The organism is Xanthomonas sp. WHRI 6106, assembly GCF_040202405.1.
GTDB classification, from domain to species: domain Bacteria; phylum Pseudomonadota; class Gammaproteobacteria; order Xanthomonadales; family Xanthomonadaceae; genus Xanthomonas; species Xanthomonas cannabis.
Map to the genome: position 1 here is coordinate 1 of NZ_JBEGFC010000016.1, position 84,623 is coordinate 84,623.

Sequence of the window (84,623 nt, forward strand, 5' to 3'; positions counted from 1 at the left end):
TTCTTCACGTCCAATCTCCTTCGGTTAGGGAATTGGACTCCAAACTGGCGTGCTACTCAAAATTGGGGGGACGTCGCATTTAACCCACCCCCGATAGCAGGGCCATCAGTCGGTAGAGATTTCGACCTCTTTCGGCGCCAGGGAATTCGCTTGGGACCCGTGTTCTCGGGCGAATTCCGCAGGGGTTCTCCATGCCAGTGCACTGTGGGGCCGCTCCTCGTTATAGAAGCGCCGCCACGCTTCGATTTTGCTCCGTGCATCGGCTAGGGACAAGAACCAATGCTCGTTCAGGCATTCCTGTCGCAGCCGGCCGTTGAAGCTTTCCACCATCGCGTTGTCCGTCGGCGTGCCACGTCGGGAAAAGTCCAGCTCTACGCCGTTTTCATACGCCCAGCGGTCCATCACCTTGCCGGCAAACTCACTGCCGTTATCCACTTTGATCGCTTCCAGCTTGCCTCGTTGAACGACCAGTCGCGCCATTGCGTCGGTGACATCGTCAGCGCCCAAGGAGTGATCCACGACGATATCCAGGCATTCATGCGTGAAGTGGTCCAGCACCGGCAGCAGCCGGAAGCGACGGCCATCGAACAGCGCGTCACTGACGAAGTCCATGCCCCACAGCGTGTTGGGCGCCGTGGCCACCTTGATCTGTTGCCGGCGACGACTACTGCGACTACGTCGCGGGCGACAATGCCGCAACGACAGGCCTTCTTCCTTGTAGATGCGATGCACACGCTTGTGGTTGTCCCGCCAGCCTTCGCGCCGCAGCATGACCAACACGCGTTCGCAGCCATAGTGGATGCGCGTCTGCGTGATCTCGCGCATCCGCAAGCGGATCGCGCTGCAGTCGCGCACCTTGGCTTTGTACGAAAACGCCGAGCGCGACATCGCCACGATCCGCAACGCGTCGTTCGCTCACGCCGAAGCGCTCTCTCAAGCGGGCAACCCAGCTGCGCTTCTGGGGGCGCCATTAGAGTTTTTTTGTGACCACCTCCTGGAGCATCGCCTTGTCCAGGCTCAGGTCGGCAACCAGCTGCTTGAGCTTGCGGTTTTCCTCTTCCAGCACGCGCAGGCGCTTCAGTTCGGAGGGGCCGAGCACACCGTATTTCTTGCGCCACACATGAACGGCGCCTCCGCGATGCCCATCTTGCGGCACACCTCGCCAACCGCCATCCCCAGCTCGACCTAATTGAGCACGTACGCGATCTGCTCTTCGGTAAAACGCGACTTCTTCATCGCCTGATCCCTCGTGATCCACGGGGCCCATGCGGGGCGAAGTCTCTACTTTACGTTGGCACGGTTTATCGGGGGTGGGTCAACAAATGGTCGACCCTCTTACGCGTCGCCTGCACAAGTGGTCTGCCACGCTAGTTGCTGTTGATCTCAACCCATCACGGTCATGACGCAGGACATCTCGAAAAAATCACAATGGTTTGGACTCTTGGGCTGGCTGGCGCTGTGTTACGCCGTCGCCGGATTGGGCGCGTTGGCGTCTATCCAGGCTGCCAGCTTCTATGCCGAGTTGCAGCGTCCAGCATGGGCGCCGCCGGGGTGGTTGTTCGGGCCGGTATGGACTGCGCTGTACGGGATGATGGCGGTGGCGGTCTGGTTGGTGTGGCGGCGCGGGGGCTGGGCCGGGGCGCGCTTGGCGTTGAGCATGTTTGTCTTGCAGCTGGCGCTCAACGGACTATGGAGCTGGTTGTTCTTTGCGTGGCACATGGGTGCATGGGCCTTCGCCGATATTGTGGTGCTGTGGCTGGCACTTGCGGCAACGATCGGGTTATTTGCGAAGCGGGACCCGGTGGCCGCGTGGTTGTTGGTGCCCTACTTGGCGTGGGTGAGCTTTGCGGCCGCGCTCAACTATTCGGTGTGGCAACTCAATCCTCAGGTGCTTGGCTGATCTCTGTGCTGACCATGCTGATTTGCACCGGCTGACGCAGCAATGGCGACGGCCTGTCACGTGACGCGAAGTGACCTGTTGCTGGACACGAAGTGGCACCGGTAGCGATCCGATGCAATCGCGCGTAAGCGATCTGTTAGCTGCATCGCATTGGCCGGGTCGCACGACGGCATTCATCCATGTTCGAAACCTGCGCAGCGCCGCCTGCCGAGGCGGCTCGAAAAGTTTCCATGGCAATCAATTGTTTGCGAGCGGGCCGCTTAAATCTTTGAGCCACAAGGTTTTCTGCCCGGGACTGTGGCAGCAGGCGCATGCCTATTGACGCACTGCTTGACAGGCCTCGGCCCGGTGATGTCTTTTGCAGGCATGGGTAATGCCTTCGCCACCGTTTCGCTTCTCTGCCAGCCGCTGCTGCGGGCGGGCACGGGCGTGGCCGGTATTACCACCACCATTACCACCGTCACCATTTGCCCGGTGCGGCCCGTCGTCTTCGCGTAACTTCCGAAAACAACGGCCCCGCACCCGGATCAGGATGCGGGGGCCTCCCTCTCACCTGAAGCGGACGGGGCCTCCCTAACGAGGTCTGTCGATGTCATCGCTTGCTGTTTCGCTCGACCCTGCCGCCGCGCCGGCGCCATCCCACCGCACCGTGGTGCACAAGTTCGGCGGCACCTCGGTGGCCGATGCCGAGCGGTATCGGCATGTGGCGCAGTTGTTGCTTGCCCGCGACGAGACGGTGCAGGTCACCGTGGTGTCGGCGATGAAGGGCGTCACCGATGCCTTGATCGAACTGGCCGAGCTGGCCGCAAAAGATCGCCCCGAATGGCGCGAGCGCTGGCACGAAACCCGTGCGCGCCATCGCGGTGCGGCGGTGGCCTTGCTCGGCGAGCATTCCGGGCCAACGGTGGAATGGCTGGACGAGCGCTTCGAGCATCTGTCGCAGATCCTGGGTGCATTGGCGGTGATCGGCGAGTTGCCGCGTGAGGTGCTGGACCGCGTGCAAGGCCTGGGCGAGGTGTATTCGGCGCAATTGCTGGGCGACCACTTCCGCGCCATCGGCGAAGACTGCGCGGTGCTGGACGCGCGCGACGTGCTGGTGGTCAATCGCGGCGAGCTGGGCGTGGATGTGGACTGGGACGTCAGTGCGCAGCGCCTTACCACGTGGCGGCAGGCGCATCCGCAAACGCGGGTGGTGGTGACCGGGTTTGTGGCACGCGATCGTGCCGACCGCATCACCACGCTGGGGCGCAACGGCAGCGATTACTCGGGTGCGATCTTTGCGGCGCTATTCAATGCCGACGAGTTGCATATCTGGACCGACGTAGATGGCGTGCTGTCTGCCGACCCGCGCGTGGTACCCGAAGCAGTGCAACTGGAAACCCTGAGCTACGACGAGGCCTGCGAGCTGGCGTATTTCGGTGCGAAGGTGGTGCACCCGCAGACGATGTCGCCGGCCATCGAGCGCGGCTTGCCGATCATCATCCGCAACACCTTCCAGCCCGAACATCCGGGTACGCGCATCACCGCCAGCAGTGCGGTGAGCGGGCCGATCAAGGGGCTGACGCTCAGCCCGGATCTGGCGGTGCTCAATCTGGAAGGCACCGGCCTGATCGGTGTGCCGGGCACGGCCGAGCGCGTGTTTGCAGCGCTGCGCACGGCGCAGGTCTCGGTGGTGATGATCTCGCAGGGCTCGTCGGAGCATTCGATCTGCTGCGTGGTCAAGCAGCACGAGTCCGAGCGTGCACGCAACGCGTTGTTGCAGGCGTTTGCGCATGAACTCACGGTCGGCCAGGTGCAGCGCGTGCAGCTCACCACCGGCATCAGCGTGCTGGCGGCGGTGGGCGATGGCATGGCCGGGCAGCCGGGCGTTGCGGCGCGTCTGTTCGAGTCGCTGGGGCGTGCGCAGGTCAATATCCTGGCGATTGCGCAAGGCTCGTCGGAACGCAATATCTCGGTAGCCATCGATGCGGCGCATGCGACCAAGGCCTTGCGCGCGGCGCACGCCGGCTTCTGGCTGTCGCCGCAGACCTTTTCGGTGGGCGTGATCGGGCCGGGCAATGTCGGCGCGGCGTTGCTGGATCAACTGCGCATCGCGCAACCGCAGTTGCTGGGCAAGGCCAACCTGGATCTGCGCCTGCGTGCGGTGGTGTCGCGTGGGCGCATGCTGCTGGATGAGCGCGGTCTGGTCGGCGACTGGCGCGATGCGTTTGCATCGGCCGCTACGCCGACTGACCTGAAGCGCTTCACCACGCATCTGCTGTCCGCGCATTTGCCGCACACGGTGATCATCGATTGCAGCGGCAGCGCCGAAGTGGCCGACCGCTACGCAGGCTGGTTGGCGGCCGGCATCCATGTGGTGACGCCCAATAAACAGGCCGGTTCCGGCCCGCTGGCGCGCTACGAGGCCATTCGCGCAGCGGCCGATGCCAGCGGTGCACGCTTCCGTTACGAGGCGACCGTCGGCGCCGGTTTGCCGGTGATCACCACGCTGCGCGATCTGGTCGATACCGGCGATGCGGTGACCTCGATCGAAGGCATCTTCTCCGGCACGCTGGCCTGGCTGTTCAACAAATACGACGGCAGCGTGCCATTCGCCGAACTGGTGACGCAGGCGCGCGGCATGGGCTATACCGAGCCAGACCCGCGCGATGATCTGTCCGGCGTGGATGTGGCGCGCAAGCTGGTGATCCTGGCGCGCGAAGCAGGGCGCGCGATCAGCCTGGAAGACGTGCAGGTCGAAAGCCTGGTGCCGGAAGCATTGCGCCAGGCCAGTGTGGACGATTTCATCGCGCGCCTGCCCGAGGTGGATGCGGCCTTTGCGCAGCGTCTGGCCGATGCGCGTGCACGCGGCAATGTGCTGCGCTATGTGGCGCAGCTGCCGCCCGACCGCGCGCCCAGCGTGGGCCTGGTCGAGCTGCCGGCCGATCACGCATTCGCCAACTTGCGTCTGACCGACAACGTGGTGCAGTTCACCACGCGCCGCTATTGCGAGAACCCGTTGGTGGTGCAGGGACCGGGTGCCGGGCCGGAAGTGACCGCCGCCGGCGTGTTCGCCGATCTGCTGCGCGTGGCGGCGGGCGAGGGCGCGCGGCTGTGACGCAGGCAGTTGTCGGCCAGACCGGTCTGAGCCAAGCAACGGTGGCGCGTGCGCACAACAGTGATGCCGCTTCTGTCGGCAACCACGGGTTGCACGAAGCGCGCGCCTTCGCGCCGGCATCGGTTGCGAACGTGGCGGTGGGATTCGACCTGCTCGGTTACCCGATCGATGGCGTCGGCGACACCGTCACCGTGCGCCGCATCGAAGAGCCTGCAGTGCGCATCGCGGCGATTCGCGGCACGACCGTGGCGCTACCACTGGATGCCGAACGCAATACCGCAGGCGCTGCGTTGATGTCGCTGCGCGCGGCCGTGCAGCTGCCTTACGGGTTTGAAATCGAGATCGACAAGGGCATTGCGCTGAGCTCGGGCATGGGGGGCTCTGCTGCCTCGTGCGTGGCGGCGTTGGTGGCGGCAAACGCGCTGCTGGCCTCGCCGCTGGAGGACCACCAGCTCTACCAGCACGCGCTCGATGGCGAAGCGGTGGCCAGCGGCAGCCGGCATGGCGATAACCTGGGGCCGCTGTTTTTGGGCGGATTGGTGTTGTGCACGCTGGAACGTCTGGTGCCGATCGCGGTACCGGCCGCCTGGCATAGCTTGCTGGTGCATCCTGATGCAGCGCTGGAAACGCGGCGCGCGCGCGAGGCCCTGGCCGGGGCGTATCAGCTGCGCGAGTTTGTCGCGCAGAGCACCAACCTGGCCCTGGTGCTGGCCGGTTGCCATGCCGGCGACGCGAGTCTGGTACGCGCCGGCCTGCGCGATGTGCTGATCGAGCCGCGTCGTGCACCCTTGATTGCCGGCTTCGCGCAGGCCAAGCAGGCGGCGCTGGAGTACGACGCGTTGGGCGCCAGCATTTCCGGCGCCGGGCCAAGCGTGTTTGCCTGGTTCGAATCGCGCGCCGCTGCAGACGCTGCAGCACCGGCCGTGCAGGCCAGTTTTGCTGCCGCCGGCTTCGATAGCCAGGCGTGGGTATCGCCCATCGCCAGTCCTGCGGCGCGGTTGCTCGGATGACGCTACCTGCCTGCCTGCCGCTTGCACTGGCTGTGCGCTGTCGCGCGAGGCGTTACGGCGCTGCGCTTGCCTTACGCGACCACCACTTCGCTGATCTGCGTCACCGGCGTGAGGTCGGTGTAGTTGGCGATATCGCCGAGAATCTCGGCCGCGTGCGGGCCAAAGCTCGCGTTGAAGGTCTCCACCGAATCGCAATAGATGTGGCACATGCCGATGAAGGCCGGGGGGCTGCCGGCTTCGCCACCGCTGATGCCTTTGTCCACGGTGTATTTCAGACAGGCCGCGCCCATGCGCGCGCTCACCAGTGGCATGTGCTGGTCGCGGTAGTAAGCGTGGTCGAAGCGCGCGCCTTCGCGGTAGGGGTACATCACGCTGACCTTGATCATCTGCCGGCTCCACGGAAAGGTGCGCGCAGCATAGCGTCGCGCCGGTGGGGGGCGGATGACGCGCAGGACACGCACCCGCACTGCGCCACTCCCGCGTCTTTCCTCATCTCTGTTGTCGCCGGGCAGCGCCCGGTCTCCCTTTTGCCTGGAGTCACGCTGATGTTCATTTCCACCCGTGGCGGCGCGCCTGCCGCAAGCCTGAGCCAGGCCATCGCTGCCGGGCTGGCGCCCGATGGCGGCCTGTATGTGCCGCAGTCGCTGCCGCCGGCGCGCACGCTGACGGCTGGCGTCGATCTGGCGACCACGGCCAGCAAGCTGCTGCAACCGTTTTTCGAAGGCGATGCGCTGGCGGCGGAACTGCCGGCCATCTGCGTCGAGGCGTTCGATTTCCCGGCGCCGTTGGTGCCGTTGGCCACGCCCGGCGACTACGCGCTGGAGCTGTTCCATGGGCCGACCGCCGCGTTCAAGGATTTCGGGGCACGCTTTCTGGCCGCCTGCCTGACCCGCCTGCGCCGGGAAGAGGATCGTCCGCTCACCATCCTGGTGGCCACCTCCGGCGATACCGGCGCGGCGGTGGCGGCGGCCTTTCATCGGCAGCCGGGCCTGCGCGTGGTGGTGCTGTACCCGGATGGCCGGGTGTCGCCGCGGCAGGCGCATCAGCTGGGCTGCTTTGGCGACAACATTCAGGCCCTGCGCGTGGCCGGCTCGTTCGACGACTGCCAGGCGATGGTCAAGCAGGCCTTGAACGATGCGTCGCTGCAGGCACAGGTGCCGCTGAGTTCGGCCAACAGCATCAGCCTGGGCCGGCTGCTGCCGCAGATGAGTTACTACGCGCACGCGGCCCTGCAGCACCATGCGGCCTTTGGTAGCGCGCTGAATCTGGTGGTGCCCACCGGCAACCTGGGTAACGGGCTGGCCGCGATCCTGGCACGTACGCTCGGGGTACCGTTGGGCACGATCGCGCTCGCGTCCAACGCCAACCACGTGCTGCCGGATTACTTCGCCGGCGACGACTACGCTCCGCAACCCAGCGTGGCGACCCTGGCCAATGCCATGGACGTGGGGGCGCCCAGCAACTTCGAGCGCCTGCGCTGGCTGTATCGCGGCGACGACGCCGCGCTACGCGAGGCGTTCCGTGCCTTGTCGGTGGACGATGCAGCCATCCGCCATACCATCCAGCAACGCTACGCGCGCTATGGCGAGGTGCATTGCCCGCATACCGCCACCGCGGTGCATGTGCTGGAGCAATTGCGCGCGGAGGGCGCCGAGGGCGTGACGGGTGACTGGGCCGTGGCTGCCACGGCGCACCCGGCCAAGTTCGAGGCCGTGGTGGAGCCGCTGATCGGTCGCGGGGTCGAGGTGCCGCCGGCGCTGGCGGAGCTGCTGCAACGCCCGGCGCATGCCGAGGCGCTGCCGCCGGACTACGCGGCGTTCCGGCAGCGCCTGCTTGCGGACGTGGCCTGAGCCGAACGCGTTCAGCCGGCCGGGGTTGGAAAGTGCCGCGCTTGGGGCTATTTGTAGCGGGTGCGGCCCCGGCGTGGTGCCGCGTCTGATGTGGATTGCTGCATGTCTTATCGAGTGATTGCCGTTGCCGCCGCGCTCTGCGGGTGGGCAACGGCGGGGACGGCCATGGCGGCCGATGCCATGTCTGCCTCTGCGGTGCCGCCGTTGGGTGCACTGCGTGCCGGCCTGATCGATGCCCTGGCGCGTCAGGCGCCGTCGCTGGACCGCCAGGTGCTGGCGCTGGCCACCGAGGCCTTGCAGTGCGCGCGGCAGCGCCAGCAGGTGGGCGCCGAGCGGGTGCTCAGCGTCATCGATTACAGCCGGCCCTCGACCGAACGCCGCCTATGGGTGTTCGATCTGGACCGGCAACGCTTGTTGTTCCAGGAGTGGGTGGCGCACGGGCGCAACACGGGCGAGAACCTGGCGGCGAAGTTTTCCAATGCCGACGGCAGTTTCCAGTCCAGCCTGGGGGCATTTACCGCGCAGGAGTCGTATACCGGCCATAACGGCTACTCGCTGCGGCTCAAGGGCCTGGAGCCGGGCTTCAACGACCATGCGCGCGACCGCGCCATCGTCATCCACGGCGCGCCCTACGTCAGCGAAGCCATCATCCGCAGCCAGGGCCGGCTGGGCCGGAGCCTGGGCTGCCCGGCCGTGCGGCCGGCGGTGGCCCGGCAACTGATCGATACCTTGCGCGAGGGTGCCTTCGTGTTTGCCTACTACCCGGACCGCGCCTGGTTGCGTCAATCGCAACTGCTCAGCAGCGGTTGCGGCGGGTCGGTGGCGGGGACGGTGGCCGGGCGCTGACTGACGGTGTGCGGGGTGGCAGCGGCAGGCGGCTTGCGATCAGCGTGAGGCGCAGCGGCGCTGTCGGTCAGCCCTCACACCGTATCGCCGGCCAGGCTGCGCAACGCGGCGTAATCCAGGATCTGCACCAGGTGCAGCTGCGGTAGCGCGATCAGCTGCTGCTGCCGCAGCTTGGTGAAGGTACGGCTCACCGTTTCCATGGTCAGCCCGAGATGGTCGGCGATGTCGCCGCGGCTCATCGGCAGCGCCACGGTGTCGCCGCTGGCGCCGGGCTGGCTGGAGCGTGCGGCCAGGCGGAGCAGAAAGTGCGCCAGCCGCTCACTGGGCTGCAGGCGTGCCAGCAGCAGGCCGGTGTCCTGTGCAGCGGCAAGTTCCATGCTGGCGCGTTGCAGCAGCTTGCGCTCCAGCTGCGGGTAGCGATCGCGCAACTGCCGCATCTGCGCCAGCGGCGTGCGGCAGACGCGGGTCTCGACGATGGCCTCGATGTCGTGACGGTGCTGCGGGGTTTCGGTCAGCCCCACGTAGTCGCCTGGCAGCACGAAGCCGGTGATCTGGCGGCGCCCGTCGGCCAGGGTGCGCACCATGCGCAGGGCGCCGGAGGTGACGGTGTAGACATGGTGGCGCGCCTCGCCGGCGCGCACCAGGGTGCTGCCAGGGGAATAGCCCGAGGCGCTGGTGACTTGCTCGAGTGCGTCCATTTCCTGCGCCGACAAGGCCGCGCAGACCGCGCGGCCGCGCACCGCACAGAGCGTGCACTCGGAATGACGTGCGTCGCTGCCGGCCGCCGCGCTTGGGGTGGGGCAGGTCACGCTGAGGTCTGAAAGCTGCCGGTACATGGGTCACGCACTGCCTGGGACGCGTGTGAATGATACGCCATGCGGTCAGCGCGGCCGCCCAACCGGTAGAATTGCCGGCTCGCCCCCAGTCGTCATGCAGGAGTTTCGCTCGTGATCAAGCCCCGTACGCCGCCCGGCATCATGGAATTGCTGCCACGCGAGCAGATCGCGTTCCAGCGCATGCTGGACGTCATCCGCCGCAATTACGAGCGGTTCGGGTTCCTGCCGGTCGAAACGCCGGTGTTCGAGCTGTCCGATGTGTTGCTGACCAAATCCGGCGGCGAGACCGAGCGCCAGGTGTACTTCGTGCAGTCCACCGGTGCGCTGGCCAATGCCGCCGCTGCGGCCGATGAAGGCGGCGAGGGCGGGCTGCCTGAGCTGGCGCTGCGTTTCGACCTGACCGTGCCGTTGGCGCGGTACGTGGCCGAGCACGAGCACGACTTGAGCTTCCCGTTCCGCCGCTACCAGATGCAGCGCGTGTATCGCGGCGAGCGTGCGCAGCGCGGGCGTTTCCGCGAGTTCTATCAGTGCGACATCGACGTCATCGGCAAGGACGCGCTGAGCATCCGCTACGACGCCGAGGTGCTGGCGGTGATCCACGCGGTGTTCGCCGAACTGGGCATCGGCGACTTCAAGGTGCAGTTGAACAACCGCAAGCTGCTGCGCGGCTTCTTCGAAAGCCTGGGCGTGGCCGAGGGCGAGCTGCAGCTGGCGGTGCTGCGCGAGGTCGACAAGATCGACAAGCGGGGCGCCGATTACGTGCGCGACACGCTGACGGGCGAGGGCTTCGGCATTGCCGCCGAGCAGGTTGCCAAGATTCTCGCCTTCGTGGCGGTGCGCTCGAACGGGCACGCCGATGCGCTGGCGCAGCTGCAGGCGCTGGAAGCCTCGGTCGACGCCAGTGCCGCGCTGGGCGAGGGCATTGCCGAATTGCGCGAAGTGCTCGAGCTGGTCAAGGCGCTGGGCGTGCCGGAGAGCGCGTACTGCCTGAATTTCTCCATCGCGCGCGGGCTGGACTACTACACCGGCACCGTCTACGAAACCACGCTCACCGACCACCCGCAGATCGGCTCGATCTGCTCGGGCGGCCGTTACGACAGCCTGGCCAGCCATTACACCAAGTCCAAACTGCCGGGCGTGGGCATCTCGATCGGCCTGACCCGCCTGTTCTGGCAGCTGCGCGAGGCCGGCCTGATCCAGGGCATCGCCGAAAGCAGCGTGCAGGCCATGGTGGCGCTGATGGACGAAACCCGCCTGGACGACGCGCTGGATATCGCGCGCCGGCTGCGTATCGGTGGCATCAACACCGAAGTGCAGATGGAGCCGAAGAAGGTCGGCAAGCAGTTCCAGTACGCCGCCCGTGCCGGCATCCGCTTCGTGGTGCTGGCCGGCGACGACGAGCTGGCACGCGGCGTGGTGGCGGTGAAGGACCTGGTGCGCGAGCAGCAGTTCGACGTCGCCCGCGACGAACTGGCGAGCACCTTGCAGGTGGAGCTGGAGCAGGCCAAGGTGATGCCGTAAGGCAGGGTGGTTGTCGCTGGTTTTTCAGTGGCCGGCGCACGCAATTCAGCCTGTGAACTGAGGGCGGTGCTGCACGAGGTCTCGCCCCCATCCGCCCTACGGGCACCTTCCCCCGCAGGCGGGAGAAGGGCAGCGGGTCTTCGCCGCGGTCTAGACGGCTTGCGTTGCTCCCTTCTCCGGTGGACATAAGAGGGCAGCGGGTGTCCTCCGCCGCATCCGAGGCGCCTTGCCTTGCTCCCTTCTCCGGTTGACGGGAGAAGGGCAGCGGGTGTCCTCCGCCGTGCCCAAGGCGCCATGGATTGCTCCCTTCTCCCGTTGACGGGAGAAGGTGGCGCGCAGCGCCGGATGAGGGGCGTTGGGGCTTTCCTGCAACTTAGCTGAGAGGCCGGGACGCAACGCCTCACCCAGGCAGCAGCTCGGGCACCTTCCCCGCAGGCGGGGCAGGGCAACTTGTTCGGCCATCCTTGCAGCAACGCAAGAGCAGGCGAGCGCAACGCCGCATGACGGCACACCAACCGAACCGTCCTACTGTCACCACCCCAGCAGGTGACAAGCGCCATCATTTGCGTTAATGTACTAACACGCTATTACATTAACGCGATGAAACAACGCCCAGCCCCCCGCGAAAGTACCGACGTGGCCGCCTCCCTCAAGATGCTGGCCGACGCACTGGCCTGCCTGACCGAGCCCGGCGCGGTCGAAGCCTTCCTGCGCGATCTGTGCACACCCGCCGAACTGGAAGCCATGGGCGACCGCTGGCGGGTGGTGCCCTTGCTGGTCAAGGGCGTGCCGTATCGCGAGATCCACGAGCTGACCCAGGTCAGCGTGACCACCATCGGGCGCGTTGCGCGCACGCTGGAACACGGCGCCGGCGGCTACGCCGAGGCCCTGCGCGAGCAATCGTCGCGCCCTGTCGAATCCCACTGAGAGAACCACATGAGTGCTTCCACGGCAGCACCGGCACGTGACCGGTTGCGTATCGCCATCCAGAAGAGCGGCCGTCTGGCCGAGCCCGCGCGCAGCCTGCTGGCCGCCTGCGGGCTGAGCTGGCGGCAGAGCCGCGACAAGTTGTTCTGCTACGGCGAATCGCTGCCAGTGGACTTGCTGCTGGTGCGCGACGACGACATCCCCGGTCTGATCGCCGATGGCGTCTGCGACCTGGGGATCGTCGGCCAGAACGAGCTGGACGAGCAGGCCTCGGCACGTCGTCGCGCTGGATTGCCAGCCGCCTACCACGCGGTGCGCGGCGTCGGTTTCGGCCAGTGCCGGTTGATGCTGGCCGTGCCGGAAGACTGGGAGTGGCAGGGCGTGGCGCAACTGGCGGGCAAGCGCATCGCCACCAGCTACCCGGCGATCCTGGCCGACTGGCTGGAGCGGCAGGGCATCGATGCGGCGGTGGTCGAGCTGTCCGGCTCGGTGGAAATCGCTCCGCGGCTGGGTACCGCCGATCTGATCTGCGATCTGGTCTCCAGTGGCGCCACCCTGGCCGCCAACCAGCTCAAGCCGGTGGAGCTGGTGATGGAAAGTGAAGCGGTACTGGCTGGCGCCGTGCGCGAGCCGGCGGACGCACGCGCAGCGCTGCTGGCGATGCTGCTGCGGCGCATGGACGGCGTGCTCAAGTTGCGCGATAGCAAGTTGCTGATGTTCCGCGCCGAGCAGACCCATGTGGATGCGCTGCGCCGGTTGCTGCCCGACGCCGACCCGCTGGTGCAGTTGCCCGACGACGGCAACGGCGCGCTGCGGCTGCAGACCATGTGCCACGGCGCGGTGACCTGGCAACGGTTGGAAGAGCTCGAACGCGCAGGTGCGCAAGGCTTGATGGTGTTGACGGTGGAGCGCTCGCTGGCATGAACATTCTCGATTGGTCCCAACTCGACAGCGCCGCGCGCACCGACACATTGACGCGCCCGGTGCAGACCGTGGCCACACAGACGCGCGACACGGTGGCTGCACTGATTGACGACGTGCGCGCACGTGGCGATGCCGCATTGCGTGAGATCACCGCACGCTTCGATGGCGTGTCGCTGCAGAGTTTTATCGTCAGCGAGGCCGAATTTGCCGCTGCCGAGGCCGCGGTGGCCCCCGAACTGCGCCAGGCCATGCAGGACGCGGTGGCGCGGATCGACACCTTCCACCGCGCCGGCATGAGCGCCGGCTATGCCGTGGAAACTGCGCCGGGCGTGGTCTGCGAAAAGATCGTGCGCCCGATCGGGCGGGTCGGGTTGTATGTGCCGGCAGGCAGCGCACCGTTGCCGTCGACGGCGCTGATGCTGGGCGTTCCCGCACGGCTGGCCGGTTGCCGCGAGGTCGTGCTGTGCACGCCGCCGCGCAAGGACGGCAGCGTGGACCCGGCGGTGCTGGTGGCCGCGCAGCTCACCGGCGTGCGCCGCGTGTTCAAGCTGGGCGGTGCGCAGGCGATCGCGGCGATGGCCTATGGCACCGAGTCGGTGCCAAGCTGCGACAAACTGTTCGGCCCGGGCAACAGCTTTGTGACCGAAGCCAAGCAGCAGGTGGCCCAGTCCGGCGCAGCCGCGATCGACATGCCGGCCGGTCCCTCCGAAGTGCTGGTGATTGCCGATGCCGGCGCGCAGGCGGCGTTCGTTGCGGCCGACCTGCTGTCGCAGGCAGAGCACGGCCCGGACTCGCAGGTGTTGCTGCTGTCCGACAGCGACGCCTTGATCGATGCGGTGCAGGTGCAGCTGGACGCGCAACTGGCCCAGCTCTCGCGTGCCGACATCGCACGCCAGGCCTTGGCGCAGTCGCGGCTGATCAAGGTGCAGACGCTGGACGACGCCTTTGCGATCAGCAACCGCTATGCACCCGAGCATCTGATCCTCGCGCTACGCGAACCGCGCGCATGGCTGGCGCAGGTCGAAGCGGCCGGCTCGGTCTTTCTCGGCGATTACACGCCGGAAGCACTCGGCGACTATTGCAGCGGCACCAACCATGTCCTGCCGACCAGCGGTGCGGCGCGCGCGTACAGCGGTGTTAGCGTTGCCAGCTTCCAGAACATGGTGAGCGTGCAGGCCGCGAGCAAGGCCGGTATCGACGGCATCGGTGAGTGCGCATTGATTCTTGCGCGCGCCGAAGGCCTGGATGCCCATGCCAATGCGGTGGCCCTGCGCATGGGAGTGGCAGCATGAGCACGTCCTCGATTCTGGATCTGGTGCGCGAGGACCTGCGCGCATTTGCCGGGTATTCGTCGGCGCGCACCAGTGCGCTGCAGGGCGATGTCTGGCTCAATGCCAATGAATCTGCCTGGGAGAACCCGGCCGATCCCGGTGGCAGCACGCGACGCTATCCCGACCCGCAGCCCAAGGGCCTGCGTGGCGCGCTGGCCGCGCTGTACGGCTGCGCGCCCGAGCAGCTGCTGATTGGCCGTGGCAGCGACGAAGCGATCGATCTGCTGGTGCGCGGACTGTGCGTGCCGGAGCGCGATGCGGTGGTGGTGACGCCGCCGGTGTTCGGCATGTATGCCGTGTGCGCACGGCTGCAGAACGCGCCGCTGGTCGACGTGCCGCTGGTCGATGGGCCCGACGGGTTCCACGCGGATATCCCGGCAATCATCGAGGCAACGTTGGCCGCGCGTGCCAAGTTGGTGTTCCTGTGTTCGCCTTCGAATCCGGCCGGCTCGGCGATCGGCCTCGAAGAGATCGAAACCGCCTTGCAGGCATTGCAAGGCAAGGCGCTGGTGGTGGTCGACGAAGCCTACGGCGAGTTCTCCGATGTGCCGTCCGCAGTGAGCCTGCTTGCGCGCTACGACAATCTCGCGGTGCTGCGTACGCTCTCCAAGGCGCACGCGTTGGCGGCGGCGCGTATCGGTACGCTGATCGCCAATGCCGAGTTGATTGCCTTGCTACGCCGCTGCCAGGCGCCGTATCCGGTGCCGACGCCGTGTGCCGCGATGGCCGAGCAGGGCTTGTCTGCACCGGCGCTGGAGGTCACACGTCGACGCATCGCGGAGGTTCGTACTGAACGCGAGCGCATGCACAAGGCGCTTGCGCAGCTCGCCGGCGTGCGCCAGGTGTACCCCTCGCAGGGCAACTTCCTGCTGGTGCGCTTCGACGATGCCCAAGCCGCATTCCAGGCGCTGCTGGAGGCGGGCGTGGTGGTGCGCGATCAACGCGCAGTGCCGCAGCTGCACGATGCATTGCGCATTACCCTGGGCACGCCGGAACAGAACGTGCGCGTGCTGACGGCACTGCATACCGCACAGGAGGCTGCCGCATGACCCCGATTCTTTTTGTCGACCGCGACGGCACGCTGATCACCGAGCCGGCCGACTACCAGATCGACGCCTACGAAAAGTTGCGCTTCGTCGATAATGTGATTCCGGCCATGCTCAAGTTACGCGACGCCGGCTATCAGTTCGTCATCGTCACCAATCAGGACGGCCTGGGCAGCGAAAGCTACCCGCGTGCGTCCTTCGACGGCCCGAACAATCTGATGCTGCAGATCTTCGCCAGCCAGGGCATCGAGTTCCGTGACGCGTTGATCGACTGCAGCTGGCCGGCCGACAACGCCCCCACGCGCAAGCCCGGCATCGGCCTGATGGTGCCGTATCTGCAGGACCGCACGATCGACTGGGCACGCTCGGCGATGGTCGGCGACCGCATCACCGACATCCAGTTCGCGCAGAACCTCAATATCCGCGGTTTTCAGCTGCGTACCGACGAATTCGGCGGCGAGTGGGACTGGCCTGGCATCGCCCATGAGCTGGCCGATGCGCCGCGGCGCGCGGTGGTTCAGCGCAACACCAAGGAAACCAAAATCCGCGTCGAGCTGGACCTGGACCGCGTCGCCGAACCGCACACCGCCACTGGCCTGCCGTTCTTCGACCACATGCTGGAGCAGATCGGCAAGCATGGCGGTTTTGCGCTGGACATCCGCGCCGACGGCGACCTGCATATCGACGAGCACCACACCATTGAAGACACCGGCCTGGCGTTGGGTCAGGCGCTGCGCGAGGCGCTGGGCAACAAGCGCGGGATCGGCCGGTATGGGTTCGATCCGGTCGAAAGCCCCTGGCTTGCAGCAGGGCCGGGCGCGCAGCATGGCTTCACGCTGCCCATGGACGAAACCATCGCCAGCGCCGCGCTCGACTTCAGTGGCCGGCCGTATTTCGTGTTCGAAGGCGACTTCAAGCGCGAGCGCGTGGGCGACATGCCCACCGAGCTGGTACCGCATTTCTTCCGCTCCATCTGCGATGCCTCGGGCTTGAATCTGCATCTGAGCGTGCGTGGCGAGAACGATCACCACAAGGTGGAAGCTTGTTTCAAGGCACTTGCACGCGCATTGCGTCAGGCGATCCGCCGCGAAGGCAACGCGCTGCCGTCCACCAAGGGTGCGCTATGACCGATGTCGCATTGATCGATGCCGGTGGTGCCAATCTGGGTTCGGTGCGTTATGCGCTGGAGCGGCTGGGCGTGGAGGCGCGGCTGGTGCGCGATGCGGCGGGCCTGCAAGGCGCCGAGCGGGTCATCCTGCCGGGCGTGGGCGCCGCACCGGAAGCCATGAAGCGCCTGCGCGCACAAGGCTTGGTCGAGCCATTGCGGCAGCTGCAGGTGCCCTTGATCGGTATCTGCCTGGGCATGCAGTTGCTATTCGAGCGCTCCGAAGAAGGCAATGTGGAGTGCCTTGGGCTGGTGCCGGGCATCGTGCGCCATATGACTCCGGCACTGGGCATCCGTGTCCCGCACATGGGCTGGAACCAGCTGGTGCCAATGCGCGACTCGGCGCTGCTTGCCGGCCTGCCGGAGCGCGCCAGCGCCTATTTCGTGCATGGCTACGCCGCGCCGGTGACGGCCGATACCGTGGCCGCCTGCGATCACGGAGGCCTGTTTACCGCCGTCGTGCAGCAAGGCTTGCGGTGCGGCGCGCAGTTCCATCCCGAGCGCTCGGCCGACACCGGTGCACGCATCCTGCGTAATTTTCTTGAGATGAGTTTCCCATGAGTTTTACCGTCTATCCGGCGCTGGATATCCGCAACGGCCGCGTGGTGCGCCTGCTGCAGGGCGATTACGCACGCGAAACGCAGTACGGCGACGACGTATTGCCGCGCGCGCAGGCGTTTGCCGATGCCGGCGCGCAGTGGATGCATCTGGTCGATCTGGATGCCGCCAAGGCCGGCGGCTACACCCTGGCAGCAACCCTGGGCGAGATCGCGCGCCAGACCGGCCTGCAGGTGCAGACCGGCGGCGGCGTCCGTTCACGTGACGATGTGGCGCGCATCCTCGATGCCGGCGCGGCGCGTGTGGTCATCGGCTCGCTGGCGGTGCGCGAGAGCGACACCGTGATCGGCTGGCTGCAGGAGTTCGGCGCCGACCGCTTGACCATTGCGCTGGATACGCGCCAGGACGCGCACGGCGTGTGGCAACTGCCGGTACATGGCTGGACCGAAGCGGCCGACGCCACGCTGGATCACCTGGCGGTGCGTTACGCGCAGGCCGGCCTGCAGCACCTGCTGTGCACCGACATCGCGCGCGACGGCATGTTGTCCGGCCCCAACATGACGCTGTACGCGCACCTGCGCGGGCTGGTACCGCAGCTGCAGGTGCAGGTGTCCGGCGGTGCACGCCATCTGGCCGACGTGGTCGCTGCCAAGGCTTCCGGGTGCGCCGGCATCGTGCTGGGCAAGGCCTTGCTTGAAGGACACCTGGATCTCAACGAGGCATTGGCATGCTGAGCCGCCGCATCATTCCATGCCTGGACGTGCGCGATGGCCGCGTGGTCAAGGGCGTCAAGTTCCGCGACCATATCGACATGGGCGACATCGTCGAGCTGGCCCTGCGCTATCGCGCACAGGGCGCCGATGAGTTGGTGTTCTACGACATCGGTGCCAGCCCGGAAGGCCGCTCGGTCGACTACACCTGGGTCGAGCGCGTGGCGCGGCTGATCGATATCCCGTTCTGTGTTGCTGGCGGCATTGGTGATGTGGAAACGGCGCGTGCGGTGCTGCACGCCGGTGCCGACAAGATTTCCATCAACTCGCCGGCACTCGGGCGCCCGCAGCTGATCTCCGAACTGGCCGACGCCTTTGGCGTGCAGTGCGTGGTGGTGGGCATCGACTCCATTCGCGAGGAAGACGGCCAATGGCGGGTGCGTCGCTATACCGGCGACCCGAGCAAGACGCAGGCCTTGCCCATGCGCACGCTGGACTGGGTTGCCGAAGCGCAGCGCCTGGGTGCCGGCGAGATCGTGCTCAACTGCATGGACAACGACGGCGTGCGCCGCGGCTACGACCTTGCCCAGCTGCGTCAAGTGCGTGCGCTCTGCCGGGTGCCGTTGATCGCCTCCGGCGGCGCCGGCGAGATGCAGCATTTCGCCGACGTCTTCGACCAGGCCGATGTGGACGGCGCGCTGGCCGCCAGCGTGTTCCATAGCGGGGCCATTCCCATTCCGGAGCTCAAGCAGTTCCTGCGCGCGCAACAGATCGAGGTACGTGATGGACAGTGACACCGTGGCAACCGGCGACGCCTTGCAGGCGCTGGACTGGAGCAAGGGCGACAGGCTGTTGCCGGTCGTCGTGCAGGACGCCGACACCCTGCGTGTGCTGATGCTGGGCTACATGAATGCCGAAGCGCTGGCGGTGACGCAGCAGCGTGGCGAAGTGACCTTTTTCAGCCGCAGCAAGCAGCGGCTGTGGACCAAGGGCGAGAGCTCGGGCAATGTGCTGCGCGTGGTGACCATCGAAGCCGATTGCGACGCCGACACCTTGCTGGTGCTGGCCCATCCGCACGGGCCGACCTGTCACCTGGGCCGTACCAGCTGCTTCCCGAATGCGCCGGGGCAATTCCTGGGCAGCCTGGATGCGCTGATTGCCACGCGCGAGCACGAGCGCCCGCATGGCAGTTACACCACCAAGCTGTTCGAGCAGGGCATCCGCCGCATCGCGCAGAAGGTGGGCGAGGAGGGTGTGGAAACCGCATTGGCAGGCGTGGTGCAGGGCGATGCCGAACTGCTCGGCGAATCGGCCGACCTGCTGTATCACCTGATCGTGCTGCTCCGCGCGCGTGGGCTTGGCCTGAGCGACGCGGTGGCATTGCTGGAGTCGCGGCACAACTAACGCAGCGCCGTAGGAGCGCACCCGGGCGCGACAGGGCTTTACCAGCAAGGCCAGTCGCGCCCGGGTGCGCTCCTACGGTGCGTTGCAGGACACGTAATTTCCCGGGTCTGCACCGCGCGGCGGGCCGGCGGGTACAATTTCCGCCGGTCTTGCCGCGGTACACCACATGCAGCTTCGCTTCGCTCTATTGGCCCTAGGGTTGCTTGGGGGCAGCGCGTACGCACGCGACGTCATGGTCGATGGCACCGTCTACGAAGAGCGCGACGGGCGTGCCGGCCGCAGTGCGGATGAGCCGGGTCTTGCCGGTATTGCGGTGTCCAACGGTGAGCAGATCGTGCGCACCGATGCACAGGGGCGCTACCGCCTGCCGGTGCGCGATGGCCAGACGGTGTTCGTGATCAAGCCGGGTGATCGCCGCTTTGTCCCTGCCGCCGACGGGCTGCCCGGGTTCTGGCGCCACTATGCGCCGCGCGGTTCGGTGACCCACAAGTATCAGGGCATTGCATCCACCGGCCGCACCACGCAGGGCTGGGATTTCGCACTGACGCCGCGTGCGGACGCTGGCGGCAACGGTTTCGACTTGCTGGTGTTCGCCGACAGCCAGACCGCCAGCCTCACCGATGTGGGCTATTACCAGCGCGATATCGTGGCACCGCTGGTCGGCAAGACGTCCGCGCGCCTGGGGACCACGCTCGGCGACATCGTCAACGACGATCTGAGCCTGTATCCGGCCCTGAACAAGGTCACGACCCAACTGGGCGTGCCCTGGTTCCACGTGCCCGGCAATCACGACCTCAACATCGATGCCGGCGACGATCTGCAGTCGCTGGACAGCTGGCGCGCGGTCTATGGCCCGGACACGTATGCGGTGGAAGAAGCCAATGCGAGCTTCGTGTTTCTGGACGACGTGATCTACACCCCCGGCGGCAAGCCGGCGTATGTCGGCGGCCTGCGCGAGGACCAGTTCGTGTTCCTGCAGCACTACCTGGCGCAGGTGCCGCGCGAGCGGCTGCTGGTGCTCGGCATGCATATCCCGCTGTTCGATGCGGCGCCGGGGCAGGAGACCTTTCGGCATGCCGATCGCAGCCGTCTGTTCGCGCTGCTGAAGGACTTCCCGCATGTGCTGGTGCTCAGTGCGCACAGCCACACGCAGCGGCACGTCGATCACGGCGCCGACGAAGGCTGGCACGGCGCACGCCCGCTGCACGAATACAACGTGGGTGCGGCCTGCGGTGCGTTCTGGTCGGGGGTCAAGGACGCCGACGGCATCCCCGATGCGACCATGAGCGACGGCACGCCCAACGGCTACGCGGTGCTGAACGTGGCGCCGGATGGCAACTACACCCTGGCCTACCACGCGGCACGCGCAGCCGACGACGCGCAACTGCTGCTACATGCACCCAAGGTGCTGCGACAGGGCGCGTATCCGGCCTGGGGCATCTACGCCAATGTGTTCATGGGGCAGGACGATACCCGCGTGGAGATGCGCATCGACAACGGCGCATGGCAACCGATGAAACGACAGGAGCGCGCCGACCCGCGGCTGCTGGCCGAAAACGTGCGCGACGATAGCGCTGACCGGCTACGTGGGTACGACCGCTCGCCGGAAGCGACGCCCTCCACACATCTGTGGCGCGGCGTGTTGCCGACCACTCTGGAGGTGGGCGAGCACCGCGTGGACGTGCGCGCGCACCTGCCCACCGGGCAGTACGGTGCCCACACGGTCTATCGCCTGCAACGCGCCGATCCGTAAATGCCGGTGTGATGGCCTGGCGCACGGAGGTGCGTTGGTTCGTGGCCACGCGTGCTTATGATCGAGGGCCCGCACGTGGCACCGTAAGGTTGGGTGCGTGCGTGGCATCGTGCGAATCGGTCAGGCAGCGCGGTGAGGCCTGTGTTGCCGGCCGCGCTAGCGCGCGACGCAGTGCTCCGTTGGCCGCGCCCCAAGGCTGCTGGCCACGCGCATGCGCCTGTGCAGCGAACGGGCAGGCACCACCCCGGTGGCACAAACACAAACGCCTCCACAAGGGAGGCGTCTCAGGACCCGGGCTGGCAGGCGTCGGCGCGCTGGCGGGGATCTGTGCTGGCTGGCAGAAGCTGGCTGGCCCGGCGAGTGTAGCGAGGCCATCGAATTGCCGACGAAATGAGAATTAGTCTCAGCCTTTCATGGCCGAAGGTGGCGATCGGGCCATTGGAGCAGACGTCGGCGGGGTCGTCCCCTTGCCGACGTTGCTGCTGGCGTCCGGGCTGCTGCCGCTGCCCGGGTCACCGTCGTTGGCCGGCTCGGCGTCGGCATCCGGATCTACGTCGACCGGCGGATACGGATAGGCGAGGGCAGGCCCAAGCCGCAACCCTGCGCGCCAGCGCGCCAACACCGGTGCGATGCGCTTGCCGAGCGATTGCTGCGGCAACGAGGGCAATTCGCCGTCCTGCTTTTCGCGCGCGGTGATGGCAGCCCTGGCCATGTCGAAGGCCGCAAGCGGGTCGTCGCTGCGGTTCATCGCATCGATCAGCCAGGCCTGGCCGAAGTAGGTGGCGTTGGACGTATTGCCGCAGCCGAAGGACGGCCGATCCGCGCGCGCGGCGGTCAGGATCACGGTGTCCGGCGAACGCAGCGCCGGGATGAATCCGCCCGAATAACAGGCCGACAGCACGATGATGCGGTTGCCGACGCCGGCATCGTCCAGCGCGGTGCGCAGATCCTGCGGGCTGATGAAGTCTTCTTCGTTCTGGTCCACCTGCACGTACAGCGTGTGGTCTTCGGTGCCGTGCGTGGTCACGAACAGCAGCAGCGCATCTTCCTTGCGGTCCATGCGCTTGCCGATGGCGGCCAGCGTGTCGTAGAGATTGTCGTAGGTCGCCAGTGGCGCGTACGGATGCTCGCCCAGGTTGTCCGGGTTGTTGACCAGCGTGACCACGCGGCCGCGTGCGTAGAAGCGTTGCTCGAACAGTTGCTTGAGGTAGAGCGTTTCGTTGCGGAAGACATCGTCGCTGGCATCGCCGGCAAAGCCGACTACATACAGATCGGTCACGCCCGGGCGCTGCGGCTGCACCGCCGCCAGCGCCTTGGCAAGTGCGGCCTGGTCGATCGGGTCCGCCTCGGCCGCCGCGTTCGCGGCCGCGGGCGGCAAGGCCGCGCCGGCATCGGGGTGGCACCCGGCCACCAGGACGGCCATGGCCAGGAGTGCCAAGATCCGACGAGGCAAGCGGTGCGCCGGCGGCAGGGAATGGACTCTCAAAAACAACGCCGATGCCTCTCGAAGACGGATGAACACAGCGCTCGACCAAGGCGTCTTGTCGCGCAATTGCTGCGTCAAGCGGAATCGGCCTTGCGCACACCGGCTACGTTGCGAGCAGCCGGTGTGCGCAATGACGCCACGTTTCAGAACACCAGCTGCGAGAAACTCTCCACGCGCTGGTGGCTGCCGACATCGTCGGCCGAGCGCGGCGTGGGATAGTCCTCCAGGCGGTCCAGCAACGCGGTGCGCATGCCGGCGCGCTTGGCCGCGTCGAGTTCTTCGATCACATCCGACAGGAACAGGATCTCCGGCCCCGGTACGCCGATGCGCTCGGCAATCCGGCGGTAGCTGGCGCTCTCGCGCTTGGGCCCCACCTCGGTGTCGAACCAGTCGGTGATCAGGCCGCTCAGATCGCCGGCGTCGCTGTGCGCGAAGAACAGCTTCTGCGCCGGCACCGAGCCGGACGAATACACGTACAGCGGGATGCCTTGCGCATGCCAGGCCTGCAGCTGGATCGCCGCATCGGCGTAAATGTGCGCGGTGAAATCGGCAGTCTTGTAGCCATCGCCCCAGATCAGCCCCTGCAGGGCCTTGAGCGCGGTGTGCTTGCGGTCCTCGTCGATCCAGGTCTGCAACGTGGTGATCAGCACGTCGTCCGGCACGTCCTCGCCGATCTCGTCGGCCACCTGGTTGAGCCAGTGGCGCACCTGCGGATGATTGCCGTGCTCGCGTACATACGCGGGCATGGCGCGGCGTGCATACGGAAACAGCACGTCCTTGACGAACGAGATGCTGCTGGTCGTACCTTCGATATCGGTGAGGATCGCGTGCGGTCGTGTCATCGTCAGCTGGCCTTGTGAGGTTTCTCGGGGGCGTAGCGGGGGAATTGTTTGGCGATTTCGGTGCCGGTGAAGTGGCCGACCCAGCCATCCGGCTCGGTGAAGAAGCGGATCGCCACGAAGTGCGGCTCCGGCCCCATGTCGAACCAGTGCAGGGTGCTGTCGGGCACGGCGATCAGATCGTCCTTGACGCACTCGATCTCGTAGACCTTGTCGTCCACGTGCAGCGTGAACAGGCCCGAGCCGGCGACGAAGAAGCGCACCTCGTCTTCCTTGTGGAAGTGTTCGTCCAGGAACTTGGCGCGCATTTCCTCGCGCTTGGGGTTGTCCGGCGCGATGCTCACCACGTCCACGGTCTTGAAGCCGCGCTCGGCACTGATGCGGTCGATGTCGGCGCGATAGGCCGCCATCACCTGTTCGGGCGTGGCGCCTGGCTCCACCGGTTCGCTGGCGTGCCAGCGCTCGAAGGTGACGCCGATCTTGACCAGCTCGGCGGCGATCGCATCGCCGTCGCGGCTGTCGAATTCCGGGGTGGTCGGGTTGGTGTCGGCGAAGATACGCAGTCGGCTCATGGCGGTCTGGCTCACGAATGGGGGACGGACGATGATCAGCGCGGGCCGCGCAATTTCAGCAGCTCGAGCTCGCAATGCAGCAGGAATTCGAACGCCTCCAGATGACGACGTGCCTCGGCCATGTTGCGGCCCCAGGCATACAGCCCGTGTCCTTCGATGAGATACCCCCACATGCTCTGTTTGTCCAGCAAGGCCTCGACCTGCGCGGCCAGCACCTGCATGTCCTGGGTATTGGCAAATACCGGCACCTCCACCGCGGTTTCGTGGGTGGTGTTGCCGTCGAAGGCCTTGAGCAACTCGTAGCCTTCCAGCCGGATCACGCCGGGGCCGGCATACAGGCGCGAGGCGATCGTCTGCACCGGCGAATGCGTGTGCAGCACGCAGCCGATCTCCGGAAACCGGCGATACAACTGCGTGTGCAGCAGGGTCTCCGCGGACGGTCGCAGCGGACGGCCGACGGCCTGGCCATCGAAGTCCACCACCATGATGTCTTCCTCGACCAGGCGGCCCTTGTCGCGGCCGGACACGGTGATGGCGGCGTGCTGCTCGTCCAGGCGATGGGAGAAGTTGCTGCTGGTGGCGGGTGTCCAGCCGGCCTGGGCCAGCTCGCGGATATTGCCGATCAACAACTGCGCCAGCTCGTGCAGACGGGCGGCGCTATAGGGCAGGGGGGCAGTGGTCGCATTCATGCGGCTATTCTACTGCCCCACCGGATTACGGTCAGGTGCAGCGCAGCAGGGCGCGTTGCTGCCACGTCCGGGGCGCGAATGACTGACAAATCAAACGCTGGGTCGGTCGAGGGCGCGGTGCCCTCACCGCTTGCGGGACACGCCGTGAACCCGTCACTGGGGCCCTGCAGCCCAGCCGCAGACCAGCAGAACAGGGTCCTGCGACCAGGTCATAGATCAGCCGCCCAGGAGCCGAATACCTGTCACCCGCGCTGCCATACATCGCGCGCGGGCGTTCGTCAGTGGCTGCTGGCGCGCGCGTGCTCAGCGACCGTCGCGCAGGCGACTGTGACGGTAGCCGTAGCCGAAATAGACCACCAGCCCGACCAGCGTCCACAAGCCCATCAGCATCCAGTTGTGCAGCGTCATTGCCGACAGCAGTGCAAGGCAGCTCAGCACGCCGGCACTGCAGATCAGCCACGCCGCCGGCATGCGGAACGGGCGCGGCAGTTCCGGGTGGGTGCGGCGCAGGATCAGCACGCCGGCGCAGACCGCGGCAAAGGCGATCAGCGTGCCCATCGAGGTCAGCTCGCCCAGCACGTCCAGCGGGAACACGGCCGCCAGCAAGGCGATACCGACACCGGTGATGATGGTGTTGATATGCGGGGTGCGGTACTTGGGATGGATACGGGTGAAGATCGACGGCAACAATCCGTCGCGCGCGATGATCATGAAGATGCGCGGCTGCCCGATGATCATCACCAGCACCACCGAGGACAGCCCGATCAACGCGCCTACTTCGACCACCACGCGCAACCAGGCCAGCTGCGGATGCGCTGCTACTGCGGTCACCACCGGCTCGTCGGTGCCGAGCAGCGTATAGGGCACCAGGCCGGTCATCACCGCCGCCATGGCGATGTAGAGCACGGTGCAGATCAGCAGCGACAGCATCATGCCGATCGGCAGGTCACGTTGCGGCCGGTGCGATTCCTGCGCGGCCACCGACACCGCTTCGAAACCGATATAGGCGAAGAACACCATCGCCGCACCGCGCAGCACGCCTTCCATGCCGTACTTGCCCGGGCCTTCGTTGGCCGGGATGAAGGGATGCCAGTTGGCGGTATCGACGTACTTCCAGCCCACTGCGATGACCAGGACGATCAGGCCGGTCTTGAGGATGACCATCGCCATGTTCATTGCCGACGACTTGCGGATGCCCACGTAGCACAGCCAGGTCAGCAACAGCACGATGCCGGCGGCCGGCAGGTTGGCGATCGCACCGGTGGGCTGCAGCTTGCCGTCCAGCGGTGCACTGACCAGCGCGGCCGGCAGGTGGATGTCGAAGTGTTCCAGCAGGCTGAGGAAGTAGCCGGTCCAGCTGACCGCCACTGCCGAGGCGGATACGCCGTATTCCAGTACCAGCATCCAGCCGATGAACCACGCCGCCAGCTCGCCGAAGGTGGCGTAGGTGTAGGTGTAGGCGCTGCCGGACACCGGCACCATCGCTGCGAATTCGGCATAGGCCATGGCGCAGAACGCGCAGCAGATCGCCGCCAGCACGAACGACAGCACGATCGCCGGGCCGGCATGGTCGGCCGCAGCCTGGCCGGTGATGACGAAGATGCCGCCGCCGATCACCGCGCCGATCCCGAGTGCGGTCAGCCCCCAGGGGCCGAGCGCGCGTTGCAGGCCCAGCCCGTCGGCCGCCTCATGGCTGGCGTGCGGGTGTTTGGTGGCCCAAAGTTGTTTGAACATGCAGCAGTTCCGGCTTGGCGCTGAGCGCGATCATTGAACGAGAAGACCGGCGCTGTGCGCCGGTCTTGAGAGAGCGTCAGGCCCGCTTGGCCAGACGACTGTTGTGGATGCCGTAGCCGAAATAAATACACAGGCCGATCACGGTCCAGCCCACGAACACCTTCCAGTGCTCTTGGAAGGCCTGGAAGAACAGGGCCAGACACGCAAGCGTCCCCAACGGGCAAATTATCATTGCCAACGGCACCCGGAACGGACGTTCCAGCTCGGGTTTGGTGAAGCGCAGCACCATCACGCCGGCGCACACGGTAGCGAAAGCAAGCAGGGTGCCCATCGACACTAGTTCACCCAGCACGCTGAGCGGAACGAACCCGGCTAGTGATGCGGCGACCACGCCGACGATCACGGTGCCGACGTATGGCGTGTGAAACTTCGGATGCACCTTGCCAAATAGTTTGGGCATCAGCCCATCCTTGGCCATGGTGTAGAAGATGCGTGGCTGCGCCATCAGCATCACCAGTACCACCGAGGACAGGCCGGCGATTGCGCCAATCTCCACCGCGGTCTTGAGCCAGGTCAGTTGTGGATGCGCTTCCAGCGCAGTGGCCACCGGCTTGGCGGTGCCAAGCTGGGTGTACGGCATCAAACCGGTCAACACTGCACAGACGATGATGTAGATGATGGTGCACACCGCCAGCGAGCCGAGAATGCCAATTGGCATGTTGCGCTGTGGATCCTTGGTCTCGCCAGCCGAGGTCGATACCGCGTCGAAGCCAATGTAGGCGAAAAACACGATCGAGGCGGCCCGGAACACGCCACTCCAGCCAAATACGCCGGGTGCTGTGTTTTCGGGAATGAAAGGATGCCAGTTGGCGGGGTCGACGTATGCCGCGCCGAAGCCGACAAACAGGCAGATCACTGCGATCTTGATCGCAACGACAATCGCGTTGATGAAGGCCGATTGGGTAATGCCGACGTAGCACAGCCCGCTCACTGCAGCCACGATGAGGACCGCAGGCAGGTTGAGGATGTTGCCAGACGCGACAAATTCGCCATTGATCCAGGCGAGCGGGGCGTTGGTCAGTTCTGTCGGGAATGGAAGACCCAGCGTTCCGGTGATGAAGCTGATCAGATAGGCCGACCATGCCACCGCGACGCTTGACCCCGCAAACAGATACTCGAGTACCAAGCACCAGCCAATGAACCAGGCGATACCTTCGCCAAGCGTGGCGTAGGAATATGAGTAGGCGCTTCCGGAGACCGGCATCATCGCCGCGAATTCGGCGTAGCACAGGCCGGCAAACGTACAGGCGATGCCCGCGAAGACGAACGATAGCATCACCGCCGGCCCAGCATGGTTGGCTGCCGCCTGGCCTGTCATCACGAAGATACCGGCACCGATGACCGCGCCGATGCCGAGCATGATCAGGTGCTTGGCGGTGAGGGTCCGTTGCAGCGTGGCTTCGCCTTGCAGGCTGCCTTCGACCGGTTCGCCCGCATCGACGCGGCCGGCGGGCTCGATCGGTTTGACCCTCAACAGAGATTTCAGCATTCGGTACGTCCCCAAGTGGCAAAGCGAAGGCGCACGCGCCCGGGCGAAGGTGTGTGCCGCCCCCGAAGGACAGGCAAGCGGCCTACCTTGCCAAAGCTGCACGCTCACGACAAGCACGTACGCAGCATGAATGTCGATAATGGCCGCTTGGCCGACGGGCGACCGGGAACGAGAGATGGTGGATGCAACCTTGCGGCAGCAACTGGCTGCCTACCGCGCACGCTGGCCGGACGAGGCCGTTGTGGCCGACCAGTTTGCGCAGCTGCTGGACGATGCCACCGATCCGTTCGTGCGCGAACGTGTCGAAGGTCATTTCACCGGCTCGGCCTGGGTGGTCAGCGCCGATGGCAGCCGGACCCTGCTGACCCACCACCGCAAGCTGCAGCGCTGGCTGCAGCTGGGCGGGCACGCCGACGGCGACCGCGATCTGGCCCAGGTGGCGCTGCGCGAGGCGGAGGAAGAATCCGGGCTCAGCGGCTTGCGGCTGGCGGACACGGCGCTGTTCGATCTGGACCGTCACTGGATCCCGGCACGCGGCGAGGTGGCCGGGCATTGGCACTTTGATGCGCGTTACGTGGTGATGGCCGGCGCGGACGAGGCGTTCGAAGTCAGCGAAGAATCGCTGGCACTGGCGTGGCGCCCGATCGTCGAGCTGCTTGCAGAACCGGAGCTGGATCCGTCGCTGCGGCGCATGGCCGAGAAGTGGATGGCCCGAGGCGTGTGATGGGTGCTGAGGGTGTGCGCCCTCATCCGCCCTGCGGGCACCTTCTCCCGCACGCGGGAGAAGGGAGCAAGCGGAGACCGATGGCCTGCACTTTCTTCTCTCGCACGCGGGAGAAGGGAGTAAGCGGGAGACCGATGGCCTGCACTTTCTTCTCCCGCACGCGGGAGAAGGGAGCAAGTGGAGACCGATGACCTGCATTTTCTTCTCCCGCTTGCGGGAGAAGGTGGCGCAAAGCGCCGGATGAGGGCGCTCGCGCAACAACAGATCAATACAAAATCCGCGTCCGCAATGTCCCGTCGATCAACGCCAGGCCTTCCTTCAACGCGGTGGCCTGCGCCTCGCTGGCGCTGACATCGATCACCACGTAGCCGACCTTGGGGTCGGTGCGCAGGAACTGGCCGTCGATGTTGACGTTGTGGCGCGAGAACAGTTCGTTGATCTTGGACAGCACGCCCGGCACGTTGCGATGGATATGCAGCAGGCGCAGGCTGTCGGGATGCTCGGGCAGGGTGACTTCCGGGAAATTCACTGCCGACAAGGTGCTGCCGTTGTCGCTGTAGCGCACCAGCTTGGCAGCGACTTCAATGCCGATATTGTCCTGCGCTTCCAGCGTGCTGCCGCCCACGTGCGGGGTCAGGATCACGTTGTCGTGCGCGATCAGTGGCGATTCGAATGCATCGCCATTGCCCTTGGGCTCGATCGGGAACACGTCCACTGCTGCGCCACCGATCTGGCCTGAGGTGAGCGCCGCATCCAGCGCGGCAATGTCGATGACGGTGCCGCGCGAGGCATTGATCAGATGCGCGCCGGGCTTCATGCGGGCGATTTCCGCCGCGCCGATCATGTCCTTGGTGGATGGGGTCTCGGGCACGTGCAAGGTCACCACGTCGGCGCGGGCCAGCAGGTCGTCCAGGTCGATCGCCGCGCGCGCGTTGCCCAGCGACAGCTTGGTTTCGATGTCGTGGAAGACCACCTGCATGCCCAACGATTCGGCCAGCACGCCCACCTGCGTGCCGATGTGCCCGTAACCGACGATGCCCAGCACCTTGCCGCGGGTTTCGTGGCTGCCGGCCGCCGACTTGGACCAGCCGCCACGGTGGCATTCGGCATTTTTCTGCGGAATGCCACGCAACAGCAGGATCGCCTCGGCAATCACCAGCTCGGCCACGCTGCGGGTGTTGGAGTAGGGCGCATTGAACACCGGGATCCCGGCCAGCTCGGCGGCATCCAGGTCCACCTGATTGGTGCCGATGCAGAAACAGCCCACCGCGATCAGCCGCTTGGCGTGCGCCAGCACCTCGGCGCTCAGCTGGGTGCGCGAGCGGATCCCGACGATGTGCGCCTCGGCGATGCGCGCAATCAACTCGTCTTCCGGCAACGACTTGGCGTGCAGTTCGATCTGCGAATAGCCGGCGGCGTGGAATACATCCACCGCGGTGGGGCTGATGCCTTCCAGCAACAGCACGCGGATGTCCTGCTTGGGAAACGAGGTTTTCTTCGGCGACATGGGGGAGCGCATTGCAGCAATCGGGTCGGCAACTATGCCAGATGGGCTGCCCGATGGGGCGCTGGCCATGCGGTGTTTGTGCGGCGCCAGCCCTTGCGCTGCAACGGTTTCAGCTGAATCCAACACGGCCCCGGCGCAGCGCATCGCAACTGGACGAGGCCGGCGCACACTGGCACGCTGTGCGGTTCCTACTGCCGCGCCGCGTGCCATGACCGACCCCCGCATTGTTTCGTTGCAACAGGCCGTGCCGGCCCTGCGCCTGAAAACCGAGCCGGCCGACCTGGAACATTACGGCCGCGACTGGACGCGGCGCTGGACGCCCAACCCGCTGGCCATCGCGCTTCCGGGCTCGGTCGATGAGGTGCAGGCGGTGGTGCGCTGGGCCAATGCGCAGGGCGTGGCGGTGGTGCCATCGGGCGGCCGCACTGGGCTGTCCGGCGGCGCGGTGGCCGCCAATGGCGAACTGGTGCTGAGCCTGGAGCGCTTGAACAAGCCGCTGGACTTCAACCCGGTGGACCGCACGCTGACCGTGCAGGCCGGCATGCCGCTGGAAGCGGTGCACAACGCAGCGCGCGAACAGGGTCTGGTGTACCCGGTGGATTTTGCCGCACGCGGCTCCTGCTCGATCGGCGGCAATATCGCCACCAACGCCGGCGGTATCCGGGTGATCCGCTACGGCAACACCCGCGAATGGGTGGCCGGGCTGAAAGTGGTCACCGGCGGCGGCGAGCTGCTCGAACTCAACAACGCGCTGGTGAAAAATTCCAGCGGCTACGACGTGCGCCATCTGATGATCGGCTCGGAGGGCACCCTGGGCATCGTCGTCGAAGCGACGCTGCGGCTGACCGACCCGCCGCCGCCCAGCAATGTGATGCTGCTGGCGCTGCCCTCGTTCGAGGTGCTGATGCAGGTATTCGCGGCGTTTCGTGCGCAGCTGCGCCTGGAGGCCTTCGAGTTCTTTACCGACCGTGCGCTGGAACACGTGCTCGCGCATGGCGCGCAGGCGCCGTTCGCCGAGGTTCACCCGTATTACGTGGTCACCGAGTTCGCCGCCGGGGATGAAGTGCAGGAAGCGGCGGCGATGGCGGCGTTCGAGACCTGCATGGAACGGGGCTGGGTCAGCGACGGGGTGATCAGTCAGAGCGATGCGCAGGCCGCGCAGCTGTGGCGGCTGCGCGAGGGCATCACCGAGGCCGTGGCGCGCTACACCCCGTACAAGAACGATGTGTCGGTGCGCATCTCGGCAATGCCGGCGTTTCTGGCCGAAACACAGGCCTTGCTCAGCCAGGCGTACCCGCACTTCGATGTGGTGTGGTTCGGCCACATCGGCGATGGCAACCTGCATATCAACGTGCTCAAGCCCGACGACACCAGCCAGGCCGATTTTGTCGCCGCCTGCGATCAGGTCACCAAGGTGCTGGCGCATGCGCTGCAGCGTTTTGGCGGCAGCATCTCTGCCGAGCACGGCATCGGCCTGGTCAAGAAGCCGTATCTGTGGAGTACCCGTTCAACTGCGGAGATCGCGCTGATGCGCGGCATCAAACATGTGCTCGATCCTCATCTTTTGCTGAATCCCGGCAAGCTGTTCGACATGGACGACGCGCCCGGCGTCACGCACGCCGGTTAGTCTTTCGGCACCTCACATGGAATCGACATGCCAATGATGCGCTCTCTGATGTTTTGTGCGTTGACCCTGCTGCCGCTGGCTGCAGCCGCCTCCAGTCTCGCCGGCACGTCGGCCGGCGCATCGTCGGCCGGCTCGTCCAATAGCAGCAGTTCCGGCGACGACAAGGTGGTGGCCGACGCGCGCGAAGATGCGGCCGGCTTCGTTGCCAGCGATGGCGCCATCCGCGGTGCGCGCCTGGAAGCGGCGTTGCTGCAGCTGCGTAGCCGCAGCGATGCGGCACGTCTGTCCAGCGACCTGGAATTGGCTCAGTCCATTCTGGCGCAGTGAGTCGTCGCCGCCGGTGCGGCTGGCTGTGGCTGGCCGCAGCACTCGCACCGGCGGCGTACGGCCAGTCGCAGCTCGCTCCGGCGCTGCAAATTACCGTCGTGCCCGCGGGCCTGAGTCCGGAGCAACGCGATGCCAGCCAGGCGCTGGTCCAGCAGGTCGTGCAGCGCCTGCCGCAGGGCTGGGCGCAACGCCCTGCAGCGCCGATCCAGCTGCAATGGCGCCGCGATCTGCCTGCACGCGTGCATGGCCGCGCCATCGGCAACCACATCCTGCTCGATCGCGCCTTGCTGCAGTCCTGGAGCGCGCAGCCGGCACGTGAGCGCGCCGATGTGACCGCACCGGCCACGCGTGCCGCCATGGCGGCGTTGATCCACGAGTTGGCGCATGTACGCGACCGTGGCGCGGGCAGTGCGTTGTCACGTGACCCCCGCTTGCGCGATCTGGCCGGCTGGCAGGTGCGGCCATGGCGGGTTGGACGCGGCGCAAACCACTTCAGCGACCGCAGCCCCGACGCTTACGAGCGGCATAGCCCAGCAGAGTTCGTCGCGGTCAATCTCGAACATTATGTGCTGGACCCGGACTATGCCTGCCGGCGTCCCGCGTTGGCGGCGTGGTTGTCCGAACAGGTGGGCCCGCCGCAGAACATCGCATCGTGCGCGCCGACGCTGCCCTACCTGCAGGCCGACAACGATGCCGGGGCGATGTCGCTGCTGAGTCTGGATCCTTCGCGCGTGTATGCGGTGGACTACCTGCTGGCCGAAGGGAACCAGCAGCCGATGAGCCGTTGGGGTCACAGCATGTTGCGGCTGGTGATCTGCGCGCCCGGTCGCGTGCCCGGGCCGGATTGCCGGCTGGACCTGCAGTACCACCGCGTGCTCTCGTTCCGCGCGTTTGTGGGCGATGTGCAGATCTCCAGCTGGCGCGGGCTGACCGGGTCGTATCCGTCGCGGCTGTTCGTGTTGTCGCTGAACCAGGTCATCGACGAGTACACCAAGGTGGAACTGCGCGCGCTCTCGTCGGTGCCGCTGGCGCTGACGCCCGAGGAGATCGCCGCGCTGCTCACGCGTGCAGCGCAGGTGCACTGGAGCTACGACGGGCGCTATTACTTCATCGGCAACAACTGCGCGGTGGAGACCTACAAGCTGCTGCACGACGGCGTGTCGCGTCTGGGGGCTGCCGATCTGGCGTCGATCACGCCGCGCGGTGTGCGCCAGCGCCTGCAGCGCGCCGGTATCGCCGATATCGGGGTGTTGGACGACCACGCCCAGGCAATCCGCCAGGGCTATTACTTCGAGTCGGCGGCCACGCATTACCAGGCCATGTTCGAGGTGATCCGGCGCGGCATCCCGGTGCCGCAGACCAGCGTGGCGCATTGGCTCGATGCACAACCCGCCGCACGCGCGCAGTGGTTCGACCAGGGCGGCCTGCGCGAAACCGCAGCGGCGCTGTTGCTGGAGCAGGCGGCACTGCGTCGGCAGGAGTTGCTGGCGCGCGATGCACTCAAGCGGTTGCTGCGCCCTGGCGTGGCCGACCGCGCAAGGGTGCAGGACCAGCTGCACGCAGTATTCGCGCAGCAGGCGCAGTTCAGTCGCCCGGCGACGCTGCTGGCCACCTCCGGTTATGGGCTGCCGCAGACGGACGAACAGCGGCAGCTGGCAGAGCGCGTTGCGCAGGACAGCGGCGTATTGGTCGATGGCTGGAAGCAGCTGCAGCGCTTGGGCCGCCAGCACTTGCCGGCCAACTTGCGCAGTGGATTGGAGCAGGGTGAAGCGAACGTGGCACGTTTGCGTACGCGCTTGCGTGAGCTGGCGCGCGGTGATGCGGCTGCCGACCACGTGCAGTCGGACATGCGCACGCCTCTGCAGGTGCAATAGCGAACCAGGCTACGCAAAGAGGGCGTAGCAGAGCCCCCCTCCCGTCGGGAGAGGGGTTGGTGTGAGGGTACGGGGCAAAGCGAGCGGTAGGTCCAACTGCGCGAGGCTTCGCCCTTACCCTCATCCGACACTACGCACGGCCTTGCCCCCCATAAATGAAGACAATGTCCCGAGGGGAGAAGGGATACTTCAGCCGGCTGGTTGCAGATCCGCTTGCACTGCATATTGGCGCAGCCATTCGCTGATGCGCGCGTCGTTGCGGTACTGCTGCATCAGCTTTGCAAGCCGTGCCGGTGCCGGTGCGCAGAATTGCGCCACGGCGACTTCGATTTCATGGCGGCGGTCGGCGTCATACGGTTCCTCGCCGGCGAAGTGCTCGCACGTGTCGTAGTCGTCCACCAGCGCACGCACGTCATCGGGCATGCCGCACAGGCCGGCCGGGTGCTGCAGCCATTCTTCCTCCACCTTGGGGTCGGTGCAGGTTGCCGGTGCCGACGCGGGCATCGGTACCGGTTCCGCGGTGCAGGCAGCCAGCAGCCCCAGCGACAGGGCTGCGATCAGGCGCCGCATCAGTCGGCGCGGCCAGCAAATTCGCCCGTGGTGGTGTTGACCAGTACGCGCTCACCGTTGCTGATGTACTCGGGCACCATGATTTCCATGCCGGTGTTGAGCTTGGCCGGCTTGGGGCGCTTGGTGGCGGTGCCGCCCTTCAATTCCGGCGGGGTTTCCACCACTTCCAGGGTCACCGTCTGCGGCAGTTGCACCGCCACCGGCTGGTCGTCGATCACCTGCACGTAGATGCCGGTCAGGCCATCGGTGATGTAGCCGGCATCGGTGCCGATCACGTCCGCATCCAGCGTGTACGGGGTGAAGTCTTCGTCGTCCATGAACACAAACGCTTCGCCATCCTTGTACGAGAACGTGGACAGGCGGCGCAGCAGCTCGACGTCGGGCAGGTTGTCGTCGGCATCGAAGCTGGCATCCAGCTTGGCGCCGCCGGGCACGCTGTACATGATGAAGCGGAAACGCACATTGCCGCCGCGCCCCTGCGGCGAGCTGCGCTCGATGTCGCGGATCTGGTAAATGCCGCCGTTGTATTCGACGACGTTGCCTTTCTTGATGTCGTTAGCTTTCATGGGTCAAGTCAGAGATTGGGGATTGGGGATTCGGGATTGGCAAAACAGGATTTCAGGAGGCGGGAAGGGTACGGCGTTCTTGCTGTGACGAATCCCCAATCCCGAATCCCCAATCCCGGCTACTTGGGAGCCAGGCGCACGCCGCCGTCCAGGCGGATCACTTCGCCGTTGAGATAGCGGTTGCGCAGGATGAAGGCGACGGTGTCGGCGTATTCGTCGGGTCGGCCCAGGCGCGAGGGGAACGGAATCGAAGCGGACAGCGATTGCTGCACGGCCTCGGGCATGCCGTCGACCATTGGAGTCCAGAACACGCCGGGCGCGATCGTCATCACGCGGATGCCGAAGCGGGCGAGTTCGCGCGCCATCGGCAGGGTCATGCCCACCACGCCACCTTTGCTCGCGGCATAAGCGGCCTGGCCGATCTGGCCCTCGTAGGCAGCGACCGAGGCGGTGTGGATGATCACGCCGCGCTCGCCGTCGTCACCGGCGGCGTTGTGCTGCATGACATCGGCGGCCGCCTTGGCCACATTGAAGCTGCCGACCAGGTTGACCAGCACGGTGTTGCGGAAGGTCGCCAGCGGCATCGGCGCGTCCTTGCCCAGTACGCGCCCTGCGCCCAGGATACCGGCGCAGTTGACGACAAGAGTGAGCCCGCCCAACGCCTGCGCCGCCTGCGCGATATTGGTTGCCACCTGCGCCTCATCGGTGACGTCGGTGGCGAAGTAATGCGCGTTGCCGGCGCCCAGCGCCGCCAGCGCCGCGTCGGCCTTATCCGCGTTGACATCGAACAGGGCCACCTTGCCGCCGTCGGCCACGACGCGTTGCGCCACGGCCAGGCCCAGGCCGGAGACGCCGCCGGTGACAACGGCAAGAACAGAAGACGGCTGCATGCGATGGTTCCCTGTGATGCGTTGGATGCCGAGCGATGACGGCACGCGAACGGTGGACGAGACGGCTGGCAATTCTAGCCGAAGCCCTTGCGCCAGCGTGGCAGCGACGCTGCCGGCGCGTTGCGGTGCCGGTTGATCAGCCGGCCGCCGCGAGCGCCTTGCCGGTCTTGCTGCCGGTCTCGCGACCGAGCAGCTGCGCCAGCCAGCGGCCGGTGCGGGCGAGGGCGGGCAGGTCGATGCCGGTGGACACGCCCAACCCGTGCAGCAGGTACACCACATCCTCGCTGGCGACGTTGCCGCTGGCGCCCTTGGCGTACGGGCAACCGCCCGCGCCGGACACCGCCGCATCGACCACGCGCACGCCCTGTTCCAGGCATGCAGCGATATTGGCCAGCGCTTGGCCGTAGGTGTCGTGGAAATGCACGGCCAGCGCCTGCATCGGCACTTCCTGTGCGACCGCGGCCAGCATCTGGCGTGCCTTTGCCGGGGTGCCGACGCCGATGGTGTCGCCCAGCGAAATTTCGTAGCAGCCCAGCGTGTACAGCCGCTGCGCGACGTCCACCACATCGGCCACCGGCACCTGTCCTTGATACGGGCAGCCGAGCACGGTGGAGACGTAGCCACGCACGCGTACGCCATCGATGGCGGCCTGCTCCAGCACGGGCCGGAACCGCGCGATCGATTCGTCGATGCCGGCATTGGTGTTGGTGCGGTTGAACGCTTCCGATGCAGCCGTGAACACCGCGACCTCGCGCGCGCCTGCGGCATGGGCACGGACATAGCCCTGCAGGTTCGGCACCAGGACCGGATAGGCGATGCCCGGCGCCTTGCCGATGCCGGCAAAGACATCGGCGGCGTCGGCCAGCTGCGGCACCCAGCGCGGACTGACGAAGCTTGTCGCCTCGATGCTGCGCAGGCCCGTGGCCGAGAGTTGATCGATCAATGCGATCTTGTCGGCGGTGGCGACCGGTTGCGCTTCGTTCTGCAGACCATCGCGCGGGCCGACTTCGACAATGCGGACGAAGTCGCTCATGCGCCCACGTTCCCGCATGCACGCCTGGGCGCGGCCGACGCAACAGCCGCCTCATGTGCGTCCACGTCCGCGCAGGGAGATACAGTGCTCAAGGACATCGGAACGGTGCTCATGCGGCGCGGTGACAGACCGCTTCGAGGTTGTTGCCATCGGGGTCGAGCACGAAGGCGCTGTAATAGTGCGGGTGGTAATGCGGGCGCAGACCGGGAGCGCCGTGATCGCGGCCGCCTGCGGCGAGCGCTGCACGGTGGAAGGCGTCCACGCTGGCGCGATCGGCCGCCGCCAGTGCCAAATGCGCGGTGCCGGGAGCCTGCGCATCGGACCCCAGCCAGACGATTGCACGCTCGATGCCGAAGCCGGCGTGCACGCGGCTGCCGGTCTGGGCCGCGCTCAATTCCACCAGCAGGGTCATGCCCAACGGGGCCAGCGCCGCGCGATAGAACGCGACACTGGCGGCAAGGTCGCCGCAGGCGATGCCAACGTGGTCGATCCCGCTCATGCCACGCTCTCCGGCACCCATGCTGGCGCCCGTTTGTCGAGAAAGGCCCCAAGACCTTCCTGGCCTTCGGGCGACACCCGCAGGCGTGCGATCCAGGCGGCATTGGCGGCATCGATCGCGTCGCGGTCGGCAGGCGGCAGTACCGAACGCACCAGCGTCTTGGCGCTGCTGGCGGCCAGTGGCGCAGCGGCCAGCAGCAGGCGCACCTGTCGCTCCACCGCGATGTCCAACTGGTCGGCCGCCACGAGCTGGTGCAGCAGCCCCAGCAGCTGCGCGGTGCCGGCGTCGAAGATCTCGGCGGTCGCGAACCAGCGGCGCGCCTGGCGCGCGCCGATCGCCGCGATGACATACGGTGATATCACCGCCGGCAGCAGCCCCAGCTTGCTCTCGGTCAGGCCGAAGCGCGCTTCGGTGCAGCCGATGGCGATGTCGCAGCACGCCACCAGGCCGACGCCGCCGCCGAACGCGGCGCCGTTGACGCGGGCAATGGTGGGCTTGGGCAGTTCGTCCAGGGTGCGCATCAGCTGTGCCAGCGCCATTGCATCGGCAGCGTTGGCGGCCTCGCTGGCGTTGGCCATGCCGCGCATCCAGTTCAGGTCTGCGCCGGCGGAAAATGCATCGCCGGCACCGGTCAGCACCACCACGCGGATGTGGGCTGCGTCGGCTGCCTGTTGCAGGGCCTGGGTAAGGGCGCCGATCAAGGTCGCATCGAAGGCGTTATGCACCGTTGGTCGGTGCAGGCGCAAGGTGCGGACCGGTCCCTGGTCCTCGACGATCAAGCCGGTGTCCTGCATTGCGCACGTCCATGAATGAGATGCGAACCATCATAGCGGTACGGGTCGTCGGAGCCATGACGCGGTGCGTCGATGCTAGAATTGAGAACCATTCCTAACAATCAGGCCGTCTTTGTGACGCTGTCCGACATGCCCTTGCATCGCGCCGCCATTGTGGACTCTGTGGAGGATCGTCTTCCCAACGACACGATCGCCCGGCGCTTGCGCGAGCTTGGCTTTGTCGCAGGGGAGGAAGTGACCGTGCTGGCCACCGGGCCGGTGGGGCGCGAACCCTTGCTGGTGCAGGTCGGTTACACCCGGTTTGCGTTGCGTCGCAGCGAGGCGGCGCGCGTACAGGTGCGCCAAGAGGGGGTATCGGCATGAACGCGGCCAGCGTTCCGCTGCGGCTGGCATTGGTCGGCAACCCCAACAGCGGCAAGACCGCCTTGTTCAACCAGCTCACCGGCAGCCGCCAGAAGGTGGCCAATTACACCGGCGTCACCGTCGAGCGTAAGGAGGGCCACTTCCGTGCCCCGTCCGGGCGCGACTTTGCGGTGCTGGATCTGCCCGGCGCCTACAGCCTGCAGCCGGCCAGCCTGGACGAAGCGATCACCCGCGACCTGTGCCGTGGCTTCTATCCCGGCGAACCCGCACCGGACGTACTGGTGTGCGTGATGGATGCGACCAACCTGCGCCTGCACCTGCGCTTTGCGCTGGAGCTGCGCGAGCTGGGCCGGCCGATGATCGTGGCCTTGAACATGGTCGACGCCGCGCAGCGGCGCGGCATCGTCATCGATCTGGCGGCGCTGGAACAGGCGCTCGGTGTGCCGGTGGTCGAAACCGTGGCAGTGCGGCGCGGTGGGGCCAAGGCACTGGTCGAGCGCATCGACGCGCAGGCCACCGGCCTGCACGCGCCCAGTGCAGCACCGCCGGCGGACGGCAACTACCACGCCCAGGTGCGCCAAATTCTGAGTGCGGCAGTAACCATGCCCACGCGCACCTCGCGTGTGGACGACGCGCTGGACCGTTGGCTGCTGCACCCGATCTGGGGCCTGGTCACGCTGGCGGTGGTGATGTTCCTGATCTTCCAGGCGGTGTACGCCTGGGCCACGCCGGTCATGGATCTGATCGACGGCGGCACCGCCGCCTTGGGCGAGTGGGTGGGCGCCACCTTGCCGGAAGGCCCGCTCAACAGCCTGCTCAAGGACGGCATCATCGCCGGCCTGGGCGGGGTGATCATCTTCCTGCCGCAGATCCTGATCCTGTTCGCCTTCATCCTGGCGCTGGAAGAATCCGGCTATCTGCCGCGCGCGGCGTTTCTGCTGGATCGCATGATGGCCGCGGCCGGGCTGTCGGGGCGCTCGTTCATTCCGTTGCTGTCGAGCTTTGCGTGTGCGGTGCCGGGCATCATGTCCACCCGCAGCATCCAGGATCCCCGCGATCGTCTGGCCACCATCATGGTCGCGCCACTGATGACATGTTCGGCGCGGCTGCCCGTGTATGCGCTGCTGATCGGTGCCTTCATCCCGCAGAAAACCGTGTGGGGCATCTTCAACCAGCAGGGGCTGGTGCTGTTCGGGCTGTATGCGGCGGCCATCGTCAGTGCGCTGCTGGTGTCGTGGACCATGAAGAAGTGGCGTCGCGACAAGAGCGAGCATCCGCTGATGCTGGAGTTGCCGTCCTACCGCGTGCCGCAGCTGCGCGACCTGGCACTGGGCCTGTGGGAGCGGGCCTGGATCTTCCTCAAGCGGGTGGGCGGCATCATCCTGGCGCTGACCATCCTGCTGTGGTTCCTGTTGTCGTTTCCGGCGGCGCCCGCCAATGCAACCTTGCCGGCCATCGATTACAGCTTTGCCGGCCGCATCGGCCATGCAATGGCGGTGTTCTTCGCGCCGTTGGGCTTCAACTGGCAGATCTGCATTGCGCTGATTCCCGGACTGGCCGCGCGCGAAGTGGCGGTGGCTTCGCTGGCCACGGTCTATGCCTTGTCGGCCGCCGATGACGATGCCGCAGCGCAGGCGCTGTCGCCGTTGATCAGCGACGGCTGGTCGCTGGCCACCGCGCTGTCGTTGCTGGTCTGGTACATCTACGCGCCGATGTGCATTTCCACGCTGGCCACGATCAAGCGCGAAACCAACTCGTGGAAGCAGATGACCATCAGCGCGGTGTATCTGTTCGCCCTGGCCTACCTGGCCTCGCTGGTGACCTACCAACTGGCCGTCCTGTTGGGTGCAGGCTGATATGGACCTTTCGCTCACGATGCAATACGTGGTCATCGCCATCGCGGTGCTGGCCAGCCTGTGGGTGGTGATGAAAAAGCAGTTCCCCGGCACCTTGCGCCGGCTGCGCGGCGCGCTCGCGCTCGCGCTGCTGCGCACCGGGCGACCTGCCTGGGTGCAGGCGGTCGGTCGTCGCGTGGCGCCGCCGGCTACCCAGGGCACTGCCTCCTGCGGCGGCTGCGATAGCTGCGGCCCGACGCCGCCGCGCAAGCACTGACGCACCCAGCGTCGGCTACACTTGCCCGGCCGCAGGACGCGGCGAAACAAGGGGCGGTGATGCGTTTGCTGGTGTTGTTGGCGGTGCTGGCCGCCGTTGCGGGGTTCTACAACTATGGTGGCAATGCGCTCGATGAAACGCAGGTGCGCGATTTCTACGCCGCCCAGGACAAGGCGATGATGGGCCAGGATGGTGAGGCCCTGTGCGCGATGACCGCGCCGGAATTCGAGATGGTGGTCCTGTACCGCATGGATTCCCATCAAAAGCGCGAGACCACCAATCGCGCCAAGTACTGCAAGTCCAATGGCGAATGGGCGCAGGTGCTCAGCCAGATGCGCCATGTGGCTGAGCCGGAAGAACTGCTCGACTACAAGCAGTCGATCACCAAGATCGAGATTGCACCGGACGCGCGGTCGGCGCTGGTGGAGACGCGTGCCACACTCGGCCTGCCGGGCTTGCGCATGACCTTCCGCTCGCGCGACACATTGATCCGCAAACGGTGGAAGACCCTGATCGAGCGCAGCGAAGGCACGGCCTGGGTCGGCCCCGCGTACCAATAAGCGCGCGTCGCGCCCGGAAATGGCGAGCAATGTATCGCTGCAGTGCACAGCGGCGCAGTCGCTGGCGTTCGCTATGCTTGTGCCATGACAACCTCCTTCCAGATCTCCCGACGTGCGCAGGCGCTGACCAGTTCGGCGATTCGTGAAATCCTCAAGGTGACCGAGCGGCCGGAGGTCATTTCCTTCGCCGGCGGCCTGCCATCCCCGGCCACCTTTCCGGTCGAACGCATGCGCGCGGCCAGCGATCAGGTATTGCGCGATGCGCCGCAGGCCGCCTTGCAATACGGGCCCACCGAGGGCTACGCGCCATTGCGCGAATGGGTGGCGGCCCGGCTCAGTCGCGATGGCGCAGCCGTCCGGCCCAGCCAGGTGCTGATCACCACCGGTTCGCAGCAAGGCCTGGACCTGCTGGGCAAGGTCTTCATCGACGAAGGCAGCAAGGTGCTGGTGGAAACGCCCAGCTATCTGGGCGCGTTGCAGGCGTTCTCGTTGTTCCAGCCCGCATTTGTCGGCATGCCATCGGACGAGGAGGGTGTGGTGGTGGATGCGCTGGAGCCGGCGCTGCTGGCCGATGCGCGTTTCCTGTACTGCCTGCCCAATTTCCAGAACCCGACCGGGCGGCGCTTGCCGTTGGCGCGACGTCGGGCGCTGGTGGCGCGCGCTGCCGAGGCAGGCGTGCCGCTCGTCGAAGACGACCCGTACGGCGAGCTGTACTACAGCGGGCAGCCGCTGCCGAGCCTGCTGTCGATGAATCCGGACGGCGTGATCTACATGGGCTCCTTCTCCAAGGTGCTCGCGCCCGGTCTGCGGCTGGGCTATGTGGTGGCGCCGGAGGCCGTGCTGGGCAAACTGATCCAGGCCAAGCAGGCGGCCGATCTGCATACGCCGTCGTTCACCCAGCGCGTGGTCTACCAGACGCTGCAGGACGACTTTCTGGACACCCACATCCCGCAGATCCGCGCGCTGTATGCGCGCCAATGCAGCCTGATGTTGGAAGCGCTGGACCGGCATTTTCCGCCCCAGGTGCAATGGAATCGCCCCGAAGGCGGCATGTTCCTGTGGGTGAGCCTGCCACCTGGGCTGGACGCCACCGCACTGCTGGCGCGCGCCATCGCACGCAATGTTGCGTTCGTGCCCGGCGCACCGTTTTTTGCGACGCTCCCGCAAGCCAACACCTTGCGGCTGTCGTTCGTCACCGTACCGGGCGAGAAGATCGATGCGGGCATCCAGGTGCTCGGCGAGGTGCTGCGCGAGGCGCTGGCCGAGCTGCCGGGGCAGGGCGCATGAGCGCGCCCGCTGCGCTGCAGGACGCGCCGACCGCAACGCGGATCGATAGCGTCGCCATCGGCGTGGCACGCGACTTCACGCGCCCCGGCAGCCGCAGCGCGATCGACAAGCGCGCGGTGCGGGGTTCGGTGCAGATTGCGGTGGACGGTCTGGTTGGCGACGAGCAGGGGGACCGGCGCGTGCATGGCGGGCCGGACAAGGCGATCCATCACTATCCGCGCGACCACTACGCCGCCTGGCGCAGCGAGCTTGGCGCGCATGCGCTGCTGGAAGCTGCCGGCGCCTTCGGCGAGAACCTGAGCAGCACCGGCCTGACCGAGGCCACGGTCTGTCTTGGCGATCGCTTTACATTGGGCACGGCGGTAGTGGAGGTCTCGCAGGTGCGCCAGCCATGCTGGAAGCTGTCGGACCGCTTCGGCGTGCGCGAGATGGCGCGCCGGGTGCAGGACAGCGGACGCACCGGGTGGTATTACCGCGTGCTGCAACCTGGCGCGGTGGCCGCCGGCGACATGCTCACGTTGCAGGAGCGACCGCATCCGCAATGGACACTGGCCCGCCTGCAGCAGGTGCTGTACGCACGCACCGTCGATACCGCCGCGATCTCCGATGTGCTGACATTGCCACTGGTGCCTTCGTGGCGCGCGTTGTTCGAGCGTCGCCTGCAGCGCAGCGAAGTCGAAAGCTGGGCCAAGCGTCTGGACGGCATGGACGGCTGAGCAAGCATCGCGCCGGTCGATGTGAGCGGCAATCCCTCAAGCAAGCGCCACGCCACCGCAAGCCCCTCCTCGCGCTCCCAAGCACACCCCACCCAGCAACCGCCGAACCCCGCCAGCCGCACCAACGGCTCAGCCACCGCACACCGCTCTTACGAATCCCGAATCCCGAATCCCAGCACCTTGTGCAACCCACACCGCATCGCTAGCCTGCAGGCATGACAACGTCTCCTGTAAAAGTGTTGATCCACGGTGCCTCCGGGCGGATGGGCAAGGCCTTGCTGCGCCTGGCGGCCGAAGACGATGGCTTGCAGGTCGTCGGCGCCGTGGTGGGGCGCTCGCCCTCGCAGCGGGTGGTGGACGGCGTGCCGTTCTTTGCCGCCAGCGAGCTGGGCGGTGCGCCGGCCTTCGATGTGGCGATCGACTTCAGCTTGCCGCAGGGCTTTGCGCCGGTCCTGGCGTTGTGCGCGCAGCGCGGCAAGCCGCTGGTCTCCGGCACCACCGGGCTGGACGAGGCGCAGCGCGCCGCCTTGCTCGATGCCGCGCAGCACATTCCGCTGGTATGGGCGTCCAACTTCAGCCTGGGAGTGGCGGTGCTCACCGAATTGGTCGAGCGCGCCGCCGGCACCTTGCCCGGATGGGACTGCGACATCATCGAAGCCCATCACGTGCACAAGCAGGACGCACCCTCCGGCACCGCACTGACGCTGGGTGAAGCGGCCACCGGTAGCGGTGCGCAACCGCGCTTTGCCAGCCTGCGCGCCGGCGATATCGTGGGCGAACACACGGTGCAGTTCACCGGCCTGGGCGAACGGGTGGAGCTGGTGCATCGCGCAACCAATCGCGACATCTTCGCGCGCGGCGCCCTGCATGCAGCCAAGCGCCTGATCGGGAGGCCGGCCGGTAGCTACCGGGTGCGCGACCTGGTGTTGTAACGCGCCGCGCAACCGCGCGTGAACGGTTGCCAGGCGCGGCAGCGTATTCATGCCGCTCCGGCCCGGCGTCTGCCGCATCGGCTCCGCGACAGGGTGGCATGCGGGGGCACTTGCCTTTACAATTCTCGCTTGCCCGAACCAGCGTCGGACCGGTCCTCAGCACCGCGTCCGCGCTTTGCTGCAACCGGAATTTGGCCGGAAGCGCATCGGAGTCCCAGGCAGCCAGAGCGAGACCCCACGTGACCCAACCCGCAATCCTTGTCCTCGAAGACGGCACCGTGTTCGAGGGCGAATCCGTAGGCGCCAACGGGCTTTCCGTCGGTGAAGTGGTGTTCAACACCGCCATGACCGGTTACCAGGAAGTCCTGACCGATCCCTCCTACGCCCGCCAGATGGTCACGTTGACCTATCCGCATATCGGCAACACCGGCTTTACCGATCAGGACGACGAAGCCCGCAAGATCTGGGCCGCCGGCCTGATCGTTCGCGATGTGCCGCGCCGTCCCAGCAACTGGCGCAGCCAGGTGGCCCTTCCGGAATGGCTGCAGGCGCGTGGCGTGGTGGCCATCTCCGGCATCGACACCCGCAAGCTGACCCGTTTGCTGCGTGAGAAGGGCGCCCAGAATGGCGCGTTGATGGCCGGCGAGATCGACATCGAAAAGGCATTGGAAGCCGCGCGCACGTTCCCCGGCCTGAAGGGCATGGATCTGGCCAAGGTGGTTTCCACCGAGACCAGCTACAGCTGGCAGGAAGGCTCGCTGGATCTCAACTCCGACACGTTCGTGCGGGCCGAGCTGAAGCACAAAGTTGTTGCTTACGATTACGGCGTCAAACTCAACATCCTGCGCATGCTGGCCGACCGTGGTTGCGACGTCACCGTGGTGCCGGCGCGCACGCCGGTGGCCGAGGTGCTGGCACTGCAGCCCGATGGCGTGTTCCTGTCCAATGGCCCGGGCGACCCGGAGCCCTGCGATTACGCCATCGACGCGATCAAGGAGCTGGTCGCGCAGAAGGTGCCGACTTTCGGCATCTGCCTGGGCCATCAGTTGCTGGCGCTGGCCGCTGGCGCCAGGACGGTGAAGATGGCCACTGGCCATCACGGCGCCAACCACCCGGTGCAGGATCTGGATGGCGGCCGGGTGATGATCACCTCGCAGAACCACGGGTTTGCAGTGGATGAAAGCAGCCTGCCTGCCAATGTGCGGGTGACCCATCGCTCGCTGTTCGATGGCACCAACCAGGGCATCGCGCTGACCGACGCACCGGCGTTTTCGTTCCAAGGCCACCCGGAAGCGTCGCCCGGCCCGCGCGATGTGGGGCCGTTGTTCGATCGGTTCGTGGAGCTGATGGCCAAGGATGCCAAGCACGCATGAGCGGCCGTCTGATAGGCGTGCTGATCATCCTGGTGGGCGCCGCGCTGGCGTATTGGGGTGTGTGGATGCCCCTTCAGCAGGCGCAGGCTGGCGCCGCGTCGATCACCTTGCATGGAGGCATCAAGCTCGCCTTGGTGGCGCCGATGTGCGTGGTGTTCGGCTCCGGCTATGCGCTCGGTGGTGGGCGTTTCCATCAGGCCATGCACAACACCGATCCAGACAAGGTGCGCCGCTGGGGCAAGACGTCCGGATTCGGCTGGCTGCTGATACTGATCAGTTTTGCTGCCGCGTTCGGACTGCATCAGTGGATGCAGCACAGCTTGCACGCCCTGGGTTATGGGTCAGCCGGATGACCCCGGCATTCGGCTCCTGTGGAGCCGACCAATCATCGTGCTGCGTTGCGATCTGATCGCCGCGGCCACTCTTTCCGCACCTGCGGCTTGCCGCATGTATTCAATCGGGTAACGAAATGCCAAAGCGCACCGACCTAAAAACCATCCTGATCATCGGCGCTGGTCCGATCGTCATCGGCCAGGCCTGCGAGTTCGACTACTCCGGTGCGCAGGCGTGCAAGGCGCTGCGCGACGAGGGTTACCGCGTGGTGCTGGTCAACAGCAATCCGGCCACCATCATGACCGACCCGAACATGGCCGATGCCGTGTACATCGAGCCGATCAACTGGCAGACGGTCGAGAAGATCATCGCCAAGGAAAAGCCCGACGCCCTGCTGCCGACCATGGGCGGGCAGACCGCGCTGAACTGCGCGCTGGATCTGGCCGACCACGGCGTGCTGGAGAAGTACAACGTCGAGCTGATCGGCGCCAAGCGCGAAGCCATCCGCATGGCCGAAGACCGCGAGCTGTTCCGCGTGGCGATGGGCGAGATCGGCCTTGAATGCCCCAAGGCCGAAGTGGCGCACACGCTGGAAGAAGCGCTGGATATCCAGACCCGCGTCGGCTACCCCACCATCATCCGCCCCAGCTTCACCCTGGGCGGCAGCGGCGGCGGCATCGCCTACAACCGCGAAGAGCTGATCGAGATCGTCGGCCGCGGCCTGGAACTCTCGCCGACCACCGAAGTGCTGGTGGAAGAGTCGGTGCTGGGCTGGAAGGAATTCGAGATGGAAGTGGTGCGCGATACCGCGGACAACTGCATCATCGTCTGTGCCATCGAAAACCTCGACCCGATGGGTGTGCACACCGGCGACTCGATCACCGTGGCGCCGGCGCAGACCCTCACCGACAAGGAATACCAGCGCCTGCGCGATGCCTCGATCGCGGTGCTGCGCAAGATCGGCGTGGATACCGGCGGTTCCAACGTGCAGTTCGGCATCAGCCCGACCAATGGCCGCGTTGTCGTCATCGAAATGAACCCGCGCGTGTCGCGGTCCTCGGCGCTGGCCTCCAAGGCCACCGGCTTCCCGATCGCCAAGGTCGCCGCCAAGCTGGCGGTCGGCTACACGCTGGACGAATTGCGCAACGAGATCACCGGCGGCCTGACCCCGGCCTCGTTCGAGCCGTCGATCGATTACGTGGTCACCAAGATTCCGCGCTTTGCCTTCGAGAAGTTCCCGCAGGCCGACGCACGCCTGACCACGCAGATGAAGTCGGTGGGAGAGGTGATGGCGATGGGCCGCACCTTCCAGGAATCGCTGCAGAAGGCCTTGCGCGGCCTGGAAACCGGCAAGATCGGGCTGGACCCGACCGGCCTGGACCTGAGCAGCGAAGACGACATCGCCGCGCTCAAGCGCGAGCTCAAGGCACCGGGCCCGGAGCGCCTGTTCTATGTCGCAGATGCATTCCGCGCCGGCATGACGGTGGACGAGGTGTATGCGCTGTCGTTCATCGACCCGTGGTTCCTGGACCAGATCGAAGAGCTCATCAGCCACGAACAGCAGCTGGCCGACGATGGCATGCCGGCACTGGACGCGGCACGTCTGCGCACGCTCAAGCGCGCCGGTTTCTCCGATGCGCGTCTGGCCGAGCTGATCGGCAGCAACGAAGAATCGGTGCGCACGCTGCGCCGCGCGCTCAAGGTGCGCCCGGTGTACAAGCGCGTTGACTCGTGCGCGGCCGAGTTCGCCACCAGCACGGCATATCTGTATTCGACCTACGAGGACGAATGCGAAGCGCTGCCGACCAGCCGCGACAAGATCATGATCCTGGGCGGTGGACCGAATCGCATCGGCCAGGGTATCGAGTTCGACTATTGCTGCGTGCATGCGGCGCTGGCGCTGCGTGATGATGGCTTTGAAACCATCATGGTCAACTGCAACCCGGAAACCGTCTCCACCGACTACGACACCTCCGACCGTCTGTACTTCGAGCCGCTGACGCTGGAGGACGTGCTGGAAATCGTCGAGCTGGAACAGCCCAAGGGTGTGATCGTGCAGTACGGCGGCCAGACCCCGCTGAAGTTGGCGCGTGCGCTGGAAGCCAACGGCGTGCCGGTGATCGGGACCTCGCCGGATTCGATCGATCTGGCCGAAGACCGCGAGCGTTTCCAGCAACTGGTCGATAAGCTGGGCCTGAAGCAGCCGCCGAACCGCATCGCCCGCAACGCCGACGAGGCCCTGGTGCTGGCGCGCGAGATCGGCTACCCGCTGGTGGTGCGCCCAAGCTACGTGCTGGGCGGCCGCGCGATGGAAATCGTCTACGGCGAATCCGACCTGGCGCGCTATGTGCGCGACGCAGTGAAGGTCTCCAACGACTCGCCGGTGCTGCTGGACCGCTTCCTGGACAACGCGGTGGAAGTGGACGTGGACATCATTGCCGACAAGGACGGCAACGTGCTGATCGGCGGGGTGATGGAGCATATCGAAGAGGCCGGCGTGCATTCGGGCGATTCGTCGTGCTCGCTGCCGCCGTATTCGCTCTCGCCGCAGACCCAGGCCGAACTGCGTCGCCAGGTGGTGATGCTGGCCGAAGGCCTGAACGTGGTCGGCCTGATGAACACCCAGTTCGCGGTGCAGGTCAACGATGCCGGCGACGACATCGTCTATCTGCTCGAAGTGAATCCGCGCGCCTCGCGTACCGTGCCGTTCGTGTCCAAGGCCATCGGCATGCCGCTGGCCAAGATCGCCGCCCGCTGCATGGCCGGCAAGACGCTGGCCGAGCAGGGCGCCACCAAGGAAATCGTGCCGGATTACTACTCGGTGAAGGAGGCGATCTTCCCGTTCGCCAAGTTCCAGGGCGTCGACCCGATCCTCGGGCCGGAAATGCGCTCCACCGGCGAGGTGATGGGCGTGGGCCGCAGCTTCAGTGCCGCGTTCGCACGCGCGCAGGAAGCCGGCGGCATCAAGGCGCCGCCGGTGGGCAAGGCCTTCGTGTCGGTGCGCGACCCCGACAAGCAGCGCGTGTTGCCGGTGGCACAGGCGCTGGTGGAGCGTGGCTTCACCCTGGTGGCCACGCGCGGCACCGGTGCGTGGCTGCAGCAGAACGGGCTGAGCTGCGAGATCGTCAACAAGGTGGCCGAAGGTCGCCCGCATATCGTCGATTCGATCAAGAACGGCGAGATCGTCTATATCGTCAACACCACCGAAGGTCGCGCTGCCATCTCCGATTCGTTCTCGATCCGGCGTGAAGCGTTGCAGCATCGCGTGACCTATTCGACCACTGTCGCCGGCGCCAAGGCGCTGGTGCAATCGCTGGAATTCCGCGGCACCGGCCCCGTGTGGTCGCTGCAGGAACTGCACAAGGAGCTGGAAGCATGAGAGCACCCATGACGTTGAAGGGCGCGCAGCGCCTGCGCGAGGAGCTGGAGCATTTGAAGTCGGTCAAGCGCCCGGAGGTGATCAACGCGATCGCCGAAGCGCGTGCTCACGGCGATCTGAAGGAAAATGCCGAGTACCACGCCGCACGCGAGCAGCAGAGCTTCATCGAAGGCCGCATCAAGCAGCTGGAAAGCGAGCTCTCGCATGCCGAGATCATCGACATCACCAAGTTGTCGGCCGGCACCAAGATCGTGTTCGGCGCCACGGTGACGCTGGCAGATACCGAGACCGACGAAGAAAAGCGCTACCAGATCGTTGGCGACCTGGAAGCGGACATCAAGATGGGCCTGATCGCGATTTCCTCGCCGCTGGCACGTGCGCTGATCGGCAAGCTGGAGGGCGATTCGGTCACCATCGACGCGCCGGCCGGCCAGCGCGAGTACGACGTGGTCAGCGTCGCGTACCTGGACTGAGCGGCAATACCGCGCGATGACCACCGCCACGCTGCTGCTGCCGGAAAAACGCCGTCTGCCCGGAACGCTGGGCAATGCGCTGGTGGCGCCTGCCTTGGCGCGCGCCGACCAGCAGCAGGCCGAGAGTGGCGAAGTGGCGCAGCTGCAGCGCCATTTCACCCTGACCCCGGCGCATTGGCCGGTGGCCGCGTTGACCCGCCAGCTGGATGCCGGCGATGCCGCAGGCGCCACCTGGGTACGTGCCGACCCAGCCTATGTGGTGCCGGACATGCAGGGCGCCCGTCTGATGGGCTATGGCGAAGCGCTCGGCCCCACTGCCGAGGATCTGGCGGTACTGCTGCCGATCTTGAAGCCGATGTTCGGCGATGCCGGTTTCCTGCTCGACGCGCCGACGCCATCGCGCTGGTATCTGCGATTGTCTCCGGACGCGACGTTGCCGGATTTCGTGCCGCCGGATGTCGCAATCGGCGACGACCTATTCGAGCATCTGCCGGCAGGCGATGCGGGCCGGCGCTGGCGTGCCTTGCTGACGGAGGCGCAGGTGCTGCTGCATCAGCATCCTTGGAACGAGGGCCGCGTGGCCAGCGGCAAGCCGGCGATCAATTCACTGTGGTTCTGGGGTGGCGGCGTGGTGCCGCATGCAGTGACATCGCCGCACCGTCAGGTGCGCAGCCGCGAATCGCTGCTGCGTGCGTTGGCGCTCGCCGCCGGTGCCGATGCGCAGGGCGAACAGCGCGTGGATGCGCTGGTGGATCTGCGCCATCTGCGCTCGTTGCAGCAGTTTGGCGACGAGGCGGTGGCACCGCTATTGGCGGCGATGGCGCGCGGCGAGCTGGATCGGCTGGTGCTGGATTTCCAGGACGGTGAAACGCTGTCGCTGGCACGCACGCAGCGTTGGCGGTTCTGGCGAACGCCGCGCCTGCAGCTGGCGCAATGACGTCCAGCCCGCGGATCGTCCGGCGGCCTGCGGGGCCGGCCGGGCAATGGCCCGATGCCATGCTGCCGCTGCTGCGCCGTCTCTATGCCGCGCGCGGCGTGCGCGACGCACAGGGCGCGCAGCCGCGCCTGGGGCAACTGCTGTCGCCGCAGCTGCTGCACAACAGCGATGTGGCCGCCAACCTGTTGGCCGATGCGATCGCACAGCAACGGCGCATCCTGGTGGTGGGCGATTTCGATTGCGATGGCGCCACCGCCTGCGCGGTGGGTGTGCGTGGTTTGCGCATGCTCGGGGCGCTGGATGTACATCACGCCGTGCCCAATCGCATGGTGCATGGCTATGGCCTGTCGCCGGCGCTGGTCGACGAACTGGCCGCGTTGCAGCCGGATGTGCTGGTCACCGTCGACCACGGCATCGCCTGCCATGCCGGTGTGGCCGCGGCCAAGGCGCGCGGCTGGACGGTGTTGGTCACCGACCACCATCTGCCGGGGGCGGTGTTGCCGCCAGCCGATGCGATCGTGGACCCGAACCTGGCCGAAGACAGCTTTCCCAGCAAGACCCTGGCCGGGGTCGGCGTGATCTTCTACGTGTTGCTGGCCTTGCGCAGCACGCTGCGCGCACGCGGTGCATTTGCCGACCGCAGCGAACCTGATCTGTCGGTACTGCTGGATCTGGTAGCCGTCGGCACGGTGGCCGACCTGGTGCCGCTGGACACCAACAACCGTGCCCTGGTGTCGGCCGGCCTGCGTCGGCTGCGCGAAGGCAAGGGCTGCATCGGCCTGCGAGCGCTGATCGATGCCAGCGGCCGCGATGTCGCACGCTTGAGTGCCAGCGATATCGGGTTTGCGCTCGGGCCACGTCTCAATGCGGCCGGTCGGCTCGAGGACATGGCACTGGGCATCGAGCTGCTGCTCAGCGAAGACTGGGGCCGCGCGCGCGAGATTGCCGGCACGCTGGAAGAAATCAATGCCGAGCGTCGCGCGGTGCAGCAGTTGATGACCGACGATGCCGAGCAGGCGGTCACCAAGGTGGTGCTGGATGCCGATGGGGCGTTGCCGATGGCCGCCTGCCTGTTCGATGCTGAGTGGCACCCGGGCGTGATCGGCCTGGTCGCCTCCAAACTCAAGGACCGGCTGCACCGTCCGGTGATCGCGCTGGCGCCAGCGGAGCCGGGCAGCAGCCAGCTACGTGGCTCGGCGCGGTCGATTCCCGGCCTGCACATCCGCGATGTGCTGGCGGCGGTGGACGCGCGCCATCCCGGCCTGATCCAGAAGTTCGGTGGCCATGCGATGGCTGCCGGGCTGAGCATCGATCACGCGGCATTGGCCACCTTCGAACAGGCCTTTCAAGCGCAGGTGCAGGCGATGGTGGACGCCTCGCTGCTGCATGCCGAATTGCACAGCGACGGCGAGCTGGCCGCGCACGAGCTCGATCACGTGCATGCCGAAGCGCTGCGCGTGGCCGGGCCGTGGGGGCAGGGCTTTCCCGAGCCGTTGTTCGATGGTCGGTTCGAAGTCTTGCAATACCGTGTGCTCAAGGAGCGCCATCTCAAACTGACCTTGCGCTGCCCCGGCCGGCCCGAGCCGCTCAACGCCATCCACTTCAATGGCTGGCGCGGCAGCGAGCCCGCGCGCGTGGTGCGGCTGGCGTATCGTCTGGTCAGCGACGACTACCGCGGCGGCACGGCGGTGCAGTTGATCGTCGAACATTGCGAGCCGGCGTCGTCATCTGGGTGAGTGCGCCGCCGGGCCTGGGCCTGGGCGGCGTTGGCAGTGCAACCTGCTGCGGGCGCGGCATGCCGCGCGCAGGAGCTGACGTTCCGGCTTGCGCTTGTCGGTTTACTTGCTGACCTCGGCCACCACGGTGGGCAGTTCCCATGCACCGCCGGCGGCCACCAGCCGGCACAGGCCGGATGTGGATTTGGAGGTCTGTACGAAGCGGCGGCCATCCCAGGTCCAGCGTTCTTCGCCATAGCAATCACCCAGGCCGCGGCCCTTTTGCGAAGACAGGATGGTCGAGCCATCCAGGTCGCTGGCGTGCAGGGTGATCAGGCTTGGTGCAAACGGCGCGCGCGCATTGATCACCCAAAAGCCGGTGCCAACGTTATAGGCGCCCATCCAGCAATCGGTCGACACCAGCAGCTTGTCGCTGCTCAGGCGGGTGATGGTCAGCGGTTCGGCGGCTTCGCTGATGTCCAGTCCCTTGCACTCCTCATCGGCGGGAAGCGTGGCACGCAGCGCCTGGTACAACGCCGGCAACGTGCCCAGGCGCGTATCGCCTGCCTGCGCTGCGACGAGCCTGGCCTCGCGGACCTGCGGTGCCGGTAATGGCGGCAGCACGGCGGAGTCGTCGCGGTCGCCCTTGCGCACCAGCGCGCCGCGCGTGCCGAGCCGGCCCTGGAATTCATCCATCTTCAACAGCACGGCCGACGCGCCCTTGTCGGACAGCTGCCAGCGGCGGCCATCGTTGCCGAGTGCGACGATCGAGCTGCTGCGCGGCAGCGCCGCCAGCAATGCGGCGACCTGCGCGCTGCTCAGCGATGCGGTGCCGCTCTTGCTGTCCAGCGCCAGCTTGCCCTGGGTCCGCTGATCGATCTGCAGGCTGAGCGAGGCCGGCAGCTTGAGCTCGTCGTACTGGCCCAGCATCAGCTCTGCGGTGACTGCCTCACCGGCACCGGCCTTGCGGGTCAGTAGCACCGACACCGGCAAGTGCTCGCCTTCGTCGGGCTGGTATCCGGCGGCACGACAGGTGCGGGTGTTGTCGCAGGCGATGGTCCAGTCGTCATGGGTGAAGTCGACGCTGGTGGCCGGTGCGGCATGGACGAACGTGGGGCTGAGCAACAATGTCGCAGCAAGCAGGGCGGGACGCATCGTGGTTCCTTCAACGCAGGTCGGGCGGGCATCTTGCGGTGCCACCTGCCATGCGTCCAGTCGGGCCAGTGACAGGCGGTGAACACGATTCATCGGGTGGGAGCACGTCGCCTGGCAGCAGCACTGGATGCAGGGAGTGGTGGAATTCGATTCCGGTGTCGTACGCATGCACCTGCTAGTTGACGAGGGCTCCATATCGACCCGCGATCGCTGCCTGCGGTGTCGCACAGCCAGCACGTTTGCATGACGAGGCAGGACCGTGGCGCGGGCCATTACGCCGTCATCGCTGGTGTGGTCTGGCGCGTGCGGGTCTCCGGCGCGTGCATCGTCATGCCGAACAACGGCCGCAGCCAGCGCACGCGGCGGATCAGGTATTCGTGCAACAGCAGGCACCCCGCCACGGTGGCAAGCAGCACCAGCGCCGGCTCCAGCCAGGGGCCCAAGTGCAGCGGCGCCAGCCAGTACAGCGCCAGGATGATCAGGCTTTGATGCAGGATGTACCAGGGGAACACCGCCTGGGTGCAGTACGGCAGCCAGGCAAACGGGCGATTCAGACGCTGTCGTGCCCAGCCCAGCAGCGTGAGCAGGGCCAGCCAGGTATAGGTTGCACGGGCCAGTCGTTCCACCACATCCCAACGTACCGTCGCCAGCATGTCGGACAGCTGTGCAGGATCGAGCGTACGCCCCAGATGCCGGATGCCCAGCTCGAGCGTGATCGCCAGCAGCGCCGCGATCAGGGTCGGCCAGCGCAATTGCACCACCCAGTCCCAGAAGCGTGCGCGATGGGCCAGCACAGACCCGAGCACGAACAGCGGAAACGATTCGGCATGCACGAACCAGTCGCCAACCAATGCGTGGGTCGGCGGATGGCGCGGCATCACCCACAGCACGCAGAAGGCTTCCCACAGGATGGGGACCAGCAGCAGGGCCGGGCCCGCAATGGAGCTGGGCAGACGCGGCAGGGTGACCGGCAAGGCCCGGCCCAGCGCAATCATCGCCATCAACACCAAGGTGTAGGGCAGCAGATAGGCCAGGTACCACAGGTGGTTCCAGGTGATGCCGTGTTCCCAGCCATCGAAGCTGCCGGCCGGCCACGGCCGCAGCTGCCAGTAGCGCAGCAGAAAGTTGCCGAACCCCGGGACCACCTTCCCGTTGCTCACGCCCTGGCAGTAGGCCTGCACTGCCACCACGACGAACATGCCGAACACTAGCGGCGGCAGCAAGCGCCCGCAGCGCCGCCACGCGAACTGCCACGGCGCACGCTCGGCCCGCGCCAGGCCGATCGCCATGCCCGAGATCAGGAACAGCAGCGGCATCCGCCAGCGGTTGAGCGCAATCATCGGCGGCTGCAGCCAGTCGGTGGTGTAGGCGCTCTTCAGGTGGAAATCCCAGCCAGCAACGTAGGCCATGCCTACGTGATAGAGGATCAGCAGGGCGAAGGCGAAGACGCGCAAGGCATCGAGATCGTGGCGGCGCTCGGTCATGGTGCGGTCGGTAACGGAAGAAGTGGGTGCATGCTGCCCGCCGGCCCGCAAGGGCATAGGTGTCAGGGGTGGAAGTGCCCCGGCGTAGTGACCAGTGGTGCCGTCCCAGGGACGAAAGGGGGCGGCGGGGGTGACGGTTTCGCCCCGTCGCGCAGGCCTCTATGATCGCCAGCTGCCAACTGCGGACGTGTGCAATGGAAACGACCGGGCCACGCCCGCCGACACCCAGGGACGGAGTGCGTCACTTCGCCACGCGCTGGGCGGTGACGATCTGGTTGCTGGTGTTCTACCTGAGTGCATTGGGCAACACGCTGAGCGCGTGGCTGGCAGGGCGCCGCGATGGCGAGGCGATCGTGCTGTGGCAGGTGTTGAGCTGGGAGTTGAGCAGCGCCACTGCGGCGCTGTTGCTGTTGCCGGCCGTGCTCTTTCTCTGCGCCCGATGGCCGCTGGAAGCCGCTGCTTGGCGGCGGCGCCTGCCGCTGTATGCGGCGGCTGCGCTGGGATGGTGGTTGGCGCATGTGGCCGGCATGGTGGTGTTGCGTATGTCGATCTACGCCCTGGCCGGTACCCATTACGACTTCGGGGGCGGGCTGCAGTGGATGTACGAGCTGTCCAAGGATCTGCGCACCTTTGCCCTGCTGGTGGCGTTGCAGCACACCTTGAGCTGGTACGCGCGGCGCCGCCAGGGCGAGGCGCATCTGCTCGCCGCGCCGGAGGAAGGCCCGCCAGTGGAGCCGTTGGACCGGCCGGAGCGCTTTCTGGTGCGCAAGCTCGGTCGGGATTTTTTGGTGGCTACCGCAGATATCGAATGGATCCAGGCCTCGGGCAACTACGTCAACCTGCGCGTGCGCGGGCATGACTATCCTCTGCGCAGCACCATGGCGGCGATCGAGGCCAGGCTGGACCCGGCCGTGTTCGTGCGCATTCACCGCAGCTATCTGGTCAATCTTGGGCAGGTGCAGGCCATCGAGCCGGCCGATTCGGGCGACGCGCGCGTGCACCTGCGCGACGCCACCGTGTTGCCTTGCAGTCGTAGCCATCTGGTCACGCTGCGCGCGCACGCCGGGCAGGCCGCGGCCGGGTCCAGGACCGAGCCACTGCCGGTGCGCTGACTGGCAACCCGGTCCGGGCAGGAAGATGCTCGGGTACGCACGGCGTGTCGCGCATTGGGTCCGGCGTCGCGCGCCGGGCGTCGCAGCCGTTGCGACACTGGCGCGCAACGCTGGCGATATTGCACTGGTCGAGCGGGCGCGAGAGGGCAGGTGCGCGTCGCCGTCCCCGTTGCGCGGCATGGACGGGCAGACGCCACCGCGTTCCGCCGCCGCCGCCCGCTTGCTAAACTAACCAGCTTGTTTGCCGGAAGTCCGTCATGATCGAAACCAATCCGATCCGCCAGCGCATCACCGATCTCAACGATCGCGTGCTCTCGCTCAGGGGGTATCTTTGACTACGACGCCAAGAAAGAGCGTCTAGAGGAAGTCAGCCGGGAGCTGGAAAGCCCGGACGTATGGAACGACGCCGAACGTGCCCAGGCCCTGGGACGTGAGCGCTCCATGCTGGAAAAGACCGTCATCGGCATCGCCGACGTGCTGGCCGGCCTGACCGATGCCGGCGATCTGCTCGAGCTGGCCGACAGCGAGCAGGACGAAGACACCGCCGTGGCGGTGATCGCCGATCTGGACAAGTACCAGGCGCACGTGGAAAAGCTGGAATTCCAGCGCATGTTCTCCGGCCAGATGGACGGCGCCAACGCCTTCGTCGATATCCAGGCCGGCGCCGGCGGCACCGAGGCACAGGACTGGGCCGAAATCCTGCTGCGCATGTACCTGCGCTGGGCGGAGTCGCGTGGTTGGAAGACCGAGCTGATGGAAGTGTCCGGCGGTGAAGTGGCGGGCATCAAGTCGGCCACCGTGCGCATCGAAGGCGAGTACGCCTATGGCTGGCTCAAGACCGAAATCGGCGTGCACCGGCTGGTGCGTAAGTCGCCGTTCGACTCGGACAACCGCCGGCATACCAGCTTCACCTCGGTCTTCGTATCGCCGGAGGTGGACGACAACATCGAGATCGACATCAACCCGGCCGATCTGCGCACCGACGTGTATCGCTCCTCCGGTGCCGGTGGTCAGCACGTCAACAAGACCGAATCGGCCGTGCGTATCACGCACATCCCGACCAATACGGTGGTCGCCTGCCAGACCGGCCGCAGCCAGCACCAGAACCGCGACAACGCGATGAAGATGCTGGCCGCCAAGCTGTACGAGCTGGAAGTGCAGAAGCGCAATGTCGAGCGCGACGCACTGGAAGCGACCAAGTCCGACATCGGCTGGGGCAGCCAGATCCGCAACTACGTGCTCGATCAGAGCCGCATCAAGGATCTGCGCACCGGCATCGAGCGTAGCGACACGCAGAAAGTGCTGGACGGCGACCTGGACGAATTCGTCGAGGCCAGCCTGAAGGCGGGTCTGGCAGCGGGTTCCAAACGCCTGGATGCCTGATCGCGGTACGACGTCGGCATCAAGCTACCGGCGGCGCGGCATGACGAGGCGGCCTGTGCGCTATGTCCGGGTCGCGCGACACCCGCGCGACGTCGCACTGTAAAAACAGGAGCCAGCGCTGCCGGCTTCTTACTCCCCACCGGGCACGCGCCCGACCTATCGCAGACCGATTCCCGCCATGACCGAACAGACCCCCGCGCCGCAGATCCCCGCCGACGAGAACAGCCTCATCGCCGAGCGTCGCGCGAAACTGGGCGCGTTGCGCGGCCAGGGCATCGCCTATCCGAACGACTTCGTGCGCGAACACTTCGCCGGTGATCTGCAGGCCGAATTCGCCGATGCGCAGACCTGGACCGCAGAGGCGCTGGAGGCCAGCGGGCGCACGGTGCGCATGGCCGGCCGCCTGATGGCCAAGCGGGTCATGGGCAAGGCCAGCTTTGCGCAGATCCAGGACGAATCCGGGCGCGTGCAGCTGTTCCTGCAGGGCAATGTGCTCGGCGATGCCTATACCGCCTTCAAGGGCTGGGACGTGGGCGACATCGTGGCAGTGGAGGGTGGGCTCACCCGCACCAAGACCGGCGAGCTGTCGGTCAAGGCCAGCGCGCTGCGCCTGCTGACCAAGTCGCTGCGCCCGCTGCCGGACAAGTGGCACGGCCTGTCTGACGTGGAGCAGCGCTACCGCCAGCGCTACGTCGACCTGATCGTGACCCCCGAGGCGCGCGAGGTCTTCATCAAGCGCTCCAAGATCATCCGCGCGATGCGCGCCTGGCTGGACGCGCGCCGCTTCCTGGAAGTGGAAACGCCGATGATGCATTACATCCCCGGCGGCGCCACGGCCAAGCCGTTCACCACCCACCACAACGCGCTGGATCTGGACTTGTACCTGCGCGTGGCCCCGGAGCTTTATCTCAAGCGCCTGGTGGTCGGTGGCCTGGAGCGCGTCTACGAGATCAACCGCAACTTCCGCAACGAAGGCGTGTCGACCCGGCACAACCCCGAGTTCACCATGCTCGAGCTCTACGAGGCCTATGCCACGTACCACGAGATCATGGATCTGACCGAGCAGGTCATCCGCGACACCGCACAGACGGTGCTGGGGACCACCCAGGTGAGCTGGGACGGCGCCGACATCGATCTGGCGCCGGCTTTCCGGCGCTGGCGCATGGATGAGGCCGTTCGTCACCACAACCCTGAGATCAGCGCCGCCGACTGCACCGACCGCGAGGCGCTGCTGCGCCATTGCGAGCGGCTGAAGATCCGGGTCAAGCCGTCCTACGGCTGGGGCAAGCTGCTGCTGGAGATCTTCGAAGCCACCGTCGAACACACGCTGGTGCAGCCGACCTTCATCACTGACCATCCGGTCGAGGTGTCGCCGCTGGCGCGTTCCAGCGACACCGAGCCGGGGTACACCGATCGCTTCGAGCTCTTCATCAATGGCAAGGAGCTGGCCAACGGCTTCTCGGAGCTCAATGACCCCGAAGACCAGGCCGCACGCTTCCAGGCGCAGGTGCAGGCCAAGGACGGCGGCGACGACGAAGCCATGCATTTCGACGCCGATTACATCCGTGCGTTGGAGTACGGCATGGCGCCGACCGGTGGTCTGGGCATCGGTATCGACCGTCTGGTGATGCTGCTGACCGGCAGCACCTCGATCCGTGACGTCCTGCTGTTTCCGTATATGCGGCCGGAAGCCTGACTTTTTTGTGCCAAGCGCGTGCTCACGGCACAGATACTGCATATGCTAGGGCGGAGCCTCGAACGCCGTGACGTTCGGGGGAGTCGACAGAGGGGTCGACGTCATCGCTTTTCCGTTCTCGGGATAGAGGAGCAACGGCTATGCAGGATGTTTTAGGGAGTCCGGACGGCATCGTGTCGGCGGATACATGGGGAAGCTGGGCGGAAAAGGCGGATCTGGGATTGAACATCGTCATTGTCGATGACCAGCTGTCTGCGCGGACGATGCTGCGCCATGTCATCGAGGACATCGCGCCGGAACTGAAGGTCCATGATTTCGGCGACCCGCTCGACGCATTGGCATGGTGCGAGGCCGGGCGCGTGGATCTGTTGCTGCTCGACTACCGCATGCCGGGCATGGATGGTCTGGAGTTCGCACGCCGGCTGCGCCGGCTGCCCAGTCATCGCGACATTCCGATCATCCTGATCACCATCGTCGGCGACGAGCCGATTCGCCAGGCAGCGCTGGAAGCCGGTGTGATCGACTTCCTGGTCAAGCCGATCCGCCCGCGCGAATTGCGCGCGCGGTGTTCCAACCTGCTGCAGCTGCGCCAGCAGAGCGAAAGCGTCAAGCAACGCGCGCTGTCGCTGGAGCAACGCCTGCTGGCCAGCATGAACGAGGTCGAGGAGCGCGAGCGCGAAACCTTGTCGCGGCTGGCGCGCGCCATCGAGTACCGCGATTCGGGCACCAGCGCGTTCCTGGAGCGCATGTCGCACGTTGCCGGCCTGATCGCCGAGCAACTGGGGTTGTCGGAAGAAGAAGTGCGCATCATCGAGATGGCCGCGCCGCTGCACGACATGGGCAAGATCGCCATTCCCGATGCGGTGCTGCTCAAGCCGGGCAAGCTCACCGACGACGAGATGAGCATCATGAAGCGCCACCCGCGGATTGGCTACGAGCTGCTCAGCGGCAGCCAGAACCGCTTCATCCAGGTCGGCGCCCTGATCGCGCTGCGCCACCACGAGCGCTACGACGGCACCGGCTACCCGGATGGGCTGGTCGGCGAAGCGATTCCGCTGGAGGCGCGCATCGTGGCGGTGGCCGACGTGTTCGACGCCTTGCTGTCGCCGCGCCCGTACAAGGAAGCGTGGACGATGGATGCCGCACTGGCCTATCTGTACGCGCAGCGCGGCCGCCTGTTCGATCCGCGCTGCGTGGATGCGTTGCTGCGCGGTCGTGCGCAGCTTGACCAGATTTGCGGGGAATTCTCCACCGCATCGGCGCGACCCGGGGTGTGAGGTGAGGGCGGTGCTCGGCCAGCTGCGGGACCGGCTTGCGCGGCGTCCCGACAGCGAGCATGGCCAGGCGATGGTGCGCATCGTCATGATCCTGCTGATCCTGGCCTACACCCTGGCATTCGCCTCGCACTGGCAATTGTCCCGGCACCAACTGCAGCTGCTGCTCGGCATGATCGCAGTCGGGCAGGCCGGGGCGGTGCTGATCTTCGCGTGGATAGTGGTGAGGCCACGGCGCTCGCATCTGCGCCGCACGCTCGGCATGCTGGCCGACTATGGCCTGATCGGTCTGGCCATGACCTGGTTCGGCGCGCCGATGGCCTGCCTGTCGGTGGTATTGCTATGGGTCACCATCGGCAATGGCCTGCGCTTTGGCAGCCATGCCCTGCAGACGGGCACCGCAATGGGTGCGCTCAGTTTCGGTATGACACTTGCCAATAGTGTGTACTGGCAGCAACAACTGGAGCTGGCGATCGCGCTATTGGGTGCGCTGGTCATCATTCCCATGTCATTGTTGCGTCTGTTACACGAGGGCGCGGACGCGTGCGTTGCGCGGTTGCCCCACAGGATCGGCGACGCGGCAGCGACGCACGAACGGATTCCCACACCAGCGACGCCACCGCGCGTCTGAGGCTTCTATGACGTCTCCCTTGCCATGGTTGAAACGACGCCTGTCCGGGCGGGCGGATACGGAACACGCACAAAACCTGATCCGCATCATCATCACCACGTTGTTCATTTCGTACCTGGGCTGGCGCTATCAGCACACCCATGGCGATACCTTGATGGCCACCTGGCTGATCCTGGTCGGCGAGCTGGTGGTGTCGCTGGGCCTGATGGTGGCCATCCTGCTGCGACCGCAGGTCTCGCATACGCGCCGCCTGATCGGCATGCTGCTGGACTACACCTGCACCGGCGCCATCATGGCGATCCAGGGCGAGCCGGCCTCGCCACTGTATGCGGTGTGCATGTGGGTGACCATCGGTAATGGCCTGCGCTATGGCAGCAACTATCTGCGTGCGGCGACCGCGATGGGCAGCCTGTGCTTTCTCAGTGCGATCCTGATCTCGCCGTACTGGAAGGCCAATCCGTATCTCAGCTGGGGCCTGTGGCTGGGCCTGATCGCGGTGCCGCTGTATTTCGACTCGCTGCTGCGTGCGATGACCCGCGCCGTGCGCGAGGCGCGCCATGCCAACCAGGCCAAGAGCCGCTTTCTGGCCAACATGAGCCACGAGTTCCGCACCCCCCTCAACGGGTTGTCGGGCATGACCGAAGTGTTGGCGACCACGCGCCTGGACGCGGAGCAGAAGGAATGCCTCAACACCATCCAGGCATCGGCGCGCAGCCTGCTGTCGCTGGTGGAAGAGGTACTGGACATCTCGGCGATCGAAGCTGGCAAGATCCGGATCGATCAGCGCGATTTCTCGCTGCGCGAGCTGATCGGTTCGGTCAGCATGATCCTGCAGCCGCAGGCCAGGACGCGCGGGCTGGACTACGCCATGCAGGTGGCCGCCGACGTGCCGGACCTGCTCAAGGGCGATACCGGCCATCTGCGCCAAGTGCTGCTCAACCTGGTCGGCAATGCGGTCAAGTTCACCGAATACGGGCACGTGCTGCTGCGGGTCACGCGGCTCTCCGGCAGTGCCGAGCAGTCGGTGCGGCTGCGTTTCGAAGTCGAAGACAGCGGCATTGGCGTACCGCTGGACATGCGTCCGCGGCTGTTCGAGGCCTTCGAGCAGGCCGACGTCGGCTTGTCACGACGCTACGAGGGCACCGGGCTGGGCACCACGATTGCCAAGGGCCTGGTGGAGGCGATGGGCGGCAGCATCGGGTTCAGGGAGAACAAGCCCAGCGGTAGCGTGTTCTGGTTCGAGTTGCCGCTGACGATCGGCGAGCCGTCCAGGGCCGCCCCCAGCCGTGCGGCGGCCAGTGCGCTGGAAGAGGTACCCGACGAGCTAGAGGCGTCCAACGTCATCGCCTTCTCCAACCCGTTCCTGCGTCACCGCGCCCGCGTGCGCAGCATGCGCATGCTGGTGGCCGACGACCACGAAGCCAACCGCATGGTGCTGCAGCGCCTGCTGGAAAAGGCAGGGCACAAGGTGCTGTGCGTCAATGGTGCCGAGCAGGTGCTCGATGCCATGGCCGATGAAGACTTCGACGCGGTGATCGTGGATCTGCACATGCCGGGCATGAATGGCCTGGACATGCTCAAGCAACTGCGGGTGATGCAGGCCAGCGGCATGCGCTACACGCCGGTGGTGGTGCTCAGCGCCGACGTGACGCCCGAAGCCATCCGCGGCTGCGAGCAGGCCGGTGCACGCGCCTTCCTGGCCAAACCGGTAGTGGCGGCGAAATTGCTCGACACCCTGGCCGATCTGGCCGTCAGCACGCGCCCGTTGGCGAGCCCGGCCACCACGGTGCAGTTGCCGACCAGTTTCGAAGGCGTGCTGGATGCGAGCGTGCTGGACGAGCTGGCGGCATTGGGCATGGGCGACGAGTTCGAACGTCAGTTCGTACGGCAATGCCTGGAAGATGCGCAAAACTGCGTGGCTGCGATCGAGCGCGATGGCACGCGCTCGGACTGGGAGCAATTGCGCGAGAGCGCGCATGCGCTACGTGGCGTTGCCAGCAACCTGGGTCTGGCGCAGGTGGCCACCAACGGCGGCGAGCTGATGCGCATGGCCGATTGGCAGTTGCAGGCCGAATGGCGGCAGCGCCTGTCCGTGCTGCGTGAGCAATTGACGGCGGGCAAGGATGCACTCGACGCACGCGTGCGAGGCGTCAAGGACGACGAGTGCTCCCCCCGTAGTAGCGAATAGACCGCCGCCGCATCAGCCCGCGTCGAGCCCGGAGCGCCGCGACTGCGCGCGCACCAGGCGGTCCATCGTGCGCAGCGATTTCTCGCCGAGCTGCATCGCCGTGTCGACCCAGATCTCGGTGATGCGCATCATCTCCTCCAGCGGCACGGCGGTGGTCATCTCGCGCACCTGCTGCATCGCTGCCCAGGCGTGCGGGGTGCGCTTGCTCTCGCGGATGACCTGTTCCACCGCGGCGATACCCTGGCCGCGCGGCACCACGCGATCCACCAGCCCCATGCCGAGCAGTTCCTCGGCCGAATACAGATTGCCTTCGAGCATGATCTTCTGCGCCAGCTGCGCGCTGACACGCTGGCACATGAAGGAATAGGCGCCCATGCCCGGGAACAGGTCGAACAGCACTTCGGGCAGCCCCATCATCACGCCTTCCTCGGCAATGATGGTGTGGCAGCTCAGCGCCGCTTCGAAGCCCCCGCCCAGCGCATTGCCCTGGACAAGTGCAATGCTGTGCGCACGCGCGCCCAGGCCGACGTGGAAGGCATGCACGCCGCGCACGCAGCGCTGCGCGTAGTCGAGCAGGCGCGCGCGGTCGCCTTCGCGAATCAGCTGGCAGAACAGGGCCAGGTCGCCGCCGAGATTGAACACGTCGCTGTCCGAGGCCAGCACCACGTGCGGCGCGAGCACGCCGGCGGTGGTGAGGCGCTGGCCCAGGTTGGTCTGATAGCCGGTGATGTCGTCGACCAGGCGCGTCGAAAAGCAGGCGCGCCCCGGGTTGATGGCCAGGTCGGCATGCATATGGATCCAGTACACGTCACGCTGCGGTTCTTCGATGATGCGGAGGGTGGAGCCGATATTGGTGCGAATGAAGGGTTGAACTGCAGACATGGTGATTCTCCGTGAAGACCGTCCGGCCGGCTGCCTTGCGGACGGAGAAAAGGGTGAACGCCTGAGCGTGCGCCGACATCCGATTCTATGCGTGCAAAAGCGAACGCCCGCAAGGCCTTGCGGCGTTGCGGGCGTGCCTGGAGGCTGAACGCCCCGGTCGATCACGGTGCTGCCGCTTTATGCCTTGGGTGCATCCCGCAGTTCGCGGCGCAGGATCTTGCCGACGTTGGTTTTCGGCAGTTCCTTGCGGAACTCGATCACCCTGGGCTGCTTGTAGCCGGTCAGGTTGGCACGGCAATGCGCCTTCACGTCCTCGGCGGTCAGGGCGGGGTCCTTCTTCACGATCACGGCCTTGACGATTTCACCGGATTTTTCATCCGGCACGCCGACTGCTGCCACTTCCAGCACGCCGGGCAGGGTGGCGATCACGTCTTCGATCTCGTTCGGGTAGACGTTGAAGCCGGACACCAGAATCATGTCCTTCTTGCGGTCGACGATGTAGACAAAGCCACGCTCGTCCATGCGCGCGATGTCGCCGGTGTGCAGCCAGCCGTCGTCGTCCATCACCTTGGCGGTTTCGTCGGGCTTCTTCCAGTAGCCCTTCATCACCTGCGGGCCCTTGATGCACAACTCGCCGATCTCGCCGACCGGCAGCGCCACGCCGGCGTCGTCCTTGATGCAGGCATCGGTGGACGGAATCGGCAGGCCGATCGCGCCGTTGTAGTCCTTCAGGTCCATCGGGTTGATGCAGGCGGCCGGTGAGGTTTCGGTCAGGCCATAGGCCTCGACCAGGGTCAGCCCGGTCACTTTCTTCCAGCGTTCGGCCACCGATCGCTGCACGGCCATGCCGCCGCCCAGGGTCATCTTGAGCGAGGAAAAATCGACCTGATCGAAGCCGGGCGTATTGAGCAGGCCGTTGAACAGTGTGTTGACGCCGGTGAAGGCGGTGAAGCGGGTCTTCTTCAGTTCCTTGACGAAGCCGGGCATGTCGCGCGGATTGCTGATCAGGTGATTGCAACCGCCGATCTTCATGAAGACCAGGCCGTTCGCCGTCAAGGCGAAGATGTGGTACAGCGGCAGCGCGGTGATGACGACCTCGTTGCCTTCCTCCATCTTGCCGGTGCCGGCCAGCCACTGGTGCGCCTGCTGCATGTTGGCCACCAGGTTGCGGTGGGTCAGCATCGCGCCCTTGGCCACGCCGGTGGTGCCGCCGGTGTATTGCAGGAACGCGATGTCGTCCGCTTCGATCTGCAGGGTCGGCACCTTGTGCTTGCGGCCCAGCGCCAGCGCCTCGCGGAAGCGGATCGCGCCCTTGATGCGGTACTCCGGCACCAGTTTCTTGACGTACTTGACGACGAAGTTGACCAGCGCGCCCTTCGGAAAGCCAAGCATGTCGCCCAGGCCGGTGGTGATCACCTGCCTGACCTGCGTGTCGGCGATGACCTGCTGCACGGTGGTGCCGAAGTTGTCGATGACCACCAGCACGCTGGCACCGGAGTCGATCAGCTGATGCTTCAACTCACGCGGTGTGTAGAGCGGATTGACGTTCACCACGGTCAGGCCGGCACGCAGAATGCCGAAGGTGGCGATCGGGTACTGCAGGCAGTTGGGCATCATCAGGGCGACGCGGTCGCCTTTCTTGAGCTGCAGCTCGCCCAGCAGATAGGCAGCAAACTGGTCGACCAGCTGATCGGCCTGCCGGTAGGTGATGGTCTTGCCGAAGCTGTGATACGCAGGACGATCGGCAAAGCGGCTGACCGAGGTCGCAAACACCTCGGCGACCGTGCGGAACTGTTCCAGATCGATCTCGGCGGCGACGCCGGCCGGATAACTTTGCAACCAAGGACGTGCCTGATTCATCTGCCCCCCTCCAGGGTGTTCTCGACGCGCCGCAGTGTGTTCCACGGCGTGACAACAACTGGCAGCATACCGTCATGAATGGAAAAGGCGAAGCGTGATGCAGGGCAGGATTCACAGGCGGCAGTGGCTGCTGGTGCTTGCGTGGACCGTGCTGCTTTGTGGATGTGCACGTCCTGCGCCGGAGCAGCGCGTTCGGCAACGCGTGGCGCAGATGCAGGCGGCAATCGAGGCACGCGATGTCGGCGAGGCGATGCAGCTAGTGGCGGCCGATTTCGTGGGTGAGCAGGGCCTGGACACGGCCGGCCTGCGTCGCATGCTGCAGCTGCAGTTGCTGGGCAACCGCAAGATCGGCCTCACCCTAGGGCCGATGGACGTGCGACTGCAAGGCACAACGGCGACCGCCAGCTTCACCGCGCTGGTCACCGGGGGCGATGGGCGCTGGGTGCCCGAGCAGGCGCAGACCTACCAGGTGACGACCGGATGGCGCCTGCAGGACGGCGACTGGCAGCTCTATCACGCGCAATGGGCACCGGCCGGCCGGTGAGCCTGCTGTGCGTGTGCGGCTTGACGCCCCACGTTGCCGCCACCGCCGTCGTCATCGCGCGTTGGCGCCTGCGTCGCGTCCGCTGCCTGGGCGGGCGTCAGCGAAGGGGTGTGTCGTGGGCGCCGACGCCCAGCGCTGCCTGCATGCCGATGCAGGGCCGTGCACGGGCGCCCCGGCGCGTTCGGGTATGACTGGCGACTTACAGTAAACGGGAGCAGGTGTCGCCGTGCGCGCGAATGCGCCGACGCCGGAGCGGGCCAACCCCAGACACGACATTCCCGCCAGCAGGCGGGAATGTCGGAGGGCAACACGCGCTGGAAGGGGAGTTACGCCGCCTTGCGCGCAGCCAGTTGACGCAGCACGTACTGCAGCAGGCCGCCGTGCTTGAAGTACTCCACTTCCTTGGGCGTGAGCAGCAGCACCTTGACCTGGAACTGCTTGACGCTGCCGTCGGACTTTTTCGCATCCACGGTGGCACGGCGGCTGGCGCCGTCCTGCAGGCCGGTGATGTCCAGCACTTCCGAACCATCCAGGCCCAGCGTCTGCGCGTTTTCGTTTTCCAGGAACTGCAGCGGCAGCACGCCCATGCCGACCAGGTTGGAGCGATGGATGCGCTCAAAGCTCTCGGCGATCACTGCCTTGACCCCGAGCAGGTTGGTGCCCTTGGCCGCCCAGTCGCGCGAGGAGCCGGTGCCGTACTCCTTGCCCGCCAGCACCACCAGCGGCACGCCATCGGCCTTGTACTTCACCGCCGCATCGTAGATCGCCAGCTTCTCCGGCTGGCCACCATCGGCGGAGTAGTACAGCGTGTTCCCGCCTTCTTCGCCGCCAAACATCAGGTTCTTGATGCGGATGTTGGCGAACGTGCCGCGCACCATCACATCATCGTTGCCGCGGCGGCTGCCGTAGCTGTTGAAGTCGGCCGGCTGCACGCCACGTTCCTGCAGGAAGCGGCCTGCCGGCGAATCCTTCTTGATGTTGCCGGCCGGGGAGATGTGGTCGGTGGTGATCGAGTCGCCGAACAGGCCCATGATGCGTGCGCCGTGCACGTCGTCCACGTTGCCCACCTGCATGGTCATACCGTCGAAGTAGGGCGGGTTCTTGATGTAGGTGGACGCGGCGTCCCACTCGTACAAGGCACCATCCGGGGAGGCAATCGTATTCCAGCGCGTGTCGCCCTTGAACACGTCCGCGTAGTTCTGCTTGAACATCTCCGGGCCGACGGTGGCGGCGATGGTGTCGCCGATTTCCTTGTTGCTCGGCCAGATGTCGCGCAGGTACACCGGCTGCCCGTCGCTGCCGGTGCCCAGCGGCTCGGTGGTGAGATTGATATCCGTGGTGCCGGCGATCGCATAGGCCACTACCAGCGGGGGCGAAGCGAGGTAGTTCATCTTGACCTCGGGATGCACGCGGCCTTCGAAGTTGCGGTTGCCCGACAACACCGATGCCACCACCAGATCGTCCTTGGCGATCGCTGCAGACACATCTTCCGGCAGCGGGCCGGAGTTGCCGATGCAGGTGGTGCAGCCATAGCCGACCACGTAGAAGCCGAGTTTTTCCAGATCGGCGAGCACGCCGGCCTTGCTCAGGTAATCGGTGACCACGCGCGAGCCTGGCCCGAGCGAGGTCTTCACCCACGGCTGCGCTTTCAGCCCCTTGGCCGCCGCGTTACGCGCGAGCAGGCCGGCGCCCAGCATCACTGCCGGATTGGAGGTGTTGGTGCAGGAGGTGATGGCGGCGATGACCACCGAACCGTCGCGCAGCTGCCAGCCGGCGCCGCTGTCGCTGGCATGCTCGGCCTGCGCGGCCTTGGCGCCGACCGCGGTTCCACCGCCGCCTTCGTTCTTCAGGCGGTCTTCCTGCTTGAGATCGGTCAGCTTCTTGCTGCGTGCCTCGGCGAACGGCTTGAGGCTTTCGCGAAAGTTGGACTGCATGTCTTCCAGCAGCACGCGATCCTGCGGGCGCTTGGGGCCGGCCAGCGACGATTTGACCTCGGCCATGTCCAGCTCCAGCGTGGCGCTGTACTGGGCGGGCGGGGTGTTGGCGTCGTGCCACAGGCCTTGCGCCTTGGCATAGGCTTCCACCAGGGCAATCTGCTCCTCGCTGCGGCCGGACAGGCGCAGGTAGGTCAGCGATTCGTCGTCGACCGGGAAGATGCCGCAGGTGGCGCCGTATTCCGGTGCCATGTTGCCGATGGTGGCGCGGTCGGCCAGCGGCAGGTGCTGCAGGCCTTCGCCGTAGAACTCGACGAACTTGCCGACCACGCCGGCCTTGCGCAGCATCTGGGTAACGGTGAGTACCAGGTCGGTGGCGGTGGCGCCTTCGGGCAGCTTGCCGCTGAGCTTGAAGCCAACCACCTGCGGAATCAGCATCGACGAGGGCTGGCCCAGCATCGCGGCCTCGGCCTCGATACCGCCCACGCCCCAGCCCAGCACGCCGATGCCATTGATCATGGTGGTGTGGCTGTCGGTGCCGAACACGGTGTCGGGATAGGCGATCCGGGTGCCGTCCTTGTCCGCGCTCATCACCACACGCGCGAGATTTTCCAGGTTCACCTGGTGGACGATGCCGGTATTGGGCGGCACCACCTTGAAGTTCTCGAAGGCCTTCTGACCCCAGCGCAGGAAGCCGTAGCGTTCCTGGTTGCGCTGGAATTCGATCTTGCCGTTGAGGTCGAGCGCGTCGGGCTTACCGAACACGTCCACCTGCACCGAGTGGTCGATGACCAGTTCGGAGGGGATCTGCGGGTTGATCTGGTCGGCGTCGCCGCCCAGCTTGACCACCGCGTCGCGCATTGCGGCCAGGTCGACCACGCAGGGCACGCCGGTGAAATCCTGCAGCACCACGCGCGCGGGCATGAAGGCGATTTCGATATCGGGTTCTGCCTTGGGGTCCCACTTGGCGACCGCTTCGATATGGTCCTTGCCGACGGTCACGCCACCGTCTTCGTGCCGGAGCAGATTCTCCAGCAGGATCTTCATCGAGTAGGGCAGGTGGCCGATGTCGAAGCGTTCGCCCAGCTTCGGCAGGCTGTAGTACTCGTAGCGTTTGCCGTGGACCTCAAGCGAGGTGCGAGTGGAAAAGGAATCGCTCATGCGTCACTCCTATGGCGTCTAAGGCTTTAGGTAGGACCATATTCTGAGCGATTCAGTGTGTACGCACGGTGTGTCCGGCGCGATCTGCAAGCTTGAGTACGACATCGCAAGTACGTATCATATGTGCATACTTTCTGGAGCATGCTCATGGAAGCCACCGTTGCCGAACGCGGACAGATCACCCTGCCCAAGGCCGTGCGCGACGCCCTGGGCCTGACCAAGGGCACCACGCTGAAGATCGAGCTCGACGGCGGGCGCATCATCCTGCGCAAGGACGTCAGCGAGGCGCTGCGCAAGGTGCGCGGTAAGTTCAAGCTGGTCGATGGCCTGACCAGCACCGACGAGGCCATGCGCGCCATTCGCGGCCGCGCCCCCGGGGACCCGTTCGACCCATGATCGCCCTGGATTCCTCGGTGCTGCTCGATATTTTGATCGGCGACCCGGTCTACGGCGAGGTGTCGGAGATCTGCATCGGCGATGCGCTGGCGCGCGACGAGGTGGTGGTCTGCGATGCGGTGGTGGCCGAAGTGCTGGCCATGCTCGACACCCAGGTCGACCTGATGGAGACCCTGGCCTCGATCGGGGTGCGTTACGAGGCCACCCAGGAAGCGGCGGCGGTGCGCGCCGGCCACATGAACAAGCGCTTCCGCGCGCGCGGCGGCAAGCGCGAGCGGGTGGTGGCGGATTTTTTGATCGGCGCCCACGCGATGCTTCAGTGCGACGGCTTGATTACCCGCGACGAGGGCTTTTTCCGCGACTACTTCAAGGGTTTGAAGATCACCGTGCCCAAACCCGTTGCCTGATCCACGTCTTCTGATCCACGTCTGACGTTTTTACACATTCACTGCTGTCCTTTTGGAGAACCCGCATGTTGGAAGCCTACCGCCACCACGTTGCAGAGCGCGCTGCGCTCGGTATCCCGCCGCTGCCGCTGACCGCGCAGCAGACTGCCGAAGTCATCGAGCTGTTGAAGGCACCGCCGGCGGGCGAAGAGCAGTTCCTGGTCGAACTGCTCAGCCAGCGCGTGCCGGCCGGCGTCGACGACGCCGCCAAGGTCAAGGCCTCGTACCTGGCCGCCGTCGCCTTCGGCACCGAAAAAACGGCGCTGATCAGCCCCACGCGTGCCACCGAGCTGCTCGGCACCATGCTGGGCGGCTACAACATCCAGCCGCTGATCGACCTGCTGGACAACGCCGAGCTGGGCGCCACCGCCGCCGAAGCGCTCAAGCACACCTTGCTGGTGTTCGACGCCTTCCACGACGTGCAGGAAAAGGCCGAAGCCGGCAACGCGCACGCCAAGGCCGTGCTGCAGAGCTGGGCCGATGCCGAGTGGTTCACCAGCAAGCCGGAAGTGCCGCAGAGCATGACCGTCACCGTGTTCAAGGTGCCTGGCGAAACCAACACCGACGACCTGTCGCCGGCGCCGGATGCGACCACCCGCCCGGACATCCCGCTGCACGCACTGGCGATGCTGAAGAATGCCCGCGAAGGCGCAGCGTTCGTGCCGGAAGAAGACGGCAAGCGCGGCCCGATCCAGGCCATTGCCGACCTCAAGGACAAGGGCCACTTGGTTGCTTATGTGGGCGACGTGGTCGGTACCGGTTCTTCGCGCAAGTCGGCGACCAACTCGGTGCTGTGGTGGACCGGCGAAGACATTCCGTACATCCCGAACAAGCGCTTCGGCGGCGTGTGCCTGGGTAGCAAGATCGCGCCGATCTTCTACAACACCATGGAAGACGCCGGCGCTCTGCCGATCGAGCTGGACGTGTCGCAGATGGAACATGGCGATGTGGTCGAGCTGCGTCCCTACGACGGCAAGGCACTGAAGAACGGGCAGGTGATCGCCGAGTTCGCGATGAAGTCGGACGTGCTGTTCGACGAAGTGCGCGCCGGTGGCCGCATCCCGCTGATCGTCGGCCGTGGCCTCACCGCCAAGGCGCGCGAATTCCTCGGCCTGCCGGCGTCGGACCTGTTCCGCCTGCCGATGGACCCGCCGGACACCGGCAAGGGTTTCTCGCTGGCGCAGAAGATGGTCGGCCGCGCCTGTGGCCTGCCGGAAGGCCAGGGCATGCGCCCGGGCACCTATTGCGAACCGAAGATGACCTCAGTGGGCTCGCAGGACACCACCGGCCCGATGACCCGCGACGAGCTGAAGGACCTGGCGTGCCTGGGCTTCTCCTCGGACCTGGTGATGCAGTCGTTCTGCCACACCGCGGCCTACCCGAAGCCGGTGGACGTCAAGACCCACCACACCCTGCCGGAATTCATCTCCACCCGCGGCGGCGTGTCGCTGCGTCCGGGCGACGGCGTGATCCACAGCTGGCTCAACCGCATGTTGCTGCCCGACACCGTGGGCACCGGCGGCGACTCGCATACCCGTTTCCCGATCGGTATTTCGTTCCCGGCCGGCTCCGGTCTGGTGGCCTTCGCGGCCGCCACCGGTGTGATGCCGCTGGACATGCCCGAGAGCGTGCTGGTGCGCTTCAAGGGTGAGATGCAGCCGGGCGTGACCTTGCGCGACCTGGTCAACGCGATCCCGCTGTATGCAATCAAGGACGGTCTGCTGACCGTGGCCAAGCAGGGCAAGAAGAACATCTTCTCCGGCCGCATCCTGGAAATCGAAGGGCTGCCGAACCTGAAGGTGGAGCAGGCATTCGAACTGTCCGACGCCTCGGCCGAGCGTTCCGCGGCCGGTTGCACCGTGCACCTGGACAAGGCGCCGATCATCGAATACCTGACCAGCAACATCACCCTGCTGCGCTGGATGATTGCCGAAGGCTATGCCGATGCGCGCACGCTGGGCCGCCGCATCAAGAAGATGGAAGAGTGGCTGGCCGACCCGCAGCTGCTGCAGCCCGATGCCGATGCCGAATACGCTGCGGTCATCGAGATCGACCTGGCCGATATCGTTGAACCGATCGTGGCATGCCCGAACGACCCGGACGACGTCAAGACACTGTCCGAGGTGGCCGGTGCGGCGATCGACGAGGTGTTCATCGGTTCGTGCATGACCAACATCGGTCACTTCCGTGCCGCCGCCAAGTTGCTGGAAGGCAAGCGCGATATCCCGACCCGGTTGTGGGTGGCACCGCCGACCAAGATGGACGCCTCCGAGCTCACCAAGGAAGGCCATTACGGCACCTTCGGCGCGGCCGGCGCACGCATGGAAATGCCCGGCTGCTCGCTATGCATGGGCAACCAGGCGCAGGCACGCGAGGGCGCCACGGTGTTCTCCACCTCCACGCGTAACTTCCCCAACCGCCTGGGCCGCAACACCAATGTGTACCTGGGTTCGGCGGAGCTGGCGGCGATCTGCTCGCGTCTGGGCCGGATTCCGACCAAGGAGGAGTACATGGCCGACGTGGGCGTGATCAAGACCAGTGGCGAGCAGATCTACCGCTACATGAACTTCGATCAGATCCAGGAGTATCAGGGCGTGGCCGAGACGGTCGCTGCCTGACCTGGCGAGCGAGACCAAGACAGGACGAAATGCCCGGCACTGCCGGGCATTTCGCTTTTTGCGCGTTGGCTTCGCGTTGCATCCACGATGACAGGCGATAAGGCAACCAGCAGCTGACTGAAGTGGCGCATTGCAACAAAAATCTGAAGTCGGGGGAGCTAGTGTCCGGCACTCCCCCCACTTACCTTCAATGCCATGCCCACTTGCACGATCGCTGGTCAACCATTGCACTACGCACAATACGGTCAGGGCTTCCCGGTCCTGCTCGGCCACAGCTACCTCTGGGATGCGGCCATGTGGGAGCCGCAGATCCAGGTCCTGTCGCAGCACTACCAGGTCATCGTTCCGGAGCTCTGGGGCCACGGGCAATCGGGCGGATTGCCCGACCGGACCCGGGGCATCGACGACCTGGCGCGGCAGATGCTCGGCCTGCTGGATGCGCTGCAGCTGCCGCAGTGCGCAGTGGTGGGGTTGTCGGTTGGCGGCATGTGGGGCGCTGAGCTGGCGCTGCTGGCGCCGGAGCGTGTCCGCAGCCTGGTGTTGATGGACACCTTCCTCGGTGCCGAGCCGCAGGCCACGCGGACGCGTTACTTCGGCATGCTCGATGCGATCGAGGCGGCGGGGCAGGTGACGCCTGCGCTGATTGAGGCGATCGTGCCGATCTTCTTCCGTCCGGGGATCGATCTGACCTCGGCGTTGCCGGCTGCATTTGCGCAGCGCCTGGCACAGCTTTCGGTTGAGCAGTTGCGTGCTTCGATCGTGCCGCTCGGGCGGCTGATCTTCGGTCGGGCCGATCGCCTGGACGCGCTGTCTGCACTGGATCCGGCACGCACGTTCTTGCTCGGCGGCGATGCCGATGTGGCACGCCCGCCGGAAGAGGTGTGGATGATGGCCGAGGCGATCTGTTGCGATTACGAACTGGTGCCCGATGCCGGGCATATCGCTTCGCTGGAAAACCCGGCGTTCGTCAATGCGCAGTTGCTGGGGTGGTTGAAGCGTACGTTGCACTGAGCGTGGACGTTGCGGTGATGCCTGCGTCGTTGAGTGAGTGCGGGATGCAGCCCGTACCCTCACCCCAACCCCCGCTCCGCGCCCCGGCCCGGCCCGCACTTGCGGCGCGGGCGCTCCAAGGCACGCGCGCCAGTGACGCGCAAGCCGTGCCTTCTCGCCCCGATGGGAGAGGGGCTAACTCCCTTCTCCCATTGGGACATTGTCCTCCTTCATGGGGGAGAAGGTGGCGCGCAGCGCCGGATGAGCGGACGGGCGACTCGGGTACCGCCAGCCGCCGGGCAGCAACCCGCTAAGGCTGCGCGCGCAGCCAGGCTTCCAGTGCCGCAGCCGGCAACGGGCGCGAGAACAGATAGCCTTGCAGCACCTCGCAACCCAGGTCGGCGAGAAACAGGCGCTGGGCCTCGTTTTCGACCCCTTCGGCCACCACGTGCTTGCGCAGGTGCTCGCCGATGCGCAGGACCGAGGTGGTGAGTGCGCGCGCGTCTTCGCTGTGCTCGATGTCGCGTACGAAGCTCATGTCCAGCTTGAGTTCGTCGATCGGCAGGCGATGCAGGTGGCTGAGGCTGGAGTAGCCGGTGCCGAAGTCGTCCAGCGACAGCGAGATGCCGGCTTCGCGGATCGCGTGCAGGTTGTCCAGCACGCCGGACTGCCCGGAGAGCATCACGCTCTCGGTCAGCTCCAGGGTCAGGTCGGACGGTTGCACGCCGGTGTCTGCCATCAGCCGGAGCAGGTCGGGCAGCATGCGCGGGCTTTCGAAGCCGCTGGCCGACAGATTGACCGACACGCGCGCCACCGGCACGCCGCGTTGGCGCCAGTCGGCCACCTGTTCGCAGGCGCGGCGCAGCACCCAGTCGTTGAGCTGCGGCATCATGCCTTGCTCTTCGGCCACCGGCAGGAACCGCGCCGGCGAGATCGCGCCCAACTGCGGGTGGTTCCAGCGCAGCAACGCTTCCACGCCATACAGTGCGTGCGGTGCGGCGCTATGCATCTGCGGCTGGTAATGCAGCTGCAGCTGACCGCGACCGATGGCCTGACGCAGCTCCGCTTCCAGCGCCACGCGCTCCTGCGCCATGCGATTCATGTCGGAACTGAAGAAACGAAAGCGTCCGCCGCCTTCCTTCTTGGCGCGATTCATCGCCAGATCCGCGTGCCGCAGCAGGATGTTGATGTCGCGGCCGTCCTCGGGAAACATCGCCACCCCGATGCTCGCCGACGGATGCACGGTCATGTGGCCGACCGATAGCGGGCCGGCGATGGTGCCCAGCACGCGTTCGGCCGCGGCACTGGCCTGTTCGGCACTGCATTGCGGCAGGGCCAACGCAAATTCATCGCCGGCCAGACGCGCCAGCATGGCGGTGGCCGCCAGCTGGTCGGCGATGCGCAGCGCGGTATCGCGCAGCAGGCCATCGCCGGCCGCATGGCCCTGGCTGTCGTTGATCAGTTTGAAGCGGTCGATGTTGATGAACATCAAGGTGGCCGGCTCGCCGGCATATTCGGCCTGGGTCAGCGCCTGCTCGGCGCGTGCGCTGAACATGATGCGGTTGGGCAGGCCGGTCAGCGCGTCATAGAACGCGAGTTGATGCACGCGCTGGCGGATCTGCTCGCGCTCCAGTGCCAGGGTGCACAGTTGCTGGCACAGCTCGGTGAGCCGCACATGCCAGGCGTCGGCGCGTTGCGGCTTGCGGTAGTACAGCGCAAAGGTGCCCAGCACGCGCGCGCTGTTGGAGCGGATCGGCGTGCTCCAGCAGGCACGCAGGCCCATCGGGAGCAGTGTCTGCCGATACGGCGCAAACAGCGGGTCGGTGGCGATGTCTTCCACCATCACCGCGCGGCCACGCCAGGCGGCGGTGCCGCAGGCACCGGCGGTCGGTGCAATCTTCAGGCCGTTGACCGCATCGGCGTATTCCGGGGGCAGGCTGGGCGCAGCCAGCGAATGCAGGCAGCCCTGATTGTCCGCGCTCATCACGGTCGCAATGACATCCGGTGCAATGCGTTCGACTTCGGTGCAGATCAACGTCATCACTTCGATCAGCGGGCGCTCCTGCACCAGCGCTTCGAGCACGCGATGCTGCAGCACCTCGTGCATCTTGGTTTCGGTGATGTCGGTCAGCACCGCGACATAATGCGAGGGGTTGTGGCGGGCGTCGTAGATCGGATTGAAGTTGAGCGAAATCCACAGCGGGGTGCCGTCCTTGCGGTACACCAGCAGGTCGGCACGGGTATGCTGCAGGGCGTCGGCGCGGTCGCGGATGCGTGCAACTTCGCTCTGGTCGCTTTGCGCACGGGTCAGCACATCCGACGGACGCTGGCCGACCAGTTCGGCTTCGGTGTAGCCGAACATGCGCTGGAAGCCGTCATTGGCATACAGCAGCCGCGATTGCAGATCGCAAATCAGGATGGCGCTGCTGCTGCCGTCCAGCGCCTCGGCCAACAGGCGTGAGCGGCGGGCGTCCGGGTGCTCACCCGGCATGGCCATGCCGGCGGTAACCGGGCCGTGCGTGATGGCGCCTGACGTCAGCGTACCAGTGGCAGCGCCATCGCCGACTGGGCTGAGCGGCAGCGTTTCCACGGCGAACGCGGGTAGCGTTGCCCACGCATCCTCCACTGTCGGCAAGACAGTGGCCGGTTCGCCGAAACGCGGCAGATCGGTCGGGCGCGGAGGCAGGGGGCACATGGGCGATCAGCGCGCCTGCGCCGACAGTGCGATGAGCCGTTCGGCCACGCGGTCCAGCGGCACCACTTCCTGCGCGGCACCCAGCTTGTAGGCGGCGCCTGGCATGCCCCAGACCACGCTACTGGCTTCGTCCTGTACCAGGGTGGGTGCGCCGGCCTGCAGCATTTCCAGCAGGCCGCGCGCGCCGTCGTCGCCCATACCGGTGAGGATGGCGCCCACCGCATTGGGGCCGGCATTGGCAGCGACCGAGCGGAACAGCACATCCACCGCCGGCTTGTGCCGGTTGACCGGCGGGCCGTCGTCGATGCGGCAACGCCAGCGCGCACCGTCGCGAATGATGCGCAGGTGCTGGCCGCCCGGCGGCAGATAGGCGTGGCCGGGCAGGATGGCTTCGCCATCGCTGGCCTCGCGCACCGACATCGCCGAGTGGCGGTTGAGGCGCTCGGCGAATGCGGTGCTGAAGCTGGCCGGCAGGTGCTGAGTCATCACTACCGCGGGCGCGTCGGCGGGCATGTGTTCGAGCACCACGCGCAGGGCTTCGGTGCCACCGGCGGAGGCGCCGATGGCGATCAGGCGGTCGGTGGTGCGGAAGCGCAGTGCGCTGCCCGGCACCGGCGCCGACTGCATGTCCAGGGTGACCTTGGGGGTGCTGGGGCGATTGAGCGCGCTGACCTTGGCCTTGGCGGCCATCTTGACCTTGCTGACGATCTCCTCGGCATAGCCTTCCAGCCCGCGCGCGACGTCGATCTTGGGCTTGGACACGAAGTCCACCGCGCCCAGGGACAGGGCCTGCAGGGTGGTATCGGCGCCGCGCTCGGTCAGCGAGGAAATCATCACCACCGGCGTCGGCCGCAGGCGCATCAGGTTTTCCAGGAACACCAGGCCGTCCATGCGCGGCATTTCCACATCCAGCGTGAGCACGTCCGGATTGAGGCGTTTGATCTTTTCGCGCGCCAGCAGCGGGTCGGCGGCTGAGCCGACCACTTCGATGCCCGGGTCGCGCGAGAGGATTTCGGTGAGCATCTGACGTACCACCGCCGAATCGTCGACGATGAGAACACGTACGGGAGTTTCCAGCGTCATTCGAACAGCTCCACTCCACCGGTGACCGGTGCTTTGGACAGACGGGCACGCACGGCCGATTCGGCGGCGGCGACTTCGGCTTCGTGCGCGTGCGGCAGACGCTGCACGACCACCCGGCCGGTCGTCGGGAAGAACCACACCTTGCGCGGATGGATGCCGCACAGATCTTCGGCAATGATGGGAATGTGTTCGGCCTGCAGGTACTGGCGGACGAACTCGGCGTTGCGGGTGCCGACCGGGTTGCTGGTGAAGCCCTTGAGCACGTTGGCGCCGCCGAAGACCTTGGCTTCGATGCGTTTGCGATGCGCGCCGCGCTTGAGCATGTCGTTGATCAGCAACTCCATCGCATAACTGCCGTAGCGCGCGGGTGCGCCATCGCCGACCTGACCTTCGGGCAGCAGGAAGTGATTCATGCCGCCGATCTTGAGCACCGGGTCGCGCAAGCAGGCTGCAACGCACGATCCCAAGGTGGTCGTCAACGCGGTGTCGTCGTCCACCACCAGGTATTGGGTGGGCAGCAGCTTGGCGGTGATGGTCTGGAAGCGCGAATCGCGGTACCGCATCACGTCATCGACTTGCACGGCGGTGCTCATGCAGAGGCTCCTGCGCGCGGGGCGCGCCGATACAGCGTGCGGCCGCACGGCTGGATCAGATCGGCCGCGTGCAGGTAGTTCTCCGAGTGCCCGGTGTAGAGCAGGCCGTCGTCGCCCATGTGACTGACCAGACGCGACAGGATGCCGCGCTGGGTGGGCTTGTCGAAATAGATCATCACGTTGCGGCAGAACAGCGCCGCGTACGGGCCGCCCACGTCGTAACGCGGGGCCAGCAGGTTCAGCTGGCGGTATTCGATGAGCTGGCGCAGCGCCGGAATCACCCGGCACTTGCCCTCGTTGGGTCCGCTGCCGCGCTGGAAGTACTTGCGCTTGATCGAAGCATCCAGCGAGGCGACGCGGTCGATGGCGTAGACGCCGCGCGAGGCGGTCTCCAGCACCTGGGTATCGACGTCGGTGGCGACGATGCTCACCGGCGGGGTCAGTGTGCCGAAGGCTTCGCAGGCGGTGATGGCGATGGAGTAGGGCTCCTCGCCGGTGGAGGCGGCGCACGACCAGATCTTCAATGGCGCCTGCGAGGCGCGCTTCTGCAGTTCTTCGCGCAGCTTGTCGAAGTGGTGCGGCTCGCGGAAGAACGAGGTCAGGTTGGTGGTCAGTGCGTTGGTGAACGCCTGCCATTCTTCCTCGTCGTTGCCGGCTTCCAGCTGGTCGAGATAATCGCGGAACGAGCGCAGGCCAAGCACACGCAGGCGGCGCGACAGGCGGCCATACACCATGTCGCGCTTAGCCGGGGCCAGGGCGATGCCGACACGCTGATAGATCAGGTCGCAGACGCGCTTGAAATCGCGGTCGCCGAAATCGAATTCGCGTGTGTCTGAAGCAGGAGTCGTAGTCGTCATATCCATACGCGTCGTTAGCTATCACTGGATATCGGCCACGGAGCCGCGCAACTGAAGCGCCAATGCGTGGATTGCGCGAGGTTGTGTTCGGTAGGCAGTGTGATTGAGCCGGGCTGCGCGTTTGCCGGGCGCTGCGCGCTGACGCCGCACGCCGTGACATCCCCGGCAGCGTGCGCGCGCAGGGGTCAACCTAGATCCACGCTGCAGCAGTGGCTCCAAATGCACAACGCCCCGGCAGGGCCGGGGCGTTGTGGGTGACAGCGGTGGATCAGAACTCTTGCCAATTACCGTCGGCCAGGGCGGCCTGTGGCGTGGCAGGTCGCGCGGACGCTGCCGCAGTGCGCGGGGCCGGCTTTGCGGCGGTCTTGACGCCAACCGGACGCGATGCGACCGGACGCACGCGGGCCTGCGCGGCGACGGCGGCCGGTTCGTCCAGCTTGAACACCGACACCGCTTCGGCCAGGTGGCCGGCCTGCTCTTCCATCGAGCGGGCGGCCGCGGTGGCTTCCTCAACCAATGCAGCGTTCTGTTGGGTGGTTTCGTCCATCTGGGTGATGGTCTGGTTGACCTGCTCGATGCCGGCCGACTGCTCCTGCGAAGCGGCCGAAATCTCGCCCATGATGTCGGTCACGCGCTGCACGCTGGCCACGATGTCGGCCATGGTGGCACCGGCCTTGCGCACCAGTGCCGAGCCTTCGGCAACCTTGTGCACGGAATCGTCGATCAGGCCCTTGATCTCCTTGGCCGCACCGGCCGAGCGCTGTGCCAGCGTGCGCACTTCCGAGGCCACCACCGCAAAGCCGCGGCCCTGTTCGCCGGCACGCGCGGCTTCCACTGCGGCATTCAAGGCCAGGATATTGGTCTGGAACGCAATGCCGTCGATGACGCTGATGATGTCGGCGATCTTCTTGGACGAGGCTTCGATGCCGGACATGGTGGTGACCACCTGCGACACCACCTCGCCGCCCTGCGAGGCCACACCAGTGGCGCCGATCGCCAGCTGATTGGCCTGGCGGGCGCTTTCGGCGTTCTGCCGGACGGTGGAAGTGAGCTCTTCCATCGAGGCGGCGGTTTCTTCCAGGTTGGCGGCCTGCTGCTCGGTGCGCTGGGACAGGTCGGTGTTGCCGGAGGCGATCTCGCCGGCCGCCGCGTTGATGGCGGTGGACGAAGACTTGATGCGCCCGACGATGTCGGCCAGCTGTTCGGCGGTGGCATTGGCATCGTCACGCATCTGCGCGAACACGCCGCTGAACTGGCCGTGCATGCGCACGGTGAGGTCGCCGCGCGACAGTGCCGACAGCAGCGACGAAATCTGCTCGATACTGGCGGCGTTGGCATCCAGCAAGCCGTTGAGCTGCTGCGCCAGCTGCAGGAAGAAGCCCTGCTTGCCGTCGGTTTCCACCCGGCCGCTCATGTCGCCGCTGGCGGCGGCACGCACGATGCGGGCGACTTCTTCTTCGACCTGGACTTCGACGGTGCGGTCGCGCCACTCGCAGACTTCGCCGGTATTCTCGCCGTGCTCGTTCTTGATGCCGGTGACCGTCTGCGCCAGCACCACTTCGCCGAAGCGCTCTTCGAAGCTGGTGACGCCATCGCGTTCCAGCGCGGCGATGGCCTTGCGCACGGTCGCATCCGACAGACCCAGGTAGCTGATGTGCTGGCCGATGACCTTGTTGGCATCAAATTCCGGCGAGGCCAGGCGGATGCTGCTCTCGTACTGCGCAACGATCTTCTTGAACGCGTCGTTGGCGTAGATCATGACGCGGTCGGGATCGGTGATGAAGGTGCCGGTGGACGACTTGTCCAGCGCGGTACGGATACGCAGGTTTTCGTCGGCGATGGTGCGGTCGCGTTCGATGCGCTCCTTCAGATCGCGCTGCATGCGCTGCATGGAACGCATCAGTTCGGCCACTTCATCCTGGCCCTGCACATTGATCTGGCCGTCCAGCTTGCCGCCGGCGATCTCGGTGGCGGTGCTGACCGCACCACGCATGCTGCGCACGATGGCGCGGGCAAACAGGAACGCCAGGCCCAGGCCGCCGGCAATGCCGATCAGCAACACCAGCAGGGTCAGCGTGACCGAGGTGGCGTGGACCTTTTCGGCCTTGGTCTTGGCAGCCTGTGCCAGCAGGTTGTCTTCGGCGATCAACGCGGCCAGCGAATCCTTGGCCTTGTTGTGCAGGGTGCGGGTTTCGCCGACAAACGTGTCGACCGCATCGTCGGGCAGGTTCAGTTCGACCATCTCGTCGACGCTGGCGTAGGAGGCGGCGGCCTTCTTCCAGTCCGCCACGAAGACGTCAAAGAGTTTTTTCTGCTGCGGACTTTCGATCAGGCGCGGGTAGCCCTTGATCGTTGCTTCGATTTCGCCATTGAGGCGCTTGGCGCGGACCTTGGCTTCCTGCTTGACCGCGTCGCTGGCGCGCACGAGGTTTTGATAAGACGCATTCCGGTATTCGCCGAGCATGCCGCGCAGATCGCCGGCTTCGCGCACGCTGGACATGGTGTTGCCGGCCAGGTCGCGGGTGACGTTGTTGAGCGATGCCAGGCCCGCGTAGGCGATGATTCCCTGCACCAGCATGATCAGCAGCACGATGCCGAATGCGAGCATCAGGCGCGGCATCAACTTCAGATTATTGATCCATTGCATTGACACGATTCCCCGTAGAAGTCAGTCCGCATAACCCACACAGCACATCGCCACGCGTGGGCGTGGCGATGTGCGAGGCGATTACTTGATGGTGGCGAGCTTCAGGCCGGCCGGGGAGCTGACTTCGATTTCGGCGCGCGAGCTGTCGCGCTGGATCTTGCCGAGGACGCAGACGTCCTTGCCTTCCAGGGATTCGGGGGCAAAGCTGAACTTGCCGCGGTTGGCGCCGTCGATGCGGGCCGAGAAGGTGTGGCGCGGGAACATGCCGCCCATGTACAGGAAGGTGGGCTCACCTTCCGAGCTCTGCGCGTACTTGGCCTTTTCGACCTTGCCGCACACCATGCCGTCCTTGCCGACGAAGCGGGTGGCCATCTCCGGCGGAATCATTTCCTGCGACTGGGCCGACAGCGTGGGAGCAACGATCACGAGAGCAGCGACGGGGAGGAGCGAGAGCAGGAACTTCATGTGGATTCTCCAGAATCGAAAGTCGAACAGTGACCCGTTTGTGAACGCGGGCTTCTATTCAGCTATCGGCTAGCTCCGGTTCAACTTGAATCCAAAAAACGTGAATCGCATCGCACTTTGATTCGGTCGTGCGTCGCGTGTCGGGACGCTCCTGACACCTGATGGTCGTACAGGACCTCCAGAAACCGCTGCGGCCGTCTGATTGCGTGTGGGCTGACGGCGAGCGACGTGCAAACGCACATCGCAGTCACTGCCAGTCACACGCCATCTGACGACCGCGGGCACCGCTACTTCCGTTGCGTCGCTCGGACGCGTCGATCGGCAACGCCGATCAGGCGGCTTCTTCGGCCAGCTGCTGCTGACCCAGCTCGGTGCTGTCGAGCAGGGTTTCGATGTCCAGCAGGATCAGCATGCGATCGTCCTGGGTGCCGATGCCGGAAATGAAGCGGGTGTCCACCGAGGCGCCGAATTCGGGGGTCGGGCGGATCTGGTCGTCGTTGAGCGGGATGACGTCCGAGACGCTGTCGACCACGATGCCGACCACGCGGTCTTCGACGTTGAGCACGATCATCACGGTGAAGGCGTCGTAGCGCGCTTCTTTGAGGCGCAGCTTCAGGCGCAGGTCGATCACCGGCACGATGGTGCCGCGCAGGTTGATCACACCCTTGATGTAATCGGGTGCGTCCGGCAGGCGGGTGACCGAATCGTAGCCGCGGATTTCCTGCACTTTCAGGATGTCCACGCCGTAGTGTTCTTCGCCCAGGGCGAAGCTGAGGAATTCACCACCGGTGCCGGTGGCAGTGCTTTTGTCGTTCATGAAAACTCCGGGCGTTGCGGCTGAGTGTCAGGTTGCGGCACAGGGTTGGAAGAGGGTTGCCATAGCAACATCGGCGCCGCGCTCGGCAACTTTAGGTGCGTGCCGGGGACGGTACGGTCGGGTTCAGAACACGCCGCTCTTGCGCGCATTGCGCTGGCGGTCGACCCGGAAGATGTAGCGCTGGATGGTTTCATCGGCGCCGCGCGGCAGGTCGCTGTACTGCATGCCGACCCGGAAGCCTTCGCTGCCGTTTGGCAGGGTCTGCTTGTACTGGCTGCAGACCGTGAGCGGCAGCGCGATCGGCGCGGCATCGGGCAGTTGCAGGGTGCAGTTGCGGTAGGTGCGCTGCAGTTCGAGCAGGGGCATGCCGGCAGTGAGCGAGACGGCCAGGCCGCCGCTGCTGATGTCGATCACACGCAGCTGCAGGTTGAGGTTGCCGCCCTGCGCGTCATCCTGGCGGATGATGCAGATGGGCGAGTCGGTGATCGGTGTCTCCAGCCGGTACGACTCGCGGCGCTGCAGGTGGTACATCACTTCCGGCAGCTCGGCGCGGAAGGCGACGTGGATGTCGCGCTCCAGGCGTTCGGCGTTGTCCAGGCGGAAACGGATGTTGACCCGTTCCAGCTGGGCGTAGCACAGCAGGTACTTGGCGCCTTCGATGGCGCGGTTGGAGGCGTCGTTATGACTGCCGTCCAGGATCACGCAGTCGTCGTCTTCGTCGATTTCCAGCACGGCGGTGGGCACGGCCATGTCGCGGCCGGCCACGTGCATGGTCACCACGGCGCGTTGGTCCAACAGCTGGCGCAACAACCCACGGATCTGCCGCTTGTTGCGCAGCAGGTAACGCTCGTCACCTTCGGCGAGGTGATCGGCATCGTGGTCCAGCTCTGACTCTGAGGTATCGCCTTGGGACATGGGCACAAGCACAGTGGAAGCGGGATGAGGCCCGGAAGGTTGTCCCGGCGTCGCCTTGATATCGGCGGCAAAGCGAAATCTTTAAGCGCCGCTGACAAGATACGTTCGCTAAATCACCAGCCAACCGTCTGGCGTGGTGTCCTCGCCGATTGCGGGACCGTGTGGCGGCATGGATGCCGCCACCGAGCCTCCACGTACGGATTCACGGCGTGTCCCGCGAGCAGTGAGGGCACCGCGCGCTCGACCAGACTTGAAGATCGCCAAGTGATCGCGATAGGCCCGATGCAGTTGTCGCTACCTGATTGCTCAATACTGGCAGATCAGGCGGAGAGCGGATCATCTGCGCCTTTGCTGCAGGGCCCTTGCCCGCCCACCATCGCACGACACGCCGCAAGTACATCCCTGTAGCAACTGTGTTGTTGGAGTGGCTTTGGCTAGTCCATAAGCCGGGCACGGTGG

General features: G+C 66.1%; 73 protein-coding genes and 1 pseudogene. 45 read left to right on the forward strand and 29 right to left on the reverse strand.

All coding sequences use genetic code 11. The features are described 5' to 3' along the window. Window positions 1-105: 105 nt before the first annotated feature. Window positions 106-1,179: pseudogene (locus tag ABQZ09_RS18740) on the reverse strand (IS3 family transposase). A gap of 220 nt (window positions 1,180-1,399) precedes the next feature. On the opposite strand from ABQZ09_RS18740, the gene ABQZ09_RS18745 reads away from it, so the two are divergent. The 4 genes from ABQZ09_RS18745 (at window position 1,400) to ABQZ09_RS18760 (ending at window position 6,007) form a co-directional block, all read left to right on the forward strand. Next, window positions 1,400-1,900, forward strand: coding sequence for a TspO/MBR family protein (locus tag ABQZ09_RS18745; RefSeq protein WP_166745208.1), 501 nt, complete (start codon window positions 1,400-1,402; stop codon window positions 1,898-1,900). A gap of 330 nt (window positions 1,901-2,230) precedes the next feature. Next, on the forward strand, window positions 2,231-2,398 hold the full coding sequence (locus ABQZ09_RS18750; RefSeq protein WP_228313952.1) for a hypothetical protein: 168 nt from the start codon (window positions 2,231-2,233) through the stop codon (window positions 2,396-2,398). A 91-nt stretch (window positions 2,399-2,489) separates the two neighbouring features. Then, window positions 2,490-4,997, forward strand: a complete 2,508-nt coding sequence (thrA, locus tag ABQZ09_RS18755) for a bifunctional aspartate kinase/homoserine dehydrogenase I (protein ID WP_349777624.1) — start codon at window positions 2,490-2,492, stop codon at window positions 4,995-4,997. Between the two features lie 41 nt (window positions 4,998-5,038). Then, entirely contained in the window at window positions 5,039-6,007 is a 969-nt protein-coding gene (locus tag ABQZ09_RS18760; RefSeq protein WP_349777644.1) for a homoserine kinase, read from the forward strand. 71 nt (window positions 6,008-6,078) lie between these two features. Here ABQZ09_RS18760 and ABQZ09_RS18765 read toward each other — a convergent pair whose 3' ends face one another. Continuing rightward, window positions 6,079-6,393 (reverse strand): EthD family reductase, encoded by a 315-nt coding sequence (locus tag ABQZ09_RS18765; RefSeq protein WP_228313885.1) that lies wholly within the window; start codon window positions 6,391-6,393, stop codon window positions 6,079-6,081. Window positions 6,394-6,552: 159 nt separating this feature from the next. Here ABQZ09_RS18765 and thrC point away from each other — a divergent pair, with 159 nt between their 5' ends. Both thrC and ABQZ09_RS18775 read left to right on the forward strand, forming a co-directional pair. After that, the gene (gene thrC, locus ABQZ09_RS18770) at window positions 6,553-7,857 is read left to right on the forward strand and encodes a threonine synthase (protein WP_349777625.1); all 1,305 of its coding nucleotides are present in this window, start codon (window positions 6,553-6,555) and stop codon (window positions 7,855-7,857) included. Between the two features lie 102 nt (window positions 7,858-7,959). Continuing rightward, window positions 7,960-8,703 carry a murein L,D-transpeptidase catalytic domain family protein gene (locus ABQZ09_RS18775; RefSeq protein ID WP_184374195.1) on the forward strand — a complete coding sequence of 248 codons (744 nt, stop codon included), beginning with the start codon at window positions 7,960-7,962 and terminating at the stop codon, window positions 8,701-8,703. Between the two features lie 74 nt (window positions 8,704-8,777). Here the strand turns inward: ABQZ09_RS18775 and ABQZ09_RS18780 are convergent, their stop codons facing one another. Next, the gene (locus ABQZ09_RS18780; RefSeq protein WP_228313949.1) at window positions 8,778-9,443 is read right to left on the reverse strand and encodes a Crp/Fnr family transcriptional regulator; all 666 of its coding nucleotides are present in this window, start codon (window positions 9,441-9,443) and stop codon (window positions 8,778-8,780) included. A gap of 207 nt (window positions 9,444-9,650) precedes the next feature. On the opposite strand from ABQZ09_RS18780, the gene hisS reads away from it, so the two are divergent. The 11 genes from hisS to ABQZ09_RS18835 all read left to right on the forward strand — a co-directional run bounded on the left by hisS (window position 9,651) and on the right by ABQZ09_RS18835 (window position 20,878). Further along, window positions 9,651-11,060 (forward strand): histidine--tRNA ligase, encoded by a 1,410-nt coding sequence (hisS, locus tag ABQZ09_RS18785; protein WP_349777626.1) that lies wholly within the window; start codon window positions 9,651-9,653, stop codon window positions 11,058-11,060. Window positions 11,061-11,660: 600 nt separating this feature from the next. Continuing rightward, window positions 11,661-11,987: a YerC/YecD family TrpR-related protein gene (locus tag ABQZ09_RS18790; protein WP_047696305.1), complete on the forward strand. Its 327-nt coding sequence runs from the start codon at window positions 11,661-11,663 to the stop codon at window positions 11,985-11,987. Window positions 11,988-11,996: 9 nt separating this feature from the next. Further along, the gene (hisG, locus tag ABQZ09_RS18795; RefSeq protein ID WP_039564177.1) at window positions 11,997-12,911 is read left to right on the forward strand and encodes an ATP phosphoribosyltransferase; all 915 of its coding nucleotides are present in this window, start codon (window positions 11,997-11,999) and stop codon (window positions 12,909-12,911) included. Beyond that, a complete protein-coding gene (gene hisD / locus ABQZ09_RS18800) occupies window positions 12,908-14,203 on the forward strand; it encodes a histidinol dehydrogenase (RefSeq protein ID WP_349777627.1) in 1,296 nt (431 codons plus the stop codon). The genes hisG and hisD overlap by 4 nt, the downstream gene beginning before the upstream one ends. Further along, window positions 14,200-15,291, forward strand: a complete 1,092-nt coding sequence (gene hisC / locus ABQZ09_RS18805; protein ID WP_349777628.1) for a histidinol-phosphate transaminase — start codon at window positions 14,200-14,202, stop codon at window positions 15,289-15,291. The genes hisD and hisC overlap by 4 nt, the downstream gene beginning before the upstream one ends. Beyond that, window positions 15,288-16,415: a bifunctional histidinol-phosphatase/imidazoleglycerol-phosphate dehydratase HisB gene (gene hisB, locus ABQZ09_RS18810; protein ID WP_349777629.1), complete on the forward strand. Its 1,128-nt coding sequence runs from the start codon at window positions 15,288-15,290 to the stop codon at window positions 16,413-16,415. The genes hisC and hisB overlap by 4 nt, the downstream gene beginning before the upstream one ends. Next, window positions 16,412-17,014 (forward strand): imidazole glycerol phosphate synthase subunit HisH, encoded by a 603-nt coding sequence (hisH, locus tag ABQZ09_RS18815; protein WP_039564180.1) that lies wholly within the window; start codon window positions 16,412-16,414, stop codon window positions 17,012-17,014. The genes hisB and hisH overlap by 4 nt, the downstream gene beginning before the upstream one ends. Next, entirely contained in the window at window positions 17,011-17,745 is a 735-nt protein-coding gene (hisA, locus tag ABQZ09_RS18820; protein WP_228313893.1) for a 1-(5-phosphoribosyl)-5-[(5-phosphoribosylamino)methylideneamino]imidazole-4-carboxamide isomerase, read from the forward strand. Before hisH ends, hisA begins: the two co-directional genes overlap by 4 nt. Beyond that, window positions 17,739-18,515 (forward strand): imidazole glycerol phosphate synthase subunit HisF, encoded by a 777-nt coding sequence (hisF, locus tag ABQZ09_RS18825; RefSeq protein WP_039410238.1) that lies wholly within the window; start codon window positions 17,739-17,741, stop codon window positions 18,513-18,515. The genes hisA and hisF overlap by 7 nt, the downstream gene beginning before the upstream one ends. Further along, window positions 18,505-19,125: a bifunctional phosphoribosyl-AMP cyclohydrolase/phosphoribosyl-ATP diphosphatase HisIE gene (gene hisIE, locus ABQZ09_RS18830; protein WP_228313894.1), complete on the forward strand. Its 621-nt coding sequence runs from the start codon at window positions 18,505-18,507 to the stop codon at window positions 19,123-19,125. The genes hisF and hisIE overlap by 11 nt, the downstream gene beginning before the upstream one ends. Window positions 19,126-19,291: 166 nt before the next feature. Further along, on the forward strand, window positions 19,292-20,878 hold the full coding sequence (locus tag ABQZ09_RS18835; protein ID WP_228313895.1) for a calcineurin-like phosphoesterase C-terminal domain-containing protein: 1,587 nt from the start codon (window positions 19,292-19,294) through the stop codon (window positions 20,876-20,878). 403 nt (window positions 20,879-21,281) lie between these two features. On the opposite strand, the gene ABQZ09_RS18840 is transcribed toward ABQZ09_RS18835, so the two are convergent. From ABQZ09_RS18840 to ABQZ09_RS18865, 6 genes are all read right to left on the reverse strand, one after another. Continuing rightward, the gene (locus tag ABQZ09_RS18840; protein ID WP_349777630.1) at window positions 21,282-22,301 is read right to left on the reverse strand and encodes a C13 family peptidase; all 1,020 of its coding nucleotides are present in this window, start codon (window positions 22,299-22,301) and stop codon (window positions 21,282-21,284) included. Between the two features lie 206 nt (window positions 22,302-22,507). Then, complete coding sequence (mtnC, locus tag ABQZ09_RS18845) at window positions 22,508-23,206, reverse strand: acireductone synthase (protein ID WP_039410249.1); 699 nt, start codon at window positions 23,204-23,206, stop codon at window positions 22,508-22,510. Window positions 23,207-23,208: 2 nt separating this feature from the next. Then, a complete protein-coding gene (locus ABQZ09_RS18850) occupies window positions 23,209-23,775 on the reverse strand; it encodes a 1,2-dihydroxy-3-keto-5-methylthiopentene dioxygenase (RefSeq protein ID WP_039410252.1) in 567 nt (188 codons plus the stop codon). Window positions 23,776-23,810: 35 nt separating this feature from the next. Beyond that, window positions 23,811-24,464, reverse strand: a complete 654-nt coding sequence (locus ABQZ09_RS18855) for a methylthioribulose 1-phosphate dehydratase (protein WP_039410254.1) — start codon at window positions 24,462-24,464, stop codon at window positions 23,811-23,813. 303 nt (window positions 24,465-24,767) lie between these two features. Then, the gene (locus ABQZ09_RS18860) at window positions 24,768-26,198 is read right to left on the reverse strand and encodes an amino acid permease (protein ID WP_349777631.1); all 1,431 of its coding nucleotides are present in this window, start codon (window positions 26,196-26,198) and stop codon (window positions 24,768-24,770) included. 76 nt (window positions 26,199-26,274) lie between these two features. Beyond that, window positions 26,275-27,747 (reverse strand): amino acid permease, encoded by a 1,473-nt coding sequence (locus ABQZ09_RS18865; protein WP_184557652.1) that lies wholly within the window; start codon window positions 27,745-27,747, stop codon window positions 26,275-26,277. A gap of 139 nt (window positions 27,748-27,886) precedes the next feature. Here ABQZ09_RS18865 and ABQZ09_RS18870 point away from each other — a divergent pair, with 139 nt between their 5' ends. Further along, the gene (locus ABQZ09_RS18870; RefSeq protein WP_184557415.1) at window positions 27,887-28,471 is read left to right on the forward strand and encodes an NUDIX hydrolase; all 585 of its coding nucleotides are present in this window, start codon (window positions 27,887-27,889) and stop codon (window positions 28,469-28,471) included. A gap of 265 nt (window positions 28,472-28,736) precedes the next feature. On the opposite strand, the gene serA is transcribed toward ABQZ09_RS18870, so the two are convergent. Then, entirely contained in the window at window positions 28,737-29,978 is a 1,242-nt protein-coding gene (gene serA, locus ABQZ09_RS18875) for a phosphoglycerate dehydrogenase (RefSeq protein WP_184557419.1), read from the reverse strand. A 208-nt stretch (window positions 29,979-30,186) separates the two neighbouring features. Here serA and ABQZ09_RS18880 point away from each other — a divergent pair, with 208 nt between their 5' ends. The 3 genes from ABQZ09_RS18880 to ABQZ09_RS18890 are packed head-to-tail and all read left to right on the forward strand — an operon-like array spanning window position 30,187 to window position 33,806. Next, the gene (locus ABQZ09_RS18880) at window positions 30,187-31,605 is read left to right on the forward strand and encodes a D-2-hydroxyglutarate dehydrogenase (RefSeq protein ID WP_184557422.1); all 1,419 of its coding nucleotides are present in this window, start codon (window positions 30,187-30,189) and stop codon (window positions 31,603-31,605) included. Window positions 31,606-31,638: 33 nt separating this feature from the next. Beyond that, window positions 31,639-31,932 (forward strand): DUF2388 domain-containing protein, encoded by a 294-nt coding sequence (locus ABQZ09_RS18885; RefSeq protein WP_039410268.1) that lies wholly within the window; start codon window positions 31,639-31,641, stop codon window positions 31,930-31,932. Further along, window positions 31,929-33,806, forward strand: coding sequence for a DUF7844 domain-containing protein (locus ABQZ09_RS18890; protein ID WP_349777632.1), 1,878 nt, complete (start codon window positions 31,929-31,931; stop codon window positions 33,804-33,806). Before ABQZ09_RS18885 ends, ABQZ09_RS18890 begins: the two co-directional genes overlap by 4 nt. A gap of 189 nt (window positions 33,807-33,995) precedes the next feature. Here the strand turns inward: ABQZ09_RS18890 and ABQZ09_RS18895 are convergent, their stop codons facing one another. The 6 genes from ABQZ09_RS18895 to ABQZ09_RS18920 form a co-directional block, all read right to left on the reverse strand. After that, a complete protein-coding gene (locus tag ABQZ09_RS18895; protein WP_228313898.1) occupies window positions 33,996-34,376 on the reverse strand; it encodes a hypothetical protein in 381 nt (126 codons plus the stop codon). Beyond that, on the reverse strand, window positions 34,376-34,942 hold the full coding sequence (gene yeiP / locus ABQZ09_RS18900) for an elongation factor P-like protein YeiP (protein ID WP_039410277.1): 567 nt from the start codon (window positions 34,940-34,942) through the stop codon (window positions 34,376-34,378). The genes ABQZ09_RS18895 and yeiP overlap by 1 nt, the downstream gene beginning before the upstream one ends. Window positions 34,943-35,061: 119 nt before the next feature. After that, entirely contained in the window at window positions 35,062-35,832 is a 771-nt protein-coding gene (locus tag ABQZ09_RS18905) for an SDR family NAD(P)-dependent oxidoreductase (RefSeq protein WP_349777633.1), read from the reverse strand. Between the two features lie 136 nt (window positions 35,833-35,968). Then, window positions 35,969-36,865, reverse strand: a complete 897-nt coding sequence (locus tag ABQZ09_RS18910) for a hydroxymethylglutaryl-CoA lyase (protein WP_349777634.1) — start codon at window positions 36,863-36,865, stop codon at window positions 35,969-35,971. A gap of 109 nt (window positions 36,866-36,974) precedes the next feature. Then, window positions 36,975-37,364, reverse strand: coding sequence for a VOC family protein (locus tag ABQZ09_RS18915; protein ID WP_349777635.1), 390 nt, complete (start codon window positions 37,362-37,364; stop codon window positions 36,975-36,977). Beyond that, window positions 37,361-38,158: an enoyl-CoA hydratase-related protein gene (locus tag ABQZ09_RS18920; RefSeq protein ID WP_228891046.1), complete on the reverse strand. Its 798-nt coding sequence runs from the start codon at window positions 38,156-38,158 to the stop codon at window positions 37,361-37,363. Before ABQZ09_RS18920 ends, ABQZ09_RS18915 begins: the two co-directional genes overlap by 4 nt. Window positions 38,159-38,272: 114 nt before the next feature. Between ABQZ09_RS18920 and ABQZ09_RS18925 the strand changes: the two genes are divergently transcribed. The 13 genes from ABQZ09_RS18925 (at window position 38,273) to recJ (ending at window position 52,359) form a co-directional block, all read left to right on the forward strand. Further along, window positions 38,273-38,521, forward strand: a complete 249-nt coding sequence (locus tag ABQZ09_RS18925; protein WP_039415340.1) for a FeoA family protein — start codon at window positions 38,273-38,275, stop codon at window positions 38,519-38,521. Next, window positions 38,518-40,377: a ferrous iron transporter B gene (gene feoB, locus ABQZ09_RS18930; protein ID WP_039415338.1), complete on the forward strand. Its 1,860-nt coding sequence runs from the start codon at window positions 38,518-38,520 to the stop codon at window positions 40,375-40,377. Before ABQZ09_RS18925 ends, feoB begins: the two co-directional genes overlap by 4 nt. Before the next feature lies 1 nt (window position 40,378). Then, the gene (locus ABQZ09_RS18935; protein WP_184557438.1) at window positions 40,379-40,633 is read left to right on the forward strand and encodes a DUF6587 family protein; all 255 of its coding nucleotides are present in this window, start codon (window positions 40,379-40,381) and stop codon (window positions 40,631-40,633) included. 59 nt (window positions 40,634-40,692) lie between these two features. Then, window positions 40,693-41,193: a nuclear transport factor 2 family protein gene (locus ABQZ09_RS18940; protein ID WP_184557440.1), complete on the forward strand. Its 501-nt coding sequence runs from the start codon at window positions 40,693-40,695 to the stop codon at window positions 41,191-41,193. An 84-nt stretch (window positions 41,194-41,277) separates the two neighbouring features. Next, on the forward strand, window positions 41,278-42,480 hold the full coding sequence (locus tag ABQZ09_RS18945) for an aminotransferase-like domain-containing protein (RefSeq protein WP_184557442.1): 1,203 nt from the start codon (window positions 41,278-41,280) through the stop codon (window positions 42,478-42,480). Beyond that, window positions 42,477-43,196: an MOSC domain-containing protein gene (locus ABQZ09_RS18950; RefSeq protein WP_184557445.1), complete on the forward strand. Its 720-nt coding sequence runs from the start codon at window positions 42,477-42,479 to the stop codon at window positions 43,194-43,196. The genes ABQZ09_RS18945 and ABQZ09_RS18950 overlap by 4 nt, the downstream gene beginning before the upstream one ends. A 215-nt stretch (window positions 43,197-43,411) precedes the next feature. Continuing rightward, window positions 43,412-44,128 carry a 4-hydroxy-tetrahydrodipicolinate reductase gene (gene dapB, locus ABQZ09_RS18955; protein ID WP_184557448.1) on the forward strand — a complete coding sequence of 239 codons (717 nt, stop codon included), beginning with the start codon at window positions 43,412-43,414 and terminating at the stop codon, window positions 44,126-44,128. Window positions 44,129-44,367: 239 nt separating this feature from the next. After that, a complete protein-coding gene (gene carA, locus ABQZ09_RS18960; RefSeq protein ID WP_184557451.1) occupies window positions 44,368-45,501 on the forward strand; it encodes a glutamine-hydrolyzing carbamoyl-phosphate synthase small subunit in 1,134 nt (377 codons plus the stop codon). Continuing rightward, window positions 45,498-45,854 (forward strand): hypothetical protein, encoded by a 357-nt coding sequence (locus ABQZ09_RS18965; RefSeq protein ID WP_039564529.1) that lies wholly within the window; start codon window positions 45,498-45,500, stop codon window positions 45,852-45,854. The genes carA and ABQZ09_RS18965 overlap by 4 nt, the downstream gene beginning before the upstream one ends. A gap of 116 nt (window positions 45,855-45,970) precedes the next feature. Further along, window positions 45,971-49,213, forward strand: coding sequence for a carbamoyl-phosphate synthase large subunit (gene carB / locus ABQZ09_RS18970; protein WP_039564527.1), 3,243 nt, complete (start codon window positions 45,971-45,973; stop codon window positions 49,211-49,213). 8 nt (window positions 49,214-49,221) lie between these two features. Then, window positions 49,222-49,686, forward strand: a complete 465-nt coding sequence (greA, locus tag ABQZ09_RS18975) for a transcription elongation factor GreA (RefSeq protein WP_184557655.1) — start codon at window positions 49,222-49,224, stop codon at window positions 49,684-49,686. 16 nt (window positions 49,687-49,702) lie between these two features. Continuing rightward, window positions 49,703-50,623 carry a phosphoglycerate mutase gene (locus tag ABQZ09_RS18980; RefSeq protein ID WP_184557454.1) on the forward strand — a complete coding sequence of 307 codons (921 nt, stop codon included), beginning with the start codon at window positions 49,703-49,705 and terminating at the stop codon, window positions 50,621-50,623. Then, window positions 50,620-52,359 carry a single-stranded-DNA-specific exonuclease RecJ gene (gene recJ, locus ABQZ09_RS18985; RefSeq protein ID WP_349777636.1) on the forward strand — a complete coding sequence of 580 codons (1,740 nt, stop codon included), beginning with the start codon at window positions 50,620-50,622 and terminating at the stop codon, window positions 52,357-52,359. Before ABQZ09_RS18980 ends, recJ begins: the two co-directional genes overlap by 4 nt. 102 nt (window positions 52,360-52,461) lie before the next feature. Here the strand turns inward: recJ and ABQZ09_RS18990 are convergent, their stop codons facing one another. Next, entirely contained in the window at window positions 52,462-53,493 is a 1,032-nt protein-coding gene (locus ABQZ09_RS18990; protein ID WP_184557460.1) for a DUF1176 domain-containing protein, read from the reverse strand. A 272-nt stretch (window positions 53,494-53,765) separates the two neighbouring features. Beyond that, the gene (locus tag ABQZ09_RS18995) at window positions 53,766-54,977 is read right to left on the reverse strand and encodes an acyltransferase family protein (protein ID WP_349777637.1); all 1,212 of its coding nucleotides are present in this window, start codon (window positions 54,975-54,977) and stop codon (window positions 53,766-53,768) included. Window positions 54,978-55,138: 161 nt separating this feature from the next. On the opposite strand from ABQZ09_RS18995, the gene ABQZ09_RS19000 reads away from it, so the two are divergent. The 6 genes from ABQZ09_RS19000 (at window position 55,139) to rpfC (ending at window position 63,261) form a co-directional block, all read left to right on the forward strand. Further along, window positions 55,139-56,089: a LytTR family DNA-binding domain-containing protein gene (locus ABQZ09_RS19000; protein ID WP_349777638.1), complete on the forward strand. Its 951-nt coding sequence runs from the start codon at window positions 55,139-55,141 to the stop codon at window positions 56,087-56,089. A gap of 257 nt (window positions 56,090-56,346) precedes the next feature. Further along, window positions 56,347-57,472, forward strand: a protein-coding gene (gene prfB, locus ABQZ09_RS19005) for a peptide chain release factor 2 (RefSeq protein WP_104581439.1) whose coding sequence is annotated in 2 segments (ribosomal slippage) — window positions 56,347-56,421 and window positions 56,423-57,472 — 1,125 coding nt in all. Because the reading frame shifts where the segments join, the coding sequence is not laid out codon by codon here. A gap of 178 nt (window positions 57,473-57,650) precedes the next feature. Then, the gene (gene lysS, locus ABQZ09_RS19010; RefSeq protein WP_179455286.1) at window positions 57,651-59,168 is read left to right on the forward strand and encodes a lysine--tRNA ligase; all 1,518 of its coding nucleotides are present in this window, start codon (window positions 57,651-57,653) and stop codon (window positions 59,166-59,168) included. Between the two features lie 140 nt (window positions 59,169-59,308). Continuing rightward, complete coding sequence (gene rpfG / locus ABQZ09_RS19015; protein WP_349777639.1) at window positions 59,309-60,445, forward strand: cyclic di-GMP phosphodiesterase response regulator RpfG; 1,137 nt, start codon at window positions 59,309-59,311, stop codon at window positions 60,443-60,445. A 10-nt stretch (window positions 60,446-60,455) separates the two neighbouring features. Next, window positions 60,456-61,073, forward strand: a complete 618-nt coding sequence (locus ABQZ09_RS19020; protein WP_184557470.1) for an RpfH protein — start codon at window positions 60,456-60,458, stop codon at window positions 61,071-61,073. A gap of 7 nt (window positions 61,074-61,080) precedes the next feature. Continuing rightward, window positions 61,081-63,261 (forward strand): sensor histidine kinase RpfC, encoded by a 2,181-nt coding sequence (gene rpfC, locus ABQZ09_RS19025; RefSeq protein ID WP_039564523.1) that lies wholly within the window; start codon window positions 61,081-61,083, stop codon window positions 63,259-63,261. A 12-nt stretch (window positions 63,262-63,273) separates the two neighbouring features. Here rpfC and rpfF read toward each other — a convergent pair whose 3' ends face one another. Together rpfF and rpfB are read right to left on the reverse strand one after the other, a co-directional pair. Then, a complete protein-coding gene (rpfF, locus tag ABQZ09_RS19030; RefSeq protein ID WP_039408133.1) occupies window positions 63,274-64,143 on the reverse strand; it encodes a diffusible signal factor synthase RpfF in 870 nt (289 codons plus the stop codon). Window positions 64,144-64,320: 177 nt separating this feature from the next. Beyond that, a complete protein-coding gene (gene rpfB / locus ABQZ09_RS19035; RefSeq protein WP_039408135.1) occupies window positions 64,321-66,003 on the reverse strand; it encodes a fatty acyl-CoA ligase RpfB in 1,683 nt (560 codons plus the stop codon). 97 nt (window positions 66,004-66,100) lie between these two features. Between rpfB and ABQZ09_RS19040 the strand changes: the two genes are divergently transcribed. Continuing rightward, window positions 66,101-66,547, forward strand: a complete 447-nt coding sequence (locus ABQZ09_RS19040; protein WP_349777640.1) for a nuclear transport factor 2 family protein — start codon at window positions 66,101-66,103, stop codon at window positions 66,545-66,547. Window positions 66,548-66,873: 326 nt separating this feature from the next. On the opposite strand, the gene acnA is transcribed toward ABQZ09_RS19040, so the two are convergent. Next, window positions 66,874-69,642, reverse strand: a complete 2,769-nt coding sequence (gene acnA, locus ABQZ09_RS19045; RefSeq protein WP_349777641.1) for an aconitate hydratase AcnA — start codon at window positions 69,640-69,642, stop codon at window positions 66,874-66,876. Between the two features lie 147 nt (window positions 69,643-69,789). Here acnA and ABQZ09_RS19050 point away from each other — a divergent pair, with 147 nt between their 5' ends. The 4 genes from ABQZ09_RS19050 (at window position 69,790) to ABQZ09_RS19065 (ending at window position 74,113) form a co-directional block, all read left to right on the forward strand. Further along, the gene (locus tag ABQZ09_RS19050; protein WP_016903180.1) at window positions 69,790-70,038 is read left to right on the forward strand and encodes an AbrB/MazE/SpoVT family DNA-binding domain-containing protein; all 249 of its coding nucleotides are present in this window, start codon (window positions 69,790-69,792) and stop codon (window positions 70,036-70,038) included. Beyond that, window positions 70,035-70,445, forward strand: coding sequence for a type II toxin-antitoxin system VapC family toxin (locus ABQZ09_RS19055; RefSeq protein ID WP_011259444.1), 411 nt, complete (start codon window positions 70,035-70,037; stop codon window positions 70,443-70,445). Before ABQZ09_RS19050 ends, ABQZ09_RS19055 begins: the two co-directional genes overlap by 4 nt. A gap of 65 nt (window positions 70,446-70,510) precedes the next feature. Continuing rightward, the gene (acnB, locus tag ABQZ09_RS19060; protein ID WP_184557482.1) at window positions 70,511-73,102 is read left to right on the forward strand and encodes a bifunctional aconitate hydratase 2/2-methylisocitrate dehydratase; all 2,592 of its coding nucleotides are present in this window, start codon (window positions 70,511-70,513) and stop codon (window positions 73,100-73,102) included. A gap of 195 nt (window positions 73,103-73,297) precedes the next feature. Then, complete coding sequence (locus ABQZ09_RS19065; RefSeq protein ID WP_349777642.1) at window positions 73,298-74,113, forward strand: alpha/beta fold hydrolase; 816 nt, start codon at window positions 73,298-73,300, stop codon at window positions 74,111-74,113. Between the two features lie 289 nt (window positions 74,114-74,402). On the opposite strand, the gene ABQZ09_RS19070 is transcribed toward ABQZ09_RS19065, so the two are convergent. The 8 genes from ABQZ09_RS19070 to ABQZ09_RS19105 all read right to left on the reverse strand — a co-directional run bounded on the left by ABQZ09_RS19070 (window position 74,403) and on the right by ABQZ09_RS19105 (window position 84,164). Beyond that, window positions 74,403-76,787, reverse strand: coding sequence for a putative bifunctional diguanylate cyclase/phosphodiesterase (locus ABQZ09_RS19070; RefSeq protein ID WP_503019456.1), 2,385 nt, complete (start codon window positions 76,785-76,787; stop codon window positions 74,403-74,405). Between the two features lie 6 nt (window positions 76,788-76,793). Further along, window positions 76,794-77,870: a protein-glutamate methylesterase/protein-glutamine glutaminase gene (locus ABQZ09_RS19075; protein WP_047696216.1), complete on the reverse strand. Its 1,077-nt coding sequence runs from the start codon at window positions 77,868-77,870 to the stop codon at window positions 76,794-76,796. Next, the gene (cheD, locus tag ABQZ09_RS19080) at window positions 77,867-78,463 is read right to left on the reverse strand and encodes a chemoreceptor glutamine deamidase CheD (protein WP_024937701.1); all 597 of its coding nucleotides are present in this window, start codon (window positions 78,461-78,463) and stop codon (window positions 77,867-77,869) included. The genes ABQZ09_RS19075 and cheD overlap by 4 nt, the downstream gene beginning before the upstream one ends. Next, entirely contained in the window at window positions 78,460-79,326 is an 867-nt protein-coding gene (locus ABQZ09_RS19085) for a CheR family methyltransferase (RefSeq protein WP_039408156.1), read from the reverse strand. Before ABQZ09_RS19085 ends, cheD begins: the two co-directional genes overlap by 4 nt. A gap of 262 nt (window positions 79,327-79,588) precedes the next feature. Continuing rightward, complete coding sequence (locus ABQZ09_RS19090) at window positions 79,589-81,967, reverse strand: methyl-accepting chemotaxis protein (protein WP_349777643.1); 2,379 nt, start codon at window positions 81,965-81,967, stop codon at window positions 79,589-79,591. An 81-nt stretch (window positions 81,968-82,048) separates the two neighbouring features. After that, entirely contained in the window at window positions 82,049-82,432 is a 384-nt protein-coding gene (locus tag ABQZ09_RS19095) for a hypothetical protein (RefSeq protein ID WP_039408161.1), read from the reverse strand. Window positions 82,433-82,763: 331 nt separating this feature from the next. Further along, window positions 82,764-83,249, reverse strand: coding sequence for a chemotaxis protein CheW (locus ABQZ09_RS19100; RefSeq protein WP_005993869.1), 486 nt, complete (start codon window positions 83,247-83,249; stop codon window positions 82,764-82,766). Between the two features lie 123 nt (window positions 83,250-83,372). Beyond that, entirely contained in the window at window positions 83,373-84,164 is a 792-nt protein-coding gene (locus ABQZ09_RS19105; protein WP_039408168.1) for a flagellar brake protein, read from the reverse strand. Window positions 84,165-84,623: the final 459 nt, after the last annotated feature.

Bases quoted from the DNA above. Each gene is read 5' to 3' on its own strand.
- ABQZ09_RS18745 (WP_166745208.1), top strand. From the start codon at position 1,400: ATGACGCAGGACATCTCGAAAAAATCACAATGGTTTGGACTCTTGGGC.
- thrA (WP_349777624.1), top strand. From the start codon at position 2,490: ATGTCATCGCTTGCTGTTTCGCTCGACCCTGCCGCCGCGCCGGCGCCA.
- ABQZ09_RS18765 (WP_228313885.1), bottom strand. From the start codon at position 6,393: ATGATCAAGGTCAGCGTGATGTACCCCTACCGCGAAGGCGCGCGCTTC.
- thrC (WP_349777625.1), top strand. From the start codon at position 6,553: ATGTTCATTTCCACCCGTGGCGGCGCGCCTGCCGCAAGCCTGAGCCAG.
- ABQZ09_RS18775 (WP_184374195.1), top strand. From the start codon at position 7,960: ATGTCTTATCGAGTGATTGCCGTTGCCGCCGCGCTCTGCGGGTGGGCA.
- ABQZ09_RS18790 (WP_047696305.1), top strand. From the start codon at position 11,661: ATGAAACAACGCCCAGCCCCCCGCGAAAGTACCGACGTGGCCGCCTCC.
- hisG (WP_039564177.1), top strand. From the start codon at position 11,997: ATGAGTGCTTCCACGGCAGCACCGGCACGTGACCGGTTGCGTATCGCC.
- hisD (WP_349777627.1), top strand. From the start codon at position 12,908: ATGAACATTCTCGATTGGTCCCAACTCGACAGCGCCGCGCGCACCGAC.
- hisC (WP_349777628.1), top strand. From the start codon at position 14,200: ATGAGCACGTCCTCGATTCTGGATCTGGTGCGCGAGGACCTGCGCGCA.
- hisB (WP_349777629.1), top strand. From the start codon at position 15,288: ATGACCCCGATTCTTTTTGTCGACCGCGACGGCACGCTGATCACCGAG.
- hisH (WP_039564180.1), top strand. From the start codon at position 16,412: ATGACCGATGTCGCATTGATCGATGCCGGTGGTGCCAATCTGGGTTCG.
- hisA (WP_228313893.1), top strand. From the start codon at position 17,011: ATGAGTTTTACCGTCTATCCGGCGCTGGATATCCGCAACGGCCGCGTG.
- hisF (WP_039410238.1), top strand. From the start codon at position 17,739: ATGCTGAGCCGCCGCATCATTCCATGCCTGGACGTGCGCGATGGCCGC.
- hisIE (WP_228313894.1), top strand. From the start codon at position 18,505: ATGGACAGTGACACCGTGGCAACCGGCGACGCCTTGCAGGCGCTGGAC.
- ABQZ09_RS18835 (WP_228313895.1), top strand. From the start codon at position 19,292: ATGCAGCTTCGCTTCGCTCTATTGGCCCTAGGGTTGCTTGGGGGCAGC.
- ABQZ09_RS18840 (WP_349777630.1), bottom strand. From the start codon at position 22,301: ATGGCCGTCCTGGTGGCCGGGTGCCACCCCGATGCCGGCGCGGCCTTG.
- mtnC (WP_039410249.1), bottom strand. From the start codon at position 23,206: ATGACACGACCGCACGCGATCCTCACCGATATCGAAGGTACGACCAGC.
- ABQZ09_RS18850 (WP_039410252.1), bottom strand. From the start codon at position 23,775: ATGAGCCGACTGCGTATCTTCGCCGACACCAACCCGACCACCCCGGAA.
- ABQZ09_RS18855 (WP_039410254.1), bottom strand. From the start codon at position 24,464: ATGAATGCGACCACTGCCCCCCTGCCCTATAGCGCCGCCCGTCTGCAC.
- ABQZ09_RS18860 (WP_349777631.1), bottom strand. From the start codon at position 26,198: ATGTTCAAACAACTTTGGGCCACCAAACACCCGCACGCCAGCCATGAG.
- ABQZ09_RS18865 (WP_184557652.1), bottom strand. From the start codon at position 27,747: ATGCTGAAATCTCTGTTGAGGGTCAAACCGATCGAGCCCGCCGGCCGC.
- ABQZ09_RS18870 (WP_184557415.1), top strand. From the start codon at position 27,887: ATGGCCGCTTGGCCGACGGGCGACCGGGAACGAGAGATGGTGGATGCA.
- serA (WP_184557419.1), bottom strand. From the start codon at position 29,978: ATGTCGCCGAAGAAAACCTCGTTTCCCAAGCAGGACATCCGCGTGCTG.
- ABQZ09_RS18880 (WP_184557422.1), top strand. From the start codon at position 30,187: ATGACCGACCCCCGCATTGTTTCGTTGCAACAGGCCGTGCCGGCCCTG.
- ABQZ09_RS18885 (WP_039410268.1), top strand. From the start codon at position 31,639: ATGATGCGCTCTCTGATGTTTTGTGCGTTGACCCTGCTGCCGCTGGCT.
- ABQZ09_RS18895 (WP_228313898.1), bottom strand. From the start codon at position 34,376: ATGCGGCGCCTGATCGCAGCCCTGTCGCTGGGGCTGCTGGCTGCCTGC.
- yeiP (WP_039410277.1), bottom strand. From the start codon at position 34,942: ATGAAAGCTAACGACATCAAGAAAGGCAACGTCGTCGAATACAACGGC.
- ABQZ09_RS18905 (WP_349777633.1), bottom strand. From the start codon at position 35,832: ATGCAGCCGTCTTCTGTTCTTGCCGTTGTCACCGGCGGCGTCTCCGGC.
- ABQZ09_RS18910 (WP_349777634.1), bottom strand. From the start codon at position 36,865: ATGAGCGACTTCGTCCGCATTGTCGAAGTCGGCCCGCGCGATGGTCTG.
- ABQZ09_RS18915 (WP_349777635.1), bottom strand. From the start codon at position 37,364: ATGAGCGGGATCGACCACGTTGGCATCGCCTGCGGCGACCTTGCCGCC.
- ABQZ09_RS18920 (WP_228891046.1), bottom strand. From the start codon at position 38,158: ATGCAGGACACCGGCTTGATCGTCGAGGACCAGGGACCGGTCCGCACC.
- feoB (WP_039415338.1), top strand. From the start codon at position 38,518: ATGAACGCGGCCAGCGTTCCGCTGCGGCTGGCATTGGTCGGCAACCCC.
- ABQZ09_RS18935 (WP_184557438.1), top strand. From the start codon at position 40,379: ATGGACCTTTCGCTCACGATGCAATACGTGGTCATCGCCATCGCGGTG.
- ABQZ09_RS18940 (WP_184557440.1), top strand. From the start codon at position 40,693: ATGCGTTTGCTGGTGTTGTTGGCGGTGCTGGCCGCCGTTGCGGGGTTC.
- ABQZ09_RS18945 (WP_184557442.1), top strand. From the start codon at position 41,278: ATGACAACCTCCTTCCAGATCTCCCGACGTGCGCAGGCGCTGACCAGT.
- ABQZ09_RS18950 (WP_184557445.1), top strand. From the start codon at position 42,477: ATGAGCGCGCCCGCTGCGCTGCAGGACGCGCCGACCGCAACGCGGATC.
- dapB (WP_184557448.1), top strand. From the start codon at position 43,412: ATGACAACGTCTCCTGTAAAAGTGTTGATCCACGGTGCCTCCGGGCGG.
- ABQZ09_RS18965 (WP_039564529.1), top strand. From the start codon at position 45,498: ATGAGCGGCCGTCTGATAGGCGTGCTGATCATCCTGGTGGGCGCCGCG.
- carB (WP_039564527.1), top strand. From the start codon at position 45,971: ATGCCAAAGCGCACCGACCTAAAAACCATCCTGATCATCGGCGCTGGT.
- greA (WP_184557655.1), top strand. From the start codon at position 49,222: ATGACGTTGAAGGGCGCGCAGCGCCTGCGCGAGGAGCTGGAGCATTTG.
- ABQZ09_RS18980 (WP_184557454.1), top strand. From the start codon at position 49,703: ATGACCACCGCCACGCTGCTGCTGCCGGAAAAACGCCGTCTGCCCGGA.
- recJ (WP_349777636.1), top strand. From the start codon at position 50,620: ATGACGTCCAGCCCGCGGATCGTCCGGCGGCCTGCGGGGCCGGCCGGG.
- ABQZ09_RS18990 (WP_184557460.1), bottom strand. From the start codon at position 53,493: ATGCGTCCCGCCCTGCTTGCTGCGACATTGTTGCTCAGCCCCACGTTC.
- ABQZ09_RS18995 (WP_349777637.1), bottom strand. From the start codon at position 54,977: ATGACCGAGCGCCGCCACGATCTCGATGCCTTGCGCGTCTTCGCCTTC.
- ABQZ09_RS19000 (WP_349777638.1), top strand. From the start codon at position 55,139: ATGATCGCCAGCTGCCAACTGCGGACGTGTGCAATGGAAACGACCGGG.
- lysS (WP_179455286.1), top strand. From the start codon at position 57,651: ATGACCGAACAGACCCCCGCGCCGCAGATCCCCGCCGACGAGAACAGC.
- rpfG (WP_349777639.1), top strand. From the start codon at position 59,309: ATGCAGGATGTTTTAGGGAGTCCGGACGGCATCGTGTCGGCGGATACA.
- rpfC (WP_039564523.1), top strand. From the start codon at position 61,081: ATGACGTCTCCCTTGCCATGGTTGAAACGACGCCTGTCCGGGCGGGCG.
- rpfF (WP_039408133.1), bottom strand. From the start codon at position 64,143: ATGTCTGCAGTTCAACCCTTCATTCGCACCAATATCGGCTCCACCCTC.
- rpfB (WP_039408135.1), bottom strand. From the start codon at position 66,003: ATGAATCAGGCACGTCCTTGGTTGCAAAGTTATCCGGCCGGCGTCGCC.
- ABQZ09_RS19040 (WP_349777640.1), top strand. From the start codon at position 66,101: ATGCAGGGCAGGATTCACAGGCGGCAGTGGCTGCTGGTGCTTGCGTGG.
- acnA (WP_349777641.1), bottom strand. From the start codon at position 69,642: ATGAGCGATTCCTTTTCCACTCGCACCTCGCTTGAGGTCCACGGCAAA.
- ABQZ09_RS19050 (WP_016903180.1), top strand. From the start codon at position 69,790: ATGGAAGCCACCGTTGCCGAACGCGGACAGATCACCCTGCCCAAGGCC.
- ABQZ09_RS19055 (WP_011259444.1), top strand. From the start codon at position 70,035: ATGATCGCCCTGGATTCCTCGGTGCTGCTCGATATTTTGATCGGCGAC.
- acnB (WP_184557482.1), top strand. From the start codon at position 70,511: ATGTTGGAAGCCTACCGCCACCACGTTGCAGAGCGCGCTGCGCTCGGT.
- ABQZ09_RS19065 (WP_349777642.1), top strand. From the start codon at position 73,298: ATGCCCACTTGCACGATCGCTGGTCAACCATTGCACTACGCACAATAC.
- ABQZ09_RS19070 (WP_503019456.1), bottom strand. From the start codon at position 76,787: ATGTGCCCCCTGCCTCCGCGCCCGACCGATCTGCCGCGTTTCGGCGAA.
- ABQZ09_RS19075 (WP_047696216.1), bottom strand. From the start codon at position 77,870: ATGACGCTGGAAACTCCCGTACGTGTTCTCATCGTCGACGATTCGGCG.
- cheD (WP_024937701.1), bottom strand. From the start codon at position 78,463: ATGAGCACCGCCGTGCAAGTCGATGACGTGATGCGGTACCGCGATTCG.
- ABQZ09_RS19085 (WP_039408156.1), bottom strand. From the start codon at position 79,326: ATGGATATGACGACTACGACTCCTGCTTCAGACACACGCGAATTCGAT.
- ABQZ09_RS19090 (WP_349777643.1), bottom strand. From the start codon at position 81,967: ATGCAATGGATCAATAATCTGAAGTTGATGCCGCGCCTGATGCTCGCA.
- ABQZ09_RS19095 (WP_039408161.1), bottom strand. From the start codon at position 82,432: ATGAAGTTCCTGCTCTCGCTCCTCCCCGTCGCTGCTCTCGTGATCGTT.
- ABQZ09_RS19100 (WP_005993869.1), bottom strand. From the start codon at position 83,249: ATGAACGACAAAAGCACTGCCACCGGCACCGGTGGTGAATTCCTCAGC.
- ABQZ09_RS19105 (WP_039408168.1), bottom strand. From the start codon at position 84,164: ATGTCCCAAGGCGATACCTCAGAGTCAGAGCTGGACCACGATGCCGAT.